The organism is Streptomyces sp. NPDC031497, from assembly GCF_055580905.1.
Genome location: NZ_JBVIKO010000006.1, coordinates 338,781 through 454,123 on the forward strand (window position 1 = coordinate 338,781; position 115,343 = coordinate 454,123).

The following is a 115,343-nucleotide window of genomic DNA, read 5'->3' on the forward strand; positions in this document are numbered from 1 at the left end:
AGGTCACCCTCCAACTCCCCACCTTCGCCAGCGGCACGATCCAGATCTCCGGGTGAGGCCGACGTGACCACACCACGCCTCCCGCTGACCCTGGGCGCCGCCACGCTCCTGCTGGTCACGAATCTCCACGGCGCGACGGCCGCCCGTGCCGACGGCGGCGACCCGAGCGTCCCCCCGGGCACCGAGCCCTCCGCCAGCGCGCCCGTGAAGATCGACCCGACGGACCCCGACCTCAAGCTCCCCGAAGGCGCCACCCTCGCCGATCCCAAGGTGCTGGACATCAAGTCGGTCGTCGAGGACCAGAGCGGTGACGAGCGCCGTACGGACACCAACACGGACGTGACGTTCGCCCTCCAGGCCGAGGTGCTGTTCAGCAAGGACAGCTCCAAGCTGAGCGCGGCGGCGAAGGCGCGGATCGATGCGATCGCGGAGGAGATCAGGAAGCAGAACGCCACCCAGGTGCGCGTCTTCGGCTTCACGGACAACCTGGGCTCCTCGGCCCACGGAGACGTCCTCTCCCGCCAGCGCGCCAACGCCGTACAGGGCGTCCTGGACCAGGACCTGAACGACCCGAACATCACCTTCGACGTCCGCGGCTACGGCGAGCAGTACCCGATCGCCGACAACTCCACGGAGGAGGGCCGCAAGAAGAACCGTCGCGTGGAGGTGACGTTCCCGAGAACAGGGGGCTGAGCGACGTCGGTGCCCCTGCGGCCGGGCGCGGTCACAGTTCCTGGAGCGCGTCCGACGAGATGTCGACGTGCTGCGGGCTCTCGAAGACCAGGTTCCCGTCGATCAGCTCGGTGTGCGGCGGGAGGTCGGGCAACGTGAACAGGTCGTCCACGGTGTATCCGTCCCGGGGCGGCACCGGCCAGCGGCCGCCGGGCACGGCGTTCGGCTCGGCGAGGGGCTCGGCGGTCATGATTCCTCCCATGGGCGGGATTCTCGGCCTGCCTGTCACCGTAACCGGCGGAATCGACGCCTGCCATCACGATGAGTGACGGGCGAGGTGCAGGCGTGAACCCGGGCCTGCTGGATAGGGTGGTCCGCGCCGAGTGGGCGGCTACTCCGCCTCGACGCTCACCCGTGCCCCCACCTCCACACCCCACCCCGCCATGGTCCCGGCCTCCGCCTCCAGCACATGCCGGGACCGCAGACGTGGCAGACCGAGGCGCCCCGGCGGCATGGTGCGTACGGCGATGACGGTCAGACGCCGGTCCAGGTACGCGACGTCGATCGACATCCGCATCCGGAACGTGTGGATGCTGTTGGCAGGGGAGAGCAGAATCGCGCCGTCGAGCCCATCACGCCCCAACAGGCCCTTCGAGCGGGCGCGATAGGACGTGGCGATCTCCAGCGGGACGATGACCGGTTCCTCGCTGCCATGGATGACCAACGTTCCTCGCCCGTCCCGCCAGCGCCTCATGGCCTGCCTCTCGCTCGTCCCCCAGCGGTTCCCCGAAGCGACCGTATCCGCAACACGGACGAGTGATGCTTGCGGCAGTGCTCAAGTGCGCCACATGGACCGGAATTTCGCCTCAGAACAGGTATACCGGCTCGCTCAGTCGTCCCCAGCCCGCCAGGTCCGCACCCAGTGGCGCCCACGTCCCGTGGATATCGTCGTCAGGATCAAGAGACCTCTGGCCCCACCTGGAGTCCGCAAGTGCATCGCCCTGCCCGGCTCCTTCACCGTAACGAGGCATCCGCATGGCTGAGCGGCTGAAGATCGACGGTACGGAACTCGACATGTTCTTCAAGGACTTGAAGAAAGCACAGGAGTCGTTCACCGCCCTGCAGAAGGTATTGCACACCCCGGGCGTCAACGGCCTGGGCACGGACGATCTGGACAAGGCCTGTGACCGGTTCCAGGAGGACTGGCACTACGGGGCAAAGGAGATCGCCGGGCAGATCGGAGAGCTCACGGACCTCACGAAGAAGGCCAAGGACGACTTTCACGAGGTGGACGTGGCCCTGGAGAAGGCGTTGGAAAAGGCGAGGCGGAAGAGCGGGAACAAGTGACGGTCACGAATCCCTACCCGCATCTCGGCTTCAACCCCGCTCCCGGCAGCACGGATCTGGTGCACGACATCCACCGCAGGCTGTCCGGCTGCGCGAAGGAGATGGAGAAGGCGCACTCCAAGGTCACCAAGCTCATGAACGGCAGCTACTGGGAGGGCGACGCGGCCGTCGCGTTCCGCGAGCAGCTGGAGGGCGGCCCGCTGCCGCTCAACCTGAAGAACGGCGCCCACTCCGTCGACAAGGCCGCGGAGCAGCTGGAGCTGTGGGCCGGGGAGTTGGAGGAGTTCCAGCGGCGCGCGAAGAAACTCGACGGTGAGGCCAAGGACGCCCGCGAGGCGCTGCGGCGTGCTCAGGGTCACGCGGACGAGGCGCAGAAGACCTCGGAGACTTCGGGCGCGGGCAAGGCTCAGGGGGAGGCCGGCTCGAACAGCGGGGTCACGGCGGCGCAGGACGACCTGGACGCCGTACTGAGGCGGGCCCGATCCCTCGCGAGTGAACACGAGGAGACCGCCCGCAAGCGGGCCCGGCGCATCGGCGACGCCACGCACAAACTGGCGCCGCACGAGCCGAACGCGTGGGACAAGTTCACGGACTGGCTGGATGACAACCTCCCGGACATTCTCAGCGCGTGCGCTGCCGTGCTGGGCGTGATCGCGCTGCTGGGCCTCACGGCCATCGCCCCGTGGATGCTGTTCCTGGCGGCCGGACTGCTCAGCGGACTGGCCTTCAGCCTGCGCGTCAGCGACCCCGAGATCCTGGCGTCCTTGGAGGACGGCTTCACGAAGGGCGAGCTGGATGTCGACTTCTGGGGCAATCTGCTGGGGGTCGCGGGGGACTTTCTGGGGATGCTGCCGGGGCTCGGGGTGGTGGCCAAAGGCAGTTACCTCGGGCTTCGCACAGTGGGCGAGTCCGGGGAACTGCTGTCGCTGGTGGGAGAGGGCGAAGAGGTACTGACACTCGGGCAGAAGCTGGCGCGGGCCGGCACCAATGTCGGAACTTCACTCAAGGCCGTCGGGACCACGATCAGGTCAGAGGCCTGCGCAGCCGGCGGGGCCGCGAGCCTGCTGGCCCATCCAAGGGTGTTCGGTGGCCGGCTGGCGCCGATCGTGGAGAAGATCGACAAGCCGGCGACGATCTTGGGCGCCGGAACGGCTGTCTACGGTGTGACGAGCAGCTTTGTCGACACCTTGGACGACGACGCGGCCAAGACGGTCGGCAACCTCCTCGACGGACCCAGAACTCTGGGCGTCGACGTTCCGGCGACCGTGGGCGCCCTCCACTTCCTGCTGCGCGGCGCTGGTGAAGCGTCATGAGAAGTGCTCCCTCTTACGTGATCGATGACTCGGCGCGGAGCGAGGACGCCGACATCTGGTTCGCGTTGCCCCCGGGATTCGTTCCGCTGCCTCTCCAGGAACTGGCTGCGGCCGGGCGCGAACGGGAGCAGACGGCGGGTCGCTTCGCCGGCCTCGATCCGGTGCTCCGGCTGGCAGCGCTGCTCCTGGAAGCCGGAACGGTGCACTGTTGCCTGGGTCTGCACGCCGATGACGAGGGGGATGGCGGTCCGCTGATGTCCTTCTTCATGCTTGCCTGGCGGCGCGCCGACTGGGCCCCACGCAGTGTCCTCGCGGCCCGCGCCGCCGCCGGAGCGGAGCGGCCAGAGCACATCGAGATTCTGGACCTGCCGTGCGGCCCGGCCTCGCTTGTCCAAACGCGCTTGATCGCGCCATCGGAACTGGGCCTCGGCGCCCCGTCCGAACTACTCCAGATCACGGTCTACGTGCCATGCCCGGACGGTGAGCGCATCGCGCTTCTTTCGCTGGCCGCGACGACTGTCGAGCGGGCGCGGCACTACCGTGCACTGCTCACGGACATCGCAGGTACGGTCAGTTTCGAGAACCCGCTTTCGGAAGTATCCGACGATGTATCCGACAAGGACTGACATGCCCGCCATGCGCCATCCCACGGCCTGGGACGACCCGGCGACCCGCCGTGCCTGGACGAAGCTGCTGATCTCCGCCGCCTTCGGCCAGCTGCTGTGGCCCGCGGTCTGGCTGGGGCTGCTGGCGTGGTACGTGTCCATGTCGATCACTTGGACGTTGTGGCTCTTCTTCGTCCCGATGGCCTACGCGTTCTACCGAACGTTCCTCCAATGGGCCTACTGGCGGGGGGCCTTTCGTACCCGGCGTCTTCTGCGGCAGTACCCCTGGCACGTGTACGAGGCCCCGGAGAGCGGGATCGGTAACCTCCCTGGTGTGGGCAATGGCTATGCCTGGCTGAGGTTCCCCAACCCCGAAGTGCCGGATCAGCAGGTGACGATGGTGATGCACTCGCATGTGCGCTCCATCTGGTGGGGCGGACGCCTCGGGAAGCGCGCCAAGGACGAGCGGAAGGCGCAGGTACGGGAGATCTGGTTCGCCGGTGACCCCCGTTTCGCCGCGGTGATCGCTGTCTCGGGCCCACGCCGCCTCTACGTGATCCATCAGCGTCCGAGCTACAACCCGGGGATCCCCGTGGACGGCCACGGAGCCGGATCCCAGGCCCTCGCACTTGCCCGGCGTGCCGGGGTCCGGGTGCCGGACCCTGATTCGGTCGGCTCCTGACCGTCATCTGCCTCGGCAGCGTGGCAAATCAGTTGTGACGGCCCCCGGCCCCGGGTAGGACATCCCCCATGACCGCACTAGGCGCCGTATTCCGCCCCCAGCTGCCCCCCGAGCGACTCCGTGCCGTGGTTCGGCTTGCGGATGAGGTCGGGTTGGAGGAGTTGTGGCTGTGGGAGGACTGTTTCCGGGAGGGCGGGATCTCCACCGCCGCCGCTGCCCTCGCCTGGTCGGAGCAGGTGCGGGTCGGTGTCGGGCTGTTGCCCGTGCCGTTGCGGAACGTCGCCATCACCGCGATGGAGGCCGCCGCGCTGCACCGGATGTTCCCGGGGCGCGCGATCCTCGGCGTCGGCCACGGCGTGCAGGACTGGATGGGCCAGGTCGGCGCCCGTGCCGAGTCCCCGCTGACCCTGCTGCGCGAGCATCTCGGCGCCCTGCGCGCGCTGTTGCGCGGGGAGCGGCTCACCGTCGACGGGCGGTACGTCCGGCTCGACGACGTCGCGCTCGACTGGCCGCCCACCGAGCCCGTCCGGATCCTCGCCGGAGCCGAAGGCCCCCGCACGCTCCACCTCAGCGGCGAGGCCGCCGACGGGACGATCCTCACCGCGGCCACCCCGCCCGACGGCGTCCGCCGGGCCCGGCGGCTCATCGAGGAGGGGCGGGCGGCCGCCGGGCGGGGCGCTGACGAGCCGCACCAGGTCGTCGTCTATCTCCTCACCGCCACCGGGGCCGACGCGGCCGCCCGGCTCCGGGCCGAACTCGCCGCCGAGGGCCTGGGGTCGGTCCCCGACCTCGGTGTCGCCGGAGACGCCGGTGCCGTCGCCAAAGCGGTGCGGCGGCTCACGGAGGCTGGCGCGGACACCGTCATCCTCCAGCCGACGGGGGACGAACCCGACCCCGAGGGCTTCGTACGGTTCACCGCCGAGGAGGTCCGGCCACTGGTGCCGTGAGCCGTGACCCGTAGGCCCTGAGCCGTGAGCCGTGAGCCGTCGGTGCGGTGTTTGCGGATGCCGGGCGGTCCGGTCAGTCGGTGTCCGTGGGCGCCTTCCGCCGGTGGTCGCCCGCCGCCCCGTCGACCAGCTCCCGCAGGATGTCGATGTGCCCGGCGTGCCGGGCGGTCTCCTCGATCATGTGGACCAGCACCCAGCGCAGCGAGACCGCCTGGTCCCACCAGTCCGGCCGGCCCAGCGTGTCCAGGGGCCGCGCCGTGATCATCGCGTCGGACGCGGCGCGCGCACGGCCGTAGAAGTCGATGATCTGCTGGGTCGTCTCGCCGGGGCCGACCGACAGGTCCTCGTCCGCGTACGGGTCGAACCACAGGGGCTCGATCTCGCCGCCGAAGCTCGACACGAACCAGCCGTACTCCACGGACGCCAGGTGCTTCACCAGCCCCAGCAGGTTCGTCCCGGACGGGGTCATAGGGCGGCGCAGCTGTTCGTCGTCGAGACCCTCCAGCTTCCACAGCACCGCGTCCCGGTGCCGGTCCAGGCTCGCGTGCAGGATGTCCTTCTCACCAGCGGTGTACGTGTCGTCAGTCGTCATGGTGGGCGAAAATAGCAGCGGGCACTGACAACCCGTTGGAATCATGCGGGCCATGCCAGAGCACTCGCATCGCATCTTCGAGTCCTTCGAGGACCTCGTCGCCGAGGGGGCCGCCGCGCCGACGGAGGGCTGGGACTTCTCCTGGTTCGAGGGCCGGGCCACCGAGGCGCGCCCCTCCTGGGGCTATGCCCTCGCCGCCGGCGGACGGCTGGCCCGCGCCACCGCCGTCCTCGACATCCAGACCGGCGGCGGCGAGGCACTCGACTTCGCCCTCGACACGGCGGAGCAGGAGCGTTCCGTCCAAACGATCCCTGGCCCCACCCCTACCCTCACCCCCGCCCGCGCGTCGCGGATGGTCGTCGCCACCGAGGGCTGGCCGCCGAACGTTCGCAAGGCGAGCGACCTGCTGGGTGCGCGCGGTGTCGTGGTCGTCGCCTCGCCCGACGACGCCCCGCTGCCGTTCGCCGACGCGACCTTCGACCTGGTCCTCAGCCGGCACCCGGTGCGGCCCCACTGGTCCGAGATCGCGCGCGTGCTGCGCCCCGGCGGCACCTACTTCGCCCAGCACGTCGGACCCGCCAGCGCCTTCGAACTGGTGGAGTACTTCCTCGGGCCGCAGCCCGAGGCGGTCCGGAGCGGGCGCCACCCCGACCGGGAGCGCGCCGGGGCGGAGGCGGCCGGGCTGGAGGTCGTGGACCTGCGGGCCGAACGGCTGCGGATGGAGTTCTACGACATCGCCGCCGTCGTGCACTTCCTGCGGAAGGTCGTATGGATGGTCCCCGGCTTCACGGTCCGGGAGTACGAGCCCCGACTCCGGGCCCTGCACCGGCGGATCGAGGCGGAGGGACCCTTCGTGGCGCACAGCACCCGGCATCTCTTCGATGCCCGCAAGCCGGGGCGCCGGGCGTGATCCACCGCCCTTGGAATGCCAGGTGCCGAAGAATGGCCAAGAACTGCCGTTCGAGCCTCCGGACGTCCAGGCGGTACCGGGCGGACCTCAGTGATCATCATGTTCTATGTCGTGACACTCCAGGCCCAATAGGGTCAAGCCGCATCTTGGTTCATGGATCTACGCATAAGTGAACATCCAGCCTCTCTGTTCACCTCTCATTTCCACAGAGTTTTCACATCGTTACCTCCAGCGCCCTGTATCAACCTGCTGGCTCACGTAAGTTCAGACCAAGGTAATTCGCGCGAGCAAAGCTGCGCGGGCGGCACCGCGCGGTGGAGGGGGCTGCGCGGTGCCGTAATGCCCCACTGGCTCCCGTCAAGCCGTCGTTCGCAGCCGGGGTAGCCCATCGGGGGGACGGGTGAACGACTTGCCGAGGCGTCCCCGAGACGGCCCAAACCCTCTTGATCTCCCCGAATGTGACCAGTTTTCCTGGGATTCCGCCGTGAATCGGCCATGCGAGGCCCTTGAATCCAGCGTTCCAGGCCCATCGGGGCGTTGTCGGGCGACTCCGGAGAGTAGTTGTGGCACGCCGATGCACGCAGCATCACTTACAAAGGGTTATGGTGGAAACCCCCCCTCGGGCCGGTCCGTCTCCCCCCCACGGACCGGCCCGTTTTTTTGCCCGCGGACCGGCCCATTGCTCCACCCACGGCCGCCCAGCTTCCGTCGACGCCCGCACCCCCCGGCTTTCACCCACGGCCGCCCCCCGGTTTCCGCCCACGGCCGCCCCCCCCGGCTTCCCTGCCCCCCGACCACCCCCGGCTTCGGCCCGCCCCCCCGCCTCCGCCCACGCCCGCCCCCTTTTTTCACCGACTTTTCAAGCGCCCTCACTCCCGGCGTCCCGAAGGGCCCCGGGGTGCCGTGCGACCAGCCCCGACGCACCCGCACTCGCCGGGCCGCACAGGCCCCCCAGCCCCCTTGGGCGCCGTGCCCACCGCGCCCCCCTCGACTCCCGGAGGGGTAGGCTTCGGCCCGCGGAACCCCGCAGCGAGACACGAGGGGTGGACTCAAGTGAACCTGCGCGACAAGCTGCGCGGCCTGCTCGTCAGGCTCTACGCACGCCGGGTGGAAGGTCACCTGGACCACGCTCAGGTGCCCAAGCACATCGGCGTCATCATGGACGGCAACCGCCGCTGGGCGAAGGCCGCCGGATCCAGCACCGTGCACGGCCACCGGGCCGGCGCCGAGAAGATCGAGGAGTTCCTCGGCTGGTGCTCCGAGACCGATGTCGAGGTCGTCACCCTCTGGCTGCTGTCCACGGACAACTTCGACCGCGCCAAGGAGGAACTGGTCCCCCTCCTCGGCATCATCGAGGACGTCGTCCGCACCCTCGCCGCCGACGGCCGCTGGCGCGTCCACCACGTCGGCACCCCCGACCTCCTGCCCTCCCCGATGCAGACCGCGCTCAAGGAGGCCGAGGAGGCCACCGCGCACGTCGAGGGAATACTGGTGAACGTCGCCATCGGCTACGGCGGCCGCCAGGAGATCGCCGACGCCGTCCGCTCGATGATTCTGGACGCCAACGACAAGGGCGTCGCGATGGAGGACCTCGCCGACTCCGTCACCGTCGACATGATCGGCCGTCACCTCTACACCGGCGCCCAGCCCGACCCGGACCTGGTGATCCGCACCAGCGGTGAGCAGCGGCTGTCCGGATTCATGCTCTGGCAGACCGCGCACGCCGAGTACTACTTCTGCGAGGTCTTCTGGCCCGCGTTCCGCAAGGTCGACTTCCTGCGCGCCCTGCGTGACTACGCGGCCCGCCACCGCCGCTACGGCGGGTGACGTGATCGTGACGGTGGACGCGAACACGGCATACGTCCCCCGTCACCGTCGCCACGCTGGATAACCCCCTCGCTACGGTGGATGACCCCACCGCACCCGTGAGGCGTAAATCACCCATTTCAGGGCGCCAGTAACACGGAGTTCACCTGCGCGTCGTTGCAGACCGTGGCATGGCGGCGCATGTTCGAGGGCATAAGGCAAGCAGGTCGATGCCCGAACCACGGGCATCGGATCTCAGCGGGCGACTCGGGGTCGTCCGCCCGGGAGGCCCTTTGCACCAGCCCGACCGTGCGGTCACGGCACGGAAGAAGCAGCGGGGGGCCGGTTTTCGGCCCGTGCAGGGTGGCCGTCAACCGGTCCAGCTCCTCTTCGTCGCTCCCCGACCTCATCCGAGGGGGTACGTCCTTCCGTGGTGACCAGCACAACGCGCCGCAAGTCCGACCGGCGCACCTATGTTCTCGACACCAGCGTCCTGCTGGCCGACCCGAACGCCATGGCCCGCTTCGACGAGCACGAGGTCGTGCTCCCGATCGTCGTGGTCACGGAACTGGAGGCCAAACGGCACCATCCCGAACTCGGCTACTTCGCCCGGCAGGCCCTGCGCCTGCTCGACGACTACCGGGTCCGGCACGGCCGTCTGGACGCCCCCATCCCGATCGGGGACCTCGGCGGCACGATCCGTGTCGAGCTCAATCACTCGGACCCCAGCGTCCTGCCCAGCGGCTACCGCCTGGGGGACAACGACTCCCGCATCCTCGCGGTCGCCCGCAACCTGCAGGCCGAGGGGTATGACGTCACCGTCGTCTCGAAGGACCTCCCGCTCAGGATCAAGGCGTCGTCGGTCGGCCTCCTCGCCGAGGAGTACCGCGCCGAACTCGCCATCACGGGCGCCTCCGGCTGGACCGGAATGTCCGAACTGACGCTCTCCGGCGAGCAGGTGGACCTCCTCTTCGAGGAAGGGCACGTGTACGTCCCGGAGGCCTCCGACCTCCCTGTGCACACTGGCCTGACCATCCAGTCCGAGCGCGGCAAGGCACTCGGACGGGTGACGGCCGAGGGCAACGTCCGTGTGGTACGCGGCGATCGGGAGGCGTTCGGCATCAAGGGCCGCAGCGCCGAACAGCGCATCGCGCTCGATCTGCTGCTCGACCCGGACGTCGGGATCGTGTCGATGGGCGGCCGGGCCGGCACCGGCAAGTCGGCGCTGGCGCTGTGCGCGGGTCTGGAGGCGGTCCTGGAGCGCCGCCAGCACAAGAAGGTGATGGTCTTCCGTCCGCTGTACGCGGTCGGCGGCCAGGAGCTGGGCTATCTGCCCGGCTCCGAGTCGGAGAAGATGAGCCCCTGGGCGCAGGCGGTCTTCGACACCCTCTCGGCGGTCACCAGCCGCGAGGTCATCGAGGAGGTCACCGCGCGCGGGATGCTGGAGGTGCTGCCGCTCACCCACATCCGCGGCCGCTCCCTGCACGACGCGTTCGTGATCGTCGACGAGGCCCAGTCGCTGGAACGGAACGTCCTGTTGACCGTTCTGTCCCGGATCGGCGCGAATTCACGGGTGGTTCTGACCCACGACGTGGCGCAGCGGGACAACCTCCGGGTCGGCCGTTACGACGGTGTGGTCGCCGTGGTGGAGAAGCTGAAGGGTCACCCGCTCTTCGCGCATGTCACCCTCACCCGGTCCGAGAGGTCCCAGATTGCCGCGCTTGTGACCGAAATGCTGGAGGACGGACACATCTGATCCATCTGATCCCTGTGTCCAACTTGGGCTGATTACCCATCCGTTGGCGCCGTCCGGCAAAGGCGTTGAGCCTAGCCGGGCGGCGCCTTCGTGCGTGCGGCTTTCCTGAAATCCCCTGGGGGAAACGGGATGTGAGCTTTCACACGCAACTCGGAATTGCCACCCGGCGTCGGGTTACGGCAGAGTCTCACTCCTGTCAGGCCCCGCATACGACACACCTGTACCCCCAGCGGTACGGCAACACAGAAGCATCACAGCTAATTCCATAGCGACGTCGTATGCCGCCCGAGCACCACACGGCGTTCCCCGCTGGGGAGTCGTCCATCGGGCCCGCGCCTCCCGTGACCCCGCAGTTGGGAGGCCAGCGTCAGGGGAACGATTGCGTCCGCCAGGGTCACCGAAGCGGACGATGCTGGAAGGAAACCGTGTGAGCCGGATTTCGGTCCGGGGATTCGCAGTGGCCTCGGCCACCGCGGTCACCGCCGTCGGAAGCGTTGTCGGTGTTGCCTCGGGCAGCGTCGCGCAGCCCAACGACGCTGAGGCGACGGCAGCCGACACCACGCTGCTCGCGGACATCCCCGCGGGTCAGCAGGCAACGGTGCAGACCGCGTCCCTGACGCAGCAGGCCGACGCCGTGGCCATCCAGGCCGACGCGACCGCCAAGAAGGACGCCGAGCAGGCGGCCCGAGTGGCGGCCGCCAAGACCGCGACCGCCAAGAAGGCCGAGGCCGAGCAGGCGGCGAAGGAAGCGAAGGAGCGCGCCGAGGCGAAGAAGGCGGCCAGCCGTTCCTCTGTCACCTTCGCGGTCCAGAGCTCGTACACCGTGGCGCAGATCCAGGCGATGGCGCAGCAGATGGTGGCCAGCGGCCAGTACCAGTGCTTCAGCAACATCGTGAGCCACGAGTCCGGCTGGAACTACCAGGCCGTCAACGCCTCCTCCGGTGCCTACGGTCTCTTCCAGGCCCTGCCCGGCTCCAAGATGTCCTCCGTGGGCGCCGACTGGCAGACCAACCCGGCCACCCAGATCAAGTGGGGCCTCAACTACATGAACTCCCGGTACGGCAGCCCCTGTGAGGCCTGGTCGTTCTGGCAGGCGAACAGCTGGTACTAGAGGCCGCTCGGCTTCTCTCAACCTTCGACAGCCCCTCCCCGTCCTAGGGGGAGGGGCTGTCGCCCTGTACGGTCAAACCGAACGACTCCCGGGGGGAGTGGTGAGGAGCACCCGGAGACGCGGGGGAAGAGAGCGGATCATGTCGCGAGTGCCGGAGTGGCTCGGCAGGCTCGGCGCCGGACTGAGCGAGATGAGCGAGCGGTTGGACGAGCGCCGGGCGGAGGTGGAGCGCGAGCACACCGAACCGGAGCCGCCCGCACGGCCCGCACAGGCCCCCGCTCCCGAGCCCTCGCCGGCGGCCCCCGCCACCGCCGCCCCCAGGCCCGTCCGGAAGCCCGCACCGCGTCCCGACCCCGTGACGGCCATCCCCTGGGGCGTACGGGTCGCCGCCGAGGCCGGCTGGCGGCTGCTGGTGCTGGCCGGCACGCTCTGGATCCTGATGCGGGTCATCAGCGCCGTACAACTCGTGGTGTTCGCCTTCGTCATCGCGCTGCTCATCACCGCCCTGCTCCAGCCCGCGGTCGCCTGGCTGTGCCGCCGCGGCATGCCCCGCGGCCCGGCCACCGCGCTCACCGCCATCTCCGGCTTCGTGGTGATCGGCCTGATGGGCTGGTTCGTGACCTGGCAGGTCATGGAGAACATCGACACGCTCTCCGACCAGGTCCAGAACGGCATCGACGACCTGCGCAACTGGCTGCTGAAGAGCCCCTTCCACGTCACCGACAAACAGATCAACCAGATCGCCAAGAACCTCCGCGAGGCGATCGGCGCCAACACCGACCAGATCACCTCGTTCGGCCTGGAGGGCGTCCAGGTCGTCGTGGAGGCCCTGACCGGCATCCTGCTGGTCTTCTTCTCCACGCTCTTCCTGCTCTACGACGGTGCGCGCATCTGGCAGTGGTTCCTGAAGCTCGTGCCCGGCGCGGCCCGCGAGGGCGTGGCCGGCGCCGGCCCGCGCGCCTGGCGCACCCTCACCGCCTACGTCCGCGGCACGGTCCTGGTCGCCCTCATCGACGCCATCTTCATCGGCCTGGGCATCTACTTCCTGGACGTTCCCATGGCCGTCCCGCTCGCCGTCTTCATCTTCCTGTTCTCCTTCATCCCGCTGGTCGGCGCGGTCGCCTCGGGCGCCCTTGCAGTGGTGGTCGCGCTCGTCACCCAGGGCGTCTTCGCCGCGGTCATGACCCTGGTCGTCGTGCTGGCCGTCCAGCAGATCGAGGGTCACATCCTGCAGCCGTTCATCCTCGGCCGCGCGGTCCGCGTCCACCCGCTCGCGGTGGTCCTCACGGTCGCGGCCGGCGGCCTGGTGGCGGGCATCGGCGGCGCGGTGGTGGCCGTACCGCTGGTGGCGGTGACGAACACGGTGGTCAGCTATCTGCACCAGTACTCGAACGAGCGGTACGAGAGCGAAGAGCCGCCCGACCCAGCATCCGAGGCGATCGAGGACGAGGTCGTCCCGGCCGAAGCGGGGTCCGGGAACGCGGCGAACGCCGCCCACTGAGAGGTGAGCGGGGTCCACGGGCCGACGGCGCCTACTCGAACTCGGCCGGCACGGCTTCCGCTTCCGCGTCACACCCACCGCCTGAACCACCGAAGCGATCTTGAACGCCTCCTGGATCACCTCACGGTTCACCCCGGCCTTGCGCAGCACCTGCTCGTGCGAGTCCAGGCACATCCCGCAGCCGTTGATCGCGGACACCGCGAACGACCACAGCTCGAAGTCGACCTTGTCGACACCGGGGTTGCCGATGACGTTCATCCGCAGCCCCGCGCGCAGGGTGCCGTACTCGTGGTCGGAGAGCAGATGGCGGGTGCGGTAGAAGACGTTGTTCATCGCCATCACCGCGGCCGCGGACTTGGCGGCCCGGTAGGCCTCCGGCGACAGGTTCGCCTTCGCCTCGGGAGCCAGCTCGCGCAGGCGGGCCGAGGAATCAAGGGGGCGGGGCGAAGCCCGTCGGTCGAGGGCGGTGGCGGGCGACGGGAGGGCGCGCCGGTGACCACCACGGCGGCCGGCCTGGCCACCCGCGTCCAGCTGGTGGCCGGCGGGCTCGGCTGCACCCTGCTGCCGCACACCGCCGTCAGGGTCGAGACCAGCCGCAGCGACCGGCTCCTCACCGGCTCCTTCGCCGAGCCCGCCCCGAGCCGCCGGATCGCCCTGGCGATGCGCGCCGGGGCAGCACGCGGCGCCGAGTACCGGGAGCTGGCGGCCGCGTTGCGCGAGGCGCTGCGGCCGCTGCCCGTCCGGGTACTCGGCGCCGACTCGTAGACCCCTACTCCGTACGCAGCCCGTCCGGCCGCATCAGGCGCAGCAGCGGCGGCAGGCTCAGCAGCGTCACGGCCAGGACCACCACCGCGCCGAAGCCGGTCATCGCCAGCACGCCCGGCCAGTCGACCCGCACCTTGGAGCCGACCATCTTCAGCAGCACCGTGCCCAGGGCCAGTCCCACCACGCCGGCCAGCAGCAGGCCCAGCCCGACCGGGATCGCCGTCTGCCACAGCACCGACAGGCTCAGGGTGCGCCGCCGGGTGCCGAAGGCGACCAGCGCCGACAGCAGCTTCTTGCGCTCGCGCAGCTGCTCGAGCTGGCTGACCAGCAGGCTCGCGCCGATCAGCGCGAGTACGGCGGCGGCGCCGACGAACAGCCCGGTGCGGATCGAGTCGAACTGGCCGTCCCGCTCGAACGAGGTCAGCGCCTCCGCGTGCATCAGCGGGTCGACCCGGACCGCCGTGTTGACCACGTACTCGTTGGCGTCGCGCACCGCGGAGTCGATGGACAGATAGACCACGCCCTGCACCGACGTACTGGCGCCGGCCGGCAAGGCCCCCGGGGTGAGCAGGAAGCCGCCGCGCTTGTAGCCGGTGGGGTCCTCGCGGGCCGTCGCCTGCTTCAGCCCCGCCGGTACCGTCCAGCGGCTCGTGGAGCCCTGGTCGTCGCCGGTGTAGGAGGGGTTGAGGTACAGCGTCCGGTCGTGCTTCGTCACGGTCGACAGCAGCTTCGTGGTGTCGGACTCGGTGTCCGAGCCCTTCACCACGAAGGCGTCACCGTCGTGGCAGGACGGCAGGGTCGCCACCTCGCGCAGCGAGGCGCAACTTCCCACGCTCACCTCGGCGGTCTGCCTCGGGTCGTTCTTCGCGTCGCCGGCCTGGTCGTTGGCGATCGCGACCACCTTCAGCACGCCCTTGGTGTCGGCCATGGCCCGCTCGACCTCGGGCACCGGGACGCCGTCCGGTACTTGGATCGACATCTGCGCGCGGTTGAGGTCATTGGTGGTCTGCTTGGTGTAGTCCGCCTGGACACCGGCGAAGACCATCTGCAGTGCGATCGCGCCGGCCACCGCCACCGCGATGCCGTTGACCATGCGGGCCGCCGTACCGCTGCTCAACTGCAGCCGCCGGACGGCCAGTTGCCAGGCCACCGCGCCCCGGCCGAGCCGGCCGACGGCCGTCTCCACGACCCACGGCAGCAGCGCCGTGATGCCGACCAGCAGGAGCAGGACGCCGCCGGTGACCAGGTACTGGTTGAAGTCGCCGTCCCCGCGGCCCTGCCCGACCATCGGGTAGAGCGCCGCCAGACCGGCCACCGGGAGCAGGAGCCGCCACCACAGTCGGCGGCGGGCGGGCTTCGCCGTACGCATCACGCCGAGCGGCTCGATGACCACTCCGCGCAGCGCGAACAGCGTCACCAGCACGGCCGCCGCCGGGACGGCGACCGCCACCAGCGCGGCCAGTGCGGGGGAGGGGTTCAGATAGCTCGGGAACACACTGATGCCGAACACATCGGCGGTGCCCGCCAACTGGCGGCCGACCAGGAAGAAGCCGACGCCGAAGACCAGGCCGAGCAGCGCGCCGGCCATCGCCTCGCCGGCCGCGATCCGCCGTACCATCCGGCCGTCGGAGCCGACCAGCCGCAGCGCGGCCAGCCGCCGGTCGCGGCGCTCGCCGCCGAAGCGGACGGCGGCCGCGACGAACACGGCGACCGGCATCAGCAGTACCACGAACACCACGAGTACCAGCAGGGTGAGGACCGGGTCGGACTCGGCGTCCGGCGACCTGGGGCTGCCGAAGTGGTCGATCCGGGCCACGTTCGGCGGGTCGATGCGGGCCGTGAGGTCGGCGGAGCCCGCGTAGTAGGCGAGTTCCTGGGAGCCGGTCAGTCCGCTCTCCGCGATGGTGGCGGTGACCCGGTACGGCAGCCGGGCGCGCAGCAGCGCCCCGTCGGGGGAGTCCAGCAGCCGCTTCAGCGCGGGCGAGACGGCCATCTCGCCGGGCGCCGGGTACTTGGTGAGCCCGGGCGGCACCGGCGCCTTCGCACCCTCCCGCTGGATCATCCGGCCGCGGATGTCGGCGCCGCGGTAGGGGGTGTCGATGTCCGCGATGACGAACGTCTGCTCGCCGGCCTTCATGGGGTGGCCGAAGACGTACGTGTAGTCCGCCCGTGCCACATCGCGCTGGTGGCGCACGGCCAGCGCGTTCGGGAGGGCCGTGGTGAGCAGCAGCAGCGCCACCCCCAGGCCCACGCCGACGGCCGTCAGCGTGGCCCGGAACCAGCCCTCGCGGCCGCCCCCGAAGGCGAACCGGACCCCCATGGCCAGATCTCTGAGCCACTGCCTGACGTTCATACCACCCGCTCCATGTCCCGGGACTTGCCGTCGCGTACGACGATCTCGCGGTCCGAGTAGGCGGCCACCCGGGCCTCGTGCGTGACGAGCACGACGGCCGCGTTGGTGGAGCGGGCAGCGTCGGTCAGCAGCTCCATCACGCGCTCGCCGTTGAGGGAGTCCAGCGCGCCGGTCGGCTCGTCCGCGAACAGCACCCGGGGCTCGGTCACCAGGGCCCGGGCCACCGCCACCCGCTGCCCCTGGCCGCCGGAGACCTCACCGGGCCGCTTGCGCCTCAGGTCGTCGACCTCCAGCTTCTCCATCCAGCCCAGCGCGGCCTTCTCGGCCTCCTTGCGGGAGGTGCCGTTCAGCCGCAGCGGCAGCGCCACGTTCTCCACACAGGTCAACTCGGGCACCAGCTGGCCGAACTGGAAGACGAAGCCGAACTCGCTGCGGCGCAGGGCGCTGCGCTCGGTGTCGTTCATGGTGGCCATCTCGCGTCCCGCGTAGACGATCGAGCCCGAGTCGGGCGGCACGATCCCGGCGAGACAGTGCAGCAGGGTCGACTTGCCGGAGCCGGACGGGCCCATCACGGCGACGACCTCGCCCGGGTGTATCGAGAACCCGGCCCCGTCGAGCGCGAGCGTGGGGCCGTAGGCCTTGCGCAGCCCCTCGGCCGCGAGCAGCGAACCAGCGGGAGCGGTCACTTGGTCACCTCCGTGCGGAGCTTGTCGAGGCGGGCGGCGGTCAGCTCCAGCCACCTCAGATCCGCCTCCAGATGGAACAGGGCGTGGTCGCAGACGAGCTGGTCCGCGAGGTCGCCCCGGCGCTTGCGGTCGGTGAGGATCCGCATGCTGCGCAGATGCTCGGAGCGCTGGCTGTCGAGGACGTCACCGGCGTTCCGGTGCGTCAGCAGGGCGAGGACGACCTTGGTGTACAGGGTCGACTGGAGGTACTCCTCCGGCTTCTCCGGAGTCGCCAGCCACTTCTCGACGTCGGTGACGCCGGCGTCGGTGATGGCGTACCGCTTGCGCTCGGGGCCGCCGCCGGCCTCGATGCCGTCGACTTCCACGAGCCCGTTCTTCAGCAGGCGCGACATCGTCGAGTAGACCTGGCCGTAGTGCAGCGGCCGGTCGTGACCGAACTTCTCGTCGAAGGCCCGCTTCAGGTCGTAGCCGTGGCGCGGGCCGGACTCCAGGAGCCCCAGGAGGGTGTGACCGATGGACATGGCAGCACTCTACACACGGTGTATACGCCGCATGTATACGCACGGTGTGTAGATCATGGCGGGGTGTGTGAACGCGCACGTGGGAGCCGATTGTCACGGTTGTGCGACAGCGCGATGTCACGGCGCGCGGGCCTGTCTCGTCTCCGCCCCGGGAGTCTGTTCCTCGTATCAGGAAGGTGATGGCCATGCGGGTCTTCGTGGCGGGCGGCAGCGGTGTTCTGGGACGGCGGCTGGTGCCGCAACTGGTGGCGCGGGGGCATCGGGTGACGGCCACGACCACCAGCGCGGCCCGGCTGGATCTGCTGAAGCGGCTGGGGGCCGAGGGGGTGGTGATGGACGCCCTCGACGCGCTGTCGGTCGGGGCGGCGGTGGCCGAGGCCCGCCCGGAGGTGATCGTGCACCAGCTGACGGCGATCTCCCCTGCGCACGCGGGCAAGCCCGACATCAGGCATCCGGACCGCTGGTTCGCCCTCACCAACCGGCTGCGCACCGAGGGAACGGACCATCTGCTGGCCGCCGCCGATGCGGTCGGCGTCCCCCATGTCGTCGCGCAGAGCCACGCCAGCTGGAACGGCATCCGCGAGGGCGGCTGGGTGAAGACGGAGGAGGACCCGCTGGACCTGATGGCCGGGACGCCCGCGCACCAGGGGATGCTGGCCCTGCGTCACCTGGAGGAAGCGGTCCTCGGAGCGGGCGGCGCGGCCCTGCGGTACGGCGCCTTCTACGGCCCCGGAGCCATCGACGACCAGGTGACCCTGGTCCGCAAGCGCCAGTACCCCCTGGTCGGCCGTGCCGAAGGGCACAGCAGCTGGATCCACCTCGACGACGCGGCGAGCGCCACCGTGCTGGCGGTCGAGCAGAAGGCGCGGGGCGTGTTCAACATCGTCGACGACGAACCGGCGCCGGCCGCCGAGTGGCTGCCTCACCTCGCCGAGTGCGCCGGGGCCAGGCGGCCGCTGCGGGTGCCGGTCTGGCTGGCCCGGCTGCTGGCCGGCGAACAGGCGGTGGTGATCATGACCAAGGGTCGCGGCTTCTCCAACGCCAAGGCCAAGCGGGAGCTGGGCTGGGAACTGCGGTATCCGTCCTGGCGGCAGGGCTTCAGGGCGGAGCTGGCATGAGCCCGGCCGGGGAGGAGCTGGCATGAGCCCGGCCGGGGAGCCCGTGAGGTTGCGCCCCCTGCCTGCCGGGTTTGCGGTCGGAGGTCGGTCCGGTTGGCCCTCGTTCTTCTCGGTCTGAGGGTGTAAGTCCGTCCGTCCCTCCAGCGGCCGGACCGTCCAGCGGTCGAGGGCGAGGCCGTTCAGGCCGATGGGGGTCTGGGGGCGGAGCCCCCAGGGGGGCGGCCGCGGCGGGGGAGGGGGCCCGTCTCGCCGGGGAGCCGGCCGGCTTCCGCAAGGGCGCGCCGCAGCAGGAACTCGATCTGCGCGTTGGCCGACCGCAACTCGTCCCCGGCCCAGCGCGCCAGCGCCTCGTACACGGACGGGTCCAGCCGCAGCAGCACCTGCTTGCGCTGCTGCGGCCGGCGCCGTGGCGTCCCGTCGGGCGAGTCCGTCACTGGTACAGCGTCCCGGTGTTGAGCACCGGCTGCGGCGCCCGGTCCCCGCACAGCACCACCATCAGGTTGGACACCATCGCCGCCTTGCGCTCCTCGTCCAGTTCCACGATGCCCTGCTCGGCGATCCGCGCGAGCGCCGCCTCCACCATGCCCACCGCCCCGTCGACGATCTGCCGCCGCGCGGCCACCACCGCACCGGCCTGCTGCCGCTGGAGCATTGCCGAGGCGATCTCGGGAGCGTACGCGAGATGCGTGAACCGCGACTCCACGACCCGCACTCCGGCCGCCTCCACCCGCGCCTGGAGCTCGACGGCCAGCTTCTCGGTGATCTCCTCGGCGTTGCCGCGCAGCGAGAGCCCGTCCTCGTCGTGGGCGTCGTACGGGTACTCGATGGCGATGTGCCGTACGGCCGTCTCGGTCTGCGTGGCGACGAACTCCGTGTAGTCGTCGACCTCGAAGACGGCCTGCGCGGTGTCCTGGACCTTCCACACCACGACCGCGGCGAGCTCGATCGGGTTGCCGTAGGCGTCGTTGACCTTGAGGACGGCGGTCTCGTGGTTGCGGACCCGGGTGGAGATCCTCGTCCGCGAGGTGAAGGGGTTGACCCAGCGCAGACCGTCCTGCCGGATCGTGCCCCGGTACCGCCCGAAGAGCTGGACGACCCGTGCCTCGCCCGGTGCCACGGTGTTGAGGCCGCGCATCGCGATGACGGAGGCGAGGAAGACGACCACGCCCCCGAGGGCGAAGCCCGGGTTCACCGAGCCGGCCACGAACAGCGCGACGGCGGCCAGGAGCCCCACCAGGCCCAGCAGCAGGGCGAGTCCGCCGCCGATGCTGTGCGCCGTGAACTCCCGCACGCGCGGGGCCGGCATCTCGGGTACGTCGGCGGTCGCCGAGGAGTCGTGGACGGACATGGTTCCCCCTTGATTGACTGACTGCGAACTATCTTACTTCTATCTAAGTGATATCACTTTATCGTGCGGAGGCAACCCTCTGTCCTCCCCGCTCGTCGGTTCCGTTGGGGCGGGGTGCTGATTGTCACGTCCGTATGGGGTGGATCGTCTGCTCTTTGTCATAGAGAGCGGTGTTAGTTTTCTGAGCTGACCTGAGCCACGTACTTGTGTGACACCCGTACACACGTGTGATAGCCGAGACGAAGCGGAGCAGACGGACTCATGGGACGAGCGGAAGAGAGAAAAGCGCGACAGCGCGGCGGCCGCCGCGCCGCGCCCGGGCCCCGCTCGTCGCCGCAACCCGCGCCCGAGGCCCCGGGCGGCACCGCGACGGCGGTCCAGCCACCGCAGGCCGAGGGCGGCACCCGCGCGGAGCGCCGCAAGGCCGCCGCCGGGAAGGGGAAGGCGGCCAAGAACGGCAAGAACGGCAAGGCCGCCAAGGGCCGGATACGCGCGCTGTTCACCTGGAAGAAGATGCTCGGCGCCTTCTTCACCGTGTGTCTGCTGGGCATCGGCGCCTTCATCGCGCTGTACATGATGGTGAGCGTGCCCGAGGGCAACGCGCTCGCGCAGACGCAGAGCAACGTCTACAAGTACAGCGACGGCTCGGTCCTGGCCCGCAAGGGCACCGTCAACCGCGAGATCGTGGACCTCTCCAAGGTCCCGAAGGAGGTCCAGCACACCTTCGTCGCGGCGGAGAACAAGACCTTCTACACCGACAACGGCATCGACCTCAGGGGCATGGCCCGCGGCCTCTACAACACGGCGCGGGGCCGCGGCACCCAGGGCGGGTCGACCATCACCCAGCAGTACGTCAAGAACTACTACCTCGACCAGAACCAGACCGTCACGCGCAAGCTGAAGGAACTGGTCATCTCGCTGAAGGTGGACCGCGAGAAGTCGAAGGACGACATCCTCGCGGGCTACATCAACACCAGCTACTACGGCCGCGGCGCCTACGGCATCCAGGCCGCCGCCCAGGCCTACTACCACGTCGACGCCGAGAAGCTCTCGGTCCAGCAGGGCGCGTATCTGGCCGCGCTGCTCCAGGCGCCCAGCCAGTACGACTGGGCGGTGGCGGGCCCCATCGGCAAGAAGCTGGTGAAGCAGCGCTGGAACTACGTCCTGGACAACATGGTCGGCCAGGGCTGGCTGGACAAGTCCAAGCGCGACACCCTGAAGTTCCCCATCCCCAAGGCGCCCAAGGCCGCCTCCGGTCTGGAGGGCCAGAAGGGCTACCTCGTCGAACTGGCCAACACCCAGCTGGAGAACCAGCTGATGAAGTCGCAGGGCGTCACCCGGTCCCAGGCGGAGGCCCAGGTCGTGGACCAGGGCTGGACGATCACCCTGAACATCGACCCGAAGAAGCAGGCCAAGCTGGAGGCGGCCGTCAAGAGCCAGCTCACCAGCAAGCTCGACGGCAAGAAGCGCAAGGTCGACAAGAACGTCCAGGCCGGCGGCGTCTCCGTCGACCCCAAGACCGGCAAGATCCTCGCCCTCTACGGCGGCGTCGACTACTACAAGCACTACACCGACAACGCCACCCGGGCCGACTACCAGCCGGCGTCCACCTTCAAGCCGATCATCCTCGCCGCCGCGCTGGACCAGAACGCCAAGACGCAGGACGGCAAGGAGATCAACGCCAACACGATCTACGACGGCACCAGCCGCCGCGCGGTCAAGGGCAGCGACATCGCCTTCTCACCGCCGAACGAGGACGACGCCGACTACGGCAACATCACCGTGCAGACGGCGATGAACAAGTCCGTCAACTCGGTGTTCGCGCAGATGGGTGTGGACGTCGGCATGAAGAACGTGATGAAGGTCGCCGACGACCTCGGTCTGGACACCACGAACCTGCCGGCGGTGCCCGCGCAGACCCTGGGCAGCATGGGCGCGAGCCCGCTGGAGATGGCCGGGGTGTACGCCACCCTCGACAACCACGGCCAGAAGGTCACCCCGAGCATCCTCGCGTCGGCGGAGAAGACCGGCCGCAAGGTCGACCCGCCGGACCCGATCGGCGAGCAGGTGATCAGCCGCAGTGCGGCCGACCAGGTGACCTCGGTCCTGACCGGCGTGGTCGACGACGGTACGGCGAAGGTCTCCGTGGCCCAGAACCCGCTGCGCAAGGGCCAGCAGGTGGCCGGCAAGACGGGTACGTCCGACAGCAACAAGTCGGCCTGGTTCACGGGCTTCACGCCCGACCTGGTGACGTCGGTCGGACTGTTCGGCGAGGACGCCAAGACCCACAACCAGGTCTCGCTGACCGGCGCCACGGGCCTCATCCCCGGCACCGGCCGCATCAACGGTGGCGGTTACCCGGCGCAGATCTGGGCGGCTTACACCTTCGGGGTCACGAAGAAGCAGAAGTTCGACCTGAACACCGACCTGGGCGCGGCCGTCCAGCCCACGGAGACGCCGACGAAGTCCGCGACGCCGTCCGAGACGCCGTCCGAGACGCCGAGCGAGACCCCGACGAAGTCCGCGACGCCGTCCCAGACGCCGTCGCAGACGCCGAGCGAGACCCCGACGAAGTCCGCGACGCCGTCCCAGACGCCGTCGCAGACGCCGAGCCAGACCCCGACGGGAGGCATCACGGACGACCCGCTGGACCCGGCGGACGGCTTCCAGTAGTCATCCGGGCGCCGCGCACGCCGTGGCCGGTCGCGCAGTTCCCCGCGCCCCTCAGGGGCGCGAGGCGGTATCCGACATGCGGCTCCGCCGCGTGGGCGCGACCAGCCGCGGCAGCGGCGCCCCCTCAGGGGCGTGGGGCGGTATCCGATATGCGGCTCTGCCGCGTGGGCGCGACCAGCTCCGACAGGGGCGCCCTCTCGGGGGCGTGGGGCTGTATTCGGCGTGCGGCTCTGCCGCGTGGGCGCGATCAGCTTCGGCAGGGGCGCCCTCTCGGGGGCGTGGGGCTGTATTCGACGTGCGGCTCTGCCGCGTGGGCGCGACCAGCCGCGGCAGCGGCGCCCCCTCAGGGGCGCGGGGAACTGCGCGGCAAGCCCCCGCCGGGCCCGCGGTGACTCACCGGTCCCTGGCCCTACGGGCCTATCGGTTCAGCTCGAACCAGACGACCTTGCCGGTGCTCAGCCGGGTCGCTCCCCACCGTCTGGCCAGTCTGTTGACGAGGTACAGCCCCCGGCCGCCCTCGTCCGTCGCCCGGGCCTGCCGCAGCCGCGGCAACTGCGGCACGTCGTCGCCGACTTCGCACCGCAGCACATCGGTCCGCAGCAACCGCAACGTGACCGGCCGCGACGCGTACCGCACCGCGTTCGTCACGACCTCGCTGACCAGCAGCTCGACGGAGTCGGTCAGTTCCTCAAGCCCCCAGCGCGCCAACGCCCGCCGGGCCAGCCGCCGGGCCCGCCCCGGCGCCGCGTCCTCCGGCTCCAGGAACCAGTACGCCACATCGCTCGGCGCGATCCCGTCGAACCGGGCCGCGAGCAGCGCGATGTCGTCGTCCCGGTCGCCCGGCCCGAGCATGTCGAGCACCTCGTCGCACAGTGCTTCGAGCGGCGGCGGATGATCCGGCCCGGTCAGCTGCGCGGTCGCGGCGAGCTTCTCCCGCAGCTGCTCTATCCCGGTCCACACGTCCCGCAGCCGGGACTCCACCAGCCCGTCGGTGTACAGAAGCAGGGTCGCCCCGGCGGGCGCGTCCAGCTCGACCGCCTCGAAGTCGACCCCGCCGACCCCGATCGGCGCCCCCGGCGGCACCCGCAGCACCTCGGCCCGCCCGCCCAGATGCAGCAGCACCGGCGGCGGATGGCCCGCGTTGGCGATGGTGATGCGGTGCGACACCGGGTCGTAGACCGCGTACAGGCAGGTCGCCATCCGGTCGCTGCCCAGCCGCTGCGCCTGCTCGTCGAGATGGTGCAGGACCTCCTGCGGCGGCAGGTCCAGCCCCGCCAGCGTCTGCGCGGTGGTCCGCAGCTGACCCATGATGGCGGCCGAGGTCATCGAGTGCCCCATGACGTCGCCCACGACCAGCGCCACCCGGCTGCCCGGCAGCGGAATCGCGTCGTACCAGTCGCCGCCCACCCGCGCGGTCTCCGCGGCCGGCAGATAGCGCGAGGCCAGCCGCACACCCGTGGCGCTCGGCAGGTGCTCCGGCAGCATGGTCCGCTGCAACTCGTCGGCGATGTAGGCCTCCCGGCCGTACAGCACCGCCTTGTCGATGCCGAGCGCGCTGTGCGTGGCCAGCTGGGCGGCGACCAGCAGGTCGTCCGCCTCGAAGGCGAGCCGCTCCGGGCGGCGCAGGAACACGGCCGCCCCGATCACCCGGCGCCGGCCGCGCAGCGGGGCGAGGATCGCGTGCTGTCCGCCGGGCACGAGGGACTCGGCGCTCTCGCCGAGGAGTTCCGGCAGCGCGGCGCGCGCGGCGGGGGAGTCGGCGAAAACAGGTCGTACACCCCGCAGCACCTCGTTGAGGGCACCGCCCGGCCGTACCTCGCACAGCTCCGCGGTGAGCGCGGCCAGGCCGATGTCGGCCGGTTCCGGCTCCGGGACGGGCAGTGGCGGGAAGCCGTCGGTGTCCCGCTCCTCCGGGATCCGGTCGGTGCGGCGCAGCCGCAGCACCACCGGGCCGACGGGCCGCTCGTCACCGACCGGCAGCGGGTCGCGCAGATAGACCAGGATCGCGTCCGAGAAGGTCGGCACGGTCGCCCGGCACAGCCCCATCACGATCTCGTCCAGGTCGATGCCCCGGGCGATCCGCCGGGTCGCGGCGCCCACGAAGCGCAGCCGGTCACCGTCCCGCCGCATCGGCATCGGCCGGCCGGGCGGCAGCCCGCGTCCGGTACGGCGCTCCTGGGAGCCCGCGCCCGCCACCCGCTCCTGCTCGGCGCCGGGCTGCGGCGGAATGCCCTCCGGGGTGGGGCGCGGCCGGTGTGGATCGGGCTCAGCGCTGGTGGGCTGGGCGTGCTCGGGGCCGTTGACGGAGTGCTCCTTGGACGTGCTGGTACCGGGGCCGGAGGGCGTCTCGCCCGCGCGGGCCTGCGCCGGTAAGGCGGTGGCGCCGAGCGGACGGGGCTGTGCCTGCGGCTGCGGCTGCGGTTGCGGGGTACGCAGGAGCGCCCCGCGGGCCTGCGCGGGGTCGGCGCCCGGCTGTGGGCGCTCGTAGGAGGTGGGGTGCTCCGTCACGCGTGTCGAATCCGTCCGTCCGGGGCTGCGCGCCGGGCGCGCAGGTGGTCCCGCCGAAACTCCGATACCCGGATTACGTGTCCCAGGAACGGAATTCCGGCGTGGCTGGAGGCTGTTCCTGTGCCGCCGACGAACGATCTGCGGCCCGCGCCCCGCTCGCCGGTGCTGCCCTCGTACCCCTCGCTCACGTCCTGCCGCCCCTCGGTGACGTTCGGTCAAGCCCGGATCGCACTCCGGGAGTTGTGCTCAGCGCGCCCTTGCGGAGGACGATCCTACGGTTGTGCACCGGGGGCGCATCAAGGGTCTCATGTGGACACGTGCGCGGGCGTACGGTCCCAGTCATCCGGCAGCGACGGTACCGCCCAGGACGGGTCCGGGCGCCAGTGCTGCCAGCCGTCCGAGAACGGCGGTCCCCAGGCCCGTACGGCGGCCAGCGCGGCCAGACCCGCGGCCCGCACCCGTTCGGCCGTCTCCGGGTCCATCAGGCCGTCCCGCTGGGCCTGGGCGAACTCGTCCTCGTCGAGCCAGTGCCAACTCCGGTCCGGGTGCACGGAGATGTCCAGGAAGTGATCCTCCGAGTCCACTCCACCGCCCCAACGGACCAGCGGCTGCTCAAGATTGACGTACCAGTTCTTGAACTGCCAGCCCGGATCCCAGAACAGCCACACCGACCAGGGCTGACCCGGCCGGGCCAGCTTCAGCACCCCGGTGCCGCGCCAGTGGCCGTGCGTGACCGACCGGGGCTTGGTGTAGCGGGACTCCAGCGGTTCTTCACCGACCGACGAGCCGTCGGCGAGCACGGGCCTGACGCACTCGGTGCCGGGGGCCAGCCAGACGGCGAGCAGTTCCTCGTCGTCCCGGACGACGGTGACGGGGCGCGCGATGTGGAAACCGTCCCCGGCGTTCTCCCGGTACCGCCACAGGATCTGGCTCCCCGGAGCCCAGAACCCGGCCCCGTCACCGGTCGCACCGCCCGTTTCCCCGCGCATCACGCGTCTCACCGCTCCACCGTCTGCCATGCACAGATATTAGGTGCCGTAGGCATACGACGCTGCGGCGGACGTCACGGTTCTGGCCGGGCGGCGCGAAACGTTCGCACGCGGTTACGGTCGTGTCATCCGCAGGACATCCAGCGCCTCGTCCAGCTGCTCGACGGTCAGATCCCCCTTCTCGACGTACCCGCCCTCGATGACGACCTGGCGGATCGTCTTACGTTCCGCCAGCGCCTTCTTGGCCACCTTGGCGGCCTCCTCGTACCCGATGTACTTGTTGAGCGGCGTCACCACGGACGGCGACGACTCGGCGTACTCCCGGGCCCGCTCCCGGTTGGCGGTGATCCCGTCCACGGTCCGGTCGGCGAGCAGCCGCGAGACGTTGGCGAGCAGCCGGACGGACTCGAGCACGTTCTTGCCGATGACCGGAAGCATCACGTTCAGCTCGAAGTTCCCGGCCGCGCCGGCCACGGCGATCGTCTGGTCGTTCCCGATGACCTGCGCGGACACCATCAGCACGGCCTCCGGGATCACCGGGTTGACCTTCCCCGGCATGATCGAGGACCCCGGCTGCAGATCCGGCAGCGCGATCTCGGCGAGCCCGGTCCGCGGCCCCGAGGCCATCCACCGCAGATCGTTGGCGATCTTCGTCAGACCGACCGCGACCGTCCGCAGCTGCCCGCTGGTCTCCACGATCCCGTCCCGCGCGCCCTGCGCCTCGAAGTGGTCGCGCGCCTCGGTGAACGGCAGCCCGGTGACCCGCGCGACCTCCTCGATCACCGCGGCCGAGAACCCGGGCGGGGTGTTGATCCCGGTGCCCACCGCCGTCCCCCCGAGCGGCAGCTCGGCCAGCCGGGGCAGCGAGGCCCGCAACCGCTCCACGCCGTACCGCACCTGCGCCGCGTACCCGCCGAACTCCTGCCCCAGGGTCACCGGAGTGGCGTCCATCAGATGCGTCCGCCCGGACTTCACCACATCGGCGAACTCGTCGGACTTGCGCTCCAGTGACGCCGCGAGATGCTCCAGGGCCGGGATCAGGTCCCGCGTGACGGCGGCGGTGGCGGCGATGTGGATGGACGACGGAAACACGTCGTTCGACGACTGCGAGGCGTTCACGTGGTCGTTCGGATGCACTTCCCGCCCGAGCCGCTCGGTCGCCAGCGTCGCGATGACCTCGTTGGTGTTCATGTTCGACGAGGTCCCCGACCCCGTCTGGAACACGTCCACCGGGAACTGGTCGTCCCACTTCCCCTCGGCGACCTCCCCGGCCGCCTCCTGGATCGCCTGCGCCATGTCCTTGTCGACCACCCCCAGCTCGGCGTTGACCCTGGCCGCCGCGCCCTTGATCCGGGCCAGCGCCTCGATGTGCGCGCGCTCGATCCGCTGCCCGGAGACCGGGAAGTTCTCGACGGCCCGCTGCGTCTGGGCCCGCCACTTGGCGTGGACGGGGACGCGGACCTCGCCCATGGAGTCGTGTTCGATGCGGTAGTCGCTCATACCGGTGTCAGCGATCGGGGCGCCGCGGTTGTTCCGGACCGCGGGCCGTACGGGGCACTGGGAGACCTCGGCCTGCTGCATTGGCACCACCGACGTCACCGGGTCGGGGGACCGCGTCCGCTGCCGCCAGGACGGACATCAGGGATAAATGTGACTATCTGCCCAAGGTGACGGGCGATTCCCCGCCCTCACCACGGCTGGCAGGAGGACCGATCGATGAACTTCACTCCCAAGGGTCTGCTCGGCGCCATCGCGGCGGTGTCCATAGGCGCGGCGACCCTGCTGGGTACGGGAGCCGGCACCGCGGACGCGTCCGGCCGCGCCCACCGCGCCCACTGCGACCGCGCCGAACGGCCGGTATGGAGTGGCGATCCCAGCCGCAACGTGTCCGGCCGCGGCTGCAGCGTGCCGTCCGGTGACCAGCGCTGGTACCGCGTCGAGGTCGACACCCTCGTGGAGCCCCACCACAAGACGGAGTATCTGAACGGACCGGTCGAGCGGACCGAGACGGAGCACGACACGACCATCAGGTGCATGGGCTACACCAAGGACGGCGACCGGCTGAACTGGTTCGGCTGCATGCCCCACTGACCGGTCCGGCCGCGGCAGCCCCTGGGACGGTACGGGGGGCGGGGGCGCTGAATCCATCAGCGGCTCCGCCGTGGGCCCACCCCGGCCGCCCCGAAAGGCACTACGCGAGCCCGGGACCCCGAACCGGAATCGAGGTGAACGTCGGCTGCGGGGCCGGGTCCTGGAAGAAGTCGTTGCCCTTGTCGTCGACGACGATGAACGCCGGGAAGTCCTCGACCTCGATCTTCCAGACGGCCTCCATGCCGAGCTCCTCGTACTCGACGACCTCGACCTTCTTGATGCAGTCCTGGGCGAGCCGCGCGGCCGGGCCGCCGATGGAGCCGAGGTAGAAACCGCCGTGGCTGTCGCACGCGTCGGTGACCTGCTTGCTGCGGTTGCCCTTGGCGAGCATCACCTTGGAGCCGCCCGCGGCCTGGAACTGCTCCACGTAGGAGTCCATGCGGCCGGCCGTCGTAGGACCGAAGGAACCGGAGGCGTAGCCCTCGGGGGTCTTCGCCGGACCGGCGTAGTACACCGGGTGGTCCTTCAGGTACTGCGGCATCTCCTCGCCCGCGTCGAGCCGCTCCTTGATCTTCGCATGTGCGATGTCACGGGCGACGACGAGCGGGCCGGTGAGGGAGAGCCGCGTCTTGACCGGGTACTTGGTCAGCTCGGCGAGGATCGTGTCCATCGGCTGGTTCAGGTCGATCTTCACCACGTCGGAGGACTCGTCCAGGTGCTCGTCCGTCGTCTCCGGGAGGAAGCGGGCCGGGTCGGTCTCCAGCTGCTCCAGGAAGACGCCCTCGGCGGTGATCTTCGCGACGGCCTGCCGGTCCGCGGAGCAGGAGACCGCGATGGCGACCGGGCAGGACGCACCGTGCCGGGGCAGCCGGACCACGCGCACGTCATGGCAGAAGTACTTGCCGCCGAACTGCGCGCCGATCCCGATCTTCTGCGTCAGCTCGAAGACCTTCTGCTCCAGGTCCTTGTCCCGGAAGCCGTGGCCGAGCTCCGAGCCCTCCGCCGGGATCTCGTCCAGGTAGTGCGCGGAGGCGTACTTCGCGGTCTTCAGCGCGTACTCGGCGCTCGTGCCGCCGACGACGATCGCCAGGTGGTACGGCGGGCAGGCGGCCGTGCCGAGCGAGCGGATCTTCTCCTCCAGGAACTTCATCATGGAGGCCTCGTTGAGGACGGCCTTCGTCTCCTGGTAGAGGAACGACTTGTTGGCCGAGCCGCCGCCCTTGGCCATGAAGAGGAACTTGTAGGCGCCGCCGTCGGTCGCGTACAGCTCGATCTGGGCGGGCAGGTTCGACCCGGTGTTCTTCTCCTCCCACATGGTGAGCGGAGCCATCTGCGAGTACCGCAGGTTGAGGTTCAGATAGGCGTCGTAGATGCCGTGGCTCAGCGCCGCCTCGTCGCCGCCCTCGGTCAGCACGTTCTGCCCGCGCTTGCCCATGACGATCGCCGTGCCGGTGTCCTGGCACATGGGCAGCACGCCGGCCGCCGCGATGTTCGCGTTCTTCAGCAGGTCGAGCGCGACGAACTTGTCGTTGGCCGACGCCTCCGGGTCGTCGATGATCCGCCGGAGCTGGGCGAGGTGGGCGGGCCGCAGGTAGTGCTGGATGTCGTGGATCGCCTCTTCGGCCAGCTTGCGCAGCGCCCCCGGCTCCACCTTGAGAAACGTCCGCCCGTCCGGCCCCTCGACGGTGGACACACCCTCCGAGGTCACCAGCCGGTACGGGGTGGTGTCCTCGCCCTGGGGGAGCAGATCGGTGTACGCGAACTCAGGCATCTCAGCCCATTCCTCACTCTGGCGGACGGCCGCCCGCCGACGCCGGCGAGCGCTCTCCAGCGTAGGACCTGGCTCTGACACGGGGCTTGTGAGGTAAGGCTCAGTTCGACACGCCGAGGTTGTCCACACCCCTAGTCGCGATCTATCGCGTTTCGGTACTCTGCTGCCGTGGACCTTCAGAAGCAGACCCCTCAGGAGCGCGCCGGAACGCCGGTCGCCGAGCTGCGCGCCTCGGACGCCGACCGTGACCGCATCGCCGACATCCTGCGAGAGGCCCTCGCGGAGGGGCGCCTGACCGCCGACGAGCACGCCGAGCGCGTGGAAGGCGTGCTGAGTGCCAAGACGGTGGGCGAGTTGGAGGTCTTCATACGGGACCTGCCGGCGGCCCACGCCGGCCCGGCCGCGTCGGCCTACACGCCGGTCCCGCCCCGGCCGACGCCCGGCGCGATCCCCGTCGAGCCGGACGGCAACGTGGTGGCCGTCTTCAGCAGCGCCCGCCGCCGGGGCCGCTGGCGGGCGGGCCGCCGGCTGCACGCGTACGCGGTCTTCGGCTCCATCGAGCTCGACCTCACCGAGGCGATCTTCGAGTACCAGCAGGTCGTCATCAGGGCGTTCTCGGTCTTCGGCGATGTCCAGATCCGCGTCCCGGAGAACGTCTCGCTGCGCGGCACCGGCGGCGGTGTGCTGGGCAACTTCGAGGCGGACACACTGGATTCGGTCGACTCGGACGCGCCGGTCGTCTACGTCGAGGGGTGGGCCGTGCTCGGCAATGTGGAGGCGCGGCCGAAGCGCGGGAAGTTCATCGAGGACATCCTGGACCGGGTTCAGGACAAGGTCGACAGGAAGTTGCGCAAACACCTGGACCGTTGACGGACGCGAATCGCTGCTCGACGGGCGGCGCCTGTGGTCGTGAACAAGCCGCCGCGCCACGGCTGTTGAGGACGCTGTGCATAGGCCCGCGCACAGCGGGTAGGCCTTGCTGCATCGTCTCTCGCTCGCGAAGCCGTCGTCAGGAGTAGACCCGTGCTGCAACCGCCGCATTCGTCCCTGCAGGTAGCTGCCGTTCCGGCCCAGCGGGTGCCAGTGCGGGACAGGGACCAAGACGCACCCTGGCACACCGAGGCGGTGTGCCGGCGCGACGAGGCAGGCCTGTTCTTCGCACCCTCCAAGGAACCAACCGCCGCCCGGCTGTCCCGGGAGGAGGCGGCCAAGCGGGTCTGTGCCCGCTGTCCGGTGATGGTCGAGTGCCGCGAACACGCGCTGCTCCAGCCCGAGCCGTACGGCGTCTGGGGCGGTCTCACCGCAGCGGAACGCCGCGTGGTCCTCGCCCGCCGCAGGCGCCGCGACATGGAACTGAAAAAGGCGGCGGGGGCGGCAGCGGCGAACCGCATAGCGCAGGCAGGCTAGGGAAAAGGCGCCCTCTCCGCACAGAGGGCGCCTTTTGAACGCGGTGGGCTCGACGTCCCGTCAGGGGCGCGGGGCTGTGCCGATATGCGGCTCCGCCGCGCGGGCGCGACCAGCCACAACGCACCTGTAGGGGCGTACGGTCGGCAGCCCCCCCGACCGCGTTACTTCGGCCTGTCGAAATCCACCGTGCTGTACGCCCGCAGCTTGCGCAGCCGGTGCTCGGAGTCGATCCGCCGCACCGTCCCCGACTTCGACCGCATCACGATCGACTCGGTCAGCGCGGTCTCCGACCGGTACCGCACACCGCGCAGCAGCTCGCCGTCGGTGATCCCGGTGGCGACGAAGAACACGTTCTCCCCGGTCACCAGGTCCTCGGTGGTCAGCACCCGGTCTAGGTCGTGCCCCGCGTCGATGGCCCGCTGGCGCTCCTCGTCGTCCTTGGGCCACAGCTTGCCCTGGATGGTCCCGCCCAGGCACCTCACGGCGCACGCCGAGATGATGCCCTCGGGCGTACCGCCGATGCCGAGCAGCATGTCGACGCCGGTGCCCTCGCGCAGCGCGTAGATCGAGCCGGCGACGTCACCGTCGGAGATGAGCTTGATGCGGGCGCCGGCCTCGCGGATCTCCTGGATGATCCCTTCGTGCCGCGGCCGGTCGAGGATGACGACGGTCACGTCCTCGGGAGTGGCCCGCTTCGCCTTGGCGACCCGGCGGATGTTGACGGAGACCGGCGCGTTGATGTCGACGAAGTCCGCCGCCTCCGGGCCCGTGACCAGTTTGTCCATGTAGAAGACGGCGGACGGGTCGAACATGGCACCGCGCTCGGCCGCGGCCAGCACGGCGATCGCGTTGGGCATGCCCTTCGCGGTCAGCGTGGTCCCGTCGATCGGGTCGACGGCGATGTCGACCTCGGGTCCGGTGCCGTCACCGATGCGCTCCCCGTTGAAGAGCATCGGGGCCTCGTCCTTCTCGCCCTCCCCGATGACGACCACGCCGTTCATCGACACGGTGGAGACGAGGGTGCGCATGGCGCGGACCGCGGCGCCGTCGGCGCCGTTCTTGTCGCCGCGGCCCACCCAGCGACCGGCGGCCATCGCGGCGGCTTCGGTCACCCGGACGAGTTCCAGGGCGAGGTTGCGGTCGGGGGCCTCGGAGGGGACATCGAGTTCGGACGGCAAGTGATGATGCTCGGTCATCGGAGCGCACCTTTCTGATACGACGACGGCCGGATGAGGGTTCCTCTCGACTCTATCCCCAGGCCGACAAAATGAGCAGGGGACCCCACGGATGAGCGCGGCGGGCACCTGCGACGATAGGGGACGTGGCAGGCACGAACGGCAAGCAGAAGACGGTCCGGGACATGATTCTCTCCCTGGCCCTGATCGGCCTCGCGGCGGGCTTCATCTATCTCCTCGTCCCGCACGACGATCACGCTCCCGACATCCAGCGGGTCGACTACCGGGTCGAGCTGCTGACGGCTCGGCGCGCGGCGACCTACCCGGTGGCCGCGCCGGAGGGCCTGCCCAGTGCCTGGAAGGCCACCTCGGTCCGCTTCCAGGGCGAGGCAGGCGACCGCTGGCACCTCGGCTACCAGACCCCCGACGGTCAGTACGTCCAGATCGAGCAGTCGACTCAGAAGCCCGTCACGGACTTCATCACCGACGCGAGCCAGGGCGCGTCGGCCACGAAGAAGACCGAGAAGATCGGCGACCGCACCTGGACGCACTACACCGGCGGCCGCTACGACGCGCTGGTGCTGGAGAACACCCCCGGCTCCACGACGGTGGTGGCCGGGACGGCCTCGTTGACCCAGCTGACGAAGATGGCCGCGGCGCTGAAGATGTCCTGACCAGCCCGTCCTGCCCGTCCAGACCCGCCCGTCCGGACCCGCCCGTCCTGGGCCCCCTGTTCCGACGTGAGAGGCCCCCGGCGCCGTTGCCGGGGGCCTCTCACGTGTGCGGGGTGGCTCAGACGGTCGTGACGACGTCGTCGTACGCCAGGCGCGGGGAGCGCGGGAACCAGGCGTCCGGGCCCGGCTTGCCGATGTTGACGACCATCACCGGGGTGTGGTCGTCGTCCAGGAACTCCTTCTGGATGCCCGCGGCGTCGTAACCGCCCATCGGGCCGGCGGCGAGGCCGGCCGCGCGGACGCCGATGATGAAGTACGCGGCCTGGAGGGCGGCGTTCAGGGCGGCGCTGCCCTCGCGCACCGCGCGGTCGCCGAAGACGGCGTCCTTGGCCTGCGGGAAGTGCGGGAAGAGCTGCGGCAGCTCCTCGTGGAACTCGTTGTCCGCGGCGAGGATCGCGACCAGCGGGGCGGCGGCGGTCTTCTTCTGGTTGCCCTCGGCCATGTGCTGCACCAGGCGCTCGCGGGCCTCGGGGGAGCGGACCAGGACCACTCGGAGGGGCGACTGGTTCATGGAGGTCGGGCCGTACTTGACCAGGTCGTAGATGGCCTGGACCTGCTCGTCGGACACGTGCTCGTCGGTGAAGGTGTTGGCGGTGCGGGCCTCGCGGAACAGGAGGTCCTGGGCGGCGGGGTCAAGAACAAGAGACATGTTTCGAACTTCCTGGGGATCGCGATCCGTCGAATCCGGACCGCGGTCCGGATAGGCTGACGGCACGACCATACGCCGAGAAGGTTCAACCTTCAACAAGGCCGGGGTCGAGTGATCCGCCTCACAGGCTCCGCCCGTTCCCACCGCCCCGCTCACTCCCCCTCCGCGTCCCCCTCCGTGCCCTCTTCCTCCTCGGCCAGCGCCGCGTCCAGCCGGGCCCGCGCCCCCTCCAGCCACCGCCGGCACACCCGGGCCAGCTCCTCGCCGCGCTCCCAGAGCGCGAGGGACTCCTCAAGGCTCGTCCCGCCGGCCTCCAGCCGCCGCACGACCTCGATCAACTCGTCGCGCGCCTGCTCGTAGGAGAGCGTCTCTTCCGTCCTGCCGCTCATGCGTCCACCTTCCTCATCGACTCGTACGACCCGTGCGGCATCTCAGCCGTCCACCCGCACCGTGAACTCCCCCTCGGCGACCCGCGCCCGCAGCGCCTCGCCCGGCTCGACCTCCGCGCTGCCCCGCACCACCTGGCCGTCGTCCTTCTGCAGCACGGCGTAACCGCGCTTCAGCGTGGCGGCGGGGGAGAGCGCCACCACGCGTGCGTGCGTGTGCGTCAGCTCGGAGTCGGCACGGTCGAGCAGATGCCCGAGGGTGCGCCGCGACCGGTCCACCAGCGAGGCGACGTGATCGGCCCGCTCGTCGACCATCCGGTGCGGATCCTCCATGACGGGCCGCGCCAGCGCATGCGCCAGCCCCCGCTCCTCCCGCGCCACCAGCCCGTCCAGGCACCGCCGGGCCCGGTCCCGCAGCATCCGCACCCGGTCCAGCTCCTCGCCGACATCCGGTACGACCTTCTTGGCGGCGTCGGTGGGGGTGGAGGCGCGCAGGTCGGCGACGAAGTCGAGCAGCGGGTTGTCGGGCTCGTGCCCGATCGCGGACACGACGGGCGTACGGCACTCGGCGACGGCCCGTACCAACTGCTCGTCGGAGAACGGCAGCAGATCCTCCACGCTGCCACCACCGCGAGCCACGATGATCACGTCGACGTCCTGGAGCGCGTCGAGCTCCTTCACGGCCTGCACGACCTGCGGCACGGCGTGCACGCCCTGCACCGGCACGTTCCGGACCTCGAAGCGCACCGCCGGCCACCGGTGCCGGGCGTTCTCCAGGACATCCCGCTCGGCGGCCGAGGCCCGCCCGCACACCAGCCCGATCAGCTGCGGCAGGAACGGCAGCGGTTTCTTCCGCTCGGCGGCGAACAGCCCCTCCGCGGCCAGCGCCTTCTTGAGCGCCTCCAGCCGCGCCAGCAGCTCCCCGACCCCGACCGGCCTTATCTCGGCCGCCCGCAACGACAGCTGCCCCCGCGGCGCGTACCACTCCGGCTTCGCGTGGACGACGACCCGGGCGCCCTCACCGACGACGTCGGCGACGGCGTCGAACACCTGCCGGTAGCAGGTGACGCCGATCGAGATGTCGTACGACGGATCCCGCAGCGTCAGAAACACCACACCCGCCCCCGGCCGCCGGGAGAGCTGGGTGATCTGCCCCTCGACCCACACGGCGCCGAGCCGGTCGATCCACCCACCGATCAACCGGGAAACCTCGCCGACAGGCACAGGCGCTTCGACAGACGTGTTCAAAGCCATGCGCCGAGCGTAACGGCGCCTACCGACAAGCCTTCGTCACGCGGCCCGCCCCTGCGCGGCCGGCACCGCCACCCCCACCGTCACCCATACCGCCCCACCACCCGCGCCGCCGCCGGCACCGCGCCACGATCACCGCGACGGTGACCGCCGCCCCGCCCCCGCCACCGGCACCACCGGATGCCGCCACAGCTGACCGCCCCGCCCCGCCCGCCGCCCCGCCAACCAGCTCACCACGCTCGTGTGCGGCGAGGACGGCGACCCCAGCCCCCGCTGCGCGCCGTGGCGGGCGAGGGCGAACACCGGCCCCGCCGGATGTCGCAGACCGCTCCCGGACTTCCGTCGGTCTCCCCGGGATCGTCACCGGGACGCGATCTTCGGCCCCCCGAACGCGGCCTTACGATGGGGGGCATGACTGCTTCGCCTGGCCGCCGTGTCCTGCTCGCCGCCCCCCGTGGCTACTGCGCGGGTGTGGACCGCGCCGTGATCGCCGTCGAGAAGGCCCTGGAACAGTACGGGGCCCCGATCTATGTCCGGCACGAGATCGTCCACAACAAGTACGTCGTGCAGACCCTGGAGAAGAAGGGCGCGATCTTCGTCGAGCGGACCGAGGAGGTCCCGCCGGGGAACATCGTGATGTTCTCCGCGCACGGCGTCGCCCCCGTCGTCCACGAGGAGGCCCAGCGCGGCCGCCTCGCCTCCATCGACGCGACCTGCCCGCTCGTCACCAAGGTCCACAAGGAAGCCGTCCGCTTCGCGGGCGAGGACTACGACATCCTCCTGATCGGCCACGAGGGCCACGAGGAGGTCATCGGCACCTCCGGCGAGGCCCCCGACCACATCCAGCTCGTCGACGGCCCGGCGGACGTGGCCAAGGTCGAGGTCCGCGACGAGTCCAAGGTCGTCTGGCTCTCCCAGACCACGCTCTCCGTCGACGAGACCATGGAGACGGTCGACGCGCTGAAGGAGAAGTTCCCGCAGCTGATCTCGCCGCCGAGCGACGACATCTGCTACGCCACCCAGAACCGTCAGCTCGCCGTGAAGCAGATGGGCGCCGAGGCCGAGCTGGTCATCGTGGTCGGCTCCCGCAACTCCTCCAACTCCAAGCGGCTCGTGGAGGTCGCCAAGCTGGCCGGCTCCCGCGCCGCCTACCTGGTCGACTTCGCCGCCGAGATCGACGAGGCATGGCTGGAGGGCGTCACGACCGTCGGCGTCACCTCCGGCGCCTCCGTCCCGGAGGTGCTGGTCGAGGAGGTCCTGGCGTGGCTCTCCGAGCGCGGCTACGGTGACGTGGAGATCGTCAAGGCGGCCGAGGAGTCCATCACCTTCTCGCTGCCCAAGGAACTCCGCCGTGACCTGCGCGAAGAGGCGGCCGCCCTGGTCGCCGAGCGCGGCGGCAGCGGCACCGAGGCGTGAACGGCGCTCGTACGACGGTGTGACCGGCGGCGGTCCGGCGTCGTGACTGTCAGTCGTACGACGTAGCGTGGAGCCATGCAGATCTTCGGCGTGGACATCGGTGGTTCCGGGATCAAGGGCGCTCCTGTGGACCTGGACAAGGGCGACCTGGCCCAGGAGCGCTGCAAGGTGCTCACCCCGCATCCGGCGACGCCCGACAGCGTCGCCGACGGGGTCAAGCAGGTCATCGACCACTTCGGGTGGACCGGCCCGGTCGGGCTCACCTTCCCCGGAGTGATCAGTGACGGCACACATATCCGTACGGCGGCGAACGTCGACAAGAGCTGGATCGACACCGACGCGCGCACGCTGTTCAGCGACCGGCTCGGCGGCCTGCCGGTGACCGTGGTCAACGACGCGGACGCGGCCGGCGTGGCCGAGATGCAGTTCGGCGCCGGCCGGGACCGCAAGGGCGTGGTCATCCTGCTCACCTTCGGCACCGGCATCGGCAGCGCCCTGTTCACCGACGGCGAGCTGGTTCCCAACACCGAGCTGGGCCACCTGGAGCTGGACGGCCACGACGCCGAGAAGAAGGCCTCCAGCAAGGCCAAGGAGGACAACGACCTCAGCTGGGAGCACTGGGCGCACCGGGTCACCAAGTACCTCGCCCATGTCGAGATGCTGTTCACCCCGGAGCTGTTCATCATCGGCGGCGGGGTGAGCCGCAAGGCCGACAAGTTCCTGCACCTCATCGAGGGCATCAGGGCCGAGATCGTGCCGGCGCAGCTGCAGAACAACGCGGGGATCGTGGGCGCGGCGATGCGCGCGGCGCACCACGCCAAGTAGCCGCGGGCGGCCGGGGGCGGCGGCGGGGGCGGCCGGGGGCGGCCGGGGGCGGCCGGGGGGTCAGCCTCCGCGCCGGCTCCGGATCAGCCGGATCCGGCGGACGATGACGATCACCCCGGCGACCAGCGTGCCGCCGTAGAGCCAGCCGGCCTGCGTGGACAGGGCCGTCACCAGGCCCATCACACCGCCCAGGAACCCGCCGCCGCCGTCGTCGGCGACGGTCAGCAGGCCGGCGGCGAAGGCGATCGGGACGACGACGGGGGCGGTCAGCAGATCGCTCCCGCGCACCCACAGCGCGGTCATCGCGCACACCGGCAGGGACAGGACGCCGTACACCGTCAGGGACGCCCCGAACAGCAGGGCGTCCAGGAAGCCCAGCAGGAACATCGCGGCCCCGCAGAACAGGCCGCCGCCGAGGCCGGTGAGCCGTGGGCCCGGCGGCTGCCGGGCGCCGGCCGCCGCCGTACCGGACCTTCCCGGGGCCGGCCGGCGCTCGGCCGTCACCGGCCGTCGTCCGGCCTGCGGCGGCAGGGGCCCGCGGGGGGCGCCACGGCGCTGTCCGTGCTGTCGGGGACGGGTCCTGTGATGCTCCACCGGACCAACTTAGGTCGGTTAATGTGCCAAGTCGCAGCCCAGACACGCCGAAACCAAGCCGAAGAGCGGAGCTTGTCCAGGTGTTCGACGCGGCCACCGGCCAGGGGCTCCGAACCCCGTAAACTGGTGGATCGGCCGGCCCGCCGGCACTGGCAGCCTCCGGCTCACTCACCCACTTACTACGGGAAGTCGCAACGTGTCGCTCACGATCGGAATCGTCGGCCTGCCCAATGTCGGCAAGTCGACCCTGTTCAACGCCCTGACCAAGAACGACGTGCTGGCGGCCAACTACCCGTTCGCCACGATCGAGCCCAACGTGGGTGTGGTCGGCGTCCCCGACGCCCGGCTGGCCAAGCTGTCCGAGATCTTCTCCTCGCAGCGGATCATCCCGGCCACGGTCGACTTCGTCGACATCGCGGGAATCGTGAAGGGCGCCTCCGAGGGCGAGGGCCTGGGCAACAAGTTCCTCGCGAACATCCGTGAGTCCGACGCGATCTGCCAGGTCATCCGTGCCTTCAAGGACGAGAACGTCGTGCATGTCGACGGCAAGGTCTCGCCGAAGGACGACATCGAGACGATCAACACCGAGCTGATCCTCGCCGACCTCCAGACGATCGAGAAGGTCCTGCCGCGCCTCCAGAAGGAGTCGCGGATCAAGAAGGACGTGGCGCCCAAGGTCAAGGCCGTCGAGGAGGCCAAGGAGATCCTGGAGAAGGGCGACACGCTGTTCTCCCAGGGCATCGTCCAGGGCTCGGACCGCGCCGAGCTCCTCCACGACCTGCACCTCCTCACCGCCAAGCCCTTCCTCTACGTCTTCAACGTCGACGAGGACGAGCTGACCGACGACACCTTCAAGGCCGAGCAGCGCGCCCTGGTCGCCCCGGCCGAGGCGATCTTCCTCAACGCCAAGCTGGAGCAGGACCTCGCCGAACTCGACGAGGAGGACGCCCTGGAGCTGCTGGAGTCGGTCGGCGCCGAGGAGCCCGGCCTCGCCACGCTGGCCCGTGTCGGCTTCAACACCCTCGGCCTGCAGACCTACCTCACGGCCGGCCCCAAGGAGTCCCGCGCCTGGACGATCAAGAAGGGCGCGACCGCCCCCGAGGCGGCCGGCGTGATCCACACGGACTTCCAGAAGGGCTTCATCAAGGCCGAGGTCATCTCCTTCGAGGACCTGGTCGAAACCGGCTCGGTGGCCGAGGCCCGCGCGAAGGGCAAGGCCCGCATGGAGGGCAAGGACTACGTCATGCAGGACGGGGACGTCGTGGAGTTCCGCTTCAATGTTTAATTGAAGGTTCAGCTAAACCCTTCGTCCTGTAAAGACGCAGGTCAGAAGGGGTCCGTCAAGCCGAGGCGGGCCCCTTTTGCGGCTCCATCGAAGGTCAGCGGTGCATTGGTGCTGAATGCTGCCTCGGAGGGCCGGATCGGACCACCTGTCGGCACCTGGGGGTTGCGTCCAAGGAGATGGTGTACGGGTTCGACCTGATCCGGGGGTTTGCTCCGGCGTCGGGGTGATGCCTGCATAGACGAACGGCCACCGGCTGATCTTCGAGGTGTCGAAGCCCGAAGGAGATCAGCACGATGACCGCTCCAGACAGTCTGCCGCTGCATGCCCTCGCCACCCTGCCCACCGAACTCACGCATAGCCTCAAAACGAGATCACCGAGTGGCCGTCGATACACCACTCCAGCGGACGTGACCCACCTGGGGCCACCCCCGGGATACTGTCCCGCGCTGACGTGGCTTTGCAGTTCCCATGGCCGAGCGCGCAGAGCTATGCGGACGCTGCGCCAACGAGGCCTGGGCCAGATTCCCCTCAGGACTTCGACCTAATCAGCAGCGCCGTACGACTGTGGCCGGCCAGGCCGCGGTTGATGCAGGCGAGCGCTGGGGCTTGAGTCGCGCGGAACGTGAGGAGTTGCACCTCGCAACGGGAGAATGGCCGCCTGATCCTAGCTGGGCCACCTACGGCTTTCGCCCTCGATCAGTTGGCACGACCGCCACACCCTGGTGTCTGTGAAGGCCCCTCGTCTGATTCATTGCACGTGACACGGACTAGGCCCTTGAGTGCCGCGGACTAACGGCATCCTGTGTGAGAACTCGGCGCTATCGTTGGGGCACTCAGCTTGGGTTCCGCCACTCGTGGCAGAGCTGTCGCGCACCGACATACGAAGGATAGGCGCCGAAGGATGGACAGGTCACGCGTACACCTCACTGCGGGATCGCGGTCAGGCTCTGGGCTCGGCGCTGGCAAAGGGGTGGCGTACTAGTGGCCCTCAAGAAGTCTGACCTGTACAGCTCCCTGTGGAGGAGCTGCGATGAGCTGCGTGGCGGCATGGATGCGAGCCAGTACAAGGACTACATCCTGACGCTGTTGTTCGTGAAGTACGTGACAGACAAGGCCAAATCCGATCCGAACTCCTTGATCGACGTCCCCGCCGGCGGGTCCTTCGACGACATGGTTGCCCTCAAAGGCGACAAGGAGATCGGCGACAAGATCAACAAGGTCATCGGCAAGCTCGCCGAGGCCAACGGACTTGAGAAGGTCATCGACCTGGCCGACTTCAACGACGAGGAGAAGCTCGGCAAGGACAAGGAGATGCAGGATCGCCTCTCCAAGCTGGTGGCGATCTTCGCTGACCTGGACTTCCGTGGTAGCCGCGCTGAGGGCGACGACCTGCTCGGTGACGCCTACGAGTACCTGATGCGACATTTCGCTACAGAATCGGGCAAGTCGAAGGGGCAGTTCTACACCCCGGCCGAGGTCTCACGGGTACTTGCCAAGGTCGTCGGTATCGGAGCGGGCACCCGGCAGGACCACACCGTCTACGATCCAACGTGCGGGTCAGGCTCGTTGCTCCTCAAGGTCGCTGACGAGGCCCCACGTGGCCTCACCATTTACGGTCAGGAGAAGGACAACGCGACCTGGGCGCTGGCCCAGATGAACATGATTCTGCACGGCTACGAGGACCGTGACATCCGCAAGGGTGACACGATCACCAGCCCACAGTTCACTCAGGGCGCACGGCTACAGACCTTCGACTTCGCCGTCGCCAATCCGCCGTTCTCGATCAAGTCGTGGAGCAACGGCCTGGAGAATGACTACGGTCGCTTCGAGTTCGGCCGGCCGCCGGAGAAAAACGGCGACTACGCCTTCCTCCTGCACATCCTCAAGTCCCTCAAGAGCAGCGGCAAGGCCGCAGTCATCTTGCCGCACGGCGTGCTGTTCCGCGGCCACGCCGAGGCCACCATTCGTAAGGAACTGCTGCGCCGTGGCTACATCAAGGGCATCATCAGCCTGCCCGCGAACCTTTTCTACGGCACCGGCATTCCGGCCTGCATCATCGTTCTCGACAAGGAGAACGCCCAGGCACGAAAGGGCATCTTCATGATCGATGCTTCCAAGGGCTTCTTGAAGGACGGCAACAAGAACCGCCTCCGAAGCCAGGACATCCACAAGATCGTCGACGTCTTCAACAAGCAGACCGAGATCGAGCGCTATTCGCGTATGGTGCCGCTCCATGAGATCGCCGACCCGAAGAACGCCTACAATCTCAACATCCCGCGGTACATCGACTCCTCCGAGCCGGAGGATATCCAGGACCTTCACGCCCACCTTCACGGCGGGATCCCGGACCGGGATCTGGACGCACTCAACGGGTACTGGGAGGCGTTCCCGAGTCTCCGTGCCATGCTCTTCAAGCCGAACCGCCCCGGCTTCAGCGACCTGGCCGTCGGCGTGGCTGAGGTACAACAGGCCATCCTGGACTCCGACGAGTTTCAGAAGTTCGCTATGGACGTCCGCGGCCAGGTTGACGACTGGTTCGCCGCGCACCGGCCCGTCCTGCAAGCGCTCAACCCGGACACTGTCCCCAAGGACCTGATCTCTGGTATCAGTGACGATCTGTTGGCCCGGTTCAAGAACACCCCTCTGCTCGACGAGTACGGTGTCTACGAGCAGCTCATGACTTACTGGCACGGCGTCATGCACGACGACGTCTTCCTCGTCATGAACGACGGGTGGTGTGAGGCGGCGAAGCCCCGCAAGACGATCGAGGACAAAGAGCGCAAGCTCTCCGAGACCCCGGACCTTGTCATTGGCTCGGGGCGCAGCGCCACCAAGTACAAGATGGACCTCATCCCGCCGACGTTTGTCGTCGCTCGGTACTTCGCGGACGAGCAGTCCAAGGTCGATGCGCTGCACGCGGTAGCCGAAGAAGCAAGCCGTGCTGTCGAGGAGTACATCGAGGAGCACGCTGCAGAGGACGGCCTGCTTGCCGAGGCGATGGACGATGGCAAGATCTCTAAAGTTCTCGCTTCGACGCGCCTCAAGGTGGCTCGGCACGAGGGAGCTGATGCGGAGGAGATCAAGGCTCTCCAGCACCTTGTCAGGCTGTACAACGACGAGGCTGTTGCCAAGAAGACCGCCAAGGAAGCCCAGGCCGCCCTCGATCTCGCGACTCTCAAGAGGTACGGGGACCTCACCGAGCCTGAGATCAAGCAGCTGGTACTCGACGACAAGTGGCATGCGACCGTCGCTAGCCGCGTGGCGTCTGAGGCTGAGTCACTCACGCTCGCACTCGTCTCACGGATCCAGCAGCTCGGCGAGCGCTATGCCGAAACCGTAGGGGCGCTTAACACGCTAGTGGAAATGCTCGGCTCCAAGGTTGTACAGCACCTGGCCAGTATGGGAGTGGAGTAATGGCCCGCGCGAAGCATAAGCCACTCGGCCAGCTACTGCTACGCCCACCTCGTTACGGAATCAACGCCGCGGCGGTTCCGCTAGCTCCCGGCGTGGCGACCTATATCCGAATCACGGATATCGACGACTCGGGCAGGTTCACCCCTGATCCCAAGGTCGGAGTAGATCACGTCAGCGCAGCCAACTACAGATTGTCCGATGGAGAGCTTGTTTTCGCGCGCACTGGCGCCAGCGTTGGCAAGTCTTACCTGTACGACTCGCGGGACGGCGAGTTGGTATATGCCGGATTTCTGATCAATGTTGCGCCAGATCCGAAGCGACTGAATCCCGAATATCTATCGCTTTTCGTGCAGTCCAAGGAATATTGGGACTGGGTTGCCCGGATGTCTGTCCGCAGCGGTCAGCCGGGCATTAATGGGCGCGAATATGCGCAGCTCCCAGTCCCATTGCCTGACATCGCGACGCAGAATGCGGTTGCGGCCGCGATAACTGACGTCGACGACCTGATCGTTACGCTGGAACGTTTGATCGCCAAAAAGCAGGCGATCAAACAGGGTGCGATGCAGGACCTCCTGACAGGCCGCGCCAGGGTCCAAGGGTTCAGGGACGCCTGGGAGCATCGCCGCGTATCGGAGATGGGGGATGTCCTGGCTGGCAAGGCGCTGAATGTTAGTGGTGCTGGAGCCTTGCGTCCCTATCTCCGGACAAAAAATGTACTTGATGGAAGGATCGACCTAAAGGACGTTCTGTGGATGCCTATGACAGATGTCGAATTTGAACGCTTCGGCATCGAGCGCGGGGATGTTCTACTCAATGAAGGCCAGTCCCTGGAGTTTGTGGGTCGTTGTTCTGTATACAATGGCGAATTTGGAGCTCCTTGCGCAATGCAAAATCAGCTACTCCGTTTTCGGGCCTATACGGGAACCTCTCCAGAATTCGCTGCATATCTTTTTCGGCACTGTCAGCGGACAGGAGTTTTTGCTTCTATCGCCACGAAGACGACCTCGATTGCGCACCTCGGTAGTTCGCGGCTTAGCAATCTGCGTCTCCTCTGGCCTACTGATCGACTCGAACAGGCGGCGATTGCCGAGGTGTTGTCTGGCATGGATACCGAAATCGCAGCCCATGTGGTCCGTCTCGATAAAGTACGCGCTCTCAAGCAAGGTATGGTGCAGCAGCTCATGAACGGCGGTACCGGCCTTCTGGTCAAGGAGAGCGAAGCATGAGCAACGTCGGCCAGCCGGAGCGCACAACTCAAGACCGCGTCATCGAGCTTTTCCGAGACGGCCTGGGCTACGAGTATCTCGGCAACTGGGAGCACCGTGCGGCAAACTCCAACGTCAATGCTGAGCTGCTCGCGCAGAACCTCCGTGCCCGGGGCTACAACGAAAACCTCATCAACAAGGCGATCGATAAGCTGAAGAGCGATGCCTCGCTCGGTGGCGGACGCGATCTCTACGAGGCGAATCGGGACGTATACCGCTTGCTCCGGTACGGCGTCAAGGTGAAGCCTGGTGCTGGCGAGCATGCGGAGACGGTGTGGCTCGTCGATTGGGCGTGCCCCGAAGCGAATCACTTCGCCCTGGCGGAGGAAGTGACGGTGTTGGGGCAGCACACCAAGCGCCCGGACATCGTGCTGTACGTCAACGGTATTGCCTTCGGGACGATCGAGCTCAAGCGCTCGAAGGTTGCCGTTTCTGAAGGTATCCGGCAGAGCATCGGGAACCAGCGCCCCGAGTTCATCCGGTCGTTCTTCACGACTGTGCAGCTCGTCATGGCCGGCAACGACGTAGAGGGGCTGCGTTATAGCGCCATCGACACACCGGAGAAGTACTGGCTCGCATGGCGTGAACCGTCCGACATCGCCGATCCCCTCGACCGTTCCTTGACGCAGCTTTGCTCGAAGGAGCGCCTGCTCGAGCTGGTTCACGACTTCATGGTCTTCGACGCGGGGCAGAAGAAGACGTGTCGGCACAACCAGTACTTCGGCGTCAAGGCGGCTCAGGAGCGGATCGCCAAGCGCGAGGGCGGCATCATTTGGCATACCCAAGGCTCCGGCAAGTCGTTGACGATGGTGTGGCTGGCTAAGTGGATCCGAGAATCTCAGGTTGGGACCAACCCACGGGTCTTGCTGATCACTGATCGGACCGAACTGGATGATCAGATTCAGCAGGTCTTCCAGGGAGTCAACGAGGCCATCTATCGCACCAAGAGCAGCTCTGACCTCCTCGCCACATTGAATGCGAGCGAGGAGTGGCTGGTCTGCTCGCTGGTTCACAAGTTCCGCGGCTCGGAAGACGAGAACGCCCGCGATAAAGCTGAGAGCGAGTTCATTCGTGAACTCAAAGCGGCAGTTCCCAAGGACTTCCAGGCCAAGGGCAACATCTTCGTTTTCGTCGACGAAGCCCACCGTACGCAGTCGGGGAAGATGCACGACGCCATGAAGGCGCTCATGCCTGGTGCCATGTTCATCGGCTTCACCGGCACACCTCTTCTCAAGGAGGACAAGGACACCACTGTCCAGCGTTTCGGCAGCTTCATTCACACCTACAAGTTCAATGAGGGCGTTGCAGACGGCGTCGTGCTCGACTTGCGGTACGAGGCTCGCAACATCGACCAGGACCTGACCTCGCCAGCGAAGGTCGACCAGTGGTTTGAGGCCAAAACCCGCGGTATGACCGACCTCTCCCGCGCCGAACTCAAGAAGCGCTGGGGCACCATTCAGAAGGTCGTCAGCTCGGAGCCGCGGGCCCGGCAGATAGTCAATGACATCCTGTTCGACATGGAGATCAAGCCGCGTCTGTCGGATGGCCGCGGCAACGCCATTCTCGTCAGTCAGAGCATCTACCAGGCGTGTAAGTTCTACGAGCTGTTCACCCAGGCCGGGTTTAAGGGCAAGTCCGCCATCATCACGTCGTACACGCCGCAGGCGAGTGACATCGCCAAGGAAGACTCAGGCCACGGTGCGACCGAGCGGCTGCGTCAGTACGAGATCTACCGGCAGATGCTCGCGGATCACTTCAACGAGCCTGCGGACCAGGCGATGGGCAAGGTCGAGCAGTTCGAAAGGGACGTCAAGGAGCGTTTCATCAATGACCCGGCCCAGATGCGGCTGCTCATCGTTGTCGACAAGCTCTTGACCGGCTTCGACGCTCCGAGTGCGACGTACCTGTACATCGACAAGAAGATGCAGGACCACGGTCTGTTTCAGGCGATCTGCCGGGTCAACCGCCTTGATGGCGAGGACAAGGACTACGGCTACATCGTCGACTACCGCGACCTGTTCAACTCCCTCGAGTCCGCGATCACGGACTACACCGGCGGTGCTCTCGAAGGCTACGAGACGAAGGACGTCGAAGGGCTGCTGTCAGACCGGATCGACAAGGCCCGTGACGACCTCGATGAGGCCCTGGAGAAGATCCGGGCGCTCTGCGAGCCGGTCGAACCACCCAAGGACACCCTCCATTACCAGCAGTACTTCTGCGCCCGGGAGCAGGGCAACGCCGAGCAACTCAAGGCCAACGAACCCAAGCGGGTTGAGCTCTACAAGTCTGTTGCGGCCGTGACCCGCGCGTACGGCAACCTCGCCAACGAAATGCAGGCCGCTGGGTACAGCGACGCCGAAGCTGCAGCGATCAAGGAAGAGATCGCCCACTACGCCAACGTGCGTGAAGAGGTGAAGCTCGGCGCTGGCGAGAATGTCGATTTCAAGCAGTACGAGGCCGGCATGCGGCACCTGCTGGACACGTACATCAGCGCCAGCCCCTCCGAGGTGGTCTCTGACTTCCAGGAAGCCGGGTTGATCCAGTTGATCGTCGAGATGGGAGCCGGCGCGCTCGACAAGCTTCCAGCGGGTATCAAGAAGGACCCGGAAGCGGTGGCAGAAACGATCACCAACAACATGCGCATGGTGATCATCGACGAGCGTCCGATGAACCCGAAGTACTACGACAAGATGTCGGAGCTGCTCGACGCCATACTCGAGGAACGGCGACAGAATGCTTTGGATTACAAGGGGTACCTCGCGAAGCTCCTGGAGCACGCGTCCAAGCTCGGCAAGGGCGAGTCAGACAGCAAGTACCCGGAGTGGGCTGACAACGGTGCTCGCCGCGCTCTGATTGACTTCTTCGGTGAGTCACCGGAGCTTGCCGCGGTTGTGGACACCACCATCCTCCATACCAAGCCCGACTCGTGGGTGGGCAACGCGATGAAGGAGAAGAAGGTCAGGCGCGCGCTTGCTCAAGCACTGACTGCCGACTTCGACCGGCTTGATGAGCTACTGGAACTGCTGAAGGCGCGCCGTGAGTACCGCTAGTGCCTCTCTCACCATCCGTGGCATCGACGTTGAAGTCATCTACAAGAACATCAAGAACCTGCACATCGGTGTCTATCCGCCACTGGGACGCGTCCGTGTAGCAGCGCCGCACCAGCTCGACAATGAGCAGGTACGACTCGCTGTAATCCAACGCCTACCGTGGATCAAAGAGCAGCGCGAGCAATTTCGATCAGCCGCACGGCAGTCCACGCGAGAGATGGTCACAGGCGAATCCCACTATGTGTGGGGCGTTCGCCGCAGAATGAAGGTCGTGGAGCGCCCCGGGCGGGCTCACTTCGAGCTGGACGGTGAACGACTCCTGCTGTACGTCCCAGTCGGCACAACAGCTGAACGGCGGCGGGAGTTGCTCGACCGTTGGTATCGGGCGCAGCTTCGACATGTGATCCCGGGTTTGATTGTCAAGTGGGAAGCCGTCCTCGAAGTTTCGGTGCCGCAGTGGAATATCAAGCGAATGAAGACCAAGTGGGGCTCGTGCAATCGCGAGACCGGGCGCATCTGGTTCAACGTCGAGCTTGCGAAGAAGCCTCCAGGCTGCCTCGAGTACATCGTTGTCCACGAGATGACGCACTACTTGGAACGCAACCACGATCAGCGCTTCACCAAGCTTATGGAGAGGTTCATGCCGAATTGGCGGAGTCTTCGTGACCAGCTGAACGACGCCCCACTTGCAGAGGAAGAGTGGGCCTGAGGGAGCGGTAGGAGGAGCCTCTCGCAGGATGTACCCGCGCAAACAAGGGTCACTGCGCGGCCGGTGGCGTGAGCTGCCAGACGGGCGCACGGCCTTGAGCTGAACTCGTCGTGATCGCCCTGTCAGACCGAGACGATAGGGTCAAAACTCAGTTCGACCGTAGTGCAGGTGTCCGCCGCAGAACCGGAGGCTCGACCCGGTGAAGTTCATTGTCCTGCCCCAAGACACGCCGGTGCGCTCAGGCCCCGAGGCCGTGGTCCTGGTAGCCGATGACTGGGACGACTTCGGCTTCCGCACCGGCTACACCCTTTGGTACAGAGACTCACAGACGCAGACGAACTTGGGTTTCGTCAAGGTCGCCGTCGCTGGGCAGGAAGATGGCCCCAGCCCCATTCGTGCCGGGGTCTACGATGGCCCGCCACCGGGTGAACTTTTCTCCCTCGGACAGAGTGATCGCTACTACGACAACATCAAGAAGCTTGGACACGACAGGCGCCAAGAAATCCTCCGAGGGCTCTGTGACGTGGCCTACAACCCCGATCTTCTCGAGACCGCTATGCAGTACCCAGTGACACGATCATCACTGTTGCGGACGATTGAGGAACAGACTGTCAGGGCCCAGTTCAACCGGATCGCACGCGGTGGAGTCCGGCTGACTGAGTACCGGTTCCGCTACATATCACCGGGGCACGGGGCTGAGAACGCTCTCGACTTCAAGGTCGATCCCGACTCCACGCCGTCCAGTAATATCCACGTCCTCATCGGGCGCAACGGAGTTGGGAAAACGACCTTGCTGCGGAATCTTGCCGCTGCGGTCGTCTGGCCCGAGAGGCAGGCGCAATTCGGCCACGTGGATGTGCTCCCGACGTCCACGTCTGCAACCGGCGAGCGGTTCGTGAACGTGGTCTCGGTCACCTTCAGCGCCTTCGACCCCTTCGTTGAAGTGGTGGAGGAGAGCGATCCCCAAGCGGTGAAATATACTTATGTCGGCCTCCAAAGCACCTCGCCCGATGATCTACCCACCGGCACCCAGCAGCAACTACTGCAAGCGGCCTTCAATGCTGGAATCCATGCCGTCATCAACTCGCGTGACCTGATGCGTTGGCGCGAGGCGATAATGCTGTTGAGTCGTGACCCGCAGTTTGCGAACTCCGCCATCGCGACCTACGCCAGCGACATACGAGCCGGCGTGAAGGTTACGGAATCCCACGTGCGGGATCTGACCTCTGCCTTCGGGCGGATGAGCTCAGGTCACGCGATCGTGACGCTGACCATGACACAGCTCGTGCATCTTGTGGCTGAGCAGTCTCTAGTCCTACTGGACGAGCCGGAAGCCCACTTGCATCCGCCGCTGCTGGCTTCCTTCATGCAGGCGCTGTCTAACCTGTTGTCCGCGCGCAACGGCGTCGCAGTAGTTGCTACACATTCGCCCGTTGTACTTCAGACGGTGCCGCGGTCCTGCATCTACAAGCTCATACGCCAGGGCGAGAGCAGCCGCTCCGAGCGCCCGCTGATTGAGACGTACGGCGAGAACGTGGGCGTACTCACCCACGAGGTGTTCGGGCTGGAAGTGATGCAGTCCGGTTTCTACGCGGAAATCGGCAGAGCTGTGGCCGCGCTGGACACATACGAAGAGGTTCTTGCTCACTTCGACGGCAAGCTCGGCGGAGAGGCAAAGGGGTTGGTCCGGGTCCTTCTGGCAGAGAAGTCGGATGGTGTCCTTTGATGTGGCCCTTAAAAGTTCCCATGCGGAAGGCGAGTGACAGCTATCAGGCGTGCGTCGCTCGCACCAAGGCAGAAGAGCGGCGTGAGCGGCTGCTCAACGCGGCCAACGCTGTACAGAAGGCCGGCCAGGCACTCCGTGAGGCTGCGGCTGCCAGGAATCTGCATGACCTTGACCCTAAGGGCTTTAAGATTCCCGAGATCGCCGACGATGCCTTCGTGGATTGGGCCTACGAGAACGGCATGCAGACCGTCGGGGGGCGGGTGATACGTGACGAGTTGATGGCCGCCCCGCTCAACGAACGTTGCCCGTTGTGTAGGCAGGGCACCGTTCGCCAACTTGACCACTTCATGCCGAAGAGTCTTTTCCCCGCTTTATGTGTCGATCCGCTCAACCTTGTCCCCGTCTGCGAGCAGTGCAATTTGATCAAGGGGAACAAGCGGCCGGACAGTGCCGAGAACACACTCCTGCATCCATATCTCGACCGGGTATCCCATGAGAGATGGTTAGATGCGCGATCGATCCACGATTCGGGCACGGTGCGGCTGCACTTCTTCGTAAGCCCGCCGGCATCCTGGGATGCCACACTCATCGCGCGGGTCAAGAACCACTTCAGGCTCTTCGAGCTGGGGAAGCGCTACGCCATCGAAGCCAACCGTGCAATCTCCGATGTGACGTATAGCGTCGAAAGACAGCGTAAACGCGGTGGCGCACGCATGGTGCGTGTCTATCTGGAGGATGAAGCGGAGAGTCGGTTCGCTGTAGACCTCAACAGCTGTGAAGGCATCACATTCCGGACACTCGCAGCTGACGACCTCTATTGCGAAGGCCCTACAGGGCAAGACAGTCCCAGCTCGGTGGGCCCGCTGTAACCAACCAGATTGGGTGTAGCGACGCAGACCTTGGTCGATCCCTGTTGCTGTCGGGCGGCTGGAGTCTTCTGACCCGCGCGTCCCGGCACTCCACAGGCCGCGGTGCCTGGAGCATGCTGCTTGGGCCGAGCCCGCAGCCGCACGACCAAGTGAGCGCCGGAGATCTCGACGTCGCTGTCGTCACCGACGCGCCACCGGGGCTGCCCAACGGCCCGCGTGTCGAACAACGGTACCTGGGGACCGACGAGATGGTCGTCGCCCCGCCGCCCCGTGGCATCTACACGATCACGCCCCGCCGCGACCCGCACCCGTCCGCGGCGCTCCTGCTCGACCAGCTCGCCACGACGTTCCCCTCGGCCCGTCCTGCCCAGACCGCGCATCGTCCGCCGAACGGCACCGGCTCTCCCGCAGTTCGGGAGGGGTTCGGCTCGTAGGAGTCGGGCCCGTGGCTCATTGCCGTGCCGGGACGAGGCCGAGCGGGGGCGCGGTGATCGGCCTTGGCGCGGATCCGGGCGAACTGGACCGGCCGGCCCCGACACCGCCCGAGGGCCGGCTCTCCGCGGGTCGCTGTGTTCAGTTGGGGTCGGGGAGCCACAGGGGAGCGCTGCTGCCGCGGGGGAGGAGGATGTCGCGGAAGCGGCCGGGGGTGCGGGTCATGACGATCTGGTCGGTGACGCCCTGGTAGTGGCCGCAGGGGGTGTCGGCGGTGAAGGTGTCGGGGTCGAGGTAGGCGTGCGGGGAGCCCGGGTCGGGGTCGAGGGCGGTCGCGTGGGCGTAGGCGCGGTCGAAGACACCGAGGCTGAGGATCCAGGTGGCGATGCGGGTGAGGTTGAGGGTGACGCGGTAACTGCCGCCGTCGGTGGCGCGGCGCATCAGCGCGGCGAGCACGCCGGTGGTGGCCAGCCAGGAGAGGACGTAGTCGTTGACGACGCTGATGTACGGCAGGGCGGGGGTGCTGGTCGGGCCGGCCGCGATGCCGTCCTCGCCCTCCATGAGCATGATGCCGCTGAGCGCGCCGGCCGTCTGATCGAAGCCGACGCGGTGTGCCCAGGGGCCGGTCTCGCCGGCGAGGGTGATGCTGACGTGGACGATGCCGGGCCGGACGGCCGCGGCCTCCTCGGCGCCGAGGCCGATCTTCTCCAGGTAGCCGGGGCGGCGGTTGGCATAGAAGACGTCCGCTCCGCGCAGGAGTTCGCGGATCCGAGCCTGTCCCTCGGCGCCGTAGGGGTCGATGGTGGTCGAACGGACGCCGACGTTGGCGGTGTTGTAGGTGGAGTCGTGCTCCAGCTCGTTCGGCCGCCAGATGTTCAGCACGTCGGCACCGTGCTGGGCCAGGTCCCGGCCGACTCCGGCGCCGGCGATGATGTGGCCCATGCCCAGGGCGCGCACGCCGGAGAGCGGCTGGGCGGCCGCGGCGGACAGCGGTTCGGGCTCGCTCTCGGCGATCTTCTCGATCTTGATCAGCGGCTGCTGTGCGATGTACTCGTAGGCGGGCTCGCGGAGAAACTCCTCGGTGGTGCGCAGCATGGGCATCACCACGCCGATCTCGTCGCCCGCCTGCTCCAGGTCGGCGGCGTTCCACTTGGAGACGGCGTCCGCGACGGCCTGCTTCTCGGGCCAGGTGCGGAGCAGCTTGTAGACGGCGTTCTTGATCTTCGGGTAGGGGTTGAGCGGCATGACCCAGCGGTCGTCACGCGTCCGGTAGAAGTCGAATCCGAGCGGGTTGGCCGGGTCCGAGGGCGTGCCGCCGGGGTAGCCGTTGAGCAGTTCCCACTTCTTGTCGTAGAAGGGGCACAGCCGGTGCGGGGCCTTGCGCAGGTCCATGGTGATGTCCTGGCCCTCGCCGGTGCGCCGGCGCCACAGGGCGGCCAGCGCGACGGACTTGGCGGTCATGCCCAGGGCGGGGACGGCGCCCAGGCGCATGATGCTGGGCACGACGGGGTCGGCGCCGATGAAGGTGATCTCTCCGCCGCTGTCCTCGGGATGGAGGCCGGCCGAGGCGAGGACCTCGCGCAGGGCCTGGTGGATGTCGAAGCCGTCGTCCGTGGTGGACGGGGTGGCGAGGGTCTGCTGGATGCGGTCGGTGAGTTCTTCGGCGCTCATGGATTCTGCAATCTCTGTGGTGTGGGGGATGCCCGGCGGTGAGGGCGGGTGCGGGTCAGGCGTCGAAGGTCTTGCCCAGGGCGCGCAGCAGGGCGATCTGCCTGCGGTCGCGCTCGGCGGCGAGTTCGTCGACGGTGCCGCCGAAGTCCTTGACCTGCTCGGTCAGCAACCGCCTCGTGGGCTCGTCGAAGGCCACCTTCTCCTGGACCATGTCGGCCCAGCGCCGCTCCATGCCGATGCCCAGATGGTCCATGAAGTGCGTCAGTCCGCCCTCCCCGCCGCCGAGGTGGAAGGAGCGGAAGGGCCCGGCGACGGCCCAGCGCTGGCCGATGGACGAGGTGACGATGTCGTCGAGCTCCTGCATGGTGACGACGCCCTCGCTGACCAGATGCACACACTCGCGGAAGATCGCCGACTGCAGCCGGTTGGCGACGAAGCCGGGCACCTCCTTGCGCAGCACCTGTGGCTGTTTGCCGAGGCCGCGGTAGAAGGCACGGGCGCGTTCGACCGTCTCCGCCGAGGTCCGCTCGCCGGGAACGACCTCCACCAGCGGCACCAGATGCGGCGGGTTGAAGGGGTGCCCGACGACGAGCCGGGCCGGGTCCCTGAGGGCGGTGGCGATCTCGGTGGCGGGGATGCCCGAGGTGGAGGTGGCGAACAGGGCGTCGGCCGGTGCGTTGCTCTCGATGGTGTGCCACATCTCGTGCTTGACCTCCAGCCGCTCCGGGCCGTTCTCCTGCACCAGGTCCGCCTCGCGGACGGCGGCGGCCAGGTCCGGCTCGAAGGACAGCCGCGCGGTGAGCGCCGAGGTGTCCAGCCCGAGCGCCTTCAACGCGGGCGTGGCCTGTGCGACATACGTGCGTACGGCCTCGTCGACTCCCGGCTGCGGGTCGCTGACGGTGACGGACAGGCCGCGGGCCAGGAACAGCGCCGCCCAGGAGGCACCGATGACGCCTCCTCCGACCACGGTGACCTTGCGGATTCCGGCGATGCTGTCGTTCTCGGACATGCGGGACACCTGCTCTTCTTCGACTCGGCGTGGGGGGTGTGCAGGGGGAGAGAGGGGAGAGCGGTCAGGCCAGGTAGTCGTGGACGACCCGGGCGCGGCCCAGGGTCAGGTCGGTGAGGATGTGCGAGGCGGAGACGACCTCCAGGACCGGCAGGTCGGCGAGCGGGGCCAGCGCGTGGGCCAGCAGTTGCAGCCGGGCGGGTCCGCTCCAGGCGCCCTTGACCGTGAGGTCGCCGATCCGGGTCCGGACGAGTTCGCAGATGCGCGGCGAACCGTCGTAATGCGGAAGTTTCTTGAGCATGAACGTCGGCAGCGTCAGCTCCTCGCGGGCCTTCTCGGTGGCCAGCTGCCGGTGCTTGTAGCCCATCGTCGCGCGGGCGACGGGCAGCGAGCCGTAGTCCAGGGTGCCGACGAGCGTGTCCTGGTCGACGAAGAGCCGGGGCCTGCCGAGCTTCTTCGGGAAGGCGCCGATCTCCCGGCCGCTCGCGATCGCGGGGAAGTTGTCCACGTACATCGACAGGCTGTACTCGCCCGTCTCGCCCTCGTACTCGACGACGGCGAGCTGGCCCGACTCCGTGTAGTCGCCCAGCCCGGTGACGTCCGGCATCCGCATGACCTCGAACCGCACCAGCGGCTCCGTCACCCGCAGCGGCTCCGGCACCACCCGCTCCAGGGCCCCGGGATCCGTCCGGTAGGTGATGTTCAGATACTCGCGGTCGGTGAACCGGTACGGACCCGCCGGGAAGGCCGGGGCGTCCAGTGGTGTGCTCGGTGCGTGGACGACGTCCTCGACTCGCATGGCTCTCGCCCGCCTCTCACGTCCCCATGACTGACATAACGACATTAAGGGGACGAAACGTTGTACACCTGCCCTCGGCCGAGTGCCTCGGGTACCCCCGGGGTGCCCCGGAGTGCTCGGGGTGCCCCGGAGTGCTCTGGGGGCGTCGTGGTGTCTGTGGTGACGATGTGAGTTGCATAATGCAACACAGCCACTGTAGATCCGCCTGCCGTCTGTTGCAAAATGAAACTCCGAGGCGGGAGCCCGAGCCGTAGGGAAGGGACACGCACGTGGCGGACGACGACGCAGAGCTCCGGGGACTGGTCCGCGAGCTGGTGACTCTCTCCCGGCGTTTCCGGGGCAACGCCGAACGGCTCCACCCGGAACTGAGCTTCGTCGACTACTCCCTGCTGTCCGAGATGGACGCGCGCGACGGGGCGCGCGCGGCGGACCTGGTCGGCCTCTACGGCCTCAACAAGTCCACGATCAGCCGCCAGGTCGCCGCTCTGCAACGCGCCGGCCTGGTGGTACGCGAGGCCGACCCGCACGACCACCGAGCCCAGCTGCTGCGACCCAGCGACCACGGCAGGGAACTCCTCACCCGCGCCGACGCCCTGATGTACCGGGAGGTCGACACCCGCACCGAGGGCTGGGCCGCGGAGGAGGTCCAGGCCCTGCGCGGCCTCCTCGCCCGCTACAACACCGCCGCCTCCGCGGTCGCCGCCGACACACCGGACCACTGACGGACACTCGGCCAGGGGACCGGGCGCCTACCGCCGTGGCCGGAGCAGTCCGGAGCAGTCCGGAGTGGCCCGGGAACCGTACGAGCGGCTCGGAAGGAAGGGCTCGGAGTGGCCCGGAGCGGGTCGCGGCCGTGCCGTCGACGCCGCGCATCCGGGTGGTTCCGGTCGGTCGGAGGGTGTTGAGAGCAGGGTGATGGAGGCGGCGGTGCCCAGGCTGGCCTCCCGGGGCCCCGGCTGCGGCCGCGCCCCGGAGGGTGGGCGCCCCTGCGTTCGAACCGCGCCGGCCTCGGCCCGGGGCCTTCTCATCGGAGGGCGGTCAGCGCGCTCTCGGCGGCCGCCAGGATGGTGCGTGTCTGGTGGGCGACCTGTTGGCGCACGGGTACCCGGCGCAGGTGCAGGGTCTTCTCGAAGTCCGCGCACCAGGTGGTGAAGAGGTCGTCCAGATCGCGGCGCAGGCCCGGCGCGGCAGGATCGTCCGCCGTCTCCAGCAGTCGTAGCAGCAGGCCCGCGGCGCGTAGCGGTTGGCGGCGCGCCACGATGTCCAAGGCGCAGAGCTGGGCTGTCGTCAACCCCGGCGGACCGTCGGCCGCCTCCCGGGCGAGCGGTTCCCAGGAGTCGGCGACCAGGTCGTAGAGGCCGTCGGCCATCCACTCCAGGACTCGTCTGGGCGCGTTGTCCCGGGCCGGTGGCAGGAAGGGGCGGGCCTTGTCGAGTACGGCGGTCACCTGGCGTCCGCCGTCCCGTACCAGCCCGGCCAGGTCACGCAGTACGGCACCGGCGTCCGGGCGCGGGGACGGGTCGTCGGCCAGGTCGGTCCCCCACAGGGGCACCTCGATGATCGCCGTGACCCCGCCGTACCGCGCGGGTGCGCACCACGTGGACAACCCGATGTTCTCGGACCCGGCCGCCAGACGGGCCGCGCTCTGTGGCGGCGGCAGGACGTAGACGCCGGGGCCCGGGTTCTCCCAGTACAGGGCGTCGAACGTGCCGTACTGGACCGGGATGGCCAGCTCGGCGGCGGACTTCCGGAACGGCGCGGCGAAGCGGGGGAGGTCGCGGGTCAACTGGACCCAGGTGCCGCCCGCGTCGACGTTGTGCAGGGAGCACTGGAGGACCGGCCGCAGTTCGTCGATGACGTCGAACAGCGCCTGGCTCTCCGGGAGATGCCGGGATTCGATGGGCGCCCACTCCGGCTGTTCCGCCGCGACCGGGCGGTAGGCGGCACGGTAGTAGTCGGCCAGGGTGTGGCGGGGCCTGGCCGTCGCCTCTTCGATGCCCTGGCTGAGCGCGGCGCCGTCCGGGTCAAGGCACAGCACGATGTCCCAGGTGACGAGGGACGGATCGGTGACCGTGGACGGGACGGTCGGCGTGGACGGATCGGCAGCCGTCGGCGGATCGGTAGCCGTCGGCGGATCCGCCGCCGTGGGCGGCTGGTGGCCGCGCGCCCCCCGCTCCGCCAGGCCGCGCGCCCCCCGCTCCGCCAGAACGCTCGCCCCCCGCTTCGCCAGGCCGCTCGCGACGTGCTCCGCCAGGGCGATCGCGGTGGTGCCGCCGACCGGCTCGTCGGGGTGCGGCCGGGCGACCACCAGGACGTGGTGCGGACCGTGTCCCACGGACAGCATCAGGATCGGGCGGCCGGCCCGGGACGTGCCGATCCGGCGCAGCCGGCCGGTCCCGGGGAACCGGGAGACCAGCCGCCGTGCCGAGTCGGTGACTTCCGCGACCGTGAGGTATCGGTCCAGCATCGGCACCTGGTCAGCTGCCGCCGTTGCCACCGCTCTCGCCGGTGGTCTCCTTCTTGTCCAGCGGCCGGATCTCGATCTTGTTCGGCATGCCATGTCCTCCCGGTGGTGGCTGTGGCGTGTCATGGTTGTCGTGCTCTTGCCAGAGTTGGCCGAACCGGTGAACCTTGTCAACGTCCTTTGTCCACCGACAAGTTGGCGCTCAGGAGATTGGCGCGAAGATGACGGTGCCCGCGATGCGGCGGCCTCGGATCAAGCCGGAACACCGGGCCTACCGGACCGTCGACGGCCACGTGCGGATCGGAAGTGTCGTACACGGCATCGGTGCCGAGGTCACGGATCCCGACGGCTGGGTGTGGACGCTGGTCGAGACCATGGACGGCACCCGGAGCGCCGCGGACATCGTCGCCGAGGTGTCCCGCCGCCACCCGGGACTGCGGCTGCCGGACCCGGACATCGCCCAGGCGATCACGGACCTGACCATGGCCGGGTACGTGGAGGACGCCGGTGCCGCGCCGCCGGCGGAGCTGTCCGCGCGGGAACGCGAGCGGTACGGCAGGGGCATGACCCTCCTGCGCTGGATGGACCTCCGGCCCCGGGAGAGCGCCTGGGAGCCGCAGCTGCGGCTGCGCCGGGCCCGGGTGCTGCTGGTCGGCGTCGGCGGTACCGGCGGGGCCGCCGCGCGGGACCTGGTGGCCTCGGGGGTGGGACGGCTGCACTGCGTCGAGCCGGACGTCGTCGAACTGTCCAACCTCAACCGGCAGACCCTCTTCGGCGAGCGCGACCTCGGTACGCCGAAGATCGACGCGGCGCTGACGGCGCTGCACGCCCTGAACTCGGACACGACGGTCACGGGCGAACGCCGCGAGGTGCACGGGCCGGCGGACCTCGAAGACCTGCTGGCCGGTGGCCCCGGTGGCCCCGGTGGCTCCGGTGGCGTCGGCGGCTCCGGCGACTCCGGCTCAGGCTCCCGCTCCGGTGGCGGCGCGGGGTACGACGTGCTCCTCCTCGCCGCCGACCGCCCCGCCGTGATCCGCAGATGGGCCAACCAGGTCTGTCTGGCCACCGGCACCGCATGGGCCGAAGCCGGATATCGCGGTCCGCTGGTGAGCGTCGGGGTGTTCAGGCCCGGCCGGGGTGCGTGCTGGGAGTGTCTGCGCAGCGCCGAGATCGAGCGGCGCGATCTGCGGCTCGCGCCCGGCCAGGACGAGGAGGTCGCCTCACCCCGTATGCCGTGGAACCCGGTCAACGCCGTGACCGCGGGCCTGTCCGGCAGCCTGCTGGCCCATGCCGCGCTGATGCTGCTGTGCGGGATCCCGCCGGTCGAGCCCGGATGCCGGTTCGGCCTCAACCTCATGGTGCCCGGCGACCCCGTGATGCAACGCTCCGAGCGCCGCCCCGACTGCCCCGCCTGCGGCGCTGCCCACGCGCCCCGGACGACCGGGACGGGCAGGACGACCGGAGACCTGACCGCCGGAGACCTGACCGCCGGGGACCTGACATGACGGACACCGCGGCGACGGACCGGCCCCGGATCGAGCCGTCGACCCGGGTCCTGCTGCACGACCTCGGGATACGGCGGGACCGGGACGAGTGGATCGTGGGCCGCATGGCCACCCGGACCTTCGTAGCCCTGCCGGCGGCCGGGGTCCGTGCGGTGGAACTCCTCGGCCGGGGGCTGAGCGTGGCCCGCACGGCGGAACTGCTGCGCGCGGAGACCGGCGAGGAACTCGACATCACGGACTTCGTCAGGGACCTGGCCGCCCTGGGGTTCGTGGCGCGGATCGGGGACTGCCCGGTCGCGGACGCCGTACCGCCGCGCGCGTCCCTGCCGTGGCTGCGGCCCGGCGCCGTCCGGTTCGCCCTGCACCCGACACTCGCGGTGCTCGTCGCGGTACTGCTGACGGCCGCCGTCGCCGTCCTGGTCCGCCGTCCCGACCTGGTCCCCGGCTACCGGGACCTGCTGTGGAGCCCGCACGGCAGCCTGGTCCTGCTCACCGGGGCGGCGGCCGGGTGGGCGCTGCTGTTCGCCCATGAGCTGGCGCATCTGGTCACCGCCCGGGCCGCGGGCGTGCCGGGGAGGATGCGGCTGGGCACCCGGCTGCAGTTCCTCGTCATGCAGACCGACATCAGCGGCATCGAACTCGCGCCCCGCCGCCAGCGGCTGACGGCCTACCTGGCCGGTATCGCCCTCAACCTGTCCGTCGCCTCGGCCCTGGTACTGGTCCTCGCCGTGACGGACACCGGGACGACGGCCCACCGCGTGCTGGCCGCGGGCCTGCTGCTGGCCCTGCTGCCCCTGCCCTTCCAGTGCATGGTGTTCACGCGCACGGACCTCTACTTCGTCCTCCAGGACGTCACCGGCTGCCGGAACCTGTACGGCGACGGTCTCGCCTACGCCCGCTACCGGTTCCGACGGCTGCTGCGCGCCCCCCGCCCCGCCGGAGCCGGTGACCCGAGCACCCGGCTGCCCCCGCACGAGCGCCGGGCCGTCCGCCTCTACAGCGTCGTCCTCGTGGCCGGCACGGTGGCCTGCCTGGCGTTCATGGCCGCCGTCACCCTTCCCGCCGACCTCACCCTGCTGGTCCGCGCGGCCCGGGGACTGGGCGCGGACCAGGGCCTCGCGCGCACCGCCGACTCGGTGGCCGTGCTGGTCACCCTCGGCGGAGTCAACGTCCTGTGGCTGGTGACCCGCTGGCGCAACCGCCGGGCACGCCGGTCGGCGAAGGGAACCTGAGCACGCCGGAAGCAACCGGCCACCCACTCCCGCACCGAGAACCGCCCCACCACCTCCGCCAAGGCCACCGCCCGGCACGCCTCCGCCGGTGCCGCCGGAACACCGGTCCGTCCCCGTGCCGCCGGGCCACGCGTCTCCCCTCCCGTCCCGCCAGGGCAGCGGCCCGTGTGCCTCCGTCTCGGTCTCTGCCTCCGTCTGTCTCTGTCTCTGTCTCTGCCTCCGTCTGCGTCTGCGGACGGTGGGAGGATGCGGGGACGGCGAACGAGGGGGCGGGGGACGTGGGGCGGGCGGAGCGGGAACTGGTCGCGCGGGGGACGCGGCTGCATACGGCCGCGCGCGACGTCGTCGCCGATCACGGCAGGGCGGTCGACGCGGTACGGGCGGCCCTGACGCCGCTCCACGACGCGGCGGCACAGCGGGAACTGGACGTCCTTCCCATCGCCCGGCTCCAGGACGTCACCGAAGGACGGCTGCGGCTGGACCATGTCGAGCAGAGCGGACCGCGCACGGTCGGCGAGGTGCTGGCGGCCGGCGCCTACCGGTTGCGGCAGCTCCCCGGGGTCGGCCGGCGCACCGCGGACCAGATGCTCGCCGCGGCCCGCAGCCTCTCCGACGCCGTGCACGAGACCGTGGCCGTCCATATCGACGTGGACCGGCCGGAGCCGGGCACCACCGCGCTGGTCACGGCGTTGCACACCCTCGTGGAGGCCGGCCCGGACGCCGTGCGCGCCGTCGCCCGGGCCACCGAGACGGCGAAGCGGCTGGAGCCGCTGCTGGCCGCCGCCGGACCCGCCACCGGGCGCCTGCGGATGCTGCTGGCGGGGCGGGAGAAGAAGGCTCGCGCGCTGGCGGCGGTGACCGAGCTCCGCTCCCTGCTGGCGGAGGCGGAGCGGGCCGGGCTGCCCGAGCTGTTCGCCCAGTCCTCGGTGGACCTGCTCCGCGGGCCGTCCTCCGACCTCGCCGCCTGGGCGGACTTCGAACTGCGCTCCGCCGAGTACTACGGCCTGCTCGCGGAGATCTCCGAGCACCGGCCCGACACGGCCGCCGCCGAGGGCTTCCTGCCGGACGAGATCGCCGAGCGGGTCCGCGCCCAGCGGCTCGACGACACCCACCGGCGGGTCTCCCTGCGCGGCTACCAGGCGTTCGGCGCGCGTTTCGTCCTGGCGCAGCGCAAGGCGATCCTCGGGGACGAGATGGGCCTCGGGAAGACCATCCAGGCGATCGCCGTGCTGGCCCACCTGGCCGCCGAAGGGCAGCGCCACTTCGTGGTGGTGTGCCCGGCGAGCGTCCTCGTCAACTGGACCCGGGAGATCTCGGCCCGCAGCGCCCTGCGCGTGACACTGCTCCACGGCCCCGACCGGCACAAGGCGTTCGCCGACTGGCAGGGGCGGGGCGGGGTCGCGGTGACGACGTTCGACGCCCTGCGCGGATTCCCGGAACCGGGGAGCGGCGAGGTCGGCCTCTTCGTGGTCGACGAGGCGCACGCCGTGAAGAACCCGAAGACCAAGCGGTCCCAGGCGGTCGCCCGGTGGGCGGAGCGCTGCGAGCGCACCCTCTTCATGACCGGAACCCCGATGGAGAACCGGGTCGTGGAGTTCCGCAACCTGGTCGGGATGCTCCACAGCGGTGTCGCGGAGTCCCTGGCGGAGCGGGACGGCGCCTCGGCGGAGCGGGACGGCGCCCTGGCCGGCTCGGTCGCCTTCCGCAAGGCCGTAGCCCCCGTCTACCTGCGGCGCAACCAGCAGGACGTGCTGACGGAACTCCCGAGCCTCCAGCGGACCGACGAGTGGGAGGAGCTGACCGCGTCGGACGAGGAGGCGTACCGCGAGGCCGTGCGGGCCGGCAACTTCCTGGCGATGCGCAGGGCCGCGTATCTGCGCCCGGAGCGGTCGGCCAAGCTGGAGCGGCTCCGGGAGATCGTCGAGGAGGCCGCCGAGAACGGGCAGAAGACCTTGGTCTTCTCGTACTTCAAGGACGTCCTGCGGGTGGTGCAGGACGCGCTCGCCGACCGGGTCACGCTGTTCGGCCCGCTCACCGGCGGTGTCCCCGCCGGACGGCGGCAGCAGATCGTCGACGACTTCACCGCCGCCCCGGGCCCCGCCGTGCTGCTGGCGCAGATCCAGACGGCGGGCGTCGGCCTCAACCTGCAGGCCGCCTCGGTCGTCGTCATCTGCGAACCCCAGGTCAAACCGACCGTCGAACACCAGGCGGTGGGCCGGGCCCACCGTATGGGCCAGGTCAGACCGGTCCGGGTGCACCGCCTGCTCGCCACCGGGGGAGTGGACGAACGCCTGGTGAAGATGATGGAGAACAAGACCCGTCTGTTCGACGCCTACGCCCGCCGCAGCGCGGTGGCCGAAGCCACCCCGGACGCGGTCGACGTGTCGGACATGGACCTGGCCCGCCGGATCGTCGAGGACGAACAGGCCCGCCTGGGCACGGCGGACGGAAGGCCGGCCGCCGAGCCCGCGTGACCGCCCCGCCGGTGACGCCGGTCCGCCCGTGACGCCGGTCCGCCGGTGACGCCGGATCGCGCAGGTGCTGTTCCGTCCGCCAGCTACGCCGACTCGCGCAGCCGCAGTTCCGCCCCCACCGTCAGTTCGTCGGGGCGCAGCGGGTGGGCTCCGGTCAGGAGTCTGGCCGTCTGTTCGACGGCGAGCGCGCCGAGGCGGCGGGTGTCCAGGGCCACCGTGGTCAGCGCCGGCTCGACGAGGGTGCCCAGGCCCAGGCCGTCGAAGCCCAGTACGGCGAGATCCCCGGGGACCTGGCGGCCGAGCCGGCGGGCGGCGCGCAACGCCCCGAAGGCGATGATGTCGTTGAACGTGAACACGGCGGTCAGGTGCGGATGCCGGGCCAGGAGTTCCTGGAGCGCGCGCTCCCCGCCCTCCACGCTCTGGTCGGCGCGGGCCACCGAACCGGAGTCCAGCGCGCACGCGGACATCGCCGTGTCGAACCACTCGTGCCGGACGCTCGGCTCGGAGCGTTCCGCGTGGTCCAGCATGCCGATGTGCTGGTGCCCGGCTCCTATCAGGTGCCGTATCGCCGCGTGCACCCCCGCCTCGCCGTCGATCCGGATCGAACTGAACCGCTCGGTGGGGCGCTTCCGGTCGATGAGGACGACGGGCAGCCCCCGGGTGAGCCGCGCGATCTCGTCCTCCGGCAGACTCAGATAGCCCACCACGGCGTCCACCTGCGAGGCGATCACCTCCAGGGTGCCCTGCTCCTCCTCGACGCGGTCGCCGGTGTCGTACACCACCACGTGCCAGCCGCGGCCCCGGGCCGCGTCCAGCGCGGCGGCGGCGACCTCGGTGAAGAACGGGTTGAGCAGATCGGGGATCACCAGTCCGACGCTGATCGTGTCCTGCCGGACCAGCCCCCGGGCGAACCGGCTCGGCCGGTAGCCCAGCGCGAGGGCGGCGTCCAGGACGCGCTGCTTGGTGGAGACGCCGATCTCGCCCTTGTCGTTGAGCGCGCGTGACACGGTCTGCCGGGACACGCCCGCGGCCTCGGCCACATCGTCGATCGTCACCCTGCGGGGTCCGGTCCCCGACGACGCCATCGCTCACCTCCGTGCAGTTGCCGACGCGACCGCGTCGCAGGGACACCGAGTATGCCGGGTCCGATGTTTTGAGCCTTGACACTCCGGCGGACCGAAGCTCACACTCCCAATCAACTTCCCGTTACCGCTCCCGTGAGCGCTCACGTTACCGCTCACGGAACCTGATTCCAACCAGAAGGCATCCGCCTCCAGGTGTCAACGTCGACCCGCCTGCCGACCCTCGCCAGGCGTTCTCTGGAACGGAAGATATGAGCAGCACAGTCACACGCACCCGCCTCGCCGCCGCGGCCGCCACAGCGGGCATCGTCGTACTCGCCGGATGTTCCTCGTCCGGTTCGTCGGACAAGGCGTCCGCCTCGTCCTGCGCGCCCACGAAGGGCAAGGTCACCCTCCAGTACTGGAACACCGTCCCGGGCATGGACAAGGTCGTCGCCCTGTGGAACAAGCAGCACCCGGACGTCCAGGTCCAGATGAAGAACATCTCCAACGACCAGTACGGCCTCATCGGCAACGCTCTCAAGGCGGGCAAGGCGCCGGACCTCGCCCAGGTCGGCTACGACGAGCTTCCCAACCTGCGCACGCAGAGCGCCTTCGTGGACGCCTCCGCCTGCAAGGCGGCCACCGCGGCCGAGTCGAAGTTCGTCCCGTGGACCTGGTCGCAGGCCAGCTTCGGCGGCACCGGCGTGTTCGCCATCCCGCAGGACACCGGCCCGATGGCCCTGTTCGTACGCACCGACCTCTTCAAGAAGTACAACGTCGCCGTCCCCACGACCTGGGACGAGTACGCGACGGCCGCCCAGAAGCTGCACAAGGCGGACCCGAACCTCGACATGACGTTCTTCGACCCGAACAACGCCGAGTGGTTCAACGGGCTCCTCTGGCAGAACGACGCCAAGATGTACGGCTACTCCGGCGACAAGTGGCAGGTCACCGTCGAGTCGCAGCAGAGCAAGCAGGTCGCCGACTACTGGCAGAAGCTGATCTCCGAGAAGGTCGTGCGCACCGACCTCGCCAACGGGTCGACGCAGATGTACGCGGCGTACCAGAAGGACCAGATCGCCAGCTACGTCGGTGCCGCCTGGGGGTACAGCGGGTTCCGCGACAACCTGCCCAAGCAGGCCGGGAAGTGGTCGATCGTCCCGATGCCGACCTGGGGCACGAGCGGCGGCTCCGGTGACTGGGGCGGTTCGACCGTCGCGTTCATGAAGGGCAGCAAGCACCTGTACGAGTCGGTCGAGTTCAACACCTGGCTGAACACCGACCCGGACGCGCTGGCGCTGGAGAACAAGCTGGGCGGCCTCTACCCGGCGGCCACCGCCGGCCTGGACCTTCCCGCGCTGAAGCAGGGCGTGCCGTACTACAACAACGAGAAGATCTTCGACGTCTTCGCCGCCTCGTCCAAGAAGATCGACACCAGTTTCGCCTGGGGCCCCACGCAGAAGACGGTGAACCTGGCGCTCCAGGACGCGATGGCCAAGGCCGCGGCCGGGAAGGGCACGCTCACCGACGCGCTCGCGGCCGCCCAGGCCGCCGCGCTGAAGTCGATGAAGGACCAGGCGATCCCGGCGACGGCGGGTAAGTGACCGCGGTATGACCGATCTCGTGAACCGCGCGTCCGGCGCGGTGACCATGCCCGGGGGCCGTCGCCGCCGCCTCAACGGCGGCGGCCCCCGGGCGGGCACCATCGCCGCCTTCGTCACCCCGTTCTTCCTGCCGTTCCTGCTCTTCTACCTGGTGCCGGTCGGCTACGCGCTCTGGCAGAGCGTCCGCGTCGTGCGCCGCAGCGGAGGGCAGTACGGGACGTCGTACACGACCTTCGGCGGCTTCGAGCAGTACGTGAAGGTGTTCCAGAACACCGAGTTCTGGTCCAGCATCGGCCGCATCGGGCTGTTCGGCATCGTGCAGGTGCCCGTCATGCTCTTCGTCGCCCTGACCATCGCGCTGCTCCTCGACACGCCGCTGCTGAAGGCCAAGGGGTTCTTCCGCATCACCGCGTTCATGCCGTACGCGGTGCCCGGTGTCATCGCCGCGATCATGTGGTCGTACCTCTACTCGCCCCAGCTCAGCCCCGTCGTCGACGCGTTGAACGGCATCGGGCTGCACCCCGACTTCCTCGGCCCCGGTGCCGTCCTGTGGTCGACCGCGAACGTCTCCACCTGGCTGTGGACCGGCTACAACATGCTGATCATGTTCTCGGCGCTCCAGTCGATCCCGCAGGAGCTGTACGAGGCCGCGAAGATCGACGGTGCGAACAACTGGACCATCGCCTGGCGGGTCAAGGTGCCGATCATCGCCCCGTCGATCGTCCTGACCACGGTGTTCTCGATCATCGGCACACTCCAGCTGTACGCCGAGCCGGCCGTGCTGCGGCAGATCTCCTCGAACATCTCCAGCACGTTCACCCCGAACATGCTCGCCTACACGGTGGCCTCCGGGAACAACTACCAGCAGGCCGCGGCCATCTCCGTCGTCATCGCCGTCATCACCTTCGTCTTGAGCTTCGGGTTCATGCGACTGACCTCGAAGAAGGCGGGACTGTGAGCAACAGCGACAACACCTCCATGATCCGCGAGAGCCGCGTCAGCCGTACGGCCGCCATGGCCCTGATGCTGCTGCTGACCATCTACTTCCTGCTGCCGGTCTACTTCCTGATCGTCGCGTCGACCAAGCCGCAGGGCGACCTCGCCTCCACCAACGGGCTGGCGTTCTCGCACTTCAACCTCTTCGACAACCTGCATGTCCTGTTCACCCGCAGCGACGGCATCTTCGGCCGCTGGATCCTCAACACCGTGATCTACGCGGTGCTGGGCGCGGCCGTCGGCACCCTGATCTCGGCGCTGTGCGGCTACGCCCTCGCCAAGTTCCGGTTCCGCGGCCGGGAGTTCCTGTTCTCCGTCATCCTCGGCGGCGTCCTGGTCCCCACCACCGCGCTCGCCCTGCCGCTGTTCCTGCTGTTCTCGGCGACCGGCCTGGTCAACACCTACCTCGCGGTCTTCCTGCCCAGCATCGTCAGCCCGTTCGGCGTGTATCTCGCGCGTATCTTCGCGAACGCGTCCGTGCCGCAGGAGCTGATCGAGTCGGCGCGGCTGGACGGCGCGGGCGAGTTCCGCACCTTCTTCTCGGTGGGGTTCCGGCTGATGACACCGGCCCTGGTGACCATCTTCCTGTTCCAGTTCGTGGCCATCTGGAACAACTTCTTCCTGCCGATGGTGATGCTCCAGAAGGAGTCCCTCTTCCCGATCACGCTCGGCCTGTACGAGTGGAACGGCCAGACCGCGCGGGCTCCCCTGCTGCAGCAGTCCATCATCACCGGCTCGCTGGTGTCGATCGTGCCCGTGATCATCGTGTTCATCCTGCTCCAGCGCTTCTGGCGGACCGGCCTCGCCGCCGGCTCGCTCAAGTGACCCCCACACAGAAGGTGTTCCGCGTCATGCCCGACTCCGCCGTCTTCGTGCCCCACTTCCACTGGGACCGGGAGTGGTACGAGCCGTTCCAGGTGTTCCGGCACCGCCTCGTCACCGCCCTCGACACCGTGCTGGCGACCGCCGACGCCGACCCGGACTTCCGGTTCACCGTCGACGGGCAGATGGCCGCGGTCGAGGACTACCTGGAGATGCGCCCGGAGAACCGCGACCGGGTCGCCGCCCTGGTCCGCGAGGGCCGGCTGGCCGTCGGACCCTGGCTGATCCTGCTCGACGAGTTCCTCTGCTCCGGCGAGACCATCGTCCGCAACCTCCAGATGGGATGGGCGGCCGCGGAGCGCCTCGGCGGGGCCATGCCCGTCGGCTACCTCCCGGACATGTTCGGCCACATCGCGCAGATGCCGCAGATCCTGGCCCGCGCCGGCATCGAGCACGCCGCCCTGTGGCGCGGGGTGCCCGGCTCGGTCGACGGCCACGCCTTCCGCTGGCGCGCCCCGGACGGCTCCGAGGTCCGCACCGAGTTCCTCTTCGACGGGTACGACAACGGACTCGACGTCCTGCTGGTACCGGACCGGATCCGGCAGGCGCTCGCCGAGTACGCCGAGCTGACCGCCGGACGCTGGGGCGGCGACCCGCTCCTCGCCATGGCCGGCACCGACCACAACGCGCCCGACCCGAAGCTGGGGGACTGGCTGCGGCGGGCCTCCGGCGAGCAGCGGCCGATCACCGTCGGCACGCTCGACGAGTACCTCCGCAAGCACGTGCGGGACGAGGCGACCGCCGTCGTCACCGGTGAACTGCGCAGCCACGTCCGGGGCAACATCCTGCCGGGCGTGCTGTCCGTGCGGCTCGGGCTCAAGCAGCGGATGGCCCTTGCCGAGCGGACCGTCGACCACGCCGAGCGGATGAACGCCCTGTGGTCCCGGCGCGACGAGTCGCACTTCCTCGCCCTCGCCTGGCACAAGATCATCGAGTCGACCGCCCATGACTCGGTGGTCGGCTCCGGCACCGACGAGACCTGCGACCAGGTCGCCGCCCGCCTCGCCGAGGCCGCGCAGACCGCCCGTGCGGTCCGGGACGCGGCCCTCGCCGAGCCCGCCGCCCTGGTCCCGAGCGACGGCCACCTGGTCGCCAACCCGCTGCCCGTACCCCGTACCGCGCTGGTCGAGGTGGACGTCGTCGCCGCACCGGAGGGGCGCACGCTGGTCGCGACCACCGCCGACGGCTCGGCGCACCCCGTCCAGCTGGTCTCCGAGGCCCCGACCGTCCTCAGTGACGAGCGGCTCGACGCCTCGCGGCTCGAACGCGTGCTGCGCCGGATCCACCGCCGCGAGCTGTTCGGCCTGCTGATCGACCGCTACGAACTCACCCCGAACTCCCTGGTCTTCCACCTCGCCGAGGCACCGGCCGGCCCCTTCGACCTGATGACCCTGCGTGGCGAGGTCGCCGCCGCCGCGGCCGCGCACCCGGGGGAGTGGCGGGTCCGGACCCTGGCCCAGGCCCGGGCCACCGCGCTGGTGGCCGTGCCCGTCCCCGCCGCCGGACTGGCCGCCTTCCGGGTCGAGCCGGCCGACCGGCCCGCCGCCCCGGCGCTGCGCCCGGTGACGGCGACGCCCGACCGGCTCGCGAACGGACTGGTCGAGGTCACGGTGGCCGCCGACGGCACCCTGGAGGTGACCGGGCCCGACGGCACCGTCCTGTCCGGAGTCGGCCGTCTCGTCGACGGAGGCGACCGGGGCGACAGCTACAACTACGCCCCTCCGGCGCACGACGTCCTCGTGTCCGAGCCGGCCCGGGTCGGCGTCGAACTCCTCGACCAGGGCCCGCTGCGGGCCAGGCTGCGCGTCACCCGCGTCTACGACTGGCCGGCCGCGCTCGGCGCGGACGACCGGGACCGGCGGGACGGCCGTACCGTCCCCACCCCCGTGGACATGGTGGTGGAGGTCCGCGCGGGCGAGCCGTTCGTCCGGATCTCCACCGCGTTCCTCAACCGGTCCGCCGACCACCGGCTGCGGTTCCACGTGCCGCTGCCCGTGCCGGTCAGCGCCTCCGCGTCGGCCGGGCAGTTCGCCGTCACCGAGCGCGGACTGACCGCCGAGGGCGGCTGGGGCGAGTACCCCCTGCCGACCTTCCCCGCGAGCTCCTTCGTGTCGGCGGGCCCGGCCACCGTCCTGCTCGACCACTCCGCCGAGTACGAACTCGTCGACGGCGGCTCCGCGCTCGCCCTCACCCTGCTCCGCGCCGTCGGCTCGATCAGCGTCAACCTCCACCCCCTGCGCGACGAACCCGCGGCGAGCGAGATCCCCGTCCCGGGCGCGCAGGACCTGGGCATGCGCATCGAGAACCGGTTCGCCGTGCTGCCCTGGGCGAGCGGCTGGCGGGGCGCGAACGCGGTCGCGCTCGCAGAGGAGTTCCGGGCCGACGTCCTGGTCGCCCGCGGGACCGCGCCCGGCGGCGGCCCGCTGCCTCCGGACGCGACCGGTGTGCAGGTCGACGGCCGGGACGTCCAGGTGTCCAGCATCCGCCGGGTCACCGACGCCGGGCACGGGCCCGGCACCGAGGTCCGGCTGGCCGCGCTGCGGGACACCGCGTCGACCGTCCGGGTGACCGGCGCCTTCACCGAGGCCACGACCGTCGACCTGCTCGGCCGGCCGATCGCCGCGGAGCCGGTGGCGGGGGACGGGCTCGAACTCGTCCTCGGCCCCTGGGAGATCCGCACCGTCGTCCTCCGCTAGTGGACAACACCCCCCGACACCCAGAAAGTTGTGAACTCTTGCCCTCCGAGCACTCCGCGTACGTATCGGACACCGCCCCGTGGCGTGGCGCCCTGCGCCCGGCCCGCTCGTGGCTGCACTCCGACGCCCCCGCCCTCTCGCTGAACGGGAACTGGCGCTTCCGGCTGTCGCCGACGGCGGCCGTGGCCGAGCGGTTCGCGGAGGAGGACTTCGACGACCAGGGATGGGACGGCATCCCGGTGCCCGCGCACTGGGTGCTGGAGGGCGACGGCGCCTACGGCCGGCCGATCTACACGAACATCCAGTTCCCGTTCCCGATCGACCCGCCGCACGTCCCCGACGAGAACCCCACCGGCGACTACCGCCGCCACTTCGGCGTCCCCGACGGCTGGTCGGACGCCGAGCGGGTGCTGCTGCGCTTCGACGGGGTGGAGTCGCTGTTCAAGGTGTGGGTGAACGGCGTCGAGATCGGCAGCGCGAGCGGCAGCCGGCTGGCCCACGAGTTCGACGTGACGTCCGCGGTCCGCCCCGGAGACAACGTCGTCGCCGTCCGGGTGCACCAGTGGTCGGCGGCCAGCTACCTGGAGGACCAGGACCAGTGGTGGCTGCCGGGCATCTTCCGGGACGTCACCCTGCTCGCCCGCCCGGCCGGCGGCGTCGAGGACGTCTGGCTGCGCACCGGCTACGCCGACGGACACGGCCGGATCGACCCCGAGATCACCGCCGACACCTCGGCCTTCCCCGTCACCCTGCGCATCCCCGAACTGGGCGTCGAGCGGGTCTGGGAGACGGCGGCCGACGTGATACCCCTCGACATCCCGGGTGTGGAGCCGTGGTCGGCCGAGGAGCCCCGGCTGTACGACGTCACCGTGTCCTCGGCCGCCGAGACCATCGCCCTGCGGGTGGGCTTCCGCACCGTCGAGATACGCGGTGACCGCTTCCTGGTGAACGGCCGCCGGGTCGTCTTCCACGGCATGAACCGGCACGAGGCCCACCCCGAACGCGGCCGGGTCTTCGACGAGGCGCACGCCCGCGAGGACCTGGCCCGGATGAAGCGGTTCAACGTGAACGCCATCCGCACCAGCCACTACCCGCCGCACCCCCGGCTGCTCGACCTCGCCGACGAACTCGGTTTCTGGGTCGTCCTCGAATGCGACCTGGAGACCCACGGCTTCGACAACGTCGGCTGGACCGGCAACCCGACCGACGACCCGGCCTGGCGCGCGGCCTGCCTCGACCGCATCGAGCGCACCGTCGAACGGGACAAGAACCACCCCGGCGTCGTCATGTGGTCGCTCGGCAACGAGGCCGGCACCGGAGCCAACCTCGCCGCCATGTCGGCCTGGGTGCACGCCCGCGACCCGGAGCGTCCCGTGCACTACGAGGGCGACTACACGGGCGACTACACCGACGTCTACTCCCGGATGTACGCGACGGTGCCGGAGACCGAGCAGATCGGCACCGACGGCTCCCGGACGCCGCTGCTCGGCTGCACCCCCGCCCAGGGCGCCCGGCAGCGCACCAAGCCGTTCCTGCTGTGCGAGTACGCCCACGCGATGGGCAACGGACCCGGCGCCCTCGACCAGTACGAGGAGCTGGTCCACCGTCACCCCCGGCTGCACGGCGGCTTCGTCTGGGAGTGGCGCGACCACGGCATCCTGGCCAGGACCCCGGACGGGACGCCGTACTACGCCTACGGCGGCGACTTCGGCGAGGTCGTGCACGACGGCAACTTCGTCATGGACGGCATGGTGCTGAGCGACGACGTGCCGACGCCCGGCCTCCACGAGTTCAAGGCGGTCGTGCAGCCGATCCGGTTCGCCTTCGACGGCGACCAGCTCGCGATCACCAACCTGAGGCACTCCGCCGACACCTCCGACCTGCGCTTCCGCTGGCGCGTCGAGCACGACGGCACCCTCGTGGCGGCCGGGGACCTGAAGGTCCCGGCGGTGGCCGCGGGCGAGTCGGGGCGGGTGCCGCTGCCGGCGGTCCCGGTCGCCCCGGACGCCGAGACCTGGCTGACGGTCGAGGCGGTGCTGGCCGCGGAGACCCCGTGGGCGCCCGCCGGACACGAGGTGGCCACCGCCCAGCTGGACCGCTCGGTACGGCGGCCGGTACCCGCCGTCCGGCGCCGGAACGGCTGGCGGCCGGCCGCGGGCACCCTCACCCTCGGCATCGCCGAGTTCACCGGAGGCTCCCTCACCCGCCTCGCCGGACGGGCCGTGACCGGTCCGCGACTGGAGCTGTTCCGGGCGCCGACCGACAACGACGAGGGCATGTCCGACCGGCTGGAGGGCAGCGACGCCAGCGCCTTCGACGTGTCCAGCGCCGACCTGTGGCGCCGGGACGGACTCGACCGCCTCACCACACGGCGGGTCACCGTGGAAGAGGCCACGGACGCCCTGCGCACCGTCGACCGGGTCTCCGCCGCGCACTCCGCGCTGTCGGTGACGGTGGAGACCGTGTGGTCCGTCGAGGACGGCGAGCTGGAACTGCGCGTGGACATCGAGCCCTCGCGCGGCTGGACGACGGTGTGGCCGCGGATCGGGGTGCGCTTCGAACTGCCCGACGGGACGGCCCCGGTGGACGGCGCCGACTGGTTCGGCCTGGGCCCGCACGAGTCCTACCCGGACAGCCTCCGCGCGGCCCGCACCGGCCGCTTCTCCGCCGCCGTCGCGGACCTCGCGGCCGGCTACGCCCGCCCCCAGGAGACCGGCCACCGCTCCCGGCTCCGCCACCTCACCCTGACCAGCGCCGACACCGAGGTACTGCACCTCACGGCGCTCCCCGACACCCGGGGACGGCGCCCCGGCTTCACCCTGGCCCGTCACACCCCCCAGCAGCTCGCCCGGGCCGCCCACCCCTACGAACTCCCGGAGTCCATCACCAGCCACCTCATCATCGACGCGGCCCAGCACGGCCTCGGCTCCCGGGCCTGCGGTCCGGACGTGTGGCCCGAGTTCGCGCTGCGCCCCGAGGCCCGCACGATCAGGCTGCGGGTGACCGGGGGCCGGGTACCGCCCGCCGTCTGACGCCGTTCTGGACGGGGCTCCGGCAGCGGTACCGGCTTCGGCTAGCCGGCGCCGCTCGCCGGCTCCGTGACCCAGCCCGCCGCCAGGACCAGGCGGGTGTCGCGGTGTACGGCGAGGAAGCCGAACGGGCGGTCGAAGGTGGCCCGGACGACGGTCGACTCGTGCCGGTACTGCGGCGGGCCGCCGCCCGGCGCGGCCAGCACGGCCGTCACCGCCGCGGCCCGGAAGCCCAGCGGGCCGAACTCCGCGACCGCGGACTGCCCGGCCGCCCCGATGGCCAGCGGCGCGTCGCTGATGCCGGGGAAGTGCCCCTCGCGGGCGTCGGCGGCCGTGGAGAGCCCGAACAGACCGTGCAGTTGCAGCAGATCGTGGTCGGCGCGCACCTCGAAGCCGACGGTCGTCACATCCAGCAGCACGGGGTCCGGGGTGGCCGACGGCAGCCGCTCCACGGTCACCCCGGGACCCGCCGGCCCGTAGGGGAGCTGGCCGCCGGTGGTCACCGGCAGGGCGCGCTCCAGGACGCCGATGCCGGTGTGCAGCACCTGCCCGGGCGCCATCCCCTCCTCGCCGAGCAGCAGATGGACGTCGAGGGCGTTGCCGCCGAGGATTTTCAGCGTGGTGACGTGCCCGTCCGGTCCGGCGGTCACCCCGATCCGGTCCGTGCGGACACTGCTGCGCTGCAGACCGGCCAGCGTACGGCCCTGCCACGGCCCGGAGCCGGGCCGCAGCGAGGTCTCCCGGAACGGCTGCCGCCAGTCCGTGTGCAGGGCCAGCGCGGTCGCGAGCACCATCCGGGCGCCCTCGGTCAGCTTGACCGGCATCCGCTCGACCAGTCCCTCGGTGCGCTTGGCCGCCCACGCGTCCAGCGCCTCCTGGGAGGCCGCGGCGTCGGCGCCGAGCACCCCGTGCGCGTCGGCGGGCAGCCCGGCCGCCCACTGCTCGCGCAGCTCCAGCGCACGGTCGGTCCACAGTCCCAGGGCCGCCCCGACACCGTGCGTCGAGTCGAGCCCGCCGAGTAATTCCCGTGCACCTGCGGCCGCTTGGTCCGCTTGCAGTCCCACGGCCTGGGTCAGTTCGTCCCGGGCGCGGCCGGTGGCGCCGTCGGCGAGGAGGGCCAGCAGCGGCCAGACACCGGCGGCCGAGAAGACCGTGCCCTGTCTGGTCCGCTGCGCCCAGCGTGCGGTGAGCGCGTTGACGGCGCTGACGGTGTTGTTCATTCGTCGTCCTCCCAGGAGTACTCGGGGAAGGGCAGGGGATCCGTGATCCAGCCCGCCGCGAGGACGAGCCGGGAGTGCCGGTGCAGGGCGAGGAAGCCGAAGGGGCGGTCGAATCGGGCGTCGATCCGGGTGGTGACGTAACGCCGCTCGGGTGCGGGGCCGGCCCCGGCCATCCCGAACGCCGTCACCGCCGCGGCCTCGAAGCCCAGCGCGCCGAACCTCGCCATGACGGCCTGCTCGGCGGACCCGACACCGAGCGGGAAGGCGCTGATCCCGGGGAAGTGCCCCCGGCCGCCGTCCAGCGCCGTGGTGAGCCCGAACAGCCGGTGCAGTGCCGCCAGGTCGTGGTTCGCGGTCATGTCGTACGCCACGGTCGTCACGTCGAGAGAGGGCGGCTCGGGGGCGGTGCACCGCAGCCTCTCCACGGTCAGGCCCGGCCCGGTTGCCCCGAAGGGGAGCCGGCCGCCCCGGACCGGCCGGTGTGTGCCGGCCAGGATGCCGACGCCGGCACCCAGTACCTGTCCCGGCGTCATCCGCTCCTCGCCGAGCAGCAGATGGACGTCGAGGGCGTTGCCGCCCAGCACCTTCAGCTCGGTGACGAAGCCGTCCGGGGTGTCCGCCACGCCGATCCGGTCCAGCAGTGCGCTGGAGCGCCGCAGGCCGAGCCGCTCGGTGGCCGCCCAGGGCTCGTACGCCGTCTCCAGCGGCCCCTCCTCGAAGGGCGCCAGCCAGCGGGTGCGCATCGCCAGCGCGCTCGCCAGGACCAGCTCCGTGTCCTTGTCGAGGGCGACCGGCATCCGCTCGACGAGGCCGCCCGTGCGCCGCGCGGCCCAGGCGTCCAGCGCCTCGCGGTCCACGGGCTCGTCCCCGGTCAGCACCCCGTGCGCGTCGGCGGGCAGCCCGGCCGCCCAGCCCTCCCGCAGCTCAAGGGTCCGCTTCGTCCACACGCCCAGCGCGGTGTCCAGGCCTTCCGCGCCGGCCATCGCGCCGAGCAACTCCCTTGCGGCACCGGCCGCTTCCCCGGCCGGCAGGCCCAGCGCCGCCGCCAGTTCGGCCCGCGCCCGCCCGTGCGCCCCGTCCGCCAGAAACGCCAGCAGCGGCCACACCCCGGCCGCCGCGAACACCGTGCCGTCCTCCGCGGTGGTCGCCCAGCGGGTGGTCAGCGCGTTCACCGCGCGCACGACCGCTCTCCCCACCCTCATTCCGCCCCCGTTCACGGCGCGCTTACGATGCGCGCAGTCGTACGTCAGTTCAGCCGTCCGTTTCACGCGGCCAGACGCCCCCTCAGGAGCACGGTACCGGTGTCCATACCTCCGCCCCCCGGCCCCCAGCAGCCACAAGGGCCGTACCAGCCGCCCCAGACGGGCCTGCCGCAGTACCCGCAGTACCCGCAGGGACCGTACGGGCAGCAGCCGCCGTACCCCTCGCCGTACCAGCCCTGGGGCCAGGGCTACAGCCCCTACGCCCTCCCCGCGCCCGTCAACGGCCTTGCCATCGCCTCCCTCGTGCTCGGCGTGCTGTGCTGTCTGCCGGGCGTGGGACTGGTGCTGGGGCTGGTCGCGCTGAGCCAGATCCGCAAGCGCGGTGAGCGCGGCACGGCGATGGCGGTCATCGGCTCGGTGTTCTCCGGGATCGGGCTGGCCCTGTGGGTGCTGCTGCTCGCCACCGGCGGCGGGGCCAGCTTCTGGGAGGGCGTCAAGGAGGGCGTGAACGACCGCTCCAGCCTCTCGCTGTCCACCGGCGACTGCTTCGACACCCCCGACGGCACCCTCACCGGCGACCTGGTCACCGACGTCACGCACGTCACCTGCGACGACGCGCACGACGGCGAGGTCTTCGCCACCTACGACCTCAAGGGCACCGACTATCCGGGCGACGACGCGGTCGGCGGCTCCGCGGACCAACGCTGCTACGCCCTGGAGGACACCTACGCCTTCGACGTCTGGGCGGTCCCCGACGACGTCGCCGTGTACTACTTCACGCCCAGCGAGGACAGTTGGGCGGCCGGGGACCGCAGTGTCGTCTGCGCCTTCGGCAGTGCCACCGACGGTGACAAGCTCACCGACTCCTACCACCAGGGCGCCGACTCCTACGCTCCCGAACAGGTCGCCTACCTCAAGGCCGCGCACGTCCTGAACGCCGCCCTGGACACCGCGCCGGACTCCGACTACATCGAGGACGACCTGCCCGGGAACAAGGCGTGGGCGGGCCGGGTGGCCACGGCGCTCGGCAAGCAGTCGGCGATGCTGCGCTCGTACGAGTGGACCGCGGACACGAAGCAGCCGGTCCTCGCCCTGGCCGACGACCTCGTCAAGGCGCGCGCCGAGTGGGCGAAGGCCGCGAAGGCGCCGGACGCCGATACCTTCTACGCGCATTACGACAAGGGCGGCAAGCTGATCGACCCGCATCGCGCGGTGACCGTACGCGAAGCTCTGGGCCTCATCGCGGTCCCGCCCGCGTACGACGACGGAGACAGCGGCTCCGGCAGCGGAGGAAGTGGCTCCGGTATGCAGGTGTGACCGCGGCCATAGCGGGGAGAAAGTGCCTGCGTAAAGCCTTCTCGGGCCACATGTCATCACATCGAGTGATTCTCTGGCCTTTGCTTGCGTGGCGGAACCCAGGGTTGCCAGGCTGTTGCTGTCTGTACAACCTGATGGGAGCGGCCAGTGACTTTCGGTGAGCAGCCGGCGTATCTGCGTGTCGCGGGTGATCTCCGCAAGAAGATCGTCGACGGTTCGCTGCCCCCTCACACCCGGCTCCCCTCCCAGGCCCGCATCCGCGAGGAGTACGGCGTCTCCGACACCGTCGCCCTGGAGGCCCGCAAGGTGCTGATGGCCGAGGGGCTGGTCGAGGGCCGCTCCGGCTCCGGGACCTATGTGCGGGAGCGGCCCGTTCCCCGGCGGGTGGCCCGCTCCGGGTTCCGCCCGGTCGGCGGCGCCACCCCGTTCCGGCAGGAGCAGACCGAGGCGGCCGCGCGCGGCACCTGGGAGTCGAGCAGCGAGCAGGCCGAGGCCGGTGCCGTGATCGCCGACCGGCTCGGCATCCACGTCGGCGACCGTGTGATGCGCACCCGGTACCTCTTCCGGGACGCGGGCGAGCCGATGATGCTCTCCACCTCCTGGGAACCCCTCGCGGTCACCGGCCGCACGCCCGTGATGCTGCCCGAGGAGGGCCCCCTCGGCGGCATGGGCGTGGTCGAGCGGATGCGGGCCATCGACGTCATCGTGGACAACGTCACCGAGGAGGTCGGCGCCCGCCCCGGCCTGGCCGAGGAACTGCTCACCCTGGGCGGCGTCCCCGGCCATGTGGTCCTGGTGATCCAGCGGACTTACTACGCCTCGGGCCGCCCGGTGGAGACCGCCGACGTCGTCATCCCGGCCGACCGGTACCGCGCCGCGTACCACCTCCCCGTGAAGTAGCGCACACCCTTGCGATAGTTGACGTCTTCACGGTCTCTGTCAGGGCCTCGGCCCGGCCGCTGCGATCCGGCCGTTCTCGCAGGTGGTCCCGGCTCTCCCCGGTGTGCCTCCGACGCGAAAGTCCGGGTGTGCGAACGGCGCGTTCGTCATCGTGCGCCCCCACCGTTCTGGCTGGTTGCGTACCTCTTTGTGAAAAGTCGTATTCGCTGCGTAAAGGTTAGGCGTACGCTCGGGCATATGCGGAGTGCGGTTTCCTTAGCGGGGCGGGGACGGGCGGGAGCCGGGAGAAACGGAGGGGCGCGATGACGGAAGGCACGGTCTCTCTCCCCTGGCTCGTCATACGGCAGGACGACAACGGCAATCGCTACCGCGTCGGCCGGTACGCGACCCGGGCCGAGGCGCAGAAGATCGCCGACAGTCTCGACGACCGCGGACACAAGCAGCTCTACTGGGTCGAACGCATCGGCCTCGGCGGCGGCAGCGGGGACGGCGGCAGGCGCAACTGACCCTCCACCACCTCCCGTAGGCTCCGGACCATGAGCGAACGGATCGTGGTGGTCGGAGCTGCCCTGCTGGACGCGGGCCGCCTGCTCGCGGCCCGCCGCAGCGCACCCCCGGAGCTGGCCGGCCGCTGGGAACTGCCCGGCGGCAAGGTCGAGCCCGGCGAGACCCCCGAACAGGCCCTGGTACGCGAACTGCGCGAGGAACTGGGCGTGGAGGCGGAGCCGCTGACGCGGGTGCCGGGGGAGTGGCCGTTGCGGGAGCCGTACGTCCTCCAGGTGTGGACGGCCGCCCCGCGCCCGGGTTCCCCCGCCCCGAAGCCCCTCCAGGACCACGACGAGCTGAGGTGGCTGACCCCGGAGGAGCTCTGGGACGTGAACTGGCTGGACCAGGACGTGCCGGCGGTACGTGAGGTGGCCGCGATGGTGGGACACGGGTCGTAGCCCCGGTTCCACCAGGGGCGCGGGTCTGCATTGAATATGCGGCCACCGCCGCGTGGGCGCGACTGGCCGCGACGGCGCCGCCGCCGCCCGGCAACCGCACCCCCTACCCCCTGGGCGCCCGGCCCTCTTCCTGTGCGCCGTTCGGGCCACAGTGCGCCCTCCCGTGCGGTACTGCATCCCGGTAACCGGGTATGTGCCCATTAACCCCACGAAACCGGACATGGGTGGGCTCGCGGCCAGCGATGCGACTGGGAAGTGATCGGTGTGATCGACACCGAAGGTGACACCGCCGATTGGACCTTTCCCGCGGAACCGGGCGCCGTGCGCACCGCACGGACCGCGGTCCGTGACCAACTGACCGGCTGGGGTCTCGACGGCCTCGCCGACATCGCCGCCCTGCTGGTCAGTGAGCTGGTCACCAACTCGCTCCGGCACGCCACCGGTCCCATCGGCGTCCGCCTGGTCCGCCCGGCCGACCTCGGCGACACCCTCCGGGTGGAGGTCTCCGACCCGCTCCCGGACCCGCCGCGCGAGCGCGCCGCCAGCCCCGACGACGAGAGCGGCCGCGGTCTTCAGCTGGTCGCCGGCTCCTCGCGCAGTTGGGGCACCCGGCCCGGCGGCACCGGGAAGACGGTCTGGTTCGAGCTGGTGGTACCCGGCCGGACGGGGTGAACGGGGGTGTACACGCAGCGCTACGACGTCCACTCGCGGGAGTGGCCGGGGAATGGGTGCCGGAGTGCGTGATTCGACGGCGTGTTCCCTGGTTAGAAGACTGGAAGTGTTGTCACGGTCCGGTCCGGAAATCGTCGGGACCGTGCTGTGATCGTGAACACCGTGTCAGGCGGCGCCGTAGTGCTGGATACTGCGGGCAGCCGCCCCCGGTGACCGGTGCCGGGTGCGGTGAGCTGGAGGGGACGGTTCGCGTGAGCGAGATACCAGCTAAGGCCACGGAGTCCGAGGACCCGTCGGACGGTGCGAGGGCGGGGACCGCGGAGACAGCCGCGGCCCCCGGCGACGCCATGTGGCAGAGCAGCCCACCCGGCTCGATCTACGACTACATCAAGGTCGCCTCGTTCTCCATCGGCGCCGGCGGCCTGGTCGACCAGTGGAGCCTGCGCGCCGAGCAGATCTTCGGCATCCCCGCGGAGCGTGCCGTCGGCATGGATCCGATCGAGGCGTTCGTCGACCCGGACCTGCGCGAGCGCGGCCAGCGGAAGATGGCCGAGATCCTGGACGGGCGGGAGTGGACCGGCGTGGTCCCGTTCCGGATGCCCGACACGGCGGACGGCGAGCGCGGCGAGGAGGGCCTCGCCGAGGTCTACGTCATGCCCACCCGCACCGCCGAGGGCGAGAACGCGGCCGTGTGCATAGTGGTCGACGTCCGCACCCTACGCAGCATCGAGACCGACCTCGCCGCCTCGCAGTCGATATTCGGTCAATCTCCGTTCGGTTTCCTGCTGATCGACCCCGACCTGCGGATCCGCCGCGCCAACGTGCGGTTCTCCTCCATCTTCGGCGGCACCCCCGACGACCACCGCGGCAAGGGCGTCCACGACTATCTGCCGCGTTCCGAGGCCGAACGGGTCGCGGCCACCCTGCGCCGGGTCCTGGAGACCGGCAACTCCATCACGGACATGCACGTCACGGGGTTCGTGCCGGGCTCCGAGGAACGCCGGCACTGGTCCATCAACCTCTACCGCGTGCACAGCGGCACCGGCCGCCCCATCGGCATCGCCTGGCTCGGCCTGGACATCACCGCCCGCCGCGCCGCCGCCCGCGAGGCCGCCGCCGCCCGGCGGAATCTCGCCCTCCTCAACGAGGCCGGCGCCCGCATCGGCAACTCCCTCGACCTGGAGACCACCGCCCGCGAACTCCTCGACGTGGTCGTGCCCGGCTTCTGCGACCTCGCCACCGTCGACCTCTACCAGGGCCTGCTGGCGGGCGACGAGCGACCGCCGGGGCTCTCCGACGGCAGCGCGGAGCTGCGCCGGGTCGCGTTCGCCAGCGCGGTCTCCGACGCGCCCTTCGTGGGCGGCGGCGCCCCGGTCGCCGTCGGCGCGGTCCACCACTACCCCTTCAACTCGCCCTGCGCGGACGCCCTGCGCACCGCCCGCCCGCAGCATGTGCCGGCCGAGGAGGGCGGCCTCGTCCAGTCCACCCTCGCCGTCCCGATGGTCGCCCACGACACGGTCGTCGGCCTCGCCCAGTTCGCCCGCACCAAGGGCAGCGAGCCGTTCGGCGACCGCGACCGGGACCTCGCCGTCGAGCTGGCGGCCCGCGCCGCCGTCTGCATCGACAACGCGCGGCTGTATCGCCGTGAGCACGAACGCGCGTTGATACTGCAACGGTCCCTGCTCCCGCCCGGCGACCCGGAGGCCTCGGGGCTGGACATCGCGTGCCGCTACCTCCCCGGCAACGCGGCGACCGAGGTCGGCGGCGACTGGTTCGACGTCATCGAACTCCCCGGTCACCGCACGGCGCTGGTGGTCGGCGACGTGATGGGCCGAGGACTGCGCGCGGCGGTCGCGATGGGTGAACTCCGTACGGCGGTCCGCACGCTGGCCCTGCTCGACCTCGAACCCGCCGAAGTGCTCTCCGCGCTGGACGAGATCGCGCGCGGCCTCGGCACCCCAGGCGGGGTCCAGCAGGCCACCCGCACGGCCCGCCAGCCCCGCGACGCCGACCTCTCCGAGGTCTACCTCGCGACCTGCGTGTACGCCGTCTACGACTCCGTCACCCGGCGATGTACGTTCGCCAACGCCGGTCACCTGCCTCCGGTCCTGGTCGAACCCGGCGAGGACGCCCTGATGCTCGACGTCCCGCCCGGCATGCCGCTCGGCGTCGGCGGCGAGCCCTTCGAGGAGGTCGAGGTCGAACTCCCCGAGGGTGCGCTGCTCGCCCTCTACACGGACGGCCTCGTCGAGTCCCGCGACCACCCCCTGGACGAGGGCCTCCAGGCGTTCGTCGGAGCGCTCACCGACCCCTCCCAGCCCCTCGAGGACGTCTGCGACCACGTCCTGAACACCCTCGACACGCACCACGGCGAGGACGACATCGCGTTGCTGATGGCACGTGTACAGGGGCTGCCGGCCGAGTCGGTCGGCGACTGGACGCTGCCGCGCGAGCCGCGCAGTGTGGGCCGCGCCCGTGAGTACGCGCGCGGCCAGCTCATCACCTGGGGCCTGGAGCCGCTGGTCGACACCACGGAACTCCTGGTCAGCGAACTCGTCACCAACGCGCTGCGATACGGCGAGGGCGAGATACGGCTCCGCCTCCTCCTCGACCGCACCCTGGTCTGCGAGGTCTGGGACTCCGGCCTGGTCCAGCCGAGGCGCCGGCGCGCCCGCGACACCGACGAGGGCGGCCGGGGGCTCCAACTGGTCGGGCTGCTGAGCGCGGCGTGGGGCTCGCGCCGGACGCCACGCGGGAAGACGGTGTGGTTCGAACTCCCCCTGCCGGACGGCGAGACCGGCCTGACGGACCCGGCGGAGGCTTTGCTCAGCCTGTTCTGAGAGGGATGACTCCGACCGCCTCACGAGCGCGCCGCCGTCGCGGCAGCCCGTGCCCCTTGCGGGGTCGCGCCGGTTGCGCCCGTGCGGCGCCGCGGGGGCTGGTCGCGCAGTTCCCCGCGCCCCTGACGGGGGTTGCGGCGGGTTCGCCCCGTGCGGCGCCGCGGGGGCTGGTCGCGCAGTTCCCCGCGCCCCTGATGGGGGTTGCGGCGGGTTTGCCTCGTGCGGCGCCGTCGTGGTTGCTCGCGCAGTTCCCCGCGCCCCTGACGGGGGTTGCGGCGGGTTCGCCTCGTGCGGCGCCGCGAGGGCTGGTCGCGCAGTTCCCCGCGCCCCTTGAGGGGCGCGGCGACTGACGCCCCTGAAAGGGGCACGGGGAACTGCGCGAACGGCCCCCACGCACCCGCAGACGCACCGCGACCGGTCCCGGCACCCCCGTGGGCGTCAGCCCAGCCGTGCTCGTGTCTCAGGCCCGCCGAACGCCACCACCGGCCCCCCGTCCCCCTCCTCGCCCAACAACACACCCCCGAGTACCGCCCCCGCGAGCCCGCTCTCGTGGGCCGCCTCCCCGGCGTACGGGTTGCCATGGGCGCGTACGTCCCGTCCGGCCAGCTCCCGGGCGCGCCGCGCCAGCCGGTCCGCGTCCGCGGACGCGCCTGCGGACGCGGACCGGCCGGCCTCCGCCAGCAGCGCCCGCGCCTCCGCTCCCACCGCCCCCCGATGCACCCCCACAAAGTCCTCCGCCGCCCCCAGTGCGCTCCGCGCCACCAGGTCCGCCCCGGCGGCCATCACCCCGGACCGCCCGCCCCCGGTGCCCTCCACCGCCCGTACGACCCGGCGCAGGGCGTCCAGCGGGTCGTAGGGTCCACCGGTCAGCTCCTCCCGCACGGCGGCCAGCACGGTGTCGGCGTGGGCCAGGCGCGCCGGTGACACGGGCGCCCGGACGCCCGCCAGTTCCGCCTCCGCGCCCGTGAGCGCGGCCGGCACCAGGCCCGCCGCCGTCCGCAGTTCCGCCGCGAGCCGGGCCACCCCGTCCAGCAGCACCCCGGCCTGCGCCACCGCCCCCTCCGCGGCGCGCAGGCCACGGCGGAAGCCGTCGCCGTCGCCCGAATCGGCGTCCTGGCGAGCCCGGTTGAGCCGCCCGGTCGCGAACACCAGCCGGTCCTTGGCCTGTTCGACGTGCCCCACCACGGCGGCGACGGCCCCGCTCCCGTACCGCTCGCCCGCCTCCGCCAGCGCACTCGCCACCCCGCCCGTGCGCGCGGCCAGTTCCCGGAACCGGCCCTCGGCCACCGCCAGCGCGTCCCCCGCATCCCACTCGGCGTCGAACCCCTCCGCCGCCGCGTCCAGTTGCCGCCCCGCCTCCGCGCACCGCCCCACCACCCCGACCAGCGCCTGCCGCCGGCCGGTGTCGTCCCCGGGTATCCCCTCCTCGTACCGCCGCCATATCGCGAACGCGGCCGACAGCTCGGTCTCGGCCGCTCGCAGGGCCGCTACGGCCCGGTCGCCGCCGTCGACGTACCCGAGCGCCTCCCGGCTGGTGCGGACGCAGTCGTCGGCCAGGACCAGGGCGGACCGCGCCTGCCGCTCGACATCGACCGGTGACGGCGTCGGCGGGGCGGCGGAGACGATCCCGGGGGTGGTCCGCGAACGGGACCGCCGGACCCGCCGCACGTACCCGTAGCCGCCCAGTGCACCGGCGGCCGCCACGGCGACCAGCGGCATGACGTAGTCGGCGGTCGACGCCCCGTCCGCCCGGGCCGCGGCGACCGGCTCGCGCGCCGCCACGGGAACCGGATCTTGAGCGGTGGTCGTCATCACCGGCAACACCAGCCAGAGCGCTCCGGTCACCCCGCCGAGCACGGCATGCCCCACCCGCACGCCTATGTGCCCGGTGGCGTGCCTCGGACGGCCCCGGATCAAGGATGACGTCACATTTCGGAGCGTATGGGCAGCCTGTCGGCTTCGCGACCGGGGCGGGGACGGGCGGGGGACGACGAGAACAGGGGGACGACCGATGGCAACGGAATCAGAGTCCGAGGGGGAGGGGGCGGGCGAGGGGGAGGACGCGCCGGAGGTGCCCGGCGTCCGGAAGAGGGCCTCCTGGGTCCGCTGGGCCCGGCGTATCGGGCTCGCCGCCGTCCTGCTCCTGGTCCTGCCTCTCCTCACCGCCGAGACCGCCCTCCGCGTCAACTACACCGGCGACCCGAGGCCCGGCACCCGCACCCGGGACAAGGACGCCCTCTGGCTCGGGCACGCCTGGGTCGACGGCCGTAAGACCGACGCCGACGTCACCGCCCTCGCCACCCGGCTCGCGGACACCGGCATACGCGACCTCTACGTCCATGCCGGACCACTGGAACACAACGGCACGCTGCCCAGAACGGACTACCCCAAGGCGCGTTGGCTGATAACGGCCGTGCATCGAAAACTTCCCGGCGTCCGCGTCCAGGCCTGGCTCGGGGACGAGATCGCGCCCGAGAAGCCGTACGCCATGCATCTGGAGAAGGCGGAGACACGTGCCGCCGTCGTCGCGTCGACCCGGCAGGTGATCGCGGCCGGCTTCGACGGGGTCCACTTCGACCTGGAGCCCCTGCACTCCGGCGACCGGAACTACCTGGCTCTCCTCGACGCGCTAGGGCCGGTGACCCCGCTGCTCTCCGTCGCCGCACACCAGATCGACCCGCTCCCCGCGTTTCACTCCTTCTGGGGTACCGTCACCGGCCATCCCAAATGGTGGTCACAGGAGTATTTCGGGCAAGTCGCCCGCCGGGTGGACCAGATCGCGGTGATGTCGTACGACACCATGCAGCCCCTGCAGAGCCTGTACGGCGGGTACGTCGCGCAGCAGACCAGCCTTGCGCTGGAGGTCACCCCGGCGGACACCGACCTCCTCATGGGTCTGCCCTTCTACCACGAGAACCGCTTCGGCCACTGGGCGCACGCGGAGACCGTACCGGCGGCCGTGCGAGGGGTTCGGCTGGGACTGTCCCGCACGGACGCGGATCGCGCTAACTTCGGCGTCGCCCTGTACGTCGACTTCGCCGCCACCGAGGATGACTGGACCTCTTATCGGAAGGACTGGGTCCGTACGTCATGACAACCGCTCGTGCCCACCTCACCCGTGACGACCTCGCGCCGCTCGCCCGCGAGGCCCTCGGCCGTGCCCCCGCCGCCGTCACCCGGCTGCGCGGTGGCTCCAAGAAAGGCGTGTACCGGCTCGCCCTCGACAACGGCAGGTCCGCGATCGCCTACGTCTGGTCCCCGGAGGAGGACTACTGGGGCCCCGCCGACGCCGACATCCGCGACCCCTTCGCCCACGCCTCCGGGCTCGGCCTCTTCCTCGCGGCCCACGACCGGCTGACCGAACTCGGGGTGCGCACCCCGCGGCTGCTGTTCGCCGACGAGGAGGCCGAGCACCTGCCCTCGTACGCGGCGGTCGTCGAGGACGTCCGCGGCGGCAGCCTGGAGGTGCTGCTGCGCAGCGATCCCGGCGCGGCCCGGGTGCCGCTGGCCCGGCTGGCCGGGACGCTCGGCGCGCTCCGGGAGTGCGTGTCCTCGGGGTACGGCAAGGCCGCCCTGGTGGAGGAGGGCGGCAAGCCGCTCGGCAGCTCCTGCGAGCAGGTCGTCGCGGACCGCGCCCTGCACGACATCGCGGAGGTGGCCGAACGGGACCCCCGGGTGCGGGAGGCCCGCCAGGCGCTGTCGGAGCGGGTCCGGGAGCTGTACGACGTGATCGAGCCGCGCGACCACGCCTCCCTCGTGCACGGCGAACTCGGCCCGGACCACGTCCTGGTGACCGAGGAGGGCGATCCCGCGCTCATCGACATCGAAGGCCTGATGTACTTCGACGCCGAATGGGAGCACGTCTTCCTCCAGCTCCGCTTCGGGCCCGCCTACGACGTGCTGCGCACCGCCGACCTCGACGAGGACCGCATGGAGCTGTACCGGCTCGCGATGCACCTCAACCTCGTCGCCGGGCCGCTCAGGCTGCTGGACGGCGACTTCCCGGAGCGCGAACCGATGCGGGACATCGCCGAGTTCAACCTCCGGCAGGCGCTCAGCCTCCTGCGGGGCGCCTCCTGATCTTCGAGCCGAGCCACACCAGCGGGTCGTACTTGCGGTCCACGGCCCGCTCCTTCAGGGGGATCAGCGCGTTGTCGGTGATGTGGATGCCCTCGGGGCACACCTCCGTGCAGCACTTGGTGATGTTGCAGTAGCCGAGACCGTGTTCGTCCTGGGCCGTGCGCTTGCGGTCCAGGCCGGACGTCTCGGCCGCGTCCAGCGGATGCATGTCCAGCTCCGCGACCCGCATCAGGAAACGCGGCCCGGCGAACGCCGTCTTGTTCTCCTCGTGGTCGCGGACCACATGGCAGGTGTCCTGGCACAGGAAGCACTCGATGCACTTGCGGAACTCCTGCGACCGGTCCACGTCCTCCTGGAACATCCGGTACTCGCCGGGGCCCACTCCGGCCGGCGGTACGAACGACGGGATCTCCCTGGCCTTCTGGTAGTTGAAGCCGACGTCCGTGACCAGGTCGCGGATGACCGGGAAGGCGCGCAGCGGGGTGACCGTGAGGGTCTCGTCCCGTTCGAAGACGGACATCCGGGTCATGCACATCAGGCGCGGACGGCCGTTGATCTCCGCCGAGCACGAACCGCACTTGCCCGCCTTGCAGTTCCAGCGGACGGCCAGGTCGGGGGCCTGGGTGGCCTGGATGCGGTGGATGATGTCCAGGACCACCTCGCCCTCGTTCACCTCGACCTTGAAGTCCTCCAGGCCGCCGCCCTCGACGTCGCCTCGCCACACCCGGAAGTGGGCCGTGTAGCCGCTCATTCGTACAGCTCCTCTTCGGCGAGGTACTTGACCAGCTCCTCCTTCTCGAAGAGAGCGAGCAGGTCGGCGCGGATGGGGTCGGTGGTCTCGCGGGTGAGGCTGATCTGGCCGCGCTCCGGGTCGGTGGCCGCCAGCCCGCCCGTGGGATCGGCCAGCCGGCAGAGCAGGTTGATCCGGCGCCAGTCGCGGTCCATCGTCGGATGGTCCTCACGGGTGTGGCCGCCGCGCGACTCGGTGCGCTCCAGGGCCGCCCGGGCCACGCACTCGCTGACCAGCAGCATGTTCCGCAGGTCCAGGGAGAGATGCCAGCCCGGGTTGAACTGGCGGTGCCCCTCCACGCCGGCCCGGCGCGCCCGCACCCGCAGCGCGGCGAGCCGCTCCAGGGCCTGCTCCATCTCGCCTTCCCGGCGGATGATGCCGACCAGGTCGTTCATGGACTGCTGGAGCTCCTGGTGGAGGGTGTACGGGTTCTCCGGCGGGCCGGAGTCCGGTTCCTGGCTCTCGGCCGAGAAGGGCCGCAGTGCCTCGGCCGCCGCCGCGTCGATCTGCTCGTCGTCCACTTCCGGCCGGGTGTCGAGGTCCACCGCGTAGTCGGCCGCGTGCCAGCCCGCCCGGCGTCCGAACACCAGCAGGTCGGAAAGGGAGTTGCCGCCGAGCCGGTTGGAGCCGTGCATCCCGCCGGCCACCTCACCGGCCGCGAACAGGCCGGGCACCCCGCGCGCCGCCGCCGTGTCGGAGTCCACCGCGACCCCGCCCATCACGTAGTGGCAGGTCGGCCCGACCTCCATCGCCTCCGCCGTGATGTCGACGTCCGCCAGCTCCTTGAACTGGTGATACATGGAGGGCAGCCGGCGCCGGATCACCTCGGCCGGCATCCGCGTCGACACGTCCAGGAAGACCCCGCCGTGCGGGGAGCCGCGGCCCGCCTTCACCTCGGAGTTGATGGCGCGGGCGACCTCGTCGCGGGGGAGCAGCTCGGGCGGCCGACGGTTGTGGTCCGGGTCCTCGTACCAGCGGTCGCCCTCCTCCTCCGACTCGGCGTACTTCTCCTTGAAGACGTCCGGGACGTAGTCGAACATGAACCGCTTGCCCTCGGAGTTGCGCAGCACCCCTCCGTCGCCGCGCACCGACTCCGTGACCAGGATCCCCTTCACCGACGGCGGCCAGACCATGCCCGTCGGGTGGAACTGCACGAACTCCATGTTGAGCAGGGGCGCCCCGGCCAGCAGGGCGAGCGCGTGCCCGTCGCCGGTGTACTCCCACGAGTTCGACGTCACCTTGAAGGACTTGCCGATGCCCCCGGTCGCGACCACCACGGCGGGCGCTTCGAGGACGAAGAAACGGCCGCTCTCCCGCTCGTACGCGAAGACCCCCGACACCCGGCGGCCGTCCTTGAGGATCCGGGTGACCGTGCACTCCTGGAAGACCTTCAGCCGGGACTCGTAGTCGCCGGTCTCCTTCTTGTCCTCCTGCTGGAGCGAGACGATCTTCTGCTGCAGGGTCCGGATCAGTTCGAGGCCCGTACGGTCGCCGACGTGCGCGAGGCGCGGGTACTCGTGGCCGCCGAAGTTGCGCTGGGAGATCTTGCCGTCCTTCGTGCGGTCGAAGAGGGCGCCCCAGGTCTCCAGCTCCCAGACCCGGTCCGGGGCCTCCGTGGCGTGCAGCTCGGCCATCCGCCACTGGTTGAGGAACTTGCCGCCGCGCAGGGTGTCGCGGAAGTGGACCTGCCAGTTGTCGTGCTCGTTGACGTTGGCCATGGCCGCCGCGATACCGCCCTCGGCCATCACCGTGTGCGCCTTGCCGAACAACGACTTGCAGATCACCGCCGTACGGGCGCCCCGCTCGCGCGCCTCGATCGCGGCGCGCAGGCCCGCGCCGCCGGCCCCGACCACGACGACGTCCCACTCCTGCCGGTCCACCACGGGCATCAGAAAAACCTCGGATCGTCGAAGGCACCGGACGCGAGCAGGTAGACGTAGAAGTCGGCGAGCGCCACGCTCACCAACGACGCCCAGGCGAGCAGCATGTGCCGGTTGTTGAGCCGGCCGACGAACTGCCACGCCTTGTAGCGCACGGGGTGTTTGGAGAAGTGCTTGAGCTTGCCGCCGACGATGTGCCGGCAGGAGTGGCAGGACAGCGTGTACGCCCAGATCAGCACGATGTTGACCAGGAAGACCAGGGTGCCGAGGCCCATGTGGCCCCAGTGCTCGTCCGTGTCCCGGAAGGACAGGACCGTGTCGTAGGTCAGCACGCAGGCGACCAGCAGGGCGAAGTAGAAGAAGTACCGGTGGACGTTCTGCAGGATCAGCGGGAAGCGGGTCTCACCGGTGTACTTCGCGTGCGGCTCGGCCACCGCGCAGGCCGGCGGGGACGCCCAGAAGCTGCGGTAGTACGCCTTGCGGTAGTAGTAGCAGGTCAGGCGGAAGCCCAGCGGGAAGATCAGGATGATGATCGCCGGGGAGATCGCCCACCAGCTGCCGAAGAGGTCGGCGTTCGGGCCGGACGGCATGGTCTTGCAGTTCTCGGCCAGACAGGGCGAGTAGAACGGCGAGACGTACGGCGCCGAGTAGTAGTGCGCGTTCGAGAAGGCCCGCCAGGTCGAGTACACGACGAACGCGAACAGACCGGCCGCGGTGACGGCGGGTGCCAGCCACCAGCGGTCGGTCCGCAGGTGCGGGGCGGAGATCGCGGCGCGCGTACCGGTGCGTACGCCGCCGCTGTTCGGATGTGGTTCCGTACCAGTGGCCAATGGATGACTCCGGTCGGTTCGGGGGTCGGTGCCTGCGGGCAGCGCGCCTGTCGGCGGGTGCCGGTCACGCCTCTTACGGTGCGTGCCGGTCGCGGGCGCCGAGACCCTCGTCGTCCGTGTCCGTCCACAGGTTGATGTCGTACGGGTCGTCGGAGATGGTGACGAGTTCGGGGCGCTTGCCCGGGGTGCTGGTGTTGGCCGTCTCCCGCAGCAGCGCCACGCTCTCGCGCAGGTGATCGGCGTCGGCACGGACGCGGCGCATCTCCAGTCCGCCGCTCCCGAGCTGCTGCTCCAGGCGGCCGACGGACCGGTTCAGGTCGTCCAGACAGCGCTGTACTGACGTCAGGTCGTCGTGCACGGACATGACGTGACCTCACTTCCGCGGACTTCGGTGTCCAAGGCGGCAACGTTCATGCGCCTGCGAGTGTTGCGCGTCACACCTGCCGGTGTGAAGGCATGTGCAGCGATTGGCGGATTGCACGCCTCCGTCGCACGCCCGCACGCGCTCTGTGTGCGCCGGGGGCGGGCGCCGCCGCGAGGGGTGCCCCCGTGCGCCGCCCGGGTGGGCGTTGCGCCGCACGGGTGGGCTTTGGCAGCCCTCACCGCCGTGTCGTCCCCGGCCGACGGACCCCGTCCATTTCAGTGGGGTCCGTACTTCTTACATGTGATCAACTCCAAAATACCCCCAAATGTGAACAGACCCCACCCGTGTCACCGGGCCTCCCGGAGGTAGCAGAGATGTCTCACCACGGCGTCGGACCCAGGCCTGGCCGCAGTGCGGTCATGCGTTCCGTCACGTTCCTGACCGCGGGTGCCCTCGCGGTGCCCTTCCTCACGGGCTGCGGCTCCGACGACGAGGGCAGCAAGCCGCTGGCCGGACAGGACATCGCGGCGGTCGCCCGTGACGCGGTCGCCGAGGGCGGCACCCTGAAGTGGGCCGTGGACGCCGTACCGGAGACCCTCAACACCTTCCAGGCCGACGCCGACGCGGGCACCACCCGGGTCGCCCAGGCGGTCCTGCCGTCGATGTTCACCATCGACGCCACCGGCCGCCCGGTCCGCGACCCCGACTACCTGGAGTCCGCGAAGGTCATCGAGACCGAGCCGCGCCAGGTCGTCCTGTACAAGCTCAACCAGCAGGCCGTCTGGAGCGACGGCCGGGAGATCGGCGCCGCCGACTTCGCCGCCCAGTGGCGCGCCCTGTCCGGCAAGGACTCCGCCTACTGGACCGCCCGCAACGCCGGCTACGACCGCATCGGCAAGATCGAGCGCGGCGCCAACGACCTGGAGGTCCGGGTCACCTTCGAGCGCCCGTACGCCGACTGGAAGTCGCTGTTCTCGCCGCTCTACCCCAAGGAGGTCATGGGCACCCCGGACGCCTTCAACGACGGCGCCCGCCGCAAGCTCACGGTCACCGCGGGACCCTTCAAGGTCGACAAGGTCGACACCGCCAAGAAGGACGTGATCCTCACCCGCAACCCGCGCTGGTGGGGCCGCCCGGCCAAGCTCGACGAGATCGACCTGCACGCCGTGGACCGGGAGAATCGGGCCACCGCGCTCGCCGCCGGCACGGCCGACGTCGCCGACATCGACGCCTCCGAGGCCCAGCGGATCACCATCGCCGGGCGGGACAAGGGCACCGGCACACCGTTGCAGGGCGCCGGGAAGACCTCCGCGAGGAAACTGCGCTCCTGGGCACTCACCCTCGGCATGGACGAGGAGCAGCTGCCCAAGGGGCCGAAGAAGCTCCGCAAGAGGATCTCCAAGTGGCTGGAGCAGCAGCAGGAGCTGCGCGACTTCGACGTCCGCAAGTCCCTGGAGCCCGCCTACACGCAGCTCGCCCTGAACGGCTCCGAGGGACCGCTCGCCGACGAGCGGGTGCGCCGGGCCGTCGCCCGCGCCCTCGACCGCCAGACGCTCGCCAAGCTGGTGCTCACCCCGCTGGGGCTGCCCGCCGTGCCGGTCGGCAGCCACCTCGCCCTGTCCGGGCAGGCCGCCTACGCCGACAGCAGCGGGTCGATCGGCGGCCTCGACACCCACGAGGCGCAGGCGCTGCTCGCCGACGCGGGCTGGGTGGCCGGCGGCCCGATCAAGGCCGGGGACAAGGCGGCCGGCGCGCAGAGCGGGCAGGGCGACAAGACGGGCAAGGGAGAGAAGGGCGACAAGAGCGGTAAGTCAGGCAAGGGTGATGACTCGGACGGCGGGGACGACGGGCAGTTCATCGTCGGGGAGGACGACAAGAGTCCCGACACCCCCGACGACAAGGACACCCGCGACCACCAGAAGGACCACGCCCACGGGGCGCCCGGGGCGTACGCGCCCAAGGGCACGGCCGCACCCAAGGGGGCGCAGGCCGCGGCCGCACCGCTGGCCAAGGACGGCAAGGCGCTGAGCCTGAGGTTCGTGCTGCCGTCGGGGCCGGGGTCACAGACGCTCCAGGACGTCGCCGAGCGGATCCGGCAGATGCTGGCGGCGGTCGGCATCCAGACCGAGATCACCAAGGTCTCCGACGAGAGCTACTTCAAGGACCACATCGCGTCCGGGCAGTACGACCTCGCGCTGTACTCGTGGCCGTCGTCCGCGTTCCCGGCGACCGACGCTCGGCCCATCTACGCGAAGCCGGTGCCGGCCGCCGACGGGTCCCTGAACGTCGAGCAGAACTACACGAGGGTGGGCACCGACCAGGTGGACCAGCTCTTCGACCAGGCGCTCGGGGCGCTGGACGAGGACGAGGCGGACGGGCTGCTGCGGAAGGCGGACTCGCGGATCTGGGCGTCGGCCGGGTCGCTGCCGCTGTACCAGCGGCCGCAGATCGTGGCGGCCAGGAAGGGGCTGGTGAACGTAGGCGCGTTCGGCTTCCAGACGCCGGTCTACCAGGACATGGGGTTCCTGAAGAAGGGCGCGAAGGTGTCGGCGAGTCCGTCGCCGGCCGGCTGACCGGCGCCGTAGCTCAGGCGTTACTCAAATTGCTTGCCGTCACGCGTTCGGCACCCGCAGGATCACGGGGACAGCGGTCGATGCCGCGGGCGCCGACCGCTCCCACACGGGGGACATGGAGCGGGCGTATGCGCGGTATCGGACCACGGGTCTGGGCGACAGGACTGGCCTCGCTGGTGCTGGGAGCGGGCCTGACGGCCTGCACCGGAGGCACCGGCGGCGGGGACGGCCGTCCGGACGGGGGCGCGAACGGAACCGGCACGGCGGCGGCGAAGGCGTGCGGAGACGGCACGTACAGCTGGTCCGCGGTCAAGGAGTCGGACCGGCTGACGGGCGTCTCGGAGCGGGAACGGCTGGGCGCCGGCGGCGGCGCGCTGCGCAACCCGATGGAGCGCGTGTACACCCCGCGGCCCTCGGTGCGGACCCAGGGCCCGGCGCTCTCCCCGGCCGAGGTCCTCTTCTCGCTGGGCAAGAAGATCGGTGAGGTCGACTCCACGGCCCGCACCCTGGCGGCCGACGACAGCGGCACCACCTACACCTTCACCGATGTGCACGCCAAGGCCCCGGCCCTGGACAACGGCGCTGCCCGACTCGACGGCGCCGGAGACTTCGTGACCTACGACGGGGTGCGGGAGGTGACGGGCGACTTCCGCTACTCCTGCGCGGACGGCCGGACCACCACCGGGCACGCGCGGACCTGGCGAGTCGTCCTCGGCGGAGTCCTCGACTGCGGCGAGGCCGTGGACGCGCGGCTCGCCCGGCAGGCCGCCCGGCTCTCCTGCGAAACCGGCTCGGCCGCCACGAAGGGCGCCTGACCGACACCCTCCCGGGGCCCCCACCCACGGCCCCGGGATGCCCCCACGGCCTCACCCCGTACCATGGGGTGAGGCCGTGGCGTGTTCAGCCCGGCAGGGTGCGCGAACACCGATGTACGCGCAAGCCCCTTCCTCATACTCCGGGAGTACGCCGCACCATGGCCACGCGCCACGACATCCGCAACGTCGCCATCGTCGCCCACGTCGACCACGGCAAGACGACCCTCGTCGACGCCATGCTGAAGCAGGCCGGTGCCTTCGCCGCGCACGCCGCCGAGTCGCTCGACGACCGCATGATGGACTCGAACGATCTGGAGCGTGAGAAGGGCATCACGATCCTGGCCAAGAACACGGCCGTGAAGTACCACCCGAAGGACGGTGGCGAGGTCGTCACCATCAACATCATCGACACCCCGGGCCACGCCGACTTCGGCGGCGAGGTCGAGCGCGGTCTGTCGATGGTGGACGCGGTGGTGCTGCTCGTCGACGCCTCCGAGGGCCCCCTGCCCCAGACCCGCTTCGTGCTGCGCAAGGCGCTCCAGGCCAAGCTGCCCGTCATCCTGTGCATCAACAAGACGGACCGCCCCGACTCGCGCATCGACGAGGTCGTCAACGAGGCCTACGACCTCTTCCTCGACCTCGACGCCGACGAGGACCAGATCGAGTTCCCGATCGTCTACGCGTGCGCGCGTGACGGTGTGGCCTCGCTGACCAAGCCGGAGGACGGCACCGTCCCGGCCGACAGCGACAGCCTGGAGCCGTTCTTCTCCACGATCCTGTCCCACGTCCCGGCCCCCGAGTACGACGAGGCGGCCCCGCTCCAGGCGCACGTCACCAACCTGGACGCGGACAACTTCCTCGGCCGTATCGCGCTGCTCCGGGTCGAGCAGGGCGAGCTGCGCAAGGGCCAGACCGTCACCTGGATCAAGCGCGACGGCACGATGTCCAACGTCCGCATCACCGAGCTGCTGATGACCGAGGCGCTCACCCGCAAGCCCGCCGAGATGGCGGGCCCGGGTGACATCTGCGCGGTCGCCGGCATCCCGGACATCATGATCGGCGAGACCCTCGCCGACCCCGAGAACCCGATCCCGCTGCCGCTGATCACGGTCGACGAGCCCGCGATCTCGATGACCATCGGCACCAACACCTCGCCGCTGGTCGGCCGGGGCGGCACCGGCAAGGGCGCCGACAACAAGGCCGCGGTCAAGGACCGCAAGGTCACCGCCCGGCAGGTCAAGGACCGCCTCGACCGCGAGCTGGTCGGCAACGTCTCGCTGCGCGTGCTCGACACCGACCGTCCGGACGCCTGGGAGGTACAGGGCCGTGGTGAGCTGGCGCTCGCCATCCTGGTCGAGCAGATGCGCCGTGAGGGCTTCGAGCTGACCATCGGCAAGCCGCAGGTGGTCACCCAGATCGTCGACGGCAAGGTGCACGAGCCGGTCGAGCGCATGACGATCGACGTGCCCGAGGAGCACATGGGCGCGGTCACGCAGCTCATGGGCGTCCGCAAGGGCCGTATGGACAACATGTCGAACCACGGCTCCGGCTGGGTCCGCCTGGAGTTCGTGGTGCCGTCCCGCGGCCTCATCGGCTTCCGGACCGAGTTCCTGACCGGCACGCGCGGCACGGGCATCGCCCACTCCATCCACGAGGGCCACGAGCCGTGGTTCGGCCCGCTGACCACGCGTAACAACGGCTCGCTGGTCGCCGACCGCTCCGGTGCCGTCACCGCGTTCGCGATGACGAACCTCCAGGAGCGCGGTGTGCTGTTCACCGACCCCGGCACCGAGGTGTACGAGGGCATGATCGTCGGCGAGAACTCGCGCTCCGACGACATGGACGTGAACATCACCAAGGAGAAGAAGCTCACGAACATGCGGTCGTCCTCGGCCGACTCCTTCGAGGCGATCGTCCCGCCGCGCAAGCTCTCCCTGGAGCAGTCGCTGGAGTTCTGCCGTGACGACGAGTGCGTCGAGGTGACCCCGGAGGCCGTGCGTATCCGCAAGGTCGTCCTGGACCAGAAGGAGCGCGGTCGCACCGCCAGCCGCGCCAAGCACGGCTGACGCACGCCGTTCGACCAGGAAGCCGGGCACCCACCAATGCGGGGTGCCCGGCTTCGTGTTGAGCGGGGAGGTAGGGAAAACCCTAATTCTCGTCGCGGATCCGTAAGGGCGGACCGCACGGCACTAGGCTTCTGACAGCATGCGCCCTGTCTGTGTCCAAGCGCACTTTCCGCGATTCTGCAACTGGATTTTCATCCGACTTGGGTTCGGTAAACGAACATGCAGGCCCGATAGGTGTGTAACAAGTCCGTTTCGCAGGGATCTTTCTGCAAACCCTTTGTCCGGATTTTGGAAGAAGTTCGCGTCAGGTGTGATCGAACCGAGACCTTATGAGTGTGGTTCGGTCATGGCGCATGGCAGATAGTTAGGCGCGTAGAGCTCGCATCTACGGGGTCATGCGCTGGGTGGCGCTGACCTGCGAGCGCGGGGAGTGCACCTCACGGTTTCAGGCGCCGGTGACGGCGAAGTGTCGTGTGCTTCCTTCTGCGGTGAATCAATGGACTCATGAGGAGGAGCCCCATGCGTGGTGCCAAGAGCGCCAAGTGGGTTGCGATAGCCGCCGTTGTGGCGCTGGGTGCGACGGCCTGTGGCGGCGGGGGGGACGACGGCAGCTCCGGCAGCGGCAAGGGCAACGGCGTCGTGTCGGTGGAAATCGGCGAGCCGCAGAACAGCCTGGTTCCCACCAACACGTACGAGACCGAGGGCGGCCAGGTCATCAACGCCCTCTTCACGGGTCTGACCAAGCTTGACGCCGACAACAAGGTCGTCGACGCCATGGCTCAGTCGATCGAGTCCAAGGACAACAAGGTCTGGACGATCAAGCTCAAGTCCGGCTACACGTTCCACAACGGCGAGAAGGTCACTGCCCAGTCCTTCATCGACGCCTGGAACTACGGTGCCAACCAGACCAACGCCCAGCAGACCAACCCGCTGTTCAGCCACATCGAGGGCTACAAGGACCTGAACCCGGGCGAGGGCAAGAAGCCCACGACCGACAAGATGTCCGGTCTGAAGGCGATCGACGACAACACCCTTCAGGTCACCCTGAGCGGCGCGTTCTCGGCGTTCCCGTCGCAGCTGTCCTTCACCGCGTTCGTCCCGCTGCCCAAGGCGTTCTTCAAGGACCCGAAGGGCTTCGGCGAGGCCCCGATCGGCAACGGCCCCTTCAAGATGAAGGGCACGTTCAAGCACAACGAAGAGATCGACGTCACGAAGTACGACAAGTACCCGGACGCCTCGAGCATCGAGGTCAAGGGCGTCAACTTCAAGGTCTACTCGAACCTGGACACCGCCTACAAGGACCTCGTCGCCGGCAACCTCGACACGCTGCTGACGATCCCCAACTCGGGTCTGCCGACGTACCACAAGGACCTGCCGGGTCACTACATGGACACGGCCGACTCCGGCGTCGGCTACATCGGCTTCCCGATCAAGTACAACAAGGCCTTCCAGAACGCTGACCTGCGCAAGGCCATCTCCATGTCGATCGACCGCAAGACGATCGCGAGCAAGATCTTCCTCGGTGCCCGTACGCCCGCGGACGACTACATCAGCCCGATCATCGACGGCTACCGCAAGGGCGCCTGCGGCGACACCTGCACGTACAACCCGACCAAGGCCAAGGAGCTCTACAAGCAGAGCGGCGGGCTGCCGGGCAACACGCTGGAGATCGGCTACAACGCCGACGGTGACCACAAGGCGTGGATCGAGGCTGTCGCCAACCAGATCCAGCAGGCCCTCGGCATCAAGGTGACGGCCAAGCCGTTCGAGCAGTTCCAGACCATCCTGAACGACCTGGACGCCAAGAAGTACCAGGGTGCCTTCCGTATGGCCTGGAGCATGGACTACCCGGACATGGAGAACTACCTCCGTCCGATCTTCTCCAAGGACGCCATCGCCAACGGCTCCAACTACTCCGGCTACGTCAACGAGGACTTCGAGAAGCTCCTCGTCCAGGGAGACCAGGCCCCGACGCACGAAGGGGCCATCAAGAAGTACCAGCAGGCCGACGACGTCCTCCTCAAGGACATGCCGTACATCCCTGTGTACTTCTACACCCTGAACACCGGCTTCAGCGACAAGATCAAGTCGCTGAAGATCGCCGGCCACCAGATCCTGTGGGACACGGTCAAGCTCAGCTGACCGGGTTCTGAGCAGATCTGACACAGAGCGGTACGGGGTGAGCAGGGGGAGGAATAGCCTTCCCCTGCTCACTCCTGCTGCCGTCTTCCGTCCGACCGTGCCGTCCCCCCGGCCGCGGTCGGGCCGAGCACCCCCCTCTGGAGTACCCATGGGCCGATACGTCGTGCGCCGCCTCCTGCAGGTGATCCCTGTGGTGATAGGCGTCACGTTCATCATCTTCTGCCTGGTCTTCGCTCTGCCCGGCGACCCCATCCAGGCACTGGCCGGCGACAAGCGCGCCGACCCCAACATCGCGGCGATCCTTCGCGCGCACTACCACCTCAACGAGCCGCTCTATCTGCAGTACTGGCACTACATCAGCGGCGTCTTCACCGGCAACCTCGGCGAGACGTACAACGGACGTGCCATCTCGGACATCGTCTCCGAGCGGTTCCCCGTCACCCTGAAGCTGGGTCTGACGTCGTTCGCCATCGAGGCCGTCATCGGCATCGTCGCGGGCATTTTCTCCGCCCTGAAGAAGGGCAAGTTCATCGACAACGTCGTGCTCATCTCGACGCTCGTGCTGATCTCCATCCCGGTCTTCGTGCTCGGTAGCGTGCTTCAGCTGGAGTTCGGCGTGAACCTGAAGATCACGCCGGTCGCCGGTATCGAGAAGGGCTGGCCGCAGAGTTACATCCTGCCCGCCATCGTGCTCGCCTCGACCTCCATGGCCTACATCTCGCGCCTGGTACGGACGAGCATGACGGAGTCGATCCGCGCGGACTACGTCCGTACGGCGATCGCCAAGGGTCTGCCGACCCGGCGGGTCATCGGCGTACACGCGATGCGCAACTCCCTGATCCCCGTGGTCACCTTCCTGGGCTTCGACCTCGGCGCTCTCATGGGCGGCGCGATCATCACCGAGCGCGTGTTCAACATGCCCGGTATCGGCGGTCAGCTGGCCCAGTCCGTCTATCTGCGCGAGCGGCCGGTCGTCGTCGGTCTGGTGACCCTGCTGGTGCTGATCTACCTGGTCGCCAACCTCCTCGTAGACCTGCTGTACGCCGTGCTCGACCCGAGGATCCGTTATGAGTGAGAAGACGATAGAGAGGCCCACCACCGACGAGGCCGCCATCGCCAAGGAGATCGAGGCCGAGGAGAAGGCTGCGGCCCGTCAGGCGAGCCTGCTCAAGGACGGCTGGGCGGATCTCCGCAAGCGGCCCATGTTCATCGTGACGGCCCTCATCATCGTGGGTCTGCTCGCTCTGGCCATCGCGCCCAGCCTGTTCACGAGCCGTTCTCCGTTCTCGGACGGTTTCTGCCAGCTGCAGAACTCCATGACCGGGCCGTCGTCCGGACACTTGTTCGGGTTTGACGTCCAGGGCTGCGACATCTACACGCGGACCGTGTACGGCACCCGCAACTCGATCGTCGTCGGCGTGGTGACGACCGTGGTCACCACCCTGATCGGCGGTCTGCTGGGCATGCTGGCCGGTCTGCTGGGCGGCTGGATCGACGCGGTGCTGTCCCGGATCACCGAGGTCTTCTCGGCGCTCCCGCTCATCATCGGCGGCCTGCTGATCATGTCCATCTGGGGCGGCGGCGACGTGTGGTCGGTGTCGTTCATCATGGCGATCCTCGGCTGGCCCCAGGTCTTCAGGATCATGCGCGGCGAGGTCATCGGCAACAAGTACAACGACTACGTGATGGCTGCCCGGGCACTGGGCGCCGACTCGTGGCGGATCGCGTTCCGGCACATCCTGCCGAACACGCTCGCCCCCGTCATCGTCATCACCACCATGAACCTCGGTGTCTACATCGCCGCCGAGGCCGCCCTGTCCTACCTGGGCATCGGCATCCAGTACCCGAACATCTCCTGGGGTGTCATGATCAGCGACGCCCAGGACCGGTTCCTGACCAATCCGCACGCGCTGCTGTTCCCGGCAGGTGCGCTGAGCATCACCGTGCTCGCGTTCATCGTGCTCGGCGACGTGGTCCGCGACGCCTTCGACCCCAAGACGCGCTGAGGGAGGCGTACGTGACCATCATCGACCCGACGGACGCCGTCCCGGCTCCCCGTCCCGGCGACCCGGAGCGAACCGGCCCGCTGCTCGAGGTGCGCGATCTGCACGTCGAGTTCCAGACCCGTGAGGGCGTGGTCCGCGCCGTCAACGGCGTCAACTACTCCGTGAACTCGGGGGAGACCCTCGCCGTGCTCGGCGAGTCCGGCTCGGGCAAGTCCGTGACCGCGCAGGCGATCATGGGCATCCTGGACATGCCGCCGGCCCGCATCCCACAGGGAGAGATCCGCTTCTACGGCCAGGACATGCTCACCATGTCCCACGAGGAGCGGCGCAAGCTGCGCGGCGCCCGGATCGCGATGATCTTCCAGGACGCGCTCTCCGCGCTCAACCCCGTGCTCAGCGTGGGATACCAGCTCGGTGAGATGTTCCGAGTCCACCAGGGCATGTCCCGCAAGGCGGCCAAGGCCAAGGCCGTCGAGCTGATGGACCGGGTGAAGATCCCGGCCGCCGCGGCCCGGGTGAACGACTACCCGCACCAGTTCTCCGGCGGTATGCGCCAGCGCATCATGATCGCGATGGCGCTCGCCCTGGAGCCGGACCTGATCATCGCCGACGAGCCGACCACGGCCCTCGACGTGACGGTCCAGGCCCAGGTCATGGACCTGCTCGCGGACCTGCAGCGCGAGTACCAGATGGGCCTGATCCTCATCACCCACGACCTCGGTGTCGTGGCGGACGTGGCCGACAAGATCGCCGTGATGTACGCGGGCCGGATCGTGGAGACGGCGCCGGTGCACGAGCTGTACAAGCGGCCCGCGCATCCCTACACCCGGGGTCTGCTGGACTCGATCCCGCGCCTGGACCAGAAGGGCCAGGAGCTCTACGCGATCAAGGGTCTGCCGCCCAACCTGCTCAAGGTGCCCAGCGGTTGTGCCTTCAACCCGCGGTGTGAGAAGGCGCAGGACATCTGCCGCACCGACCGTCCGGTGCTGGTCCCGGTGACCGAGCAGGACGGCACGGAACTGCCGGGCCGCGCCAGCGCGTGCCACTTCTGGAAGGAGACGATCCATGGCTGAGTCGACCAAGGCCGGCGAGCCGACGGACGCGACGCCGAACGTCTCCGACGTCGAGGTCGTGGACGTGCACACCGAGGACGAGGCGGTCGCCGCCCTGGAGTCTCCGGTGGACCGGGGCGAACCGATCCTGCAGGTGCGCAACCTCGTCAAGCACTTCCCGCTGACGCAGGGGATCCTCTTCAAGCGGCAGGTCGGCGCGGTGAAGGCCGTCGACGGCGTCTCCTTCGACCTGTACCAGGGCGAGACCCTGGGCGTCGTGGGCGAGTCCGGCTGCGGCAAGTCGACGGTGGCCAAGCTCCTGATGAACCTGGAGCGGGCCACGGCCGGCGAGATCTTCTACAAGGGCCAGGACATCACCAGGCTCTCCGGCAAGGCCCTCAAGGCCGTTCGCCGGAACATCCAGATGATCTTCCAGGACCCGTACACCTCGCTCAACCCCCGGATGACGGTCGGCGACATCATCGGCGAGCCCTACGACATCCACCCCGAGGTGGCCCCCAAGGGCGACCGGCGCAAGCGGGTCAAGGACCTGCTGGACGTCGTGGGTCTCAACCCCGAGTACATCAACCGGTACCCGCACCAGTTCTCCGGCGGACAGCGGCAGCGCATCGGCATCGCGCGCGGACTGGCGCTCAACCCGGAGATCATCATCTGCGACGAACCGGTCTCCGCCCTCGACGTGTCCGTCCAGGCACAGGTCATCAACCTGATGGAGCGGCTGCAGGACGAGTTCAACCTCTCCTACATCTTCATCGCCCACGACCTGTCGATCGTCCGGCACATCTCGGACCGGGTCGGGGTCATGTACCTCGGCAAGATCGCCGAGATCGGCTCGGACGAGCAGATCTACGAGCACCCGACGCACCCCTACACCCAGGCTCTGCTGTCGGCCGTGCCCGTGCCGGATCCGCACGACCGTGAGCAGCGCGAGCGGATCATCCTCACCGGCGACGTGCCCTCTCCGGCCAACCCGCCGTCCGGCTGCCGCTTCCGCACCCGCTGCTGGAAGGCCGAGGACAAGTGCGCCCAGGAGGTTCCGCTGCTGGCGATCCCCGAGCGCTTCAAGTCCTCGGACACCCCGGCGGCGCACGAGTCGGCCTGCCACTTCGCCGAGGAGAAGGACGTCGTCCACGCGGCCTGACGTCCCGGCACCACCACCACCGGTTCCCGGTACCTCCTTCAGGGGTACCGGGAACCGGCATGTTCCGAGGAGACCGTCCGGATGCTGCATCGTGCCCAGCACTACGCGGCCTATCTCGTGAACACCGACGGCTTCGAGGTGGAACTGGTCGCCGCCGACGGACCGCCGCCCGGCCTCACGCCGTGATCCGGGCCCGTGCCCAGTGGCACGCCACCTGTGCGCCGCCCGCTCCGCCCAGCACCTCCAGGTCCTGGCCCCGGCAGGCGTCCGCGACGCCCGCCCGCTCCGCCTCGCCGCTCGCCAGGATCTGACAGCGGACGTGGAAACGGCAGCCCGCGGGGATACGGGAGGGGTCGGGGGGCTCGCCGGTCAGCACCACGCGCTCGCCCGGCGCCTCGGGCAGCACCGACAACAGCGCCTGGGTGTAAGGATGCCGGGGAGCCGTCAGGACCTGTTCGACGTCGCCCGTCTCCACGATCCGGCCCAGGTACATCACCGCGACCCGGTCGGCGATGTTCCAGGCCAGACCCAGGTCATGGGTGACCACCAGCGCGGCCAGGCCCAGCTCGGCGCGCAGCCGCAGCAGCAGCGCCAGGATCTCGCCGCGCACGGAGGCGTCGAGGGAGGCCACCGGCTCGTCGGCGACGATCAGTTCGGGTTCCAGGACCAGCGCGCCCGCGATCACCACGCGCTGGCGCTGCCCTCCGGACAGCTCGTGCGGGTAGCGCAGGAAGAAGCGTTCCGGTGGACGCAGTCCCGCGTGGCCGAGCGCCTCGGCGACCTTCGCCCGCTCGTTTCCCGTGAGGCCGTGGATCCGCAGCCCCTCGGCCACGGCGTCGTACACCGTGTGCCGGGGGTTCAGCGAGCCGGTCGGATCCTGCAGCACCAGCTGCACCCGCCTGCGGTACGCCCGCAGCGCCCGCGAGGAGTACTCCAGGGGCTTCCCGGCGAAGGAGATCCGTCCCGCGGTCGGCGTCACGAGGCCGAGCAGCGAGCGCGCCAGCGTCGTCTTGCCGCAGCCGGACTCGCCGACCAGCGCCACGATCTCCCCGGCCCGGATGTCCAGTTCGACGCCGTCCACGGCCCGGGCCCCCGGGGCGCCGTGGCGTCCGGGGAAGGTCACGTGGAGCCCCTGGGCGCTGAGCAGCGGCGGGGGTGTCGTCGTCATGAGGCGCTCCTCGTGTCCTCGGCCGCGGTGGTCGCTCCGGGCACCGCCCCTACGTGCACACAGGCGGCCCGGCGGCCCGGCTCGGCGTCCCGCAGCACCTGGTCCTGCGTGGCACACCGGTCCAGTGCCACCGGACAGCGCGGATGGAACGCGCAGCCCAAGGGCAGTGCGGACGGGTCGGGCGGGTCACCGGCCAGGCCGCACGGGGCGAACCGGGAGGCGGGGTCGCCGACGCGCGGGAACGCCGCCGACAGCGCCTTGGCGTACGGGTGCCGGGCGTCCTCGTAGACCTGGCGGGCCGGGCCCTCCTCGACGACACGGCCCGCGTACATCACCGTGAGCCGGTCGCAGGTGTCGGCGAGCACCGCCAGATCGTGGCTGATCATGATCAGGCCCACGTCCTGCTCCGCCACGAGCTGTTCGATCAGCCGCAGGATCTGTGCCTGGATCATCACGTCCAGGGCCGTGGTCGGCTCGTCCGCGATGATCAGCCGTGGGTCGCAGGCCAGCGCCATGGCGATCATCACCCGCTGGCGCTGCCCTCCGGACAGCTCGTGCGGGTACGCCGAGGCACGGGACGCCGGCAGACCCACGTGGTCCAGCAGCTCGCCGGTCCGTCTGCGTGCCGCGGCCGCCGTCGCCCTGCGGTGCAGCAGGATCGGCTCGGCGATCTGATCGCCGACGCGGTGCACCGGATTGAGCGAGTGCATCGCCCCCTGGAAGACGATCGAGGCGCCCGCCCAGCGCACCGCCCGTACCTGCCCCCACCGCATGGCCAGCACGTCCTCGCCGTTCAGCACGACCTCCCCGGACACCCGTGTCCCGGCCGGCAGCAGTCTGAGCAGCGCGAGGGCCAGCGTGGACTTGCCGCAGCCCGACTCGCCCGCGATGCCGAGCTTGCGCCCCGCCGCCAGCGACAGGTCCACACCCCGCACCGCGTCCGCTCCGCCGGGGTAGGTCACCTCCAGGTTCCGGACCTCCAGCAGCGTCAACGGGCCACCCCCAGCCTGGGATTGAGGACGGACTCCACCGCGCGCCCGCACAGCGTGAACGCCAGTGCGACCGCCGCGATCGCGATGCCCGGCGGTACCAGATACCACCAGTCCCCGGCGCTGACCGCCCCCGCCTCCCGCGCGTCCTGCAGCAGCCCGCCCCACGAGATGACCGTCGGATCACCGAGGCCGAGGAAGGCCAGCGTCGCCTCGGCGAGGACCGACGAGGAGATCATCAGGGTGGTCTGGGCGAGGACCAGCGGCATCACGTTGGGCAGCACATGCCGGGTCATCACGTGCCAGTGGCCGCCGCCGAGCGCCCTGGCCCGTTCGATGTACGGCCGGGACTCCACCGCGAGCGTCTGCGCGCGCACCAGCCGGGCCGTGGTCGGCCAGGAGGTGACGCCGATGGCGAGGATCACCGTGCCCAGCGACCGGGACATCACCGTGGCCAGCGCGATGGCGAGCACCAGCGCCGGCATCACCAGGAACCAGTCCGTGATCCGCATCAGCACGGTCGCGTACGCCCCCCGGAAGTGCCCGGAGGTGACACCGACGACCGTACCGATCACCACCGACAGCACCGCCGCCAGCAGCCCCACCAGGAGCGAGATCCGCGACCCCCACACCACCAGGCCCAGCAGATCGCGCCCGAACCGGTCGGTGCCCAGCGGGAACTCACCGCTCGGCGCCTCCAGCGGACCGCCCGGCGCGGTGGTCACCGCGGCCACGTCGGAGCCGACCGTCAGGGGCGCGGTCAGCGCCACCAGGGCGAACAGGACGAGCGCGGTCAGGCCGACCAGCCCGGCGCGGTGGGTGCGGTACTGCCGCCAGAACCGCAGGGCGGAGCGGCGGCGGCGCTGCCAGGCCAGCGCGTGCGGCCCGGCGCCCTCGGGAGCCCGGGCCTCGGGAGCCCCGGCCCCTGGAGCCCCGGTCTCCGGTGTCGGCGGGGTGGCCTCGGTCGTCATCGGCCCACCCGGGGGTCGAGCAGCGGATAGACCAGGTCGGCCAGAGTGTTCATGATGATCACCGCCGAGGCGAAGAAGAGGAACAGCCCCTGCACCAGGGGCAGGTCGGGCACGCTCAGGGCCTGGTAGAAGAGTCCGCCGAGGCCCGGCCAGGAGAACACGGTCTCGACCAGGATGACGCCCGCGACGGTCCGGCCGAGGTTGACGAAGACCAGGGTGACCGTGGGCAGCAGCGCGTTCGGTACCGCGTGCCGGCGGCGCACCAGGTCGTCCCTCAGGCCCTTGGCGCGGGCGGTGGTGAGGTAGTCGCTGCCCATCTCGTCGAGCAGTGCCGAGCGGGTGACCAGCAGCGTCTGCCCGTACTCGACCGCGACGAGGGTGAGCACCGGCAGGACGAGATGGTGGGCGACGTCGAGGACGTAGGCGAAGCCCTCCTTGCCGCCCGTCTCCATGCCGCCGGTCGGGAACAGCCCGGGGACGGGGCCGAGGCCCACACCGAACACGATGATCGCCAGCAGGCCGAGCCAGAACGACGGCACGGAGTACAGGACCAGCGCCAGGCCGGTGTTGAGCCGGTCGCCGAGCCGGCCGTGCCGCCATGCCGAACGGGTGCCGAGGAACATGCCGAGCGCGGTGTAGAGCACGAAGGCCGTGCCGGTCAGCAGCAGCGTGTTCGGCAGCGCCTCGCCGATCTTGTCGACGACCGGGGCGCGGAACTGGTACGACGTGCCCAGGTCGCCGGTGAGCGCCTTGCGGCAGTAGTCCGTGAACTGCTCCCACACCGGCAGGTCGAGCCCGAACTCCTTGCGGTACTCGGCCAGTTGCGCGGCCGAGACCGGCCGGCCGCCCGTCATGGTCTTGACCGGGTCGCCGGGGATCAGCCGGAAGAGGAAGAAGCCGGTGACGAGGACGGCGAGCAGCGAGACGGCGGCACCGCCCGCCTTGGCCGCCCCGTAGCGCAGATACGCGGCGGCCGTGCGTGCCCGCGGCCCGCGGGCCGCCGGACCGTCCGGAACCGGTACGGCGGCCGTGTCGGCCGACGCGGACACCGCGTCGCGAGCAGTCGGCTGCATGGGCTACTCGCGGTCGTCGGCGGTGGCGCGGCGGCGCCGCGCGAAGAACGCTCCGGCACCGGCGAGGACCACGACACCGGCGACGATACCGATGACGACGCCGGTCGAACTGCCCCCGGAGGAGCTTCCGGAGCCCGCCGGTACCGCCGACCACCAGCTCCAGTAGCCGTCCTGGCCGTAGATGTTGCCGGCGGCCTTGGGCATGGTCTCGATCGACTTGATCTGGTCGGTGCGGTAGGCCTCGACGGCGTTCGGGTACGCCATGACGTTCATGTACCCCAGGTCGTACAGCCGCGACTCCATCTGCTTGACGACAGTGGCCCGTTCGGCGGAGTCGTACTCGGCGAGCTGCTTGGCGTACAGGTCGTCGTACGTCTTGTCGCAGACGAAGTTGTCGGTCGCGCCGGTGTCCTTCGGGGTGGCGGGCAGGGCGGCGCAGGTGTGGATGGACAGCACGTAGTCCGGGTCGGGGTTGACGGACCAGCCGTCGAAGGCCAGGTCGTACTTGCCCGCGAGCCAGGGGTCGGTGACGTTGTCCAGGCAGTCGAGGGTCGTGCCGATGCCGAGCTCGGCCCACCACTCCTTGAGGTACTGGCCCACGGCCTTGTCGTTGGGGTCGGTGGCGTGGCACAGGACGCGGTAGTTCAGCGGCTTGCCGTCCTTGCCGACCCGTTTGCCGTCGGCGTTCTTCTTGTAGCCGGCCTGGTCGAGGAGCTGGGCGGCCTTCGCGGGGTCGTAGGCGAGTTCCTGGCCGGCCGACGGCTTCCAGAAGTACGTGGAGAAGCGCGGCGGCAGGTAGCCCTGGCCTTCGACCGCGTGTCCCTGGAACACCTTGTCGACGATGGTCTTCCGGTCGACGGCCAGGAACAGCGCGTGTCGCACCCGCTCGTCGAGCAGGGAGGGGTCGCCGTCGCCGAACTTCTGGCCGTTCTTCGCCTGTGCGCCCGGGTTGGTGGCGAGGGCGTAGAAGCGGCGGCCCGGGGCGTCGTTGACGTGGATGTCCTTCTGCCCCTGGAGGGAGGACGCCTGAGCGGGCGTCAGGGCGGGTGCGCCCGCGACGAAGGAGACCTCGCCCTTGCGCAGCGCGGCCACGGCGGCGTCCTGGTCCTTGTAGTACTTGAAGACCAGCTCGTCGAACTTGGGGGCCCCGCGCCAGAAGTCCTTGTTGGCCCTGAGCCGGACGTAGCTGTCCGCCTTGTAGTCGGTGAGGACGAACGGCCCGTCGCCGACGACGGGGAACTTGTCGTCGTTGTTGAACTTCGAGAAGTCCGAGACGTTCTTCCAGATGTGCTCGGGCACGATCGGCACGTCCAGGGCGGTCATCGTGGCCTGCGGCTTCTTCAGTTCGATGACCAGCTTGGTGGGGCTCGGGGCCGTCACTCTGCGGAAGTTGGTGACGAAGTTGCCGTTCGCGGTGGCGGCCGCCTGGTCCGTCATCAGCTTGTCGAACGTGAATGCCGCGTCTTCGGCGGTCACCTTCTGCCCGTCCGACCACTTCGCGTCGGAGCGGATCGTGTACGTCCAGGTGAGCTTGTCGGCGGACGCGGCCCACTTGGTGGCCAGACCGGGGATCGGGTGCGCGTCCCCGGGGTCGTAGTCGGTGAGGTACTCGTACATCAGCCGCTGGAGGCTGGTGCTGAGCAGACGCACCGCCAGGAAGGGGCTCAGCGAGTCGACGCTCTGGGCCACCGCGACAGTGAGCACCTTGCCGCCCTGGGCGGCCTCGGCCTGTTGGGGCGCCGGGTCGAGCGGGGTCGCGAGCAGCGCCGAGACGGTCAGGGTGAGGGCGCCGGCGGCTGCCACGAGCCGGGGCGTACGGGGGCGTGGGCTTCTCGGGTGTGAACGCCTTGCGCTGTGCTGGGCTTGTGGGCTCATGGATCGTGACCTCGCGTCATCGCTCGCACAGGGACGGCTTGCTCGGACTCCAGGGCCGGATTCTCGCCTGGTGACGCCAGTGGGGTGATGAGTGTGTCTATCAGCGGCTGTCTGGGTGCGTCAACGGCGCGTGGATCCAGTGTGGCCTGCGGAAAAGGCGAGTTGACGCCCCATCGGATCATTATTGGTCTAGACCGGTAAAAGGGGCCTGGTGGGACGCTGGCGCCGCCTGATGCCGGATGCGGCCGCCGTGAAACGTGCCTCGTCATTGCGGGTGAACACGCGGCGAAGGCGCCGCCAGCCGGATGGCGCCACTCCTCCGGGTGGGTTGTCCTGCGGATGGGTGCAGTGAATATGTGTTATGCGCCATTTCTGATGATATTGACCGGTAGCGCACCACTCACGGATCACCCTTCACGGAGGAGGCACGCCATGCGTTCAGCCACGCACGCCCGATGGGCGGCCTGCGCGGCGGTGACGGCGCTCGCCGTCACGGCCTGCGGGGGCGGCGGCGGCAGCGGCGGGGGCGGCGGCGGCAGCGCCGTGCTCAGCTCCTCCTGGGGCGACCCGCAGAACCCCCTGGAGCCCGCCAACACCAACGAGGTCCAGGGCGGCAAGGTCCTCGACATGATCTTCCGGGGTCTGAAGAAGTACGACCCGAAGACCGGCAAGGCCCAGGACATGCTCGCCCAGAAGATCGACACGAGCGACTCGCAGAACTACACGATCACCGTCAAGAACGGCTGGACCTTCTCCAACGGCGAGAAGGTGACCGCCCACTCCTTCGTCGACGCCTGGAACTACGGGGCGAGCCTCAAGAACAACCAGAAGAACGCATACTTCTTCGGGTACATCGAGGGATACGACAAGGTCCACCCCGACAGCGGCAGCCAGAGCACCGAGGCGCTCTCCGGTCTGAAGGTCGTCGACGACCAGACCTTCACGGTGAAGCTGAACCAGAAGTTCTCCAGTTTCCCCGACACCCTCGGCTACGCGGCCTTCGCCCCGCTGCCCCGGTCCTTCTTCACCGACCACGCCGGCTGGCTGAAGCAGCCGGTCGGCAACGGGCCGTACAGCATCGAGTCGTACACCAAGGGCTCGCAGATGTCCCTGAAGAAATGGGACGGCTATCCCGGTCCCGACAAGGCGCAGAACGGCGGGGTCACCCTCAAGGTCTACACGGACAGCGACACCGCCTACACCGACCTGATCGCCGGCAACCTCGACCTCGTCGACGACGTTCCCGCCTCGCAGCTGAAGAACGTCAAGAACGATCTCGGTGACCGGTACATCAACACCCCGGCCGGCATCATCCAGACGCTCGCCTTCCCCTACTACGACAGCGCCTGGAACCAGAGCGGATCGGACAAGGTCCGCACCGGCCTTTCCATGGCCATCAACCGGAAGCAGATCACCGACACCATCTTCCGGAACACCCGCACCCCGGCCACCGACTGGACCTCGCCGGTGCTCGGCCTGGTGGGCGGCTTCAAGGAGGGGCTGTGCGGGAGCGCCTGTGACTACGACCCGGCGCAGGCCAAGAAGCTCGTCCAGGACGGCGGGGGGCTGCCCGGCGGACAGCTCAAGATCACGTACAACGCCGACACCGGCTCGCACAGGATGTGGGTGGACGCCGTGTGCAACTCCATCAACAACGCGCTCGGCAACGACAAGGCGTGCGTCGGGAATCCGGTGGGCACCTTCGCCGACTTCCGCAACCAGATCGGCCAGCACAAGATGACCGGCCCGTTCCGTGCGGGCTGGCAGATGGACTACCCGCTCATCCAGAACTTCCTCCAGCCGCTCTACTACACCAACGCCTCCTCCAACGACGGCAAGTGGTCCAACAAGGACTTCGACAAACTCGTCGACCAGGCCAACGCCGAGACGGACACCGGCAAGGCCGTCGGCACCTTCCAGAAGGCCGAGGAAGTCGTCCGCGACAACATGGCCGCCATTCCGCTCTGGTACCAGAACGGCAGCGCCGGCTACTCCGAGCGGCTCTCGAACGTGGCCCTCAATCCGTTCAGCGTCCCCGTGTACAACGAGATCAAGGTCAGCTGACACGGCATGGGGCGCTATGTCGTCCGGCGGCTGCTCCAGATGATCCCGGTGTTCATCGGGGCCACGCTGCTGATCTTCCTCATGGTCAACGTCATGGGCGACCCGATCGCCGGGCTGTGCGGAGAACGGGCCTGCGATCCGGCGACCGCCGCCCAGCTGAAGAAGGAGTTCGGACTCGACAAGCCGGTGTGGCAGCAATACCTCACCTACATGGGGAACGTCTTCACCGGGGACTTCGGTACGGCGTTCAACGGACAGCCGGTCACCGAGCTGATGTCCACCGCGTTCCCCGTCACCATCCGGCTGACGATCGTGGCCATCGTCTTCGAGGTCGTCATCGGCATCACCCTCGGCGTCCTCACCGGCCTGCGGCGCGGACGGCCCGTCGACACCGGGGTGCTGCTGGCGACCCTGGTCGTCATCTCGGTACCGACCTTCGTCACCGGCCTGCTGCTCCAGCTCCTGCTCGGCGTGGAGTGGGGCTGGATCAAACCCTCCGTCTCCCCAGACGCCACCTTCGGCGAGCTGATCGTGCCGGGGCTGGTCCTCGCCTCCGTGTCGCTCGCCTATGTCACCCGGCTGACCCGGACCTCCATCGCCGAGAACAGACGGAGCGACTACGTCCGTACGGCCGTCGCCAAGGGGCTGCCCCGGCACCGGGTCATCACCCGGCACCTGCTGCGCAACTCCCTCATCCCCGTCGTCACCTTCATCGGCACCGACATCGGCGCCCTCATGGGCGGTGCCATCGTCACCGAGCGGATCTTCAACATCCACGGCGTGGGCTACCAGCTCTACCAGGGGATCCTGCGCCAGAACACCCAGACGGTCGTGGGCTTCGTGACGGTGCTGGTCCTGGTGTTCCTGGTGGCCAACCTCCTGGTGGACCTGCTCTACGCCGTACTCGACCCGAGGATCCGCTATGCCTGAGCAGCCGTTCGAGCCGGACCGGGCCATCGCCGGGACGGGCATGGGCGGGGCGATGGACCTGGCGGCGAGCGAGGCGGAGACGCTGGAGCGGACACCCGGCGGACCGCTCGGCACCGGCCCGTCGGAGAAGCCACGCTCGCTCTGGTCCGACGCCTGGCGGGACCTGCGCCGCAACCCGGTCTTCATCGTCTCCGCCCTCGTCATCCTCTTCCTCGTCGTCATCTCCCTGTGGCCGTCCCTGATCGCCTCCGGCTCCCCCCTCAAGTGCGACCTCGCCAAGGCCCAGGAGGGCTCCCAGCCGGGCGCACCCTTCGGGTACGACGGACAGGGCTGCAACGTCTACACACGGACCGTCTACGGGGCCCGTACGTCCGTCACGGTGGGCGTCTGCGCCACGCTCGGCGTCGCGATCCTCGGGTCGGTGCTCGGCGGGCTCGCCGGGTTCTTCGGCGGGTTCTGGGACTCCGTGCTGTCCCGGATCACCGACGTCTTCTTCGCGATCCCGGTCGTCCTCGGCGGTCTCGTCCTGCTCTCCGTGGTGACCAGCAACACGGTCTGGCCGGTCATCGGGTTCATGGTGCTGCTCGGCTGGCCCCAGATCTCCCGGATCGCCCGCGGCTCGGTGATCACCGCCAAACAGAACGACTACGTCCAGGCCGCCCGCGCGCTCGGCGCCTCCAACTCCCGGATCCTGCTGCGGCACATCGCGCCCAACGCGGTGGCCCCCGTGATCGTCGTGGCCACCATCGCGCTCGGCACCTACATCGCGCTGGAGGCGACCCTGTCGTACCTCGGCGTCGGCCTGAAACCGCCCAGCGTCTCCTGGGGCATCGACATCTCCGCCGCCTCGCCCTACATCCGCAACGCCCCGCACGCGCTGCTGTGGCCCTCCGGAGCCCTCGCGCTCACCGTCCTGGCCTTCATCATGCTCGGCGACGCGGTGCGCGACGCCCTCGACCCGAAGCTGAGGTGAGCGCCACCGTGCTGCTCGAAGTGCGCGACCTGCACGTGGAGTTCCGGACCCGGGACGGGATCGCGAAGGCGGTCAACGGGGTCTCCTACGCCGTCGACGCCGGGGAGACGCTGGCCGTGCTGGGGGAGTCCGGATCGGGGAAGTCGGTCACGGCCCAGGCGGTGATGGGGATCCTGGACGCGCCGCCGGGGCGGATCGGCGGGGGCGAGATCCTCTTCCGGGGGCGGGATCTGCTCAAGCTCAGGGAAGAGGAGCGGCGGAAGATCCGGGGCGCCGAGATGGCCATGATCTTCCAGGACGCGCTGTCGGCGCTGAACCCGGTGCTGAGCGTGGGCGACCAGCTCGGCGAGATGTTCGTCGTGCACCGGGGGATGTCCAGGAAGGCCGCGCGGGCCAAGGCGGTCGAGCTGATGGACCGGGTGCGGATCCCGGGCGCCGCCCAGCGGGTGCGGGACTATCCGCACCAGTTCTCCGGGGGCATGCGCCAGCGCATCATGATCGCCATGGCGCTGGCCCTGGAACCGGCGCTCATCATCGCCGACGAGCCGACCACGGCGCTGGACGTCACCGTCCAGGCCCAGGTCATGGACCTGCTCGCGGAGCTGCAGCGCGAGTACCGCATGGGGCTGATCCTGATCACCCACGACCTGGGCGTGGTCGCGGACGTCGCCGACCGGATCGCGGTGATGTACGCGGGGCGGATCGTCGAGTCCGCGCCGGTGCACGACATCTACAAGGCGCCGGCGCATCCGTACACGCGCGGGCTCCTCGACTCCATCCCGCGCCTGGACCAGAAGGGGCAGGAGCTCTACGCCATCAAGGGCCTGCCGCCCAACCTCATGCACATCCCTCCGGGCTGCGCCTTCAACCCGCGCTGCCCCATGGCCCAGGACGTGTGCCGCACCGACGAGCCACCGCTGTACGACGTGGACCGACACCGGGGCAGCGCCTGTCACTTCTGGAGGGAGTGCCTCAATGGTTGACGCGATGGTTGAGCCGATCCTGGAAGTGAGTGGACTGGTCAAGCACTACCCCTTGACGCAGGGCATCTTGATCAAGAAGCAGATCGGTGCGGTCAAGGCCGTCGACGGTGTCGACTTCGTGCTCAACAAAGGAGAGACCCTCGGCATCGTCGGGGAGTCCGGCTGCGGCAAGTCGACCGTTGCCAAGATGCTCGTCAATCTCGAGCGGCCGACGGCGGGGTTGATCAAGTACAAGGGCGAGGACATCACCAGGCTGTCCGGACGGGCGCTGAAGGCCGTCCGCCGCAACATCCAGATGGTCTTCCAGGACCCGTACACCTCGCTCAACCCCCGGATGACCGTGGGCGACATCATCGGCGAGCCGTACGAGATCCACCCCGAGGTGGCCCCCAAGGGCGACCGGCGCAAGCGGGTCCAGGACCTGCTGGACGTCGTGGGTCTCAACCCCGAGTACATCAACCGCTATCCGCACCAGTTCTCCGGCGGCCAGCGGCAGCGCATCGGCATCGCGAGGGGGCTGGCGCTGCGCCCCGAGGTGATCGTCGCGGACGAACCGGTGTCCGCGCTGGACGTCTCCGTGCAGGCCCAGGTGATCAACCTGCTCGACCGGCTCCAGAACGACTTCGACCTGTCGTACGTCTTCATCGCCCACGACCTGTCGATCGTGCGGCACATCTCGGACCGGGTCGGGGTGATGTACCTCGGGCGGATCGTGGAGATCGGCAAGGACGAGGAGATCTACGAGCATCCGACCCACCCCTACACCCAGGCGCTGCTCTCCGCGGTGCCGGTGCCGGATCCGGAGGCCCGGGAACACCGGGAGCGGATCATCCTGAGCGGGGACGTGCCGTCGCCGACGAACGTTCCGTCGGGGTGCCGGTTCCGCACGCGGTGCTGGAAGGCGCAGGAGCGCTGCGTGCTCGAGGTGCCGATGCTCGCGGTGCCCGCCGTGTTCCGGCTCGGGTCGGGGCCGGCGGCCCATGACTCGGCCTGCCACTTCGCGGAGGAGAAGCGGGTGGTGCCGCCGGAGGGGCCGACGGACGATCTTGCCGACGGGGGTGCGTAGCGGGACGAACCGGGGTCAATCTCGTTAACACACAGGCAACTTCGGCGACCCGGTCCCGATATACGGACGCGGCACGCTTAACAACGTACGGCCGTGCGGGTGCCGTAAACGGGCCGGGACGCGCCATGTCGTCCCGGCCCGTTGCCCCTTTCTGCGCCTAAACCGGCGCCGCTCTCGCGGACCTGGCTGGTCCTTCGTCGTGGTTCCTCACTTATGGATTGCGGTGCTCTGTGGAGCGCTGGCGCTCAGCCCAGTCCGAGAGTGCGCCGGAGGAAGTCCAGCTGGAGCAGCAAGAGGTTCTCCGCCACCTGTTCCTGCGGGGTCATGTGGGTCACGCCCGACAGGGGCAGGACCTCGTGCGGGCGGCCCGCGGCCAGCAGGGCGCTGGACAGGCGCAGTGAGTGGGCCACCACCACGTTGTCGTCCGCCAGGCCATGGATGATCATCATCGGGCGGTGCGGTTCGGCCGCGTCGACCAGGCCCGCGTCGTCGATCACCGAGTTGCGGCGGTACACCTCCGGCTGCTCGCCCGGGTGACCGATGTAGCGCTCCTGGTAGTGGGTGTCGTACAGGCGCAGGTCGGTCACTGGGGCGCCCACCACCGCCGCGTGGAAGACGTCCGGACGGCGCAGCGCGGCGAGGGCGGCGAGGTAGCCGCCGAAGGACCAGCCGCGGACGGCCACCTTGGTCAGGTCGAGCGGGAAGTCCGCGGCGAGCGCCTGGAGCGCGTCGACCTGGTCCTGCAGGGCGATCGCCGCGATGTCGTCCTTGACGGACTTCTCCCAGGCCGGGGAGCGGCCGGGGGTGCCCCGCCCGTCCGCGACGACCACCGCGAACCCCTGGTCGGCGAACCACTGTGAGGTGAGGTGGGCGTTGTGCGCGGCGACCACGCGCTGGCCGTGCGGACCCCCGTAGGGGTCGAGCAGAACCGGAAGGGGAGTGTCCCCGTGGTAGTCCCGTGGCATAAGCACGGCGCACGGAATTCGGCGTGCGCCCCCCTCGGTGAGTGTCACGCGCGGGGACAAACCGGGATCTTCGGCGTATGACGTGACAGTTGCCAGATGTTTTCCGTCACGCAGCACCTGGACGTGGGCGCCCGGCCGGTCCAGTGCGGCGGACACCAATACGGTCACGCCCCCGGCGCGCGCGGCCGTGTGCACGCCGGGCTCCTGCGACACGCGCTCCACGCCGAGTTCGTTGACGCGGTAGACGTGTACCTCGCCGATTTCGGGGGACTCGGCCTCCTCGCCGGCGGACGCGGAAACCAGCACGTCATCGGCGGTCACGTCGAGAACCGCACGGATGTGCAACTGGGCGCCTGTGAGGGGTCGTTCACCCACCGCGAGCACCCGGGCGCCGCCCTCGTCGGCGATCCGGACCAGCTGTCCGGAGGGGCTCCAGCAGGGCACTCCACCGAAAAGTTCAAGCCATGTTGGATCTTCGTCGGCGTGCACCATCCGGGTCGCCCCCGACCCCGGGTCCACGGCGAGGAACAGCTGGCTGCGCTGGTCGCGCGCCTGTACGAGCAGTAGCGGCGCACCCGCCTCTGACCAGTGCACACGCGCCAAGTAGGGGTAGCGCGCCCGGTCCCAGGAGACCTCCGCGCGCCCCCCTTCGAGGTCGTAGGCGAACAGCCGTACGTCCGCGTTCTCGGTGCCCGCCGCCGGGTAGGCGACATGATGTGGCTCACGCTCGGGGTGGGCGGGGTCGGCGATCCAC

Annotated in this window: 92 protein-coding genes and 3 pseudogenes (2 of these 95 cut by a window edge); 59 read left to right on the forward strand and 36 right to left on the reverse strand. The window is 69.7% G+C overall.

Going from position 1 to position 115,343, the window contains the following annotated elements:
* Both ACZ5K7_RS15365 and ACZ5K7_RS15370 read left to right on the forward strand, forming a co-directional pair.
* Positions 1 to 56 carry the end of a hypothetical protein gene (locus ACZ5K7_RS15365; protein ID WP_351708573.1) on the forward strand. Its footprint begins 529 nt before the window's first position, so 56 of the gene's 585 nt are visible here — the last part of the coding sequence; its start codon lies off the left edge, out of view; the stop codon is at positions 54 to 56.
* 7 nt (positions 57 to 63) lie between these two features.
* Positions 64 to 693 (forward strand): OmpA family protein, encoded by a 630-nt coding sequence (locus tag ACZ5K7_RS15370; protein WP_468913687.1) that lies wholly within the window; start codon positions 64 to 66, stop codon positions 691 to 693.
* 70 nt (positions 694 to 763) lie between these two features.
* On the opposite strand, the pseudogene ACZ5K7_RS15375 reads toward ACZ5K7_RS15370, so the two are convergent.
* Positions 764 to 922 (reverse strand): annotated as a pseudogene (locus ACZ5K7_RS15375) (Uma2 family endonuclease); the annotation flags it as partial.
* Between the two features lie 141 nt (positions 923 to 1,063).
* A complete protein-coding gene (locus ACZ5K7_RS15380) occupies positions 1,064 to 1,426 on the reverse strand; it encodes a DUF192 domain-containing protein (RefSeq protein WP_351708579.1) in 363 nt (120 codons plus the stop codon).
* Positions 1,427 to 1,707: 281 nt separating this feature from the next.
* Between ACZ5K7_RS15380 and ACZ5K7_RS15385 the strand changes: the two genes are divergently transcribed.
* The 5 genes from ACZ5K7_RS15385 (at position 1,708) to ACZ5K7_RS15405 (ending at position 5,566) form a co-directional block, all read left to right on the forward strand.
* Positions 1,708 to 2,019 carry a hypothetical protein gene (locus ACZ5K7_RS15385; RefSeq protein ID WP_468913690.1) on the forward strand — a complete coding sequence of 104 codons (312 nt, stop codon included), beginning with the start codon at positions 1,708 to 1,710 and terminating at the stop codon, positions 2,017 to 2,019.
* Entirely contained in the window at positions 2,016 to 3,332 is a 1,317-nt protein-coding gene (locus ACZ5K7_RS15390; RefSeq protein WP_468913693.1) for a hypothetical protein, read from the forward strand. Before ACZ5K7_RS15385 ends, ACZ5K7_RS15390 begins: the two co-directional genes overlap by 4 nt.
* Positions 3,333 to 3,349: 17 nt before the next feature.
* The gene (locus ACZ5K7_RS15395) at positions 3,350 to 3,958 is read left to right on the forward strand and encodes a hypothetical protein (RefSeq protein WP_351708587.1); all 609 of its coding nucleotides are present in this window, start codon (positions 3,350 to 3,352) and stop codon (positions 3,956 to 3,958) included.
* Position 3,959: 1 nt separating this feature from the next.
* Positions 3,960 to 4,619, forward strand: a complete 660-nt coding sequence (locus ACZ5K7_RS15400) for a hypothetical protein (RefSeq protein ID WP_468913696.1) — start codon at positions 3,960 to 3,962, stop codon at positions 4,617 to 4,619.
* Between the two features lie 68 nt (positions 4,620 to 4,687).
* Positions 4,688 to 5,566, forward strand: coding sequence for an LLM class flavin-dependent oxidoreductase (locus tag ACZ5K7_RS15405; RefSeq protein WP_468913698.1), 879 nt, complete (start codon positions 4,688 to 4,690; stop codon positions 5,564 to 5,566).
* A 73-nt stretch (positions 5,567 to 5,639) separates the two neighbouring features.
* Here ACZ5K7_RS15405 and ACZ5K7_RS15410 read toward each other — a convergent pair whose 3' ends face one another.
* Positions 5,640 to 6,158 carry a DinB family protein gene (locus ACZ5K7_RS15410; RefSeq protein ID WP_468913701.1) on the reverse strand — a complete coding sequence of 173 codons (519 nt, stop codon included), beginning with the start codon at positions 6,156 to 6,158 and terminating at the stop codon, positions 5,640 to 5,642.
* 52 nt (positions 6,159 to 6,210) lie between these two features.
* Here ACZ5K7_RS15410 and ACZ5K7_RS15415 point away from each other — a divergent pair, with 52 nt between their 5' ends.
* From ACZ5K7_RS15415 to ACZ5K7_RS15435, 5 genes are all read left to right on the forward strand, one after another.
* Positions 6,211 to 7,068 carry a methyltransferase domain-containing protein gene (locus ACZ5K7_RS15415; protein WP_468913704.1) on the forward strand — a complete coding sequence of 286 codons (858 nt, stop codon included), beginning with the start codon at positions 6,211 to 6,213 and terminating at the stop codon, positions 7,066 to 7,068.
* Between the two features lie 1,053 nt (positions 7,069 to 8,121).
* A complete protein-coding gene (locus ACZ5K7_RS15420; protein ID WP_351708602.1) occupies positions 8,122 to 8,895 on the forward strand; it encodes an isoprenyl transferase in 774 nt (257 codons plus the stop codon).
* Positions 8,896 to 9,304: 409 nt separating this feature from the next.
* Entirely contained in the window at positions 9,305 to 10,630 is a 1,326-nt protein-coding gene (locus tag ACZ5K7_RS15425; RefSeq protein ID WP_351708605.1) for a PhoH family protein, read from the forward strand.
* Positions 10,631 to 11,039: 409 nt separating this feature from the next.
* On the forward strand, positions 11,040 to 11,741 hold the full coding sequence (locus ACZ5K7_RS15430) for an aggregation-promoting factor C-terminal-like domain-containing protein (RefSeq protein ID WP_450972169.1): 702 nt from the start codon (positions 11,040 to 11,042) through the stop codon (positions 11,739 to 11,741).
* Positions 11,742 to 11,880: 139 nt separating this feature from the next.
* A complete protein-coding gene (locus tag ACZ5K7_RS15435; RefSeq protein ID WP_351708611.1) occupies positions 11,881 to 13,242 on the forward strand; it encodes an AI-2E family transporter in 1,362 nt (453 codons plus the stop codon).
* Between the two features lie 31 nt (positions 13,243 to 13,273).
* On the opposite strand, the pseudogene ahpD reads toward ACZ5K7_RS15435, so the two are convergent.
* Positions 13,274 to 13,659 (reverse strand): annotated as a pseudogene (gene ahpD, locus ACZ5K7_RS15440) (alkylhydroperoxidase, AhpD family); the annotation flags it as partial.
* Between the two features lie 60 nt (positions 13,660 to 13,719).
* On the opposite strand from ahpD, the pseudogene ACZ5K7_RS15445 reads away from it, so the two are divergent.
* A pseudogene (locus ACZ5K7_RS15445) lies at positions 13,720 to 14,007 on the forward strand (LysR substrate-binding domain-containing protein); the annotation flags it as partial.
* 4 nt (positions 14,008 to 14,011) lie between these two features.
* Here ACZ5K7_RS15445 and ACZ5K7_RS15450 read toward each other — a convergent pair.
* From ACZ5K7_RS15450 to ACZ5K7_RS15460, 3 genes are read right to left on the reverse strand one after another with little or no spacing between them, the layout of a single operon-like run.
* Complete coding sequence (locus tag ACZ5K7_RS15450) at positions 14,012 to 16,360, reverse strand: ABC transporter permease (protein ID WP_468913708.1); 2,349 nt, start codon at positions 16,358 to 16,360, stop codon at positions 14,012 to 14,014.
* On the reverse strand, positions 16,357 to 17,046 hold the full coding sequence (locus ACZ5K7_RS15455; RefSeq protein WP_351708617.1) for an ABC transporter ATP-binding protein: 690 nt from the start codon (positions 17,044 to 17,046) through the stop codon (positions 16,357 to 16,359). The genes ACZ5K7_RS15450 and ACZ5K7_RS15455 overlap by 4 nt, the downstream gene beginning before the upstream one ends.
* Positions 17,043 to 17,567: a PadR family transcriptional regulator gene (locus tag ACZ5K7_RS15460; RefSeq protein WP_351708620.1), complete on the reverse strand. Its 525-nt coding sequence runs from the start codon at positions 17,565 to 17,567 to the stop codon at positions 17,043 to 17,045. The genes ACZ5K7_RS15455 and ACZ5K7_RS15460 overlap by 4 nt, the downstream gene beginning before the upstream one ends.
* Positions 17,568 to 17,752: 185 nt before the next feature.
* Between ACZ5K7_RS15460 and ACZ5K7_RS15465 the strand changes: the two genes are divergently transcribed.
* Positions 17,753 to 18,685 carry an NAD-dependent epimerase/dehydratase family protein gene (locus ACZ5K7_RS15465; RefSeq protein ID WP_468913712.1) on the forward strand — a complete coding sequence of 311 codons (933 nt, stop codon included), beginning with the start codon at positions 17,753 to 17,755 and terminating at the stop codon, positions 18,683 to 18,685.
* Positions 18,686 to 18,864: 179 nt separating this feature from the next.
* On the opposite strand, the gene ACZ5K7_RS15470 is transcribed toward ACZ5K7_RS15465, so the two are convergent.
* A complete protein-coding gene (locus tag ACZ5K7_RS15470; protein WP_351708626.1) occupies positions 18,865 to 19,119 on the reverse strand; it encodes a type II toxin-antitoxin system antitoxin in 255 nt (84 codons plus the stop codon).
* Positions 19,116 to 20,033, reverse strand: coding sequence for an SPFH domain-containing protein (locus ACZ5K7_RS15475; protein ID WP_351708629.1), 918 nt, complete (start codon positions 20,031 to 20,033; stop codon positions 19,116 to 19,118). The genes ACZ5K7_RS15470 and ACZ5K7_RS15475 overlap by 4 nt, the downstream gene beginning before the upstream one ends.
* A 261-nt stretch (positions 20,034 to 20,294) precedes the next feature.
* Between ACZ5K7_RS15475 and ACZ5K7_RS15480 the strand changes: the two genes are divergently transcribed.
* Entirely contained in the window at positions 20,295 to 22,706 is a 2,412-nt protein-coding gene (locus ACZ5K7_RS15480) for a transglycosylase domain-containing protein (RefSeq protein WP_468913715.1), read from the forward strand.
* Between the two features lie 417 nt (positions 22,707 to 23,123).
* Here the strand turns inward: ACZ5K7_RS15480 and ACZ5K7_RS15485 are convergent, their stop codons facing one another.
* From ACZ5K7_RS15485 to ACZ5K7_RS15495, 3 genes are all read right to left on the reverse strand, one after another.
* Positions 23,124 to 25,214, reverse strand: coding sequence for a SpoIIE family protein phosphatase (locus ACZ5K7_RS15485; protein ID WP_351708635.1), 2,091 nt, complete (start codon positions 25,212 to 25,214; stop codon positions 23,124 to 23,126).
* A 305-nt stretch (positions 25,215 to 25,519) separates the two neighbouring features.
* Positions 25,520 to 26,233 (reverse strand): cytidylyl-2-hydroxypropylphosphonate hydrolase, encoded by a 714-nt coding sequence (gene fomD / locus ACZ5K7_RS15490; RefSeq protein WP_351708638.1) that lies wholly within the window; start codon positions 26,231 to 26,233, stop codon positions 25,520 to 25,522.
* Between the two features lie 84 nt (positions 26,234 to 26,317).
* Entirely contained in the window at positions 26,318 to 27,703 is a 1,386-nt protein-coding gene (locus ACZ5K7_RS15495; RefSeq protein ID WP_450972167.1) for a class II fumarate hydratase, read from the reverse strand.
* A gap of 216 nt (positions 27,704 to 27,919) precedes the next feature.
* On the opposite strand from ACZ5K7_RS15495, the gene ACZ5K7_RS15500 reads away from it, so the two are divergent.
* Positions 27,920 to 28,294, forward strand: coding sequence for a hypothetical protein (locus ACZ5K7_RS15500; RefSeq protein ID WP_362569173.1), 375 nt, complete (start codon positions 27,920 to 27,922; stop codon positions 28,292 to 28,294).
* A 100-nt stretch (positions 28,295 to 28,394) separates the two neighbouring features.
* Here the strand turns inward: ACZ5K7_RS15500 and ACZ5K7_RS15505 are convergent, their stop codons facing one another.
* Positions 28,395 to 30,065: a fumarate hydratase gene (locus ACZ5K7_RS15505; protein ID WP_468913720.1), complete on the reverse strand. Its 1,671-nt coding sequence runs from the start codon at positions 30,063 to 30,065 to the stop codon at positions 28,395 to 28,397.
* A 168-nt stretch (positions 30,066 to 30,233) separates the two neighbouring features.
* Between ACZ5K7_RS15505 and ACZ5K7_RS15510 the strand changes: the two genes are divergently transcribed.
* Positions 30,234 to 30,935, forward strand: a complete 702-nt coding sequence (locus ACZ5K7_RS15510) for a DUF1707 SHOCT-like domain-containing protein (protein WP_468913723.1) — start codon at positions 30,234 to 30,236, stop codon at positions 30,933 to 30,935.
* 153 nt (positions 30,936 to 31,088) lie between these two features.
* The gene (locus tag ACZ5K7_RS15515) at positions 31,089 to 31,472 is read left to right on the forward strand and encodes a WhiB family transcriptional regulator (RefSeq protein WP_351708653.1); all 384 of its coding nucleotides are present in this window, start codon (positions 31,089 to 31,091) and stop codon (positions 31,470 to 31,472) included.
* A gap of 161 nt (positions 31,473 to 31,633) precedes the next feature.
* On the opposite strand, the gene glpX is transcribed toward ACZ5K7_RS15515, so the two are convergent.
* Complete coding sequence (gene glpX / locus ACZ5K7_RS15520) at positions 31,634 to 32,668, reverse strand: class II fructose-bisphosphatase (RefSeq protein ID WP_351708656.1); 1,035 nt, start codon at positions 32,666 to 32,668, stop codon at positions 31,634 to 31,636.
* Positions 32,669 to 32,793: 125 nt separating this feature from the next.
* Between glpX and ACZ5K7_RS15525 the strand changes: the two genes are divergently transcribed.
* Positions 32,794 to 33,321 carry a DUF4245 domain-containing protein gene (locus tag ACZ5K7_RS15525; RefSeq protein ID WP_468913728.1) on the forward strand — a complete coding sequence of 176 codons (528 nt, stop codon included), beginning with the start codon at positions 32,794 to 32,796 and terminating at the stop codon, positions 33,319 to 33,321.
* Between the two features lie 118 nt (positions 33,322 to 33,439).
* Here the strand turns inward: ACZ5K7_RS15525 and ACZ5K7_RS15530 are convergent, their stop codons facing one another.
* The 3 genes from ACZ5K7_RS15530 to xseA form a co-directional block, all read right to left on the reverse strand.
* The gene (locus ACZ5K7_RS15530; protein ID WP_351708662.1) at positions 33,440 to 34,030 is read right to left on the reverse strand and encodes a malonic semialdehyde reductase; all 591 of its coding nucleotides are present in this window, start codon (positions 34,028 to 34,030) and stop codon (positions 33,440 to 33,442) included.
* 152 nt (positions 34,031 to 34,182) lie between these two features.
* On the reverse strand, positions 34,183 to 34,419 hold the full coding sequence (locus tag ACZ5K7_RS15535) for an exodeoxyribonuclease VII small subunit (RefSeq protein WP_351708664.1): 237 nt from the start codon (positions 34,417 to 34,419) through the stop codon (positions 34,183 to 34,185).
* 42 nt (positions 34,420 to 34,461) lie between these two features.
* On the reverse strand, positions 34,462 to 35,670 hold the full coding sequence (gene xseA, locus ACZ5K7_RS15540) for an exodeoxyribonuclease VII large subunit (RefSeq protein WP_468913731.1): 1,209 nt from the start codon (positions 35,668 to 35,670) through the stop codon (positions 34,462 to 34,464).
* Between the two features lie 399 nt (positions 35,671 to 36,069).
* On the opposite strand from xseA, the gene ACZ5K7_RS15545 reads away from it, so the two are divergent.
* Both ACZ5K7_RS15545 and ppgK read left to right on the forward strand, forming a co-directional pair.
* Positions 36,070 to 37,083 (forward strand): 4-hydroxy-3-methylbut-2-enyl diphosphate reductase, encoded by a 1,014-nt coding sequence (locus tag ACZ5K7_RS15545; RefSeq protein WP_351708670.1) that lies wholly within the window; start codon positions 36,070 to 36,072, stop codon positions 37,081 to 37,083.
* A 75-nt stretch (positions 37,084 to 37,158) separates the two neighbouring features.
* The gene (gene ppgK, locus ACZ5K7_RS15550; protein ID WP_351708673.1) at positions 37,159 to 37,908 is read left to right on the forward strand and encodes a polyphosphate--glucose phosphotransferase; all 750 of its coding nucleotides are present in this window, start codon (positions 37,159 to 37,161) and stop codon (positions 37,906 to 37,908) included.
* A 60-nt stretch (positions 37,909 to 37,968) separates the two neighbouring features.
* Here ppgK and ACZ5K7_RS15555 read toward each other — a convergent pair whose 3' ends face one another.
* The gene (locus tag ACZ5K7_RS15555) at positions 37,969 to 38,502 is read right to left on the reverse strand and encodes a DUF6542 domain-containing protein (protein ID WP_468913735.1); all 534 of its coding nucleotides are present in this window, start codon (positions 38,500 to 38,502) and stop codon (positions 37,969 to 37,971) included.
* Positions 38,503 to 38,698: 196 nt separating this feature from the next.
* On the opposite strand from ACZ5K7_RS15555, the gene ychF reads away from it, so the two are divergent.
* The 8 genes from ychF (at position 38,699) to ACZ5K7_RS15595 (ending at position 51,254) form a co-directional block, all read left to right on the forward strand.
* Positions 38,699 to 39,787 carry a redox-regulated ATPase YchF gene (ychF, locus tag ACZ5K7_RS15560; protein ID WP_351708679.1) on the forward strand — a complete coding sequence of 363 codons (1,089 nt, stop codon included), beginning with the start codon at positions 38,699 to 38,701 and terminating at the stop codon, positions 39,785 to 39,787.
* A gap of 981 nt (positions 39,788 to 40,768) precedes the next feature.
* A complete protein-coding gene (locus tag ACZ5K7_RS15565) occupies positions 40,769 to 43,201 on the forward strand; it encodes a type I restriction-modification system subunit M (RefSeq protein WP_468913738.1) in 2,433 nt (810 codons plus the stop codon).
* Between the two features lie 92 nt (positions 43,202 to 43,293).
* Positions 43,294 to 44,427, forward strand: a complete 1,134-nt coding sequence (locus tag ACZ5K7_RS15570; protein WP_468913741.1) for a restriction endonuclease subunit S — start codon at positions 43,294 to 43,296, stop codon at positions 44,425 to 44,427.
* Positions 44,424 to 47,516 (forward strand): type I restriction endonuclease subunit R, encoded by a 3,093-nt coding sequence (locus ACZ5K7_RS15575; RefSeq protein WP_468913743.1) that lies wholly within the window; start codon positions 44,424 to 44,426, stop codon positions 47,514 to 47,516. The genes ACZ5K7_RS15570 and ACZ5K7_RS15575 overlap by 4 nt, the downstream gene beginning before the upstream one ends.
* On the forward strand, positions 47,503 to 48,225 hold the full coding sequence (locus tag ACZ5K7_RS15580; RefSeq protein WP_351708690.1) for a M48 family metallopeptidase: 723 nt from the start codon (positions 47,503 to 47,505) through the stop codon (positions 48,223 to 48,225). The genes ACZ5K7_RS15575 and ACZ5K7_RS15580 overlap by 14 nt, the downstream gene beginning before the upstream one ends.
* A gap of 199 nt (positions 48,226 to 48,424) precedes the next feature.
* Positions 48,425 to 49,951, forward strand: coding sequence for an ATP-dependent nuclease (locus tag ACZ5K7_RS15585; RefSeq protein ID WP_468913747.1), 1,527 nt, complete (start codon positions 48,425 to 48,427; stop codon positions 49,949 to 49,951).
* A 20-nt stretch (positions 49,952 to 49,971) separates the two neighbouring features.
* Positions 49,972 to 50,820 carry a hypothetical protein gene (locus ACZ5K7_RS15590; RefSeq protein ID WP_468913750.1) on the forward strand — a complete coding sequence of 283 codons (849 nt, stop codon included), beginning with the start codon at positions 49,972 to 49,974 and terminating at the stop codon, positions 50,818 to 50,820.
* Positions 50,821 to 50,933: 113 nt separating this feature from the next.
* Positions 50,934 to 51,254: a hypothetical protein gene (locus tag ACZ5K7_RS15595; protein WP_468913753.1), complete on the forward strand. Its 321-nt coding sequence runs from the start codon at positions 50,934 to 50,936 to the stop codon at positions 51,252 to 51,254.
* A gap of 139 nt (positions 51,255 to 51,393) precedes the next feature.
* On the opposite strand, the gene ACZ5K7_RS15600 is transcribed toward ACZ5K7_RS15595, so the two are convergent.
* The 3 genes from ACZ5K7_RS15600 to ACZ5K7_RS15610 all read right to left on the reverse strand — a co-directional run bounded on the left by ACZ5K7_RS15600 (position 51,394) and on the right by ACZ5K7_RS15610 (position 54,731).
* Positions 51,394 to 52,923 (reverse strand): CoA transferase, encoded by a 1,530-nt coding sequence (locus ACZ5K7_RS15600; RefSeq protein WP_468913756.1) that lies wholly within the window; start codon positions 52,921 to 52,923, stop codon positions 51,394 to 51,396.
* 55 nt (positions 52,924 to 52,978) lie between these two features.
* Positions 52,979 to 53,932: a 3-hydroxyacyl-CoA dehydrogenase NAD-binding domain-containing protein gene (locus ACZ5K7_RS15605; RefSeq protein WP_351708702.1), complete on the reverse strand. Its 954-nt coding sequence runs from the start codon at positions 53,930 to 53,932 to the stop codon at positions 52,979 to 52,981.
* A gap of 64 nt (positions 53,933 to 53,996) precedes the next feature.
* Positions 53,997 to 54,731 carry an acetoacetate decarboxylase gene (locus ACZ5K7_RS15610; RefSeq protein WP_351708705.1) on the reverse strand — a complete coding sequence of 245 codons (735 nt, stop codon included), beginning with the start codon at positions 54,729 to 54,731 and terminating at the stop codon, positions 53,997 to 53,999.
* Between the two features lie 269 nt (positions 54,732 to 55,000).
* Here ACZ5K7_RS15610 and ACZ5K7_RS15615 point away from each other — a divergent pair, with 269 nt between their 5' ends.
* The gene (locus tag ACZ5K7_RS15615; protein ID WP_468913760.1) at positions 55,001 to 55,453 is read left to right on the forward strand and encodes a MarR family winged helix-turn-helix transcriptional regulator; all 453 of its coding nucleotides are present in this window, start codon (positions 55,001 to 55,003) and stop codon (positions 55,451 to 55,453) included.
* A 302-nt stretch (positions 55,454 to 55,755) separates the two neighbouring features.
* On the opposite strand, the gene ACZ5K7_RS15620 is transcribed toward ACZ5K7_RS15615, so the two are convergent.
* The gene (locus tag ACZ5K7_RS15620) at positions 55,756 to 57,195 is read right to left on the reverse strand and encodes a hydroxylacyl-CoA dehydrogenase (protein ID WP_468913919.1); all 1,440 of its coding nucleotides are present in this window, start codon (positions 57,193 to 57,195) and stop codon (positions 55,756 to 55,758) included.
* A 221-nt stretch (positions 57,196 to 57,416) separates the two neighbouring features.
* Here ACZ5K7_RS15620 and ACZ5K7_RS15625 point away from each other — a divergent pair, with 221 nt between their 5' ends.
* The 3 genes from ACZ5K7_RS15625 (at position 57,417) to ACZ5K7_RS15635 (ending at position 62,406) form a co-directional block, all read left to right on the forward strand.
* Positions 57,417 to 58,700, forward strand: coding sequence for a HesA/MoeB/ThiF family protein (locus tag ACZ5K7_RS15625; RefSeq protein ID WP_468913762.1), 1,284 nt, complete (start codon positions 57,417 to 57,419; stop codon positions 58,698 to 58,700).
* Entirely contained in the window at positions 58,697 to 59,932 is a 1,236-nt protein-coding gene (locus ACZ5K7_RS15630; RefSeq protein WP_468913765.1) for a hypothetical protein, read from the forward strand. Before ACZ5K7_RS15625 ends, ACZ5K7_RS15630 begins: the two co-directional genes overlap by 4 nt.
* A gap of 278 nt (positions 59,933 to 60,210) precedes the next feature.
* On the forward strand, positions 60,211 to 62,406 hold the full coding sequence (locus ACZ5K7_RS15635; protein WP_468913767.1) for a DEAD/DEAH box helicase: 2,196 nt from the start codon (positions 60,211 to 60,213) through the stop codon (positions 62,404 to 62,406).
* Positions 62,407 to 62,489: 83 nt separating this feature from the next.
* Here ACZ5K7_RS15635 and ACZ5K7_RS15640 read toward each other — a convergent pair whose 3' ends face one another.
* Positions 62,490 to 63,491, reverse strand: a complete 1,002-nt coding sequence (locus tag ACZ5K7_RS15640; RefSeq protein WP_351708720.1) for a LacI family DNA-binding transcriptional regulator — start codon at positions 63,489 to 63,491, stop codon at positions 62,490 to 62,492.
* 248 nt (positions 63,492 to 63,739) lie between these two features.
* On the opposite strand from ACZ5K7_RS15640, the gene ACZ5K7_RS15645 reads away from it, so the two are divergent.
* Genes ACZ5K7_RS15645 through ACZ5K7_RS15665 form a run of 5 tightly spaced genes read left to right on the forward strand, consistent with a single transcriptional unit; the run spans position 63,740 to position 72,680 of the window.
* Positions 63,740 to 65,074, forward strand: a complete 1,335-nt coding sequence (locus ACZ5K7_RS15645) for an ABC transporter substrate-binding protein (RefSeq protein WP_468913769.1) — start codon at positions 63,740 to 63,742, stop codon at positions 65,072 to 65,074.
* A 7-nt stretch (positions 65,075 to 65,081) separates the two neighbouring features.
* Complete coding sequence (locus tag ACZ5K7_RS15650; protein ID WP_351708726.1) at positions 65,082 to 66,032, forward strand: carbohydrate ABC transporter permease; 951 nt, start codon at positions 65,082 to 65,084, stop codon at positions 66,030 to 66,032.
* A gap of 20 nt (positions 66,033 to 66,052) precedes the next feature.
* Complete coding sequence (locus ACZ5K7_RS15655) at positions 66,053 to 66,895, forward strand: carbohydrate ABC transporter permease (RefSeq protein WP_384479312.1); 843 nt, start codon at positions 66,053 to 66,055, stop codon at positions 66,893 to 66,895.
* Between the two features lie 26 nt (positions 66,896 to 66,921).
* Entirely contained in the window at positions 66,922 to 69,648 is a 2,727-nt protein-coding gene (locus ACZ5K7_RS15660) for a glycoside hydrolase family 38 N-terminal domain-containing protein (RefSeq protein ID WP_468913771.1), read from the forward strand.
* A gap of 38 nt (positions 69,649 to 69,686) precedes the next feature.
* Positions 69,687 to 72,680 (forward strand): glycoside hydrolase family 2 TIM barrel-domain containing protein, encoded by a 2,994-nt coding sequence (locus tag ACZ5K7_RS15665; RefSeq protein WP_468913774.1) that lies wholly within the window; start codon positions 69,687 to 69,689, stop codon positions 72,678 to 72,680.
* Positions 72,681 to 72,721: 41 nt separating this feature from the next.
* Here ACZ5K7_RS15665 and ACZ5K7_RS15670 read toward each other — a convergent pair whose 3' ends face one another.
* Entirely contained in the window at positions 72,722 to 73,897 is a 1,176-nt protein-coding gene (locus ACZ5K7_RS15670) for a serpin family protein (RefSeq protein WP_468913776.1), read from the reverse strand.
* Positions 73,894 to 75,099, reverse strand: coding sequence for a serpin family protein (locus tag ACZ5K7_RS15675; protein ID WP_468913779.1), 1,206 nt, complete (start codon positions 75,097 to 75,099; stop codon positions 73,894 to 73,896). Before ACZ5K7_RS15675 ends, ACZ5K7_RS15670 begins: the two co-directional genes overlap by 4 nt.
* A 99-nt stretch (positions 75,100 to 75,198) precedes the next feature.
* Between ACZ5K7_RS15675 and ACZ5K7_RS15680 the strand changes: the two genes are divergently transcribed.
* The 6 genes from ACZ5K7_RS15680 (at position 75,199) to ACZ5K7_RS15705 (ending at position 81,772) form a co-directional block, all read left to right on the forward strand.
* On the forward strand, positions 75,199 to 76,416 hold the full coding sequence (locus tag ACZ5K7_RS15680; protein ID WP_468913781.1) for a DUF4190 domain-containing protein: 1,218 nt from the start codon (positions 75,199 to 75,201) through the stop codon (positions 76,414 to 76,416).
* A 147-nt stretch (positions 76,417 to 76,563) separates the two neighbouring features.
* Positions 76,564 to 77,316: a GntR family transcriptional regulator gene (locus ACZ5K7_RS15685; RefSeq protein WP_351708743.1), complete on the forward strand. Its 753-nt coding sequence runs from the start codon at positions 76,564 to 76,566 to the stop codon at positions 77,314 to 77,316.
* A 302-nt stretch (positions 77,317 to 77,618) separates the two neighbouring features.
* Complete coding sequence (locus ACZ5K7_RS15690; RefSeq protein ID WP_351708746.1) at positions 77,619 to 77,822, forward strand: SPOR domain-containing protein; 204 nt, start codon at positions 77,619 to 77,621, stop codon at positions 77,820 to 77,822.
* A 30-nt stretch (positions 77,823 to 77,852) separates the two neighbouring features.
* Positions 77,853 to 78,260: a (deoxy)nucleoside triphosphate pyrophosphohydrolase gene (locus ACZ5K7_RS15695; protein WP_351708749.1), complete on the forward strand. Its 408-nt coding sequence runs from the start codon at positions 77,853 to 77,855 to the stop codon at positions 78,258 to 78,260.
* Between the two features lie 255 nt (positions 78,261 to 78,515).
* The gene (locus ACZ5K7_RS15700) at positions 78,516 to 78,932 is read left to right on the forward strand and encodes an ATP-binding protein (protein ID WP_351708752.1); all 417 of its coding nucleotides are present in this window, start codon (positions 78,516 to 78,518) and stop codon (positions 78,930 to 78,932) included.
* 251 nt (positions 78,933 to 79,183) lie between these two features.
* On the forward strand, positions 79,184 to 81,772 hold the full coding sequence (locus ACZ5K7_RS15705; protein WP_351708755.1) for a SpoIIE family protein phosphatase: 2,589 nt from the start codon (positions 79,184 to 79,186) through the stop codon (positions 81,770 to 81,772).
* 438 nt (positions 81,773 to 82,210) lie between these two features.
* On the opposite strand, the gene ACZ5K7_RS15710 is transcribed toward ACZ5K7_RS15705, so the two are convergent.
* Entirely contained in the window at positions 82,211 to 83,701 is a 1,491-nt protein-coding gene (locus ACZ5K7_RS15710; protein WP_468913790.1) for a hypothetical protein, read from the reverse strand.
* 82 nt (positions 83,702 to 83,783) lie between these two features.
* Here ACZ5K7_RS15710 and ACZ5K7_RS15715 point away from each other — a divergent pair, with 82 nt between their 5' ends.
* Entirely contained in the window at positions 83,784 to 84,866 is a 1,083-nt protein-coding gene (locus ACZ5K7_RS15715) for a glycoside hydrolase family 18 protein (protein ID WP_468913793.1), read from the forward strand.
* Complete coding sequence (locus tag ACZ5K7_RS15720) at positions 84,863 to 85,852, forward strand: phosphotransferase family protein (RefSeq protein WP_351704581.1); 990 nt, start codon at positions 84,863 to 84,865, stop codon at positions 85,850 to 85,852. Before ACZ5K7_RS15715 ends, ACZ5K7_RS15720 begins: the two co-directional genes overlap by 4 nt.
* Here ACZ5K7_RS15720 and ACZ5K7_RS15725 read toward each other — a convergent pair.
* The 4 genes from ACZ5K7_RS15725 to ACZ5K7_RS15740 form a co-directional block, all read right to left on the reverse strand.
* Positions 85,827 to 86,603 carry a succinate dehydrogenase/fumarate reductase iron-sulfur subunit gene (locus tag ACZ5K7_RS15725; protein ID WP_351704584.1) on the reverse strand — a complete coding sequence of 259 codons (777 nt, stop codon included), beginning with the start codon at positions 86,601 to 86,603 and terminating at the stop codon, positions 85,827 to 85,829. The two genes, ACZ5K7_RS15720 and ACZ5K7_RS15725, sit on opposite strands and share 26 nt — an antisense overlap.
* Positions 86,600 to 88,531 (reverse strand): fumarate reductase/succinate dehydrogenase flavoprotein subunit, encoded by a 1,932-nt coding sequence (locus tag ACZ5K7_RS15730; protein ID WP_351704587.1) that lies wholly within the window; start codon positions 88,529 to 88,531, stop codon positions 86,600 to 86,602. The genes ACZ5K7_RS15725 and ACZ5K7_RS15730 overlap by 4 nt, the downstream gene beginning before the upstream one ends.
* Positions 88,531 to 89,352: a hypothetical protein gene (locus ACZ5K7_RS15735; protein ID WP_468913796.1), complete on the reverse strand. Its 822-nt coding sequence runs from the start codon at positions 89,350 to 89,352 to the stop codon at positions 88,531 to 88,533. Before ACZ5K7_RS15735 ends, ACZ5K7_RS15730 begins: the two co-directional genes overlap by 1 nt.
* A 73-nt stretch (positions 89,353 to 89,425) precedes the next feature.
* Positions 89,426 to 89,716, reverse strand: coding sequence for a hypothetical protein (locus tag ACZ5K7_RS15740; protein WP_351704593.1), 291 nt, complete (start codon positions 89,714 to 89,716; stop codon positions 89,426 to 89,428).
* Between the two features lie 374 nt (positions 89,717 to 90,090).
* On the opposite strand from ACZ5K7_RS15740, the gene ACZ5K7_RS15745 reads away from it, so the two are divergent.
* The 8 genes from ACZ5K7_RS15745 (at position 90,091) to ACZ5K7_RS15780 (ending at position 101,532) form a co-directional block, all read left to right on the forward strand.
* Positions 90,091 to 92,289 (forward strand): ABC transporter family substrate-binding protein, encoded by a 2,199-nt coding sequence (locus ACZ5K7_RS15745; RefSeq protein ID WP_468913800.1) that lies wholly within the window; start codon positions 90,091 to 90,093, stop codon positions 92,287 to 92,289.
* Positions 92,290 to 92,417: 128 nt separating this feature from the next.
* On the forward strand, positions 92,418 to 93,104 hold the full coding sequence (locus ACZ5K7_RS15750) for a hypothetical protein (RefSeq protein ID WP_468913802.1): 687 nt from the start codon (positions 92,418 to 92,420) through the stop codon (positions 93,102 to 93,104).
* A 158-nt stretch (positions 93,105 to 93,262) separates the two neighbouring features.
* Entirely contained in the window at positions 93,263 to 95,170 is a 1,908-nt protein-coding gene (gene typA, locus ACZ5K7_RS15755; RefSeq protein ID WP_351704602.1) for a translational GTPase TypA, read from the forward strand.
* Positions 95,171 to 95,689: 519 nt separating this feature from the next.
* Positions 95,690 to 97,312: a peptide ABC transporter substrate-binding protein gene (locus tag ACZ5K7_RS15760; RefSeq protein WP_450972665.1), complete on the forward strand. Its 1,623-nt coding sequence runs from the start codon at positions 95,690 to 95,692 to the stop codon at positions 97,310 to 97,312.
* Between the two features lie 148 nt (positions 97,313 to 97,460).
* Positions 97,461 to 98,387: an ABC transporter permease gene (locus ACZ5K7_RS15765; RefSeq protein WP_450972666.1), complete on the forward strand. Its 927-nt coding sequence runs from the start codon at positions 97,461 to 97,463 to the stop codon at positions 98,385 to 98,387.
* Positions 98,380 to 99,318, forward strand: coding sequence for an ABC transporter permease (locus ACZ5K7_RS15770; RefSeq protein WP_450972667.1), 939 nt, complete (start codon positions 98,380 to 98,382; stop codon positions 99,316 to 99,318). Before ACZ5K7_RS15765 ends, ACZ5K7_RS15770 begins: the two co-directional genes overlap by 8 nt.
* Before the next feature lie 11 nt (positions 99,319 to 99,329).
* Positions 99,330 to 100,391 (forward strand): ABC transporter ATP-binding protein, encoded by a 1,062-nt coding sequence (locus ACZ5K7_RS15775; RefSeq protein WP_468913807.1) that lies wholly within the window; start codon positions 99,330 to 99,332, stop codon positions 100,389 to 100,391.
* Positions 100,384 to 101,532, forward strand: coding sequence for an ABC transporter ATP-binding protein (locus ACZ5K7_RS15780; RefSeq protein ID WP_450972669.1), 1,149 nt, complete (start codon positions 100,384 to 100,386; stop codon positions 101,530 to 101,532). The genes ACZ5K7_RS15775 and ACZ5K7_RS15780 overlap by 8 nt, the downstream gene beginning before the upstream one ends.
* A 175-nt stretch (positions 101,533 to 101,707) precedes the next feature.
* Here ACZ5K7_RS15780 and ACZ5K7_RS15785 read toward each other — a convergent pair whose 3' ends face one another.
* Genes ACZ5K7_RS15785 through ACZ5K7_RS15805 form a run of 5 tightly spaced genes read right to left on the reverse strand, consistent with a single transcriptional unit; the run spans position 101,708 to position 107,608 of the window.
* Positions 101,708 to 102,700 carry an oligopeptide/dipeptide ABC transporter ATP-binding protein gene (locus tag ACZ5K7_RS15785; RefSeq protein WP_468913810.1) on the reverse strand — a complete coding sequence of 331 codons (993 nt, stop codon included), beginning with the start codon at positions 102,698 to 102,700 and terminating at the stop codon, positions 101,708 to 101,710.
* Entirely contained in the window at positions 102,697 to 103,692 is a 996-nt protein-coding gene (locus tag ACZ5K7_RS15790) for an ABC transporter ATP-binding protein (RefSeq protein WP_468913812.1), read from the reverse strand. The genes ACZ5K7_RS15785 and ACZ5K7_RS15790 overlap by 4 nt, the downstream gene beginning before the upstream one ends.
* Positions 103,689 to 104,660 carry an ABC transporter permease gene (locus ACZ5K7_RS15795; RefSeq protein ID WP_468913815.1) on the reverse strand — a complete coding sequence of 324 codons (972 nt, stop codon included), beginning with the start codon at positions 104,658 to 104,660 and terminating at the stop codon, positions 103,689 to 103,691. The genes ACZ5K7_RS15790 and ACZ5K7_RS15795 overlap by 4 nt, the downstream gene beginning before the upstream one ends.
* Positions 104,657 to 105,733 (reverse strand): ABC transporter permease, encoded by a 1,077-nt coding sequence (locus ACZ5K7_RS15800; protein ID WP_468913818.1) that lies wholly within the window; start codon positions 105,731 to 105,733, stop codon positions 104,657 to 104,659. The genes ACZ5K7_RS15795 and ACZ5K7_RS15800 overlap by 4 nt, the downstream gene beginning before the upstream one ends.
* A 3-nt stretch (positions 105,734 to 105,736) precedes the next feature.
* Positions 105,737 to 107,608 carry an ABC transporter substrate-binding protein gene (locus ACZ5K7_RS15805; RefSeq protein ID WP_468913819.1) on the reverse strand — a complete coding sequence of 624 codons (1,872 nt, stop codon included), beginning with the start codon at positions 107,606 to 107,608 and terminating at the stop codon, positions 105,737 to 105,739.
* A gap of 432 nt (positions 107,609 to 108,040) precedes the next feature.
* On the opposite strand from ACZ5K7_RS15805, the gene ACZ5K7_RS15810 reads away from it, so the two are divergent.
* The 5 genes from ACZ5K7_RS15810 to ACZ5K7_RS15830 are packed head-to-tail and all read left to right on the forward strand — an operon-like array spanning position 108,041 to position 113,624.
* Complete coding sequence (locus ACZ5K7_RS15810; protein WP_468913822.1) at positions 108,041 to 109,672, forward strand: peptide ABC transporter substrate-binding protein; 1,632 nt, start codon at positions 108,041 to 108,043, stop codon at positions 109,670 to 109,672.
* 6 nt (positions 109,673 to 109,678) lie between these two features.
* Positions 109,679 to 110,602 carry an ABC transporter permease gene (locus ACZ5K7_RS15815; RefSeq protein ID WP_351704642.1) on the forward strand — a complete coding sequence of 308 codons (924 nt, stop codon included), beginning with the start codon at positions 109,679 to 109,681 and terminating at the stop codon, positions 110,600 to 110,602.
* Positions 110,595 to 111,575, forward strand: a complete 981-nt coding sequence (locus ACZ5K7_RS15820) for an ABC transporter permease (protein WP_468913825.1) — start codon at positions 110,595 to 110,597, stop codon at positions 111,573 to 111,575. Before ACZ5K7_RS15815 ends, ACZ5K7_RS15820 begins: the two co-directional genes overlap by 8 nt.
* A gap of 8 nt (positions 111,576 to 111,583) precedes the next feature.
* The gene (locus ACZ5K7_RS15825) at positions 111,584 to 112,558 is read left to right on the forward strand and encodes an ABC transporter ATP-binding protein (RefSeq protein WP_468913922.1); all 975 of its coding nucleotides are present in this window, start codon (positions 111,584 to 111,586) and stop codon (positions 112,556 to 112,558) included.
* 4 nt (positions 112,559 to 112,562) lie between these two features.
* A complete protein-coding gene (locus tag ACZ5K7_RS15830) occupies positions 112,563 to 113,624 on the forward strand; it encodes an ABC transporter ATP-binding protein (protein WP_468913828.1) in 1,062 nt (353 codons plus the stop codon).
* Positions 113,625 to 113,869: 245 nt separating this feature from the next.
* Here the strand turns inward: ACZ5K7_RS15830 and ACZ5K7_RS15835 are convergent, their stop codons facing one another.
* Positions 113,870 to 115,343: the 3' portion of a prolyl oligopeptidase family serine peptidase gene (locus ACZ5K7_RS15835; RefSeq protein WP_351704650.1), read on the reverse strand. 647 nt of this gene lie beyond the right edge of the window; only the last 1,474 of its 2,121 coding nucleotides appear in the window; its start codon lies beyond the right edge, outside the window — the gene reads right to left on this strand; its stop codon occupies positions 113,870 to 113,872.

Coding starts and splice junctions, on each gene's coding strand:
- xseA (WP_468913731.1), bottom strand. CDS start 35,670: ATGGCTTTGAACACGTCTGTCGAAGCGCCTGTGCCTGTCGGCGAGGTT.
- ACZ5K7_RS15535 (WP_351708664.1), bottom strand. CDS start 34,419: ATGAGCGGCAGGACGGAAGAGACGCTCTCCTACGAGCAGGCGCGCGAC.
- ACZ5K7_RS15820 (WP_468913825.1), top strand. CDS start 110,595: ATGCCTGAGCAGCCGTTCGAGCCGGACCGGGCCATCGCCGGGACGGGC.
- ACZ5K7_RS15655 (WP_384479312.1), top strand. CDS start 66,053: ATGATCCGCGAGAGCCGCGTCAGCCGTACGGCCGCCATGGCCCTGATG.
- ACZ5K7_RS15725 (WP_351704584.1), bottom strand. CDS start 86,603: ATGAGCGGCTACACGGCCCACTTCCGGGTGTGGCGAGGCGACGTCGAG.
- ACZ5K7_RS15505 (WP_468913720.1), bottom strand. CDS start 30,065: ATGCCTGAGTTCGCGTACACCGATCTGCTCCCCCAGGGCGAGGACACC.
- ACZ5K7_RS15385 (WP_468913690.1), top strand. CDS start 1,708: ATGGCTGAGCGGCTGAAGATCGACGGTACGGAACTCGACATGTTCTTC.
- ACZ5K7_RS15595 (WP_468913753.1), top strand. CDS start 50,934: ATGCTGCTTGGGCCGAGCCCGCAGCCGCACGACCAAGTGAGCGCCGGA.
- ACZ5K7_RS15625 (WP_468913762.1), top strand. CDS start 57,417: ATGACGGTGCCCGCGATGCGGCGGCCTCGGATCAAGCCGGAACACCGG.
- ACZ5K7_RS15495 (WP_450972167.1), bottom strand. CDS start 27,703: ATGAGCGACTACCGCATCGAACACGACTCCATGGGCGAGGTCCGCGTC.
- ACZ5K7_RS15745 (WP_468913800.1), top strand. CDS start 90,091: ATGTCTCACCACGGCGTCGGACCCAGGCCTGGCCGCAGTGCGGTCATG.
- ACZ5K7_RS15770 (WP_450972667.1), top strand. CDS start 98,380: ATGAGTGAGAAGACGATAGAGAGGCCCACCACCGACGAGGCCGCCATC.
- ACZ5K7_RS15765 (WP_450972666.1), top strand. CDS start 97,461: ATGGGCCGATACGTCGTGCGCCGCCTCCTGCAGGTGATCCCTGTGGTG.
- ACZ5K7_RS15530 (WP_351708662.1), bottom strand. CDS start 34,030: ATGTCTCTTGTTCTTGACCCCGCCGCCCAGGACCTCCTGTTCCGCGAG.
- ACZ5K7_RS15475 (WP_351708629.1), bottom strand. CDS start 20,033: ATGTCCGTCCACGACTCCTCGGCGACCGCCGACGTACCCGAGATGCCG.
- ACZ5K7_RS15575 (WP_468913743.1), top strand. CDS start 44,424: ATGAGCAACGTCGGCCAGCCGGAGCGCACAACTCAAGACCGCGTCATC.
- ACZ5K7_RS15720 (WP_351704581.1), top strand. CDS start 84,863: ATGACAACCGCTCGTGCCCACCTCACCCGTGACGACCTCGCGCCGCTC.
- ACZ5K7_RS15810 (WP_468913822.1), top strand. CDS start 108,041: ATGCGTTCAGCCACGCACGCCCGATGGGCGGCCTGCGCGGCGGTGACG.
- ACZ5K7_RS15460 (WP_351708620.1), bottom strand. CDS start 17,567: ATGTCCATCGGTCACACCCTCCTGGGGCTCCTGGAGTCCGGCCCGCGC.
- ACZ5K7_RS15795 (WP_468913815.1), bottom strand. CDS start 104,660: ATGACGACCGAGGCCACCCCGCCGACACCGGAGACCGGGGCTCCAGGG.
- ACZ5K7_RS15405 (WP_468913698.1), top strand. CDS start 4,688: ATGACCGCACTAGGCGCCGTATTCCGCCCCCAGCTGCCCCCCGAGCGA.
- ACZ5K7_RS15785 (WP_468913810.1), bottom strand. CDS start 102,700: ATGACGACGACACCCCCGCCGCTGCTCAGCGCCCAGGGGCTCCACGTG.
- ppgK (WP_351708673.1), top strand. CDS start 37,159: ATGCAGATCTTCGGCGTGGACATCGGTGGTTCCGGGATCAAGGGCGCT.
- ACZ5K7_RS15800 (WP_468913818.1), bottom strand. CDS start 105,733: ATGCAGCCGACTGCTCGCGACGCGGTGTCCGCGTCGGCCGACACGGCC.
- ACZ5K7_RS15430 (WP_450972169.1), top strand. CDS start 11,040: ATGCTGGAAGGAAACCGTGTGAGCCGGATTTCGGTCCGGGGATTCGCA.
- ACZ5K7_RS15660 (WP_468913771.1), top strand. CDS start 66,922: ATGCCCGACTCCGCCGTCTTCGTGCCCCACTTCCACTGGGACCGGGAG.
- ACZ5K7_RS15435 (WP_351708611.1), top strand. CDS start 11,881: ATGTCGCGAGTGCCGGAGTGGCTCGGCAGGCTCGGCGCCGGACTGAGC.
- ACZ5K7_RS15410 (WP_468913701.1), bottom strand. CDS start 6,158: ATGACGACTGACGACACGTACACCGCTGGTGAGAAGGACATCCTGCAC.
- ACZ5K7_RS15630 (WP_468913765.1), top strand. CDS start 58,697: ATGACGGACACCGCGGCGACGGACCGGCCCCGGATCGAGCCGTCGACC.
- ACZ5K7_RS15610 (WP_351708705.1), bottom strand. CDS start 54,731: ATGCGAGTCGAGGACGTCGTCCACGCACCGAGCACACCACTGGACGCC.
- ACZ5K7_RS15740 (WP_351704593.1), bottom strand. CDS start 89,716: ATGTCCGTGCACGACGACCTGACGTCAGTACAGCGCTGTCTGGACGAC.
- ACZ5K7_RS15750 (WP_468913802.1), top strand. CDS start 92,418: ATGCGCGGTATCGGACCACGGGTCTGGGCGACAGGACTGGCCTCGCTG.
- ACZ5K7_RS15730 (WP_351704587.1), bottom strand. CDS start 88,531: ATGCCCGTGGTGGACCGGCAGGAGTGGGACGTCGTCGTGGTCGGGGCC.
- ACZ5K7_RS15815 (WP_351704642.1), top strand. CDS start 109,679: ATGGGGCGCTATGTCGTCCGGCGGCTGCTCCAGATGATCCCGGTGTTC.
- ACZ5K7_RS15400 (WP_468913696.1), top strand. CDS start 3,960: ATGCCCGCCATGCGCCATCCCACGGCCTGGGACGACCCGGCGACCCGC.
- ACZ5K7_RS15690 (WP_351708746.1), top strand. CDS start 77,619: ATGACGGAAGGCACGGTCTCTCTCCCCTGGCTCGTCATACGGCAGGAC.
- ACZ5K7_RS15715 (WP_468913793.1), top strand. CDS start 83,784: ATGGCAACGGAATCAGAGTCCGAGGGGGAGGGGGCGGGCGAGGGGGAG.
- ACZ5K7_RS15600 (WP_468913756.1), bottom strand. CDS start 52,923: ATGAGCGCCGAAGAACTCACCGACCGCATCCAGCAGACCCTCGCCACC.
- ACZ5K7_RS15650 (WP_351708726.1), top strand. CDS start 65,082: ATGACCGATCTCGTGAACCGCGCGTCCGGCGCGGTGACCATGCCCGGG.
- ACZ5K7_RS15780 (WP_450972669.1), top strand. CDS start 100,384: ATGGCTGAGTCGACCAAGGCCGGCGAGCCGACGGACGCGACGCCGAAC.
- ACZ5K7_RS15805 (WP_468913819.1), bottom strand. CDS start 107,608: ATGAGCCCACAAGCCCAGCACAGCGCAAGGCGTTCACACCCGAGAAGC.
- ACZ5K7_RS15605 (WP_351708702.1), bottom strand. CDS start 53,932: ATGTCCGAGAACGACAGCATCGCCGGAATCCGCAAGGTCACCGTGGTC.
- ACZ5K7_RS15830 (WP_468913828.1), top strand. CDS start 112,563: ATGGTTGAGCCGATCCTGGAAGTGAGTGGACTGGTCAAGCACTACCCC.
- ACZ5K7_RS15450 (WP_468913708.1), bottom strand. CDS start 16,360: ATGAACGTCAGGCAGTGGCTCAGAGATCTGGCCATGGGGGTCCGGTTC.
- fomD (WP_351708638.1), bottom strand. CDS start 26,233: ATGGCAGACGGTGGAGCGGTGAGACGCGTGATGCGCGGGGAAACGGGC.
- ACZ5K7_RS15695 (WP_351708749.1), top strand. CDS start 77,853: ATGAGCGAACGGATCGTGGTGGTCGGAGCTGCCCTGCTGGACGCGGGC.
- typA (WP_351704602.1), top strand. CDS start 93,263: ATGGCCACGCGCCACGACATCCGCAACGTCGCCATCGTCGCCCACGTC.
- ACZ5K7_RS15465 (WP_468913712.1), top strand. CDS start 17,753: ATGCGGGTCTTCGTGGCGGGCGGCAGCGGTGTTCTGGGACGGCGGCTG.
- ACZ5K7_RS15590 (WP_468913750.1), top strand. CDS start 49,972: ATGCGGAAGGCGAGTGACAGCTATCAGGCGTGCGTCGCTCGCACCAAG.
- ACZ5K7_RS15500 (WP_362569173.1), top strand. CDS start 27,920: ATGAACTTCACTCCCAAGGGTCTGCTCGGCGCCATCGCGGCGGTGTCC.
- ACZ5K7_RS15670 (WP_468913776.1), bottom strand. CDS start 73,897: ATGAACAACACCGTCAGCGCCGTCAACGCGCTCACCGCACGCTGGGCG.
- ACZ5K7_RS15760 (WP_450972665.1), top strand. CDS start 95,690: ATGCGTGGTGCCAAGAGCGCCAAGTGGGTTGCGATAGCCGCCGTTGTG.
- ACZ5K7_RS15380 (WP_351708579.1), bottom strand. CDS start 1,426: ATGAGGCGCTGGCGGGACGGGCGAGGAACGTTGGTCATCCATGGCAGC.
- glpX (WP_351708656.1), bottom strand. CDS start 32,668: ATGACCGAGCATCATCACTTGCCGTCCGAACTCGATGTCCCCTCCGAG.
- ACZ5K7_RS15415 (WP_468913704.1), top strand. CDS start 6,211: ATGCCAGAGCACTCGCATCGCATCTTCGAGTCCTTCGAGGACCTCGTC.
- ACZ5K7_RS15545 (WP_351708670.1), top strand. CDS start 36,070: ATGGGGGGCATGACTGCTTCGCCTGGCCGCCGTGTCCTGCTCGCCGCC.
- ACZ5K7_RS15645 (WP_468913769.1), top strand. CDS start 63,740: ATGAGCAGCACAGTCACACGCACCCGCCTCGCCGCCGCGGCCGCCACA.
- ACZ5K7_RS15640 (WP_351708720.1), bottom strand. CDS start 63,491: ATGGCGTCGTCGGGGACCGGACCCCGCAGGGTGACGATCGACGATGTG.
- ACZ5K7_RS15480 (WP_468913715.1), top strand. CDS start 20,295: ATGGGACGAGCGGAAGAGAGAAAAGCGCGACAGCGCGGCGGCCGCCGC.
- ACZ5K7_RS15675 (WP_468913779.1), bottom strand. CDS start 75,099: ATGAGGGTGGGGAGAGCGGTCGTGCGCGCGGTGAACGCGCTGACCACC.